The organism is Ralstonia pickettii (assembly GCF_016466415.2).
GTDB lineage: Bacteria > Pseudomonadota > Gammaproteobacteria > Burkholderiales > Burkholderiaceae > Ralstonia > Ralstonia pickettii.
The window spans coordinates 1,024,066-1,137,962 of sequence record NZ_CP066772.2 but is presented as its reverse complement, the minus strand read 5'-3'; the positions used below and the strand labels follow the sequence as shown (position 1 = coordinate 1,137,962).

Annotated in this window: 103 protein-coding genes, 3 pseudogenes and 1 riboswitch (2 of these 107 only partly in view); of the genes and pseudogenes, 62 read left to right on the top strand and 44 right to left on the bottom strand. The window is 63.4% G+C overall.

Translation table 11 applies throughout. From position 1 onward, the window contains the following. Positions 1–613, top strand: the final stretch of a protein-coding gene (locus tag RP6297_RS21375) for an erythromycin esterase family protein (protein ID WP_009241740.1). It extends 674 nt beyond the left edge of the window; 613 of the gene's 1,287 nt are visible here — the last part of the coding sequence; its start codon lies off the left edge, out of view; its stop codon occupies positions 611–613. On the opposite strand, the gene ftsH is transcribed toward RP6297_RS21375, so the two are convergent. From ftsH to RP6297_RS21360, 3 genes are all read right to left on the bottom strand, one after another. Continuing rightward, positions 605–2,548, bottom strand: coding sequence for an ATP-dependent zinc metalloprotease FtsH (ftsH, locus tag RP6297_RS21370; RefSeq protein WP_009241739.1), 1,944 nt, complete (start codon positions 2,546–2,548; stop codon positions 605–607). The genes RP6297_RS21375 and ftsH overlap by 9 nt on opposite strands. A 153-nt stretch (positions 2,549–2,701) precedes the next feature. Further along, positions 2,702–2,923 (bottom strand): hypothetical protein, encoded by a 222-nt coding sequence (locus tag RP6297_RS21365; protein ID WP_009241738.1) that lies wholly within the window; start codon positions 2,921–2,923, stop codon positions 2,702–2,704. 14 nt (positions 2,924–2,937) lie between these two features. After that, on the bottom strand, positions 2,938–3,438 hold the full coding sequence (locus RP6297_RS21360; RefSeq protein ID WP_009241737.1) for a lecithin retinol acyltransferase family protein: 501 nt from the start codon (positions 3,436–3,438) through the stop codon (positions 2,938–2,940). Positions 3,439–3,777: 339 nt separating this feature from the next. Between RP6297_RS21360 and RP6297_RS21355 the strand changes: the two genes are divergently transcribed. The 12 genes from RP6297_RS21355 (at position 3,778) to RP6297_RS21300 (ending at position 16,842) form a co-directional block, all read left to right on the top strand. After that, positions 3,778–4,200, top strand: coding sequence for an Hsp20/alpha crystallin family protein (locus tag RP6297_RS21355; protein ID WP_004634108.1), 423 nt, complete (start codon positions 3,778–3,780; stop codon positions 4,198–4,200). 18 nt (positions 4,201–4,218) lie between these two features. Beyond that, positions 4,219–5,583 (top strand): MBL fold metallo-hydrolase RNA specificity domain-containing protein, encoded by a 1,365-nt coding sequence (locus RP6297_RS21350; protein WP_009241736.1) that lies wholly within the window; start codon positions 4,219–4,221, stop codon positions 5,581–5,583. Then, positions 5,580–6,521, top strand: a complete 942-nt coding sequence (locus tag RP6297_RS21345) for a ribose-phosphate pyrophosphokinase (RefSeq protein WP_009241735.1) — start codon at positions 5,580–5,582, stop codon at positions 6,519–6,521. Before RP6297_RS21350 ends, RP6297_RS21345 begins: the two co-directional genes overlap by 4 nt. A 29-nt stretch (positions 6,522–6,550) precedes the next feature. Further along, the gene (locus RP6297_RS21340; RefSeq protein WP_009241734.1) at positions 6,551–6,829 is read left to right on the top strand and encodes a DUF1488 family protein; all 279 of its coding nucleotides are present in this window, start codon (positions 6,551–6,553) and stop codon (positions 6,827–6,829) included. Between the two features lie 10 nt (positions 6,830–6,839). Then, positions 6,840–8,387: a thymidine phosphorylase family protein gene (locus RP6297_RS21335; protein WP_009277618.1), complete on the top strand. Its 1,548-nt coding sequence runs from the start codon at positions 6,840–6,842 to the stop codon at positions 8,385–8,387. Between the two features lie 175 nt (positions 8,388–8,562). Beyond that, positions 8,563–9,087, top strand: coding sequence for a cytochrome b (locus RP6297_RS21330; RefSeq protein WP_009241732.1), 525 nt, complete (start codon positions 8,563–8,565; stop codon positions 9,085–9,087). A 35-nt stretch (positions 9,088–9,122) separates the two neighbouring features. Beyond that, the gene (locus RP6297_RS21325) at positions 9,123–11,414 is read left to right on the top strand and encodes a heavy metal translocating P-type ATPase (RefSeq protein ID WP_037028901.1); all 2,292 of its coding nucleotides are present in this window, start codon (positions 9,123–9,125) and stop codon (positions 11,412–11,414) included. A 5-nt stretch (positions 11,415–11,419) separates the two neighbouring features. Continuing rightward, complete coding sequence (locus RP6297_RS21320) at positions 11,420–12,064, top strand: hypothetical protein (RefSeq protein ID WP_009241730.1); 645 nt, start codon at positions 11,420–11,422, stop codon at positions 12,062–12,064. Between the two features lie 233 nt (positions 12,065–12,297). Then, complete coding sequence (locus tag RP6297_RS21315) at positions 12,298–12,588, top strand: hypothetical protein (protein ID WP_009241729.1); 291 nt, start codon at positions 12,298–12,300, stop codon at positions 12,586–12,588. Positions 12,589–12,602: 14 nt separating this feature from the next. Further along, entirely contained in the window at positions 12,603–13,307 is a 705-nt protein-coding gene (locus RP6297_RS21310; protein ID WP_009277617.1) for an ABC transporter ATP-binding protein, read from the top strand. Beyond that, a complete protein-coding gene (locus RP6297_RS21305; RefSeq protein ID WP_009241727.1) occupies positions 13,301–15,670 on the top strand; it encodes an ABC transporter permease in 2,370 nt (789 codons plus the stop codon). Before RP6297_RS21310 ends, RP6297_RS21305 begins: the two co-directional genes overlap by 7 nt. Then, a complete protein-coding gene (locus RP6297_RS21300) occupies positions 15,667–16,842 on the top strand; it encodes an efflux RND transporter periplasmic adaptor subunit (protein ID WP_009241726.1) in 1,176 nt (391 codons plus the stop codon). The genes RP6297_RS21305 and RP6297_RS21300 overlap by 4 nt, the downstream gene beginning before the upstream one ends. Positions 16,843–17,244: 402 nt before the next feature. Here the strand turns inward: RP6297_RS21300 and RP6297_RS21295 are convergent, their stop codons facing one another. Beyond that, complete coding sequence (locus RP6297_RS21295) at positions 17,245–17,913, bottom strand: hypothetical protein (protein ID WP_009277616.1); 669 nt, start codon at positions 17,911–17,913, stop codon at positions 17,245–17,247. Positions 17,914–17,927: 14 nt separating this feature from the next. After that, a complete protein-coding gene (locus RP6297_RS21290; RefSeq protein ID WP_009241724.1) occupies positions 17,928–18,509 on the bottom strand; it encodes a globin family protein in 582 nt (193 codons plus the stop codon). Positions 18,510–19,015: 506 nt separating this feature from the next. Between RP6297_RS21290 and RP6297_RS21285 the strand changes: the two genes are divergently transcribed. From RP6297_RS21285 to RP6297_RS21275, 3 genes are all read left to right on the top strand, one after another. Further along, positions 19,016–19,600, top strand: coding sequence for a fasciclin domain-containing protein (locus RP6297_RS21285; RefSeq protein ID WP_009241723.1), 585 nt, complete (start codon positions 19,016–19,018; stop codon positions 19,598–19,600). A gap of 64 nt (positions 19,601–19,664) precedes the next feature. Continuing rightward, positions 19,665–20,375, top strand: a complete 711-nt coding sequence (locus RP6297_RS21280; RefSeq protein ID WP_009241722.1) for a sigma-70 family RNA polymerase sigma factor — start codon at positions 19,665–19,667, stop codon at positions 20,373–20,375. Beyond that, positions 20,372–21,103, top strand: coding sequence for an anti-sigma factor (locus RP6297_RS21275; RefSeq protein ID WP_009241721.1), 732 nt, complete (start codon positions 20,372–20,374; stop codon positions 21,101–21,103). Before RP6297_RS21280 ends, RP6297_RS21275 begins: the two co-directional genes overlap by 4 nt. Positions 21,104–21,253: 150 nt before the next feature. On the opposite strand, the gene RP6297_RS21270 is transcribed toward RP6297_RS21275, so the two are convergent. The 12 genes and pseudogenes from RP6297_RS21270 to merT form a co-directional block, all read right to left on the bottom strand. After that, positions 21,254–21,955 (bottom strand): succinate dehydrogenase iron-sulfur subunit, encoded by a 702-nt coding sequence (locus RP6297_RS21270; RefSeq protein ID WP_009241007.1) that lies wholly within the window; start codon positions 21,953–21,955, stop codon positions 21,254–21,256. 22 nt (positions 21,956–21,977) lie between these two features. After that, entirely contained in the window at positions 21,978–23,756 is a 1,779-nt protein-coding gene (gene sdhA / locus RP6297_RS21265; RefSeq protein ID WP_009241008.1) for a succinate dehydrogenase flavoprotein subunit, read from the bottom strand. 3 nt (positions 23,757–23,759) lie between these two features. Then, entirely contained in the window at positions 23,760–24,125 is a 366-nt protein-coding gene (gene sdhD, locus RP6297_RS21260; RefSeq protein ID WP_004637532.1) for a succinate dehydrogenase, hydrophobic membrane anchor protein, read from the bottom strand. A 10-nt stretch (positions 24,126–24,135) separates the two neighbouring features. Continuing rightward, a pseudogene (locus RP6297_RS21255) lies at positions 24,136–24,231 on the bottom strand (succinate dehydrogenase, cytochrome b556 subunit); the annotation flags it as partial. Positions 24,232–24,264: 33 nt separating this feature from the next. Then, positions 24,265–27,231 carry a Tn3 family transposase gene (locus RP6297_RS21250; protein WP_001138070.1) on the bottom strand — a complete coding sequence of 989 codons (2,967 nt, stop codon included), beginning with the start codon at positions 27,229–27,231 and terminating at the stop codon, positions 24,265–24,267. 2 nt (positions 27,232–27,233) lie between these two features. Continuing rightward, a complete protein-coding gene (locus RP6297_RS21245) occupies positions 27,234–27,803 on the bottom strand; it encodes a recombinase family protein (RefSeq protein ID WP_027982055.1) in 570 nt (189 codons plus the stop codon). Then, positions 27,709–28,710 carry a DUF3330 domain-containing protein gene (locus tag RP6297_RS21235; RefSeq protein ID WP_008652068.1) on the bottom strand — a complete coding sequence of 334 codons (1,002 nt, stop codon included), beginning with the start codon at positions 28,708–28,710 and terminating at the stop codon, positions 27,709–27,711. Before RP6297_RS21235 ends, RP6297_RS21245 begins: the two co-directional genes overlap by 95 nt. Beyond that, a complete protein-coding gene (gene merE / locus RP6297_RS21230; protein WP_003132004.1) occupies positions 28,707–28,943 on the bottom strand; it encodes a broad-spectrum mercury transporter MerE in 237 nt (78 codons plus the stop codon). Before merE ends, RP6297_RS21235 begins: the two co-directional genes overlap by 4 nt. Then, on the bottom strand, positions 28,940–29,305 hold the full coding sequence (gene merD / locus RP6297_RS21225; RefSeq protein WP_000995360.1) for a mercury resistance co-regulator MerD: 366 nt from the start codon (positions 29,303–29,305) through the stop codon (positions 28,940–28,942). The genes merE and merD overlap by 4 nt, the downstream gene beginning before the upstream one ends. A gap of 17 nt (positions 29,306–29,322) precedes the next feature. Next, entirely contained in the window at positions 29,323–31,008 is a 1,686-nt protein-coding gene (gene merA, locus RP6297_RS21220) for a mercury(II) reductase (protein WP_003156770.1), read from the bottom strand. A gap of 71 nt (positions 31,009–31,079) precedes the next feature. Further along, complete coding sequence (merP, locus tag RP6297_RS21215; protein ID WP_003131987.1) at positions 31,080–31,355, bottom strand: mercury resistance system periplasmic binding protein MerP; 276 nt, start codon at positions 31,353–31,355, stop codon at positions 31,080–31,082. Between the two features lie 12 nt (positions 31,356–31,367). Further along, complete coding sequence (merT, locus tag RP6297_RS21210; protein ID WP_006224622.1) at positions 31,368–31,718, bottom strand: mercuric ion transporter MerT; 351 nt, start codon at positions 31,716–31,718, stop codon at positions 31,368–31,370. Between the two features lie 71 nt (positions 31,719–31,789). On the opposite strand from merT, the gene RP6297_RS21205 reads away from it, so the two are divergent. From RP6297_RS21205 to RP6297_RS21185, 5 genes and pseudogenes are all read left to right on the top strand, one after another. Then, entirely contained in the window at positions 31,790–32,224 is a 435-nt protein-coding gene (locus tag RP6297_RS21205) for a mercury resistance transcriptional regulator MerR (RefSeq protein ID WP_003131969.1), read from the top strand. A gap of 33 nt (positions 32,225–32,257) precedes the next feature. Continuing rightward, positions 32,258–33,232: pseudogene (locus RP6297_RS21200) on the top strand (PHA/PHB synthase family protein); the annotation flags it as partial. Between the two features lie 163 nt (positions 33,233–33,395). Next, positions 33,396–33,902 carry a hypothetical protein gene (locus RP6297_RS21195; protein ID WP_009241701.1) on the top strand — a complete coding sequence of 169 codons (507 nt, stop codon included), beginning with the start codon at positions 33,396–33,398 and terminating at the stop codon, positions 33,900–33,902. A 9-nt stretch (positions 33,903–33,911) separates the two neighbouring features. Next, entirely contained in the window at positions 33,912–35,357 is a 1,446-nt protein-coding gene (locus tag RP6297_RS21190; protein ID WP_009241702.1) for a bifunctional enoyl-CoA hydratase/phosphate acetyltransferase, read from the top strand. Next, the gene (locus RP6297_RS21185; RefSeq protein ID WP_009241703.1) at positions 35,354–36,535 is read left to right on the top strand and encodes an acetate/propionate family kinase; all 1,182 of its coding nucleotides are present in this window, start codon (positions 35,354–35,356) and stop codon (positions 36,533–36,535) included. The genes RP6297_RS21190 and RP6297_RS21185 overlap by 4 nt, the downstream gene beginning before the upstream one ends. A gap of 297 nt (positions 36,536–36,832) precedes the next feature. Here RP6297_RS21185 and RP6297_RS21180 read toward each other — a convergent pair whose 3' ends face one another. Further along, a complete protein-coding gene (locus RP6297_RS21180; RefSeq protein WP_009241716.1) occupies positions 36,833–37,516 on the bottom strand; it encodes a hypothetical protein in 684 nt (227 codons plus the stop codon). Further along, positions 37,494–39,671, bottom strand: coding sequence for an alkaline phosphatase family protein (locus RP6297_RS21175; protein WP_009241717.1), 2,178 nt, complete (start codon positions 39,669–39,671; stop codon positions 37,494–37,496). Before RP6297_RS21175 ends, RP6297_RS21180 begins: the two co-directional genes overlap by 23 nt. Positions 39,672–40,132: 461 nt before the next feature. Between RP6297_RS21175 and RP6297_RS21170 the strand changes: the two genes are divergently transcribed. From RP6297_RS21170 to RP6297_RS21160, 3 genes are all read left to right on the top strand, one after another. Beyond that, complete coding sequence (locus tag RP6297_RS21170; RefSeq protein WP_009241718.1) at positions 40,133–41,098, top strand: MerR family transcriptional regulator; 966 nt, start codon at positions 40,133–40,135, stop codon at positions 41,096–41,098. Positions 41,099–41,207: 109 nt separating this feature from the next. After that, complete coding sequence (locus RP6297_RS21165; RefSeq protein ID WP_317624090.1) at positions 41,208–41,963, top strand: SDR family NAD(P)-dependent oxidoreductase; 756 nt, start codon at positions 41,208–41,210, stop codon at positions 41,961–41,963. Further along, positions 41,960–42,415, top strand: a complete 456-nt coding sequence (locus tag RP6297_RS21160; protein WP_009276918.1) for a DUF3429 domain-containing protein — start codon at positions 41,960–41,962, stop codon at positions 42,413–42,415. The genes RP6297_RS21165 and RP6297_RS21160 overlap by 4 nt, the downstream gene beginning before the upstream one ends. Before the next feature lie 185 nt (positions 42,416–42,600). Here RP6297_RS21160 and chrA read toward each other — a convergent pair. Then, positions 42,601–43,566: pseudogene (gene chrA / locus RP6297_RS21155) on the bottom strand (chromate efflux transporter); the annotation flags it as partial. Between the two features lie 124 nt (positions 43,567–43,690). Here chrA and RP6297_RS21150 point away from each other — a divergent pair. The 3 genes from RP6297_RS21150 to RP6297_RS21140 all read left to right on the top strand — a co-directional run bounded on the left by RP6297_RS21150 (position 43,691) and on the right by RP6297_RS21140 (position 47,454). After that, positions 43,691–45,073: an ethanolamine ammonia-lyase subunit EutB gene (locus tag RP6297_RS21150; RefSeq protein WP_009240704.1), complete on the top strand. Its 1,383-nt coding sequence runs from the start codon at positions 43,691–43,693 to the stop codon at positions 45,071–45,073. 20 nt (positions 45,074–45,093) lie between these two features. Then, positions 45,094–45,885 (top strand): ethanolamine ammonia-lyase subunit EutC, encoded by a 792-nt coding sequence (eutC, locus tag RP6297_RS21145; RefSeq protein WP_009240703.1) that lies wholly within the window; start codon positions 45,094–45,096, stop codon positions 45,883–45,885. 64 nt (positions 45,886–45,949) lie between these two features. Beyond that, a riboswitch (glycine riboswitch) is annotated at positions 45,950–46,055 on the top strand. A 145-nt stretch (positions 46,056–46,200) separates the two neighbouring features. Then, positions 46,201–47,454: a D-amino acid dehydrogenase gene (locus tag RP6297_RS21140; RefSeq protein WP_009240702.1), complete on the top strand. Its 1,254-nt coding sequence runs from the start codon at positions 46,201–46,203 to the stop codon at positions 47,452–47,454. Positions 47,455–47,522: 68 nt separating this feature from the next. Here the strand turns inward: RP6297_RS21140 and RP6297_RS21135 are convergent, their stop codons facing one another. Together RP6297_RS21135 and RP6297_RS21130 are read right to left on the bottom strand one after the other, a co-directional pair. Beyond that, entirely contained in the window at positions 47,523–48,587 is a 1,065-nt protein-coding gene (locus RP6297_RS21135) for a porin (RefSeq protein WP_009240701.1), read from the bottom strand. Positions 48,588–48,708: 121 nt separating this feature from the next. Next, on the bottom strand, positions 48,709–50,595 hold the full coding sequence (locus RP6297_RS21130) for a bifunctional sugar phosphate isomerase/epimerase/4-hydroxyphenylpyruvate dioxygenase family protein (protein WP_037028874.1): 1,887 nt from the start codon (positions 50,593–50,595) through the stop codon (positions 48,709–48,711). A gap of 130 nt (positions 50,596–50,725) precedes the next feature. On the opposite strand from RP6297_RS21130, the gene RP6297_RS21125 reads away from it, so the two are divergent. Continuing rightward, positions 50,726–51,493 (top strand): IclR family transcriptional regulator domain-containing protein, encoded by a 768-nt coding sequence (locus RP6297_RS21125; RefSeq protein ID WP_009240699.1) that lies wholly within the window; start codon positions 50,726–50,728, stop codon positions 51,491–51,493. Positions 51,494–51,539: 46 nt separating this feature from the next. Here RP6297_RS21125 and RP6297_RS21120 read toward each other — a convergent pair whose 3' ends face one another. The 3 genes from RP6297_RS21120 to RP6297_RS21110 form a co-directional block, all read right to left on the bottom strand. Next, positions 51,540–52,847 (bottom strand): MFS transporter, encoded by a 1,308-nt coding sequence (locus RP6297_RS21120; protein ID WP_009240698.1) that lies wholly within the window; start codon positions 52,845–52,847, stop codon positions 51,540–51,542. Positions 52,848–52,952: 105 nt separating this feature from the next. Next, entirely contained in the window at positions 52,953–53,804 is an 852-nt protein-coding gene (locus tag RP6297_RS21115) for a class II aldolase/adducin family protein (RefSeq protein ID WP_004627265.1), read from the bottom strand. 125 nt (positions 53,805–53,929) lie between these two features. Continuing rightward, the gene (locus RP6297_RS21110; protein ID WP_009240697.1) at positions 53,930–54,844 is read right to left on the bottom strand and encodes a LysR family transcriptional regulator; all 915 of its coding nucleotides are present in this window, start codon (positions 54,842–54,844) and stop codon (positions 53,930–53,932) included. A 316-nt stretch (positions 54,845–55,160) separates the two neighbouring features. Here RP6297_RS21110 and RP6297_RS21105 point away from each other — a divergent pair, with 316 nt between their 5' ends. From RP6297_RS21105 to RP6297_RS21090, 4 genes are all read left to right on the top strand, one after another. Then, entirely contained in the window at positions 55,161–56,546 is a 1,386-nt protein-coding gene (locus tag RP6297_RS21105; RefSeq protein ID WP_009240696.1) for an MFS transporter, read from the top strand. A gap of 18 nt (positions 56,547–56,564) precedes the next feature. Further along, positions 56,565–57,398: a shikimate dehydrogenase family protein gene (locus tag RP6297_RS21100; RefSeq protein WP_009240695.1), complete on the top strand. Its 834-nt coding sequence runs from the start codon at positions 56,565–56,567 to the stop codon at positions 57,396–57,398. A 4-nt stretch (positions 57,399–57,402) separates the two neighbouring features. Further along, positions 57,403–58,593, top strand: coding sequence for an MFS transporter (locus RP6297_RS21095; protein WP_009240694.1), 1,191 nt, complete (start codon positions 57,403–57,405; stop codon positions 58,591–58,593). An 81-nt stretch (positions 58,594–58,674) separates the two neighbouring features. Beyond that, positions 58,675–59,748 (top strand): 4-hydroxyphenylpyruvate dioxygenase family protein, encoded by a 1,074-nt coding sequence (locus RP6297_RS21090; protein ID WP_009240693.1) that lies wholly within the window; start codon positions 58,675–58,677, stop codon positions 59,746–59,748. A gap of 76 nt (positions 59,749–59,824) precedes the next feature. On the opposite strand, the gene ggt is transcribed toward RP6297_RS21090, so the two are convergent. Beyond that, entirely contained in the window at positions 59,825–61,555 is a 1,731-nt protein-coding gene (ggt, locus tag RP6297_RS21085; protein ID WP_009240692.1) for a gamma-glutamyltransferase, read from the bottom strand. 144 nt (positions 61,556–61,699) lie between these two features. Beyond that, complete coding sequence (locus tag RP6297_RS21080; protein ID WP_009240691.1) at positions 61,700–62,176, bottom strand: Lrp/AsnC family transcriptional regulator; 477 nt, start codon at positions 62,174–62,176, stop codon at positions 61,700–61,702. A 109-nt stretch (positions 62,177–62,285) separates the two neighbouring features. On the opposite strand from RP6297_RS21080, the gene RP6297_RS21075 reads away from it, so the two are divergent. After that, the gene (locus RP6297_RS21075) at positions 62,286–63,464 is read left to right on the top strand and encodes a cystathionine beta-lyase (RefSeq protein WP_009240690.1); all 1,179 of its coding nucleotides are present in this window, start codon (positions 62,286–62,288) and stop codon (positions 63,462–63,464) included. A gap of 11 nt (positions 63,465–63,475) precedes the next feature. Here RP6297_RS21075 and RP6297_RS21070 read toward each other — a convergent pair whose 3' ends face one another. Beyond that, complete coding sequence (locus RP6297_RS21070; protein ID WP_009240689.1) at positions 63,476–63,928, bottom strand: Lrp/AsnC family transcriptional regulator; 453 nt, start codon at positions 63,926–63,928, stop codon at positions 63,476–63,478. Between the two features lie 134 nt (positions 63,929–64,062). On the opposite strand from RP6297_RS21070, the gene RP6297_RS21065 reads away from it, so the two are divergent. The 8 genes from RP6297_RS21065 (at position 64,063) to RP6297_RS21030 (ending at position 69,111) form a co-directional block, all read left to right on the top strand. Continuing rightward, on the top strand, positions 64,063–64,965 hold the full coding sequence (locus tag RP6297_RS21065; RefSeq protein ID WP_009240688.1) for a DMT family transporter: 903 nt from the start codon (positions 64,063–64,065) through the stop codon (positions 64,963–64,965). Between the two features lie 157 nt (positions 64,966–65,122). Further along, positions 65,123–65,389, top strand: coding sequence for an H-NS family nucleoid-associated regulatory protein (locus RP6297_RS21060; RefSeq protein WP_009240687.1), 267 nt, complete (start codon positions 65,123–65,125; stop codon positions 65,387–65,389). 122 nt (positions 65,390–65,511) lie between these two features. After that, entirely contained in the window at positions 65,512–66,042 is a 531-nt protein-coding gene (locus tag RP6297_RS21055; RefSeq protein WP_009240686.1) for a hypothetical protein, read from the top strand. Between the two features lie 221 nt (positions 66,043–66,263). Beyond that, complete coding sequence (locus tag RP6297_RS21050; RefSeq protein ID WP_009240685.1) at positions 66,264–66,530, top strand: BufA1 family periplasmic bufferin-type metallophore; 267 nt, start codon at positions 66,264–66,266, stop codon at positions 66,528–66,530. Positions 66,531–66,552: 22 nt separating this feature from the next. Further along, positions 66,553–67,422 (top strand): MNIO family bufferin maturase, encoded by an 870-nt coding sequence (gene bufB, locus RP6297_RS21045; protein WP_009240684.1) that lies wholly within the window; start codon positions 66,553–66,555, stop codon positions 67,420–67,422. After that, positions 67,409–68,167, top strand: coding sequence for an HvfC/BufC N-terminal domain-containing protein (locus tag RP6297_RS21040; RefSeq protein ID WP_009240683.1), 759 nt, complete (start codon positions 67,409–67,411; stop codon positions 68,165–68,167). Before bufB ends, RP6297_RS21040 begins: the two co-directional genes overlap by 14 nt. Beyond that, on the top strand, positions 68,164–68,634 hold the full coding sequence (locus RP6297_RS21035; protein ID WP_009240682.1) for a DoxX family protein: 471 nt from the start codon (positions 68,164–68,166) through the stop codon (positions 68,632–68,634). Before RP6297_RS21040 ends, RP6297_RS21035 begins: the two co-directional genes overlap by 4 nt. A 60-nt stretch (positions 68,635–68,694) precedes the next feature. After that, entirely contained in the window at positions 68,695–69,111 is a 417-nt protein-coding gene (locus RP6297_RS21030) for a BON domain-containing protein (protein WP_009240681.1), read from the top strand. 12 nt (positions 69,112–69,123) lie between these two features. Here RP6297_RS21030 and RP6297_RS21025 read toward each other — a convergent pair whose 3' ends face one another. After that, on the bottom strand, positions 69,124–69,552 hold the full coding sequence (locus RP6297_RS21025; protein ID WP_009240680.1) for a hypothetical protein: 429 nt from the start codon (positions 69,550–69,552) through the stop codon (positions 69,124–69,126). Positions 69,553–69,649: 97 nt separating this feature from the next. Here RP6297_RS21025 and RP6297_RS21020 point away from each other — a divergent pair, with 97 nt between their 5' ends. From RP6297_RS21020 to fdhD, 9 genes are all read left to right on the top strand, one after another. Beyond that, the gene (locus RP6297_RS21020) at positions 69,650–70,051 is read left to right on the top strand and encodes a MerR family transcriptional regulator (RefSeq protein WP_009240679.1); all 402 of its coding nucleotides are present in this window, start codon (positions 69,650–69,652) and stop codon (positions 70,049–70,051) included. Between the two features lie 157 nt (positions 70,052–70,208). Further along, positions 70,209–71,579: a TolC family protein gene (locus RP6297_RS21015; protein ID WP_369812453.1), complete on the top strand. Its 1,371-nt coding sequence runs from the start codon at positions 70,209–70,211 to the stop codon at positions 71,577–71,579. A 4-nt stretch (positions 71,580–71,583) separates the two neighbouring features. After that, a complete protein-coding gene (locus tag RP6297_RS21010) occupies positions 71,584–72,732 on the top strand; it encodes an efflux RND transporter periplasmic adaptor subunit (RefSeq protein WP_009240677.1) in 1,149 nt (382 codons plus the stop codon). A 2-nt stretch (positions 72,733–72,734) separates the two neighbouring features. Beyond that, positions 72,735–75,830 carry an efflux RND transporter permease subunit gene (locus RP6297_RS21005; RefSeq protein WP_009240676.1) on the top strand — a complete coding sequence of 1,032 codons (3,096 nt, stop codon included), beginning with the start codon at positions 72,735–72,737 and terminating at the stop codon, positions 75,828–75,830. 92 nt (positions 75,831–75,922) lie between these two features. Continuing rightward, positions 75,923–76,399, top strand: coding sequence for an Hpt domain-containing protein (locus RP6297_RS21000; RefSeq protein WP_009240675.1), 477 nt, complete (start codon positions 75,923–75,925; stop codon positions 76,397–76,399). 277 nt (positions 76,400–76,676) lie between these two features. Continuing rightward, the gene (locus tag RP6297_RS20995) at positions 76,677–78,332 is read left to right on the top strand and encodes an OFA family MFS transporter (protein ID WP_009240674.1); all 1,656 of its coding nucleotides are present in this window, start codon (positions 76,677–76,679) and stop codon (positions 78,330–78,332) included. Between the two features lie 28 nt (positions 78,333–78,360). Further along, positions 78,361–80,700 carry an FdhF/YdeP family oxidoreductase gene (locus RP6297_RS20990; protein ID WP_009240673.1) on the top strand — a complete coding sequence of 780 codons (2,340 nt, stop codon included), beginning with the start codon at positions 78,361–78,363 and terminating at the stop codon, positions 80,698–80,700. Further along, the gene (locus RP6297_RS20985; RefSeq protein WP_009240672.1) at positions 80,700–80,945 is read left to right on the top strand and encodes a hypothetical protein; all 246 of its coding nucleotides are present in this window, start codon (positions 80,700–80,702) and stop codon (positions 80,943–80,945) included. The genes RP6297_RS20990 and RP6297_RS20985 overlap by 1 nt, the downstream gene beginning before the upstream one ends. Further along, positions 80,942–81,757 carry a formate dehydrogenase accessory sulfurtransferase FdhD gene (gene fdhD / locus RP6297_RS20980; protein WP_009240671.1) on the top strand — a complete coding sequence of 272 codons (816 nt, stop codon included), beginning with the start codon at positions 80,942–80,944 and terminating at the stop codon, positions 81,755–81,757. The genes RP6297_RS20985 and fdhD overlap by 4 nt, the downstream gene beginning before the upstream one ends. 18 nt (positions 81,758–81,775) lie before the next feature. Here the strand turns inward: fdhD and RP6297_RS20975 are convergent, their stop codons facing one another. Further along, entirely contained in the window at positions 81,776–83,671 is a 1,896-nt protein-coding gene (locus tag RP6297_RS20975; protein WP_009240670.1) for a potassium transporter Kup, read from the bottom strand. Between the two features lie 350 nt (positions 83,672–84,021). On the opposite strand from RP6297_RS20975, the gene RP6297_RS20970 reads away from it, so the two are divergent. Next, positions 84,022–84,225: a cold-shock protein gene (locus tag RP6297_RS20970; protein WP_004627322.1), complete on the top strand. Its 204-nt coding sequence runs from the start codon at positions 84,022–84,024 to the stop codon at positions 84,223–84,225. Between the two features lie 177 nt (positions 84,226–84,402). Further along, positions 84,403–84,609 carry a cold-shock protein gene (locus RP6297_RS20965; protein ID WP_004627325.1) on the top strand — a complete coding sequence of 69 codons (207 nt, stop codon included), beginning with the start codon at positions 84,403–84,405 and terminating at the stop codon, positions 84,607–84,609. 76 nt (positions 84,610–84,685) lie between these two features. On the opposite strand, the gene RP6297_RS20960 is transcribed toward RP6297_RS20965, so the two are convergent. Together RP6297_RS20960 and RP6297_RS20955 are read right to left on the bottom strand one after the other, a co-directional pair. After that, on the bottom strand, positions 84,686–86,209 hold the full coding sequence (locus tag RP6297_RS20960; protein WP_009240669.1) for a CoA-acylating methylmalonate-semialdehyde dehydrogenase: 1,524 nt from the start codon (positions 86,207–86,209) through the stop codon (positions 84,686–84,688). A gap of 1 nt (position 86,210) precedes the next feature. Further along, positions 86,211–87,548 (bottom strand): aspartate aminotransferase family protein, encoded by a 1,338-nt coding sequence (locus RP6297_RS20955; RefSeq protein ID WP_004627328.1) that lies wholly within the window; start codon positions 87,546–87,548, stop codon positions 86,211–86,213. 155 nt (positions 87,549–87,703) lie between these two features. On the opposite strand from RP6297_RS20955, the gene RP6297_RS20950 reads away from it, so the two are divergent. The 4 genes from RP6297_RS20950 to RP6297_RS20935 all read left to right on the top strand — a co-directional run bounded on the left by RP6297_RS20950 (position 87,704) and on the right by RP6297_RS20935 (position 92,180). Next, positions 87,704–89,107 carry an aminotransferase-like domain-containing protein gene (locus RP6297_RS20950; protein WP_009240668.1) on the top strand — a complete coding sequence of 468 codons (1,404 nt, stop codon included), beginning with the start codon at positions 87,704–87,706 and terminating at the stop codon, positions 89,105–89,107. A 194-nt stretch (positions 89,108–89,301) separates the two neighbouring features. After that, the gene (locus RP6297_RS20945; RefSeq protein ID WP_009240667.1) at positions 89,302–90,045 is read left to right on the top strand and encodes an acetoacetate decarboxylase; all 744 of its coding nucleotides are present in this window, start codon (positions 89,302–89,304) and stop codon (positions 90,043–90,045) included. Between the two features lie 54 nt (positions 90,046–90,099). Beyond that, positions 90,100–90,885, top strand: a complete 786-nt coding sequence (locus RP6297_RS20940; protein ID WP_009240666.1) for a 3-hydroxybutyrate dehydrogenase — start codon at positions 90,100–90,102, stop codon at positions 90,883–90,885. Between the two features lie 32 nt (positions 90,886–90,917). Further along, complete coding sequence (locus tag RP6297_RS20935) at positions 90,918–92,180, top strand: DUF3734 domain-containing protein (protein WP_009240665.1); 1,263 nt, start codon at positions 90,918–90,920, stop codon at positions 92,178–92,180. Positions 92,181–92,209: 29 nt separating this feature from the next. Here the strand turns inward: RP6297_RS20935 and RP6297_RS20930 are convergent, their stop codons facing one another. Together RP6297_RS20930 and RP6297_RS20925 are read right to left on the bottom strand one after the other, a co-directional pair. After that, on the bottom strand, positions 92,210–94,297 hold the full coding sequence (locus tag RP6297_RS20930) for a cation:proton antiporter (RefSeq protein ID WP_009240664.1): 2,088 nt from the start codon (positions 94,295–94,297) through the stop codon (positions 92,210–92,212). Beyond that, positions 94,294–95,370, bottom strand: coding sequence for an oxidoreductase (locus RP6297_RS20925; protein ID WP_009240663.1), 1,077 nt, complete (start codon positions 95,368–95,370; stop codon positions 94,294–94,296). Before RP6297_RS20925 ends, RP6297_RS20930 begins: the two co-directional genes overlap by 4 nt. Before the next feature lie 266 nt (positions 95,371–95,636). Between RP6297_RS20925 and RP6297_RS20920 the strand changes: the two genes are divergently transcribed. From RP6297_RS20920 to speG, 3 genes are read left to right on the top strand one after another with little or no spacing between them, the layout of a single operon-like run. Continuing rightward, positions 95,637–97,757 (top strand): TonB-dependent receptor, encoded by a 2,121-nt coding sequence (locus RP6297_RS20920; RefSeq protein ID WP_009240662.1) that lies wholly within the window; start codon positions 95,637–95,639, stop codon positions 97,755–97,757. Between the two features lie 22 nt (positions 97,758–97,779). Beyond that, positions 97,780–98,922 carry a PepSY-associated TM helix domain-containing protein gene (locus RP6297_RS20915; RefSeq protein ID WP_009240661.1) on the top strand — a complete coding sequence of 381 codons (1,143 nt, stop codon included), beginning with the start codon at positions 97,780–97,782 and terminating at the stop codon, positions 98,920–98,922. Positions 98,923–98,977: 55 nt separating this feature from the next. Further along, on the top strand, positions 98,978–99,520 hold the full coding sequence (gene speG / locus RP6297_RS20910) for a spermidine N1-acetyltransferase (RefSeq protein WP_009240660.1): 543 nt from the start codon (positions 98,978–98,980) through the stop codon (positions 99,518–99,520). A 17-nt stretch (positions 99,521–99,537) separates the two neighbouring features. Here the strand turns inward: speG and RP6297_RS20905 are convergent, their stop codons facing one another. Beyond that, the gene (locus RP6297_RS20905; protein ID WP_009240659.1) at positions 99,538–100,254 is read right to left on the bottom strand and encodes an ArsR/SmtB family transcription factor; all 717 of its coding nucleotides are present in this window, start codon (positions 100,252–100,254) and stop codon (positions 99,538–99,540) included. Positions 100,255–100,309: 55 nt separating this feature from the next. Between RP6297_RS20905 and RP6297_RS20900 the strand changes: the two genes are divergently transcribed. The 3 genes from RP6297_RS20900 to RP6297_RS20890 all read left to right on the top strand — a co-directional run bounded on the left by RP6297_RS20900 (position 100,310) and on the right by RP6297_RS20890 (position 103,188). Beyond that, complete coding sequence (locus RP6297_RS20900) at positions 100,310–101,488, top strand: cytochrome P450 (protein ID WP_009240658.1); 1,179 nt, start codon at positions 100,310–100,312, stop codon at positions 101,486–101,488. Positions 101,489–101,536: 48 nt separating this feature from the next. Further along, complete coding sequence (locus RP6297_RS20895) at positions 101,537–101,881, top strand: antibiotic biosynthesis monooxygenase family protein (RefSeq protein WP_009240657.1); 345 nt, start codon at positions 101,537–101,539, stop codon at positions 101,879–101,881. A 152-nt stretch (positions 101,882–102,033) separates the two neighbouring features. Then, a complete protein-coding gene (locus RP6297_RS20890) occupies positions 102,034–103,188 on the top strand; it encodes a Gfo/Idh/MocA family protein (RefSeq protein WP_009240656.1) in 1,155 nt (384 codons plus the stop codon). A gap of 55 nt (positions 103,189–103,243) precedes the next feature. Here RP6297_RS20890 and RP6297_RS20885 read toward each other — a convergent pair whose 3' ends face one another. The 9 genes from RP6297_RS20885 to RP6297_RS20845 all read right to left on the bottom strand — a co-directional run. Next, entirely contained in the window at positions 103,244–103,534 is a 291-nt protein-coding gene (locus RP6297_RS20885; RefSeq protein WP_009240655.1) for a hypothetical protein, read from the bottom strand. Between the two features lie 169 nt (positions 103,535–103,703). Further along, positions 103,704–106,943: a bifunctional cytochrome P450/NADPH--P450 reductase gene (locus RP6297_RS20880; protein ID WP_009240654.1), complete on the bottom strand. Its 3,240-nt coding sequence runs from the start codon at positions 106,941–106,943 to the stop codon at positions 103,704–103,706. A 148-nt stretch (positions 106,944–107,091) separates the two neighbouring features. Next, positions 107,092–107,883, bottom strand: a complete 792-nt coding sequence (locus RP6297_RS20875; protein ID WP_009240653.1) for a DUF2968 domain-containing protein — start codon at positions 107,881–107,883, stop codon at positions 107,092–107,094. A 106-nt stretch (positions 107,884–107,989) separates the two neighbouring features. Continuing rightward, positions 107,990–109,405: a sigma-54-dependent Fis family transcriptional regulator gene (locus RP6297_RS20870; protein WP_009240652.1), complete on the bottom strand. Its 1,416-nt coding sequence runs from the start codon at positions 109,403–109,405 to the stop codon at positions 107,990–107,992. Positions 109,406–109,420: 15 nt separating this feature from the next. Then, positions 109,421–111,124, bottom strand: a complete 1,704-nt coding sequence (locus tag RP6297_RS20865) for a TadG family pilus assembly protein (RefSeq protein WP_009276944.1) — start codon at positions 111,122–111,124, stop codon at positions 109,421–109,423. 19 nt (positions 111,125–111,143) lie between these two features. Beyond that, positions 111,144–111,473, bottom strand: a complete 330-nt coding sequence (locus RP6297_RS20860; protein ID WP_009240650.1) for a DUF3613 domain-containing protein — start codon at positions 111,471–111,473, stop codon at positions 111,144–111,146. Further along, entirely contained in the window at positions 111,470–112,393 is a 924-nt protein-coding gene (locus RP6297_RS20855; RefSeq protein ID WP_009240649.1) for a tetratricopeptide repeat protein, read from the bottom strand. Before RP6297_RS20855 ends, RP6297_RS20860 begins: the two co-directional genes overlap by 4 nt. 1 nt (position 112,394) lies before the next feature. Then, positions 112,395–113,384 carry a type II secretion system F family protein gene (locus RP6297_RS20850; protein WP_009240648.1) on the bottom strand — a complete coding sequence of 330 codons (990 nt, stop codon included), beginning with the start codon at positions 113,382–113,384 and terminating at the stop codon, positions 112,395–112,397. 9 nt (positions 113,385–113,393) lie between these two features. Beyond that, positions 113,394–113,897 carry the 3' portion of a type II secretion system F family protein gene (locus tag RP6297_RS20845; RefSeq protein WP_009240647.1) on the bottom strand. Its footprint extends 423 nt past the window's final position, so only the last 504 of its 927 coding nucleotides appear in the window; the start codon falls outside the window, past its right edge — the gene reads right to left on this strand; the stop codon is at positions 113,394–113,396.

The window sequence follows — 113,897 nt, the reverse complement described above, 5'->3', positions numbered from 1 at the left end:
CTTTGCCGAGCAGAACGCCATCGTCGTCGTCAACGCAGAAGCGTACTACCGCGAATCATTCGGGCACCGCGTCAATACGTGGAATCTGCGCGATGCGCACATGGCACAAACGCTGTTGGGTTTGGCTGCATACCGGCAGCGCCGAGGCGGCGACGGACGGGTCGTCGTGTGGGCGCACAACTCGCATGTGGGCGATGCGCGGGCAACGGAGTCCGCCAGCCGGCATGAGTGGAACCTTGGACAGCTCGTGCGTGAGCGGGTGGGCGGTGCCGCATTGCTTGTCGGCTTTACCACCTATACGGGCCATGTATGCGCCGCATCCGAGTGGGGCGGCGAGGCCGAGCGGAAATGGGTGCGCCCGGCGCGGCCGGACAGTTGGGAACATGTGTTCCATAGCACCGGGCTGGATCGCTTCCTCCTGCCGCTTGGCGATACGGCGGCAGATGTGTTCCACGAGCCGCTGCTGGAACGGGCAATCGGTGTGCTGTACCTGCCGAAAACCGAGTACGCCTCGCACTACTTCGATGCCGCCATCGGTGCCCAGTTTGACGCGCTGATCCATCTGGACGAAACCTCCGCCATCGAGCCATTGACCACGGCGCTGTTACCGTGAATGCGGCTGTTGCGCGGGCACCAGCGCTGGAACGCCGACGGGGGAGCCCGCTTCTGCCTTCGGGGGCGGCATTGGGGTCACGTTGCCAGCCAGAATCATGTCCAGGTCGTGGCGGTCAACCACCTCCTTGTCCAGCAACATATGCGACAAAGCGTCCAGTTTGGCGCGCTGGCCTTCCAGCGTTGCGGTCACGCGTGCGCTGGCATCGGACAACACCTTGCGCACTTCCGCATCGATCAACTGGGCTGTGTCTTCGCTATATTCCTTGCGCTCGCGCTGCATCAAGCCTGTGCCGGCGAGTAGCGGGTTGGGCGTCTGCTCATAAGTCGCCAGTCCGAGCTGTTCGCTCATGCCGAACTGGGTAATCATCTGGCGGGCCATGTCAGTGGCGCGTTGCAAGTCGTTCTGCGCACCGGTCGATACATCGTGGTACACGATCTGCTCGGCAACGTAGCCGCCCAGCAGCACATCGAGCCGGTCCAGCAATTCGCTGTGCTTGAGGAGGTAGCGGTCCTCCGTAGGCGTCTGCTGCGTGTAGCCCAGGGCGGCGATGCCTCTTGGGATGATGGAAACCTTCGAAACGCGATCGGCCAGGGGGCGGTGCTCGGCCACGATGGCATGGCCGGCTTCGTGGTACGCAATGGTCTCCTTTTCCGTGGCGTTCATCACGCGGTTCTTCTTCTCCAGGCCGCCAACGATGCGGTCAAGCGCCTGGTCAAAGTCGGTGGTCTCGACGGCGGATTTACCTTCGCGCGCCGCAAGAAGCGCCGCCTCGTTGACGAGGTTGGCCAGGTCGGCGCCGGCAAAGCCCGGTGTTCGGGCGGCAATCTTGCCCAGGTCGACATCGGCCCCCAGCGTGACGTTTTTGGCGTGGACCTTGAGGATCTGCTCCCGCCCCTTGAGGTCCGGACGGTCCAGGGCGACATGACGGTCAAACCGCCCAGGACGAAGCAGCGCAGGGTCAAGTATTTCGGGCCGGTTCGTTGCGGCCATGATGATGACGCCCTTGTTGCTGTCAAAGCCGTCCATTTCGACCAGAAGCTGGTTCAGCGTCTGCTCGCGCTCTTCATTGCCACCAACCAGGTTGAACGCACGCGTCTTGCCCAGGGCATCGAGTTCATCGATAAAGATGATGCATGGCGCCATGGATTCGGCCTGGCTGAACAGATCCCGCACGCGTGCGGCACCTACACCAACGAACATCTCGACAAACTCCGACCCGCTCATGCTGAAAAAAGGCACGCCGGCTTCACCGGCAACTGCCTTGGCAAGCAGCGTCTTGCCTGTGCCGGGAGCCCCCACAAGCAACACGCCCTTGGGAATCCTGCCGCCCAGGAGCTGATACCGCAGTGGCTCTTTCAGGAAGCTCACGATTTCCGACAGCTCGTCCTTGGCTTCATCGATGCCGGCAACGTCGGCGAAGGTCACGCCGGTTTCCTTTTGCATGTAGACCTTTGCCTTGCTCTTGCCGATTTCCATCAGCCCACCGGCGGCGGCCCCGCCCATGCGCCGGATCAGGAAGTTCCAAACCGCGAAGAACAGGAGCGCAGGCACCACCCACGACAAGAGGGTGCTCAACCATTTGTTGTCCGGCCGACCGACAAAGCGCACCTTTGCCGCCTCCAGCTCCTGAACAAGAGCGGGGTCATTCACGCGAAGGGTCTGGAAAGGATGGTCGCCCTTGCCCGTGCGGTGGATGGCATCGACCTGCTGCTGCGTCAGCAACGCCTCGACGCCTTCCGTGGAGAACGTGCCGGTGATGTCCTGGTCACCAATGGCGACGTCCTTGATCTTGCCCGCATGTAGTAGGGCCTTGAAGTCGCTGTAGGGGAGTGTGTCGACCTGCTCGGACATGAACAGCGTCTGGAACGCCAGCATGGTCAACGCGACGATGACGGCGTACCAGAGCGAGAACCTTTGCTGCCGTGGCTGCATACTCTCTTTCACGTGTTCACCTTCGCATGGTCGTGCGTCAACCGGCATCCGGATCGAAACTTGATGTTCGTGCTTGAGCCGGAATGACGGTTGATGCGGATCAACCCACCCGCAAGTTGGGGTCGGCTTACAGCAGGAAAACTTACGTTGCCACTATCGGCGGCGTGTGGGCGATGGCGGAAACAACCTCCAGCAGCCCGCCTGGTGACGAAAGAAGACGATGGCAAGCGGGCGGGCGGATGTCGTCAGCTCCGCCCGTACGCAGCCGCAATCGACGCCGGGGCAATGCAGGCGCGTGATTCGCAGATGCGGCATATCGCTCAGGCCAAACCACTTGGTGACCAGCTCGCGCAACGAGGTGTCGCATTGGGGCATGGAGTTCTCCGGTGTCACGCGGCCCGAGCCTGCGGGTGTGCGGTCCGACATTCGGTCGAAAGCGCCAGCAGCATCAGCTTGAATAGCGTGCGCGCAGCTCGCACGGGGCTTTTCAGGCACGCCTCCACCTGTGCGCTGCGGCATTCTCCGAACAGGCACCACGAACAGAAGTGCTCGCAGTTGTTGGTCAGCAGCCGATAATTGCGCTCCCCCAGGCGTGAACCGGCACGGCGGGCGACTTCTTCACCGTCGTAGCAGGGGCTGGCGTCGCGCTGGATGGTCACTGCAAAACCGCATGCAAAGCAGCCAATGGAGATGCGCTCCACCGGCCCGCGGCGCTGACGGCGCGAGAAGCCGGCGTAGTGAATGACCTGCCCATTGCCGACATAGATGCCGTGGTGTTCGTACCCATCGCGGTCCGCTACAAGGTGTGCGCCAACAGGAAGCGCAGTGTCAAAAGCGGCGAGGTCTTGCGGCGCATTCCACAGGGCGATGCATTCGATGTTCCGGCTCATGGCGCGCTCCGTTGTACTGGCTGGGCGTTGTCGAGTTCTGGGGGGCGATGCGACAAGACGCTGCGCTGTTTGGTGGTGTGCCACCAGTATTGGCAGTGCACGCGGCGGCGTCATGCAGGCTGCGCTGAGAATACTGTCGGAGCCGCGGGTTTCCATGTCAGGAAAGCCTGACACGGCAGCCGGCACCTCAGAAGCGATGTGCTTGATGCGAGTCCCAAGCCGCGCCTGCGACGGCTACCGTGCGCCACCGTTGATCTGCCGCAAGGCGCTCCGGCACTGCCGTGCCACGATGAATCTGGTGACCCCAGGAACCCGGGGATTACTCATCAGGAGGCAGTCATGAGTCAACTCAAGCGTTATGACCCGTTCGCCATTGAACCGGTTGGCGATATCTTCCAGGGGCTTCTGCGCTCGGTGCGCGGCAGCATGGATAGCGTGCTGCCATTCAAGGTCGACGTGACGGAGTCTGACAAGGCATACAGCGTTGTTGCAGAAATCCCGGGGGCGAAAAAGGAAGATATCGACGTGACGGTCGATCGCGGTACGGTCATGATCTCGGCCAAGGTGGAGCGCACTTCCGAAGAGAAGGAAGGCGAACGCATCATCCGCAGCGAGCGCTACAGCGGCACCATGCAGCGCATGTTCACGCTGGATGCGGCAGTCGATGAGAGCAAGGTCGACGCCACGTACGAAAACGGACTGCTGCGTGTGACGCTGCCCAAGAAGGACGCCTCTCCACAGCAGCGCATCACGATTCGCTAGGCGCCAGGGGACTGTGGCATGCGGCTGCAATTTCTCGGCGCGACCGACACGGTAACCGGCTCGAAGTACGTGCTTGAGACCGGCGGGCGCAGGGTCATGGTCGACTGCGGGCTGTTTCAGGGCTACAAGTCGCTGCGTCTGCGCAACTGGGACAAGCTCGCCGTCAACCCGCATCACATCGATGCGGTCGTGCTTACGCATGCCCATATCGACCACAGCGGCTACCTGCCGCTGCTCGTGCGCAATGGGTTTCATGGTCCGGTCTATTGCACGAAAGGCACGGCTGAGCTGTGCAACATCCTGCTGCCTGACAGCGCTCGGCTTGCGCAGGAGGATGCACAGTACGCGAACGCCGAGGGGTTCTCGCGCCATCATCCCGCCTTGCCGCTCTATGACGAAAAGGACGCCGCCAGGGCGTTGCGCCGCCTGCATCCCGTCGGCTATGGCGAGCGCTTCTCCGTTGCCGAGGGCGTGGAAGCGGAGTTCCACCGTGCAGGACACATCATCGGTGCGGCCACGGCAACATTGCTGACCGAGGGGCGCCGCATTGTCTTCTCAGGCGACCTGGGGCGGCAGGTCGATCCCGTCATGCGGCCACCCGAGCCCATTGCGGAGGCCGATACCCTGTTGGTCGAATCGACCTATGGCGATCGCGTGCATCCGGCGGGAGACCCGCTCGATGCACTCGAGCGGGTTGTGCAGCGGACCATCGGGCAGGGCGGCACGCTGCTGATCCCGGCTTTCGCTGTGGGGCGTACGCAGGAGCTTCTGTATTGCCTTTACATGCTGATCCGCGAGCATCGGATTCCACATGTGCCGATCTACCTCGACAGCCCGATGGCCGAACTGGCGACGGGGGTGTTTGCGCATCATATTGACGATCTGCATATCGAGGCTGCCGACTGCCAGGCCGCCTGTGCATTGGCCATTCCGGTGCAGAGCCCAGAACAGTCGAGGCATCTTGGGAACGATCGCGCGCCCAAGATCATTCTTGCGGCAAGCGGCATGGCAACCGGCGGGCGGGTGCTGCATCACCTCAAGAACTTTGGCGGCGGCAAGCGCAACGCCATCCTGATGTCGGGCTTCCAGGCCGCCGGCACGCGGGGCGCCGCGCTGCTGGCCGGTCAAAGGGCGTTGCGCGTGCACGGACGCGAGGTTGCCATCCGAGCCTCGGTTGAGCAGATCCAGAATCTGTCCGCCCACGCGGATGCCAATGAACTGATGACCTGGTTACGGGGCTTCACGCGGCCGCCACAGCAGACCTTCATCGTGCATGGCGAGCCAGCCGCCAGCGACGCCTTGCGCCAGCGCATCGAGCATGAATTGCAGTGGTCGGTCTGCATGCCGGAGTACCGCGAGTCCTACGAACTGGAGGGTGCATGACCGCCCCGACCGTTGCTCTGGACCCGCAGCGTGTGCTGATTGCCATGCCGGGCTGCGACACCGCCACCATGCGACTTGCCATCCCGCTGCGCGCAGAGTTGGGGCATACCGCAGTGACCCGCTTTCCGGACGGAGAGTCGTACGTGCGGCTTTACACACCCGTGCACGGCGCAGAAGCGGCCATTGTCTGCACACTCGATCGTCCCGACGAGAAGCTCTTGCCACTGCTCTGGCTCGCGATTGCCGCACGCCAGGGCGGGGCGCGCCGCGTTGGCCTGATTGCGCCGTACCTGCCGTATATGCGGCAGGACGTCATCTTCAATGCGGGCGAGATTCGCGCTGCGGAACACTTCGCCGCCTTGCTCAATCCCGTGTTCGACTGGCTTGTCACGGTGGATCCGCACTTGCATCGCATTTCGCATTTGTCGGAGGTCTATCGCGTGCCGACGGTCGCCGTGGAAGCCGCACCTGCCATTGCCGAATGGATTCAGACCCATGTACAGGCGCCGTTCCTGATCGGGCCTGACGAGGAAAGCAGGCAGTGGGTCGAGCAAGTAGCTGGCATGTGCGGGGCCCCATGGGCAGCATTGACCAAGACCCGACACAGTGCGTGGCACGTGGAAGTGACTGAGTTGCCGAACATTCCACCGCGGTGTGTGCCGGTACTCGTCGACGACATCATCTCGACCGGGCGCACGATGCTCGCCGCCGCAGGCTTGCTGCAGCGCGCGGGCAAACCGCAGCCGGTATGCGTAGGAGTGCATGCTGTGTTCGCCGCCGACGCGTACAGCCAGCTGTGTGCGGCCAGCGCCGAGGTGGTCACGTGCGACACGATCCCGCATCCTTCGAACCAGATTGCACTGACAGGGCCGCTGGTCGACGCCATTTCACGCATGTTTGATCGACCCCTGCCTTTGAGCAAGCAGATGCTTGTTTGACCGGGGCGCTTTCGTATCTGGAGGCCATCATGAAACAGATCAGGTTCCTGCCTGACGACCCGACATACTGCGCAGCGGGGCCGCACCTGCAATGCCGCGCGTCGGTCGATGGCTGCTCCGCAAGCTACGCAATCACGGCGGAAGCCCTCGAGGATCATTTTGGTGCGCTTTCCTGCCGGTCGGACGATCTGCTGAGCGCGTTCAAGGTGCACCGCGGAGATATCGAAGAAGTTGCACGCCTTCTGTTCGAGCAAACAGGTTCCAAGGAGATCACGCTGCACAGCGGGCACTTCCGGTTCGCTGGCTGACATGCCTGTCATGACCACCGTCTCCATGCCCCCAGTTGACGCGTCCATTGCACCGCTGGGATGCCTCAGGTTCAAGGCGCTTGGCATTGACACGTGGCAGGAGCACGTCATCTACATGCACCCGGACAGCGCGATCTGCCGGTCCGAGGGCTTTGCCGCGCAGGCCCGTGTGGAAGTCCAGATCGGGCAGCGATCGCTGATCGCCACGCTGAACCTCGTGGGCTCGGGGTTGCTGGAAAAGCATGAGGTGAGCCTGTCAGCCAGCGCAGTCGATTCGTTGATGGCGCGCCCGGGTGACGAAGTCTGCGTCAGGCACGCGCCGTCGCTCGAGTCGCTGCGCGCCCTGCGGGCCAAGATCTATGGCGGACATCTGGACGCCAAGCAATTGCAGGAGATCATTGCTGACATCTCGCATGAGCGTTATGCCGATGTCCATATCGCGGCATTCCTGAGTGCCTGCGCATCTGGTCGCATGACCATCAAGGAGACCATCGACCTCACACAAGCAATGGTCGACTCGGGTGAGCGCCTGCAGTGGGATCGCGCCGTCGTGGCAGACAAGCACTGCGTGGGCGGTCTGCCCGGCAATCGCACCAGCCCCATCGTGGTTGCCATCTGTGCGGCGGCGGGGCTGCTGCTGCCTAAAACGTCGTCACGCGCCATCACCTCGCCTGCGGGTACCGCCGACATGATGGAAACGCTCACCCGCGTCAACCTGAGCGCGGCAGAGTTGCGATGCGTTGTGGGGCAGGTTGGGGCATCGCTCGCGTGGGGCGGCGCATTGAGCCTCAGCCCCGCGGACGACGTCTTGATTCGGGTGGAAAGGGCACTGGACGTCGACAGCGATGCCCAGCTTGTGGCGTCCATTCTCTCCAAGAAGATCGCGGCCGGGTCGACCCATGTGTTGATCGACGTGCCTGTGGGGCCGACGGCCAAAGTCCGCAGTGTCGAAGACCTTGAACGCCTTGAAATGCTGCTCAAGCGTGTGGCGCAAGCTTTTGGGGTGCAGGTGCTGATGGTGCGCACGGATGGCGCGCAGCCCGTTGGCCGCGGGATCGGCCCTGCGCTGGAAGCAAGAGATGTTCTGGCTGTACTCCAACGGACCCCTACCGCGCCGTTCGACTTGCGGGAACGGTCTCTATTGCTGGCCGGCGCATTGCTGGAGTTTTGCGGTACGGCTGTTGCCGGAACGGGGCTTGTCATGGCAACCGACCTGCTGGACAGCGGTGCTGCATGGCGAAAGTTCGAAGCGATCTGCGAGGCGCAGGGTGGCTTGCGCATCCCCGGAGAAGCCGTGTTCCGCCGCGACGTCGTTGCCGAGCAAAATGGCATCGTCACCCACATCGACAACCGCCACCTTGCCCGCATTGCAAAGCTTGCGGGCGCGCCGATGCGTCAAGTCGCGGGCGTACAGATGCATGTGCGACTACGGGATCAGGTGAGCGTGGGGCAACCGCTGTTCACGATCCACGCGCAGGCCTCGGGCGAGCTGGAGTATTCGTCGGCATATGCATTGACGCATGCTGTGGTGGGGCTGTCTCCGATTGGCGTGGGCTGACATCGGGCTGTCTCCGCCTACCCGCTGGCGGTGCAGCGCGGCTGAACGGACGAGCGCGCAAGCACCGGTTGGGGCCCTGCACTTGCCAGCCTGCTGAACGCCGAAAGCCACCCGCCCGGCCCAAGCATGATCTGCAGTAACTTTCCTTACCACTCAACGTACTCTGGATAACGCTATGCAATCCGACCTGAAGTACTCCCGTCCCCTGCGCGCGCTCCATTGGCTCGTGGTTCTGGCGGTGTTGATCGCCGTCGCGGCGATCGAAGTTCTCGATTTCTTCCCGAAAGGCAGCGCCGGGCGTGCCGCTCTCTTCATGCTCCATCAGACAGCGGGGCTCTCCGTGCTCGCTTTGATGGTGTTGCGCCTGTTGGCCCGGGTGGCCACGCAGGCCCCGCCTCCCGTTCCGGGCACACCGCTGATTCAGCTTGCAGCACGACTCACGCATGGCGCGCTCTATGCACTGATGGTTGGGATGCCCCTTCTGGGCCTGTTGGCACTGGCCTGGGGTGGCAAGCCGATCCAACCGTTCGGGCTGGATCTGCCGCTGGCGGTTGCACAAGACAAGACGTTGGCGCACTTGGCCAAGGAGGTGCATGAGTCGGGCGCCACGCTGGTCTATATCGCGGTGGGGCTGCATGCCGCCGCGGCGCTCTGGCACGAATTCATCCTGAAGGATCGGCTGCTGCGCCGCATGATCTAGCGCACATGAAAACTGCGCCGACAGGAGGCTCAATGATGCACTCCACGCGCTTGCTCGCCAACGTAGCATTGCTTGCCGTGTCGGCGCTGACTCTGGCGGCCGGGTTGTGGGCACGGTACCTCGGTGCCGATGTCCTGGCGTGGCAACTCTGGCTGATTGGTGTCGTTCCAAACTGGCTGACCCTGGTCGTCACGATTGTTCGGTCACTGATGCGACGGCAGGCCGGCGTGGATGTTCTGGCAGTGATATCGATCAGCTTTGCGCTCCTGTCCGGCGAGGTGCTGGTCGCAGCGGTCATTGCGTTGATGCTCGCGACGGGGCGCGCGTTGGAAGACTTCGCGCAAGCGCGTGCGCAGCGCGAGATGACCGCGTTGCTCGGCCATGCACCCAAGCGGGCCAATCGCTTCGCCGACGGGCAGTGGCACCAAGTCAGTCTGGAGAAGGTGCAAGCGGGTGACCGGTTGCTGGTGCGGCACGGTGAAGTCGTGCCGGTGGACGGCACCTTGTCCGGGCCTGCCGATCTCGATGAATCCACGTTGACCGGAGAATCGCTCACCCGCCATCGTTTGACGGCCGATGCCATTTGCAGCGGCGTGCTGAATGTGGGCGCCGCTTTCGAGATGATCGCGAGTGCATCCGCCGAAAAGAGCACATTTGCGGGCGTTGTCCGGCTAGTCAGTGCGGCGCAGTCCGAGCGCAGCCCTTCCGTAAGGCTTGCTGACCGGTACGCCTTTGCCTTTGGGGGCGTCGCCGTTCTCCTCGCTGGGGCAAGCTGGATTCTCACGGGTGATTCGGCGCGTTGTCTTGCCGTGCTTGTCGTGGCTACGCCGTGTCCGCTTATCCTGGCAGTGCCCGTCGCCATCGTTTCAGGGCTGTCGCGTTGTGCCAAGCGAGGCGTGCTGGTCAAAGGCGGCGGCGCGCTGGAGCGGCTGGCGTTGGCCGACACGCTGTTCTTCGATAAAACTGGCACGCTCACCAGCGGATTTGCACGACTGGTCGATGTTGAATGCGCACCGCACTACGCGTCCGATGTTGTGCTGGGCCTGGCCGGGTCAATCGCACAGGCATCGAATCACGTCACGGCAGAAGCCGTCGCCAAGGCTGCGCGCGAACAGGGTGCAAAGCTGCGACTGCCGAGTGGGGTTGTCGAGAGTCCGGGCGCTGGCGTTTGCGGCCGCGTTGACGGACATGTCGTCTCCATCGGCTCATTGCCTTATGTCCTGGGCTCGTCCGCCGAGCCGTCCTGGGTGGAAGCGTTCGCCAAGCGCGTGAGCTATGCCGGTGCGTCGGCTGTCTTTGTCGGCGTCAATGGTGAACTCGTGGGCGCATTGCAGTTGATTGACCGCGTTCGCCTTGAGGCACCTCGTGCGCTCCGGCTCCTGCGTCGAGAGGGCATCAAACGGCAAGCGATGTTGACCGGGGATCGGGCAGATGTTGCCGAATCTGTTGGATCCATGTTGGGGGTGACGGAGGTCCATGCGGCCCTGTCGCCAGCGGCCAAGCTCGCGGTGATTCGGGGCGCCCGCGCCGACGGCAAGGTGATCATGGTCGGTGATGGCGTCAACGATGCACCTGCGCTCGCCGCGGCGGACATTGGCGTGGCGATGGGTGCGCGCGGCGCTGCGGCCTCTTCGGAAGCTGCAGACATTGTCTTGTTGGTCGACCGCCTGGATCGGCTCGTTGACGCGGTCCGGATAGCGCACCGTACACGCAGCGTGGCACTGCAGAGCGTGATGATCGGCATGTCGTTGTCGCTGGCAGCCATGGTTGTCGCAGCGCTGGGCCATCTACCACCGTTGGCGGGCGCCATGCTGCAGGAGCTCATCGATGTATTGGCGATCGCCAGCGCGTTGAGAGCGCTGTTGCCCACGCCAGATGAAGCGACCCGTTCACTCGTCTGCGCAGACGTCGAGCGCCTCAAGGCTGAACACGCCGAGCTGGAGCCCATTCTGAGCCGGATCCGCTTGGTCGCAGACGCGCTGCCCCATATGGGAGGCAGTGCCGCAAAAGGCGCGCTGCTATCGCTCAACCAGTCCTTGGCTGACGTCCTGGTACCACATGAGCGCCGAGACGATACCCAGCTCTATCCGGACGTCGCCCGCCTGCTCGGTGGAGACGACCCGATGGCGGCAATGAGCGCCATGCATCGCGAGATATTCCGCGTGACGAACCTGTTGGGCCGAATCGTGGCGGATGTTTCCGCCGACGGCCCCGATGCCGCTGTGACGCAAGAGCTGCAACGCTTGCTGTATGGGCTCGATGCCATCCTGCGGCTGCATTGCGCGCAAGAAGACGAACTGTTCCATGTGCTCGGTGGGGAGGCTTGATCAACATGGCAAACCTGCTTGCGTTGTTCGGGACAGTCTTCTTGCTCAATGTGATGCCGGCCTTCGCACCGCCGACGTGGATGGTGATGTCATGGGTCGGCTTCTCGCGACCCGAGGCCGACCCCGTGATTCTTGCAGGCGTTGCCGCTTGTGCAGCGACGGTCGGCCGGCTGGTGCTGGCGCGGCTCTCTTGCTCACTCGTGCGCAACCGCTGGATGCGCGAGGCCGATCGCCAGAACATCGATGTGGTGCGCGCCTGGCTGGAAGACCGCAAAGGTATGACGGTCGGCCTGATGCTCGCATACGCCTTCAGCCCGTTCCCGTCCAACTACATCTTCATTGCTTACGGCTTGACTGGGATGCGGTTATGGCTGATCGGCCTGCCGTTCTTCGTTGGCCGCTGGGTGAGCTACCTGACCTGGACGCACATTGCCCAGATTGGCGCGCGCTATCTAGATGAGGAAACAGAGATCGACGGGGCGTATATGGGTGTGTACTTCGTCGTGTCGCAGGTCGTGTTTCTGGCGCTCGTCTATGGGTTTGCCAAACTGGATTGGCAGCACTTGTTGCAAACGAAGCACCTGCGATGGCGGCGACGGGAATCGATTGCATCTCCCGCCAAAGACACACGGACAAAGGTCGAGCGCTGAGCAGGGTGCATTGGCAACGAGCCTGAGACGTATTGCCGACACGCTGGGCCCGCAGGGATCGCGTCCACAGCGGTTGAGGTACGTCAACGCCTTGCGGGCGAATACAAGTAGCCTGAAAGAACCAGTGCGTTGCCCCTCTCTTCTTCGCCCGGCAAACCTTGCCAAGACATGGGCAGCAGAGCTTGATCAGTCAGGCATGCACTACGCCCCCGAGCGCCTTGCAGGAGATCGATATGTCGGCCTGGGCAATTGAACAGCACCGTGGCTGCTCCATTCATATTCTGGTGGTCGTTGGGCGTAGCGATGGATTCAAGTACGCCTACACCGGCTTTGTCTGCTCGCCAAAACAAGCCGCGTTGGAGTATCCGAAACTGGAGCGTTTCCACCACGTCTCTCCGGATTTTGATTCTGTGGATGTTGCCATTGCGGCAGGCATGCAGGTGGGGAGGGCGATTGCAGAACGCTGGACGTCGCATTCAGCGCAGCACCAAACATCTGAGCGGCCCACTCGCCCGCCCTCCTAGCAGACCGGTGTGTTGTGGAAACGGTGTTCAATATTCAGGCCGTCAGCAAGGTCTACCCAATGGGGAGCGTGAGCGTGCGCGCTCTGGAACACGTCGACCTCGAACTCGGGCCGGGTGAAATCGTTGTGCTGCTCGGGGCGTCGGGTAGCGGAAAATCCACGCTACTCAACCTGATGGGCGGGCTGGATACACCAACGAGCGGTTCCATCGTGTATCGGGACCACGATCTTTCCCACGCGGGAGACCGGGGCCTGACGCGCTTCCGACGGGAACATGTTGGATTCGTCTTTCAGTTCTACAACCTGATTCCAAGCCTGACTGCCCGCGAGAACGTCGCACTGGTGACGGACATCGCGGAGCATCCGCTGGATCCCACTGAGGCTCTGAACAGGGTCGGGATCGGGACGCTTGCGGACAACTTTCCCTCGCAGATGTCGGGTGGTGAGCAGCAACGCGTTGCCATCGCCCGCGCGGTCGCAAAACGGCCAGATGTCCTTCTGTGCGATGAGCCGACCGGCGCACTGGATTTCCGGACCGGGCAACTGGTGCTGGAGGTGCTCGAACAGGTGAACCGCGAGTTCGGCACCCTGATCGTGATCGTCACGCACAACGCCGTCATCGCCGACATGGCGGATCGTGTCGTTCGTATGAGCAGCGGCACCATTGTCGAGCACCGCCGAAACGGGCAGCGTGCCCGAGTCGGAGACCTGGCATGGTGAGCATGCTTGTCCGGCTACTCTGGCGAGACCTCTGGCAAATGCGGGCGCAGGTCTTGGCGGCAGTCCTCGTTGTCGGATGTGGTGTCGCCACGTTTGTTGCGATGCGCAGCACCTATCTGGCTTTGTTGAACGCCCAGCAGGACTACTACGCGTCATACCGTTTTGCCGATCTCTTCGTCCATCTGAAGCGCGCACCACTGGAGATTGCCTCGCGCGTTGCTGCATTGCCTGGAGTGTCACATGTGGACGCACGCGTAGTGTCAGATGTCACGGTCGACATACCCGGCCTTTCCGAGCCAGCCACGGCGCGCCTCGTTTCCATCCCGGAGCTCGGTTGGCCCGCGCTCAACCTGCTGCACCTTCAAAGCGGCCGATACATTGCGCCGGGCAGAGAGGATGAGGTGTTGGTCAGCGCGGCCTTCGCAGAGGCCAACAGCCTGCGAGCGGGCGAGTACTTCAGCGCCATCCTGAACGGCCGCTGGAAGCGCCTGCACATTGTTGGTCTTGCAATCTCGCCGGAGTATGTCTACGAGGCAGGCGCGGGCTCCATCTTCCCGGACAACCGCCATTACGGCGTAGTCTGGATGGGAGGGAATGCGGTTTCGGCAGCGTTCCGCATGGATGGCGCCTTCAATGATCTCGTGCTGTCTCTCGATGGCAGCGTGCCCGCGCCGCACGTCATCGCGCAAATCGATCGAACGTTGTTGCCGTACGGCGGACTTGGAACAATCAGCCGCGATCACCAACTATCGAATCGGTTCATTACCGACGAGATCGCACAGAACCGCGTGACTGCCACCTATGTGCCAGCCATCTTTTTTCTGGTCGCAATATTTCTGCTGCAGAACGTCCTGACCCGACTCATCGATACACAGCGCTCACAGATCGGCTTGATGAAGGCGTTTGGATACGGTGACCTTTCAGTCGGTTTGCATTACCTGCAGCTCGGATGCGTCGTTGCTGCGGCAGGCACCGTTGTCGGTATTGGAGGGGGATTGGCGTTAGGGACATATCTAACCGACCTCTACGCCCGGTACTACCGGCTGGCCCACCTCGAGTTTCGCGCCGATTTTTCGACGATGGCCTGGGCGTTCTTCATTAGCTTTGGAACGGCGGTTGGCGGTGCCATCGCGAGCACTGCGAAAGCCATGAGATTGATGCCCGTCGAGGCGCTTCGCGCGGTCGTTCCGCCAGCGTTTTCAGTGGGCTGGGTAGAGCGGGCGGGCATCTACCGGCAAATGAGCGTGGTGTGGCGAATGATTGCGCGCAATATCGCGCGTCAGCCCGTCAAGTCGCTTCTTGGTTCTTTGGCCATTGCGTGCGCAAGCGCAATTCTTGTCGTCGGCGGGTTTTTCTTCGATTCAATCGATTTCCTTTTCGATACCCAATTCCAGCAAATCGAGCGGCAGGATGTGACGGTGGCCTTTTCTCAACCCTTATCCCACCGCGCCATCTACGCAATAGAGCGTCTGCCCGGCGTGCTGAAGGTCGAGGGGTTCCGCGATGTACCGGTCAAGCTATCCGCGGGGTATCGGTCTCGGCGCGTCTCGCTGAGTGGAATCGCTCAGAAGGCGGATCTGCACAGGCTAATTGATGACGAGGGCAGACCGTTGCATATGCCCCCGGACGGCTTGGTGGTTTCGGCCCGACTCGCCGCCGTTCTTGGCATAAGACCTGGTGATCCGATCACGATCGAAGTGCTTGAAGGAGAGCGTCAAACCAGGCAAGTCACGTTGATGCGGCTGTCCGGAGATCTGGTGGGCGTCGCGGCCTACATGGACCAGCATGCACTGGCAAAGCTGCTTGGGGAGGGTGGAAACTGGTCAGGTGCTAGGCTGCCCGTCGATCAGCATGCGGCTGCCCATCTGTATGCGACGCTCAAGCGTCTGCCAGCGGTGAATGCAGTGGCGGTTCGCCAGTCCGTCATCGCCAGCTTCCGCAAGATCATGGACGAGAGCGTTCGTCTGTCCACGTCCATCAACTTCGCCTTTGCCTGTGTGATCGCGTTTGGTGTGGCGTTCAACGGCATGCGCATCGCTTACTCGGAACGTGTTCAACAGTTGGCTTCCCTGCGCGTGCTCGGGTTCACGCAGGCCGAAGTCGCGTGGATTCTGCTCGGGGAGCAGTTTGTGCTCACCGCCATTGCGCTGCCAGCCGGACTTTTGCTTGGCTACGGCGTGTGCGGGCTCCTCTCTACACGGCTGGCAACCGACTTGTACCGGCTTCCGCTCGTGGTTCACGCCGCGACCTTCGCTTACGCATTCGTTGTAGCCGGTGGCGCGGTCGTGTGTTCGGGGCTGCTGGTGGCGGCCAAGATCAGACGGTTGGATATCGTCGCAGTGCTCAAGGCAAGAGAATCATGAAGCGTGGTGGCCTGCGAAAGACGCTCGCACTTGCAAGTGCTGCGCTGGCGCTGGCATTGGCGCTCACGTACGCACTCTGGCCGGTACCTGCGGCCGTGGACAGAGGGCGTGTCACCCGTGGACCGCTTCAAGTCACGATCGATGAAGACGGCGAAATCCGTGCGCATGATCGTTACGTCATCACTGCGCCCATCACAGGCCGACTGCTTCGCGTTGAACTGCATGAAGGCGATCAGATTAAGGCAGGGCAGGTGATCGCCGTTCTGGTGCCGGCGCCGATGACTCCGGGAGAACGAGCGACCCAACGCGCACGTGTTGATGCGGCAGAGGCAATTTTCAGTGAGGCCCAGGCGCGGGCCGCGCATGCGCGGGCAGACTACGACCAAGCCCGCCGAAACTTGGACCGGGGCGAAACGCTTTTGAGCAGCGGTGCCATGTCCAGGCAGGAAGTGGAGCAGATGCGGACCATGGCTGCATCAAGTGCCAGCGATCTGACAGCAGCACGCGCAAGAGAAACGTCCGCCGCCGCCGACGTTCGTGTCGCCATGGCAAATTTGAAGGCGCTGGAAGCCGGGCAACCCGTTGAAGTCCGTGCCCCGACCAACACCGTTCTGTTGCGCATCGAACAACAAAGTGAGCGCGTGGTGCTTGCAGGCGCGGCCCTGATGCTTCTGGCCGACCCCTCGCGCTACGAACTCGTCGTCGACGTGCTATCGACCGATGCGGTCAAGATCAGTCCTGGCATGCGCGTATCGGTAGTGGAGTGGGGCGGTCCGTTGGCCGTCAACGCCACGGTCCGGACAGTAGGTCCAGGGGCGTTTACCAAGGTGTCGGCGCTCGGGGTTGAAGAACAGCGCGTCCATATCGTGGCGGATCTTGTCGACCCGCCAGGCAGGTTGAATGATGGGTACCGCGTACAAGGGCGCATCGTCATCTGGGAACAACCCGACGTACTGAAGCTGCCGATTGGCGCGTTATTCCGCTGCGGCGGTAACTGGTGCACGTTTATCGTTAAGAACGGAAAAGCTGTACAGCGAATCATTCAGATCGGACAGCGCAACGCGGAGGAAGCCCAGGTGCTCGATGGGCTTCAGGACCACGACACCGTGGTCGTCTATCCTCCGCCCACGCTCAGTGACAGCATGAGCGTGCGCCCCCTGAACGCCCGTTGATTGCACGGAGGCTAGGGGCCTACGCGGCGCAGACGCAGCGCATTGGATACCGCCGCAACCGAACTCACGCTCATCGCGAGCGCCGCGCTCATGCGACACAGCAGCAAGCTGGCCCGCCGGATCTACTTCTGCCTCATGCCGCCCATACCCGGACCCATTCCGCGGCCCATGCCCATGCCCTAACCATCCATCATCATTTGCATCACCTCCTGCATCACGGCGGTGTTCCGTTCCATCATGCCTCGGCATGTGGGTTGGGGCGGGTGGCGTGGATTCGGCGGGGACAATACAAAGGTCGCACGAGCCCGGCTGATGCGCTGCTCAGCCGTTCATGCGCACGCGGTTACTTAGGTGGAGGCCGGCGAATTTGCCGGCCCCCACATGTCGCAGGGTCAATTCAAATCAAAGGCGAGACGACATGTACTGCTCCCGGACCGCCAGCCCGGCGTAAGGCAGGTTGCTCGCGGTGACGACTGCCACGTAGTCGGAAAATCGCCACTGCAAACGCGCGGTCTGCAGTGGCGATGCGCCCAGTACCGCTGGCGATGCATCACCCATTGTCGACGTTGGCATACCGAGCACATCTCGCAGCGCATGTCTAGCGCCATCCCAGGCGGCGGTTGTGTCGTTGGCGCTCATACCCCGCCGGTAGACGTCTACACCGATGAGATGGCCATTCGGACCGAAGCTGAGCCATAACTCGCTGACGGGCGGGCCGGCAAGACCGAGCTTATTGGCTTCGACGCCGCGACAACGAAGATAGCTGTAGCCGTGCTTGACATCTTCACAGGCTATGCGATTTTCGTGTGCCCACTGGCGGGCCTCCTCGGGGGTCGTGGCATCCAGTACGAACCCGCCGGGGACCGGGCGAGCCGGCGCGAACTTCACAGCCCGAAGGTGCGCTAGTCCGCTGGCGCGCAGCGCGCTGACTTGCTCCGCAGTGGTGTTGTCGACGGGGCACGGAACGCCAAGCATCGCGAGCACAGGACGAGCCGCCTTCAAGTGCATCGCACCGACCAGACCGATCGCAACCGTCAAGGCTGCAATGCCGGGCAGTGCGTAGCGGCGCAACCCGCTTCGCGGGCTCACTTGCAGTTCTGGGCGGTGTTAGGGCCCAGATACTGAGGCATGGTCGACACGATGGTCGACTTGAGGCCGGTGAGCACGGGTGCTACGCGAGAGATGTAGCCATCCGGAACGCCATCGGTCTTCATGACAGCGGCGGCATCGGTAATGAACTGATCGAACACACAGCCAGGGATGCCAACGTCAGAGTGTGCAGTGGCCATGTCGTCACACATCACGGTAGTGCCGTCCGCCGCGACTTGCCCCGGATAGCTGAAGGGGCCGCCAAACAGCGCTTTGAACTGGAGGTTCAGGCAGGCTTTGAGACGTCCGACCGTATCGTGTCCCGGCTTACCGATGTTTGCGAAGTACGGTGCTTCTTTGGGGTCCGCAAGCAGTCCGGACACCGCATCGTCGACCACCTTTGAAATGGCGGCCGGTGCGCTGGCATCTCCACCAAGCCCGGCCCACATGTCGGCATTTTGGGGAAATTGTGCTGTCGACGCCGTTGATGCCATCGCCTTGGGCGTGTCATCGCCCCCTCCGCAGGCACTCAAGGTCGCGGTGGTCAAGGTCAAAACCAGTAGCAGTGCTCGCTTCATGGGTCAATCTCCTTTGGCAGGGTATGGATCGGGCACTGCGCGGTTTATCTCAAGGGCTGCGCAGCGCTGGTTTGATATACGTCTGCCAGGCGATTTCGGATGCAGAATGGATCGAGCCAGCACGCCATTCATGCGCTCCACGCGTTCCGGGCGTGCCCCTTGGCCACACGTCGATCCGGCTCTGGCGGCAGCGACCAACACAGCCCCCGCTGTTCTGCCAGCGTGCGGCCGATCCGCCATCAGCACGGTAGCCGGCGTTCATGTAGCGTCCCCCTGCAGTTCGGCGAGCACAGCCGCGATCAACAACCCCGATCTGCGACCGCACGACGCTCTGAGCGTCGGCAACCATCGGTTCGGAGGATGTCGACGATCTTTCTGATGCAAAGTCAACTCAATTCTGTGAACCACCAATGCGTTGTCGCATGTTCTGTTTGTGCATCCGATAGCCGGTTGGATTCGTATATCGATTGCTTCCACATTGCGAAGCGCCACGATAGAGGTCAACGATGAAACGGTTTCAACTGGCAGGGTTGTCTGGTGTTCTGGTTTCTTTCGCAATCATTTCTGGCGGCTATGCGTCCGTAGCGGCGGCCGCAATGGGCGATAGCGAAGCGACCACCATGGTGGGCGGCGCTCCGATGTATCCGTCCAAGAACATTATTCAAAATGCGGTCAATTCGAAGGATCACACCACGCTTGTTGCTGCCGTGAAGGCAGGTGGCTTGGTCGATACGCTGTCCGGGGCAGGCCCATTCACCGTATTTGCACCGACCAACGAAGCCTTTGCGGCGCTGCCCGCCGGTACGGTCGATAAGTTGCTCAAGCCTGAAAGCAAGCCGACCTTGGTCAAGGTGTTGACCTATCACGTGGTGCCCGGCCGGCTCACGGCACAAGACCTGATGAAGGCCGTCGCCGATGGCGGCGGCAAGGCGATGCTCAAGACCGTCGAAGGTGATCCGCTCACCGTCATGCAGAAGGGCGACCATCTGACCGTCACCGACGACAAGGGCGGGGTCGCCATGGTCACTATCGGCAATGTGTACCAGTCGAACGGCGTGATTCACGTCGTGGACAAGGTATTGATGCCGTAATCCTTCCCGTGAAGCGCGGGGGCGAGTGCCCTCGCGCGCTCGGACTATGACGAGAGGAAAGGCAATGTCATCCCAACTTCGCTACGCTCAAGACGTTCGTTGCGGGAACAACGCCGGTGGTATACCTTTGCCACATCCCGTCATGGGCAACCGAGGCACGCGAAATCATATGCACGTTGTCGGAGCATCTTTGCCCGAAGCCGAGGGCACGATATCAGCGCGCCAGGAAGCCGTTCGGGAACGGCTCGTTGAGTTGCTCAAGCAAACTGGCGAAGGAAGTAAATCAGCGTTCGAAGAGCTCTACACGCTAACTTCTCCCAAACTCTATTCGTTGGCGTACGGAATCCTTCGCAGCTCAGGTGAAGCCGAAGACGTGCTGCAGGATATCTATGTCGCCATCTGGCAACGCGCCGACCAATTCGATCCTCATCGGGGGACCGCCATGACATGGCTGATCTCGCTGGCGAGGAACAAGTCGATCGATCGTCTTCGGCAATCGCGCGAGACCACCGGTGATGAGACGGACTGGGGCCAGATCGTCGATGAACGGGCAACGCCATCAGAAGTGGCGGACATGAGCCAGGAGCATCGACGCCTGGAGAGTTGCATTCGCAAGCTGGAGGGTCGCCAGCGTGGTGTGATCGTGGAAGCGTTCTATACAGGGGTGACTTACGCTGAACTCGCAGCGCGTCTGAGCGTGCCGGTCGGTACGATGAAAAGTTGGGTGCGACGCAGCCTGCTGCAACTGAAGATGTGCCTGGAGCAGCAGTCATGACGCCAGATCGCGATCTGGAGTGCGCTGAATACGTTCTCGGTTTGTTGGACACCGAGGAACGCAGCGCCGTGGAGCGTGCACTGCATGAAGATGCAGCCCTACAGGCAGCAGTCGATGCTTGGGAATTTCGTCTTTCTCCCCTTGGTGAGGCCGTCACCCCCAGGCAACCACCTGTGCGCGTGTGGAGGCGAATCGAGGCCGATCTGGGGCTTGTAGAGCGAACTGGCGCGCCTACGACTCTGCCAGCAGGGGCACAGATGCAGCGCTTTTGGAACAGCATTCGGTTCTGGCGCACGTTGGCGCTTGCAACGACTTTCGCAATGGTTGCTGTCGTCGCGGTGAATCTTTTCCTCGCAGCACCCCCTGAGGCGCCGTCTGGTTTGAAGTCAGCTTATGCTGCGGCTGCGATTGCAGATGACGATGGCGTGCCGCATTGGACCGCGACCGTCGACAAAGCAAAGCGCGAGATCATCGTCGTGCCGGCTGTCGCATTTCAGGTCTCGGACAGCGCTTCGACTGAGCTCTGGCTGATTCCAGAAAATAGCAAACCGATCTCGTTGGGAGTCTTCCCCTCCAATCGCTCGACTTCAATTGTGTTGTCGAAGGAAAATGCCGCCAAACTTAATGCCCGTTCAGCTCTGGCTGTTTCGGTAGAGCCCAAAGGAGGTTCTCCGACGGGCCAAGCGACGGGTCCTGTGGTGGGCAAGGGCGCGATGCATGAGACGTAATGAGATTGTCTATCTCTGCATGAATAACTCCATTGCAGCAACCTTGCTCGACACTGTTTGAAGCGTCGAGCAACGTCGTGGCCATGTAATCCCCCTTCGCGCTACTGGCGCATTTGCGCCTATACAACGCCGCCGTGAGCTCCCGCCTCCTTACACCGCGCGGCGCACCATCAATTCCTTGATCTTGCCGATGGCCTTGGTGGGGTTCAGACCCTTCGGGCACACATCGACGCAATTCATGATGGTGTGGCAGCGGAACAGGCGGTACGGATCTTCCAGGTTGTCCAGCCGCTCGCTGGTGGCCTGATCACGGCTGTCAGCGATGAAACGATACGCCTGCAGCAGACCGGCCGGGCCGACGAACTTGTCCGGGTTCCACCAGAACGACGGGCACGACGTCGAGCAGCTCGCGCACAGAATGCACTCGTACAGGCCATCAAGCTCTTCGCGCTCTTCCGGCGACTGCAGGCGCTCCTTCTCGGGCGGCGGCTCGTCGTTGATCAGGTACGGCTTGATCGAGTGGTACTGGTTGAAGAACTGCGTCATGTCGACGATCAGGTCGCGCACCACCGGCAGCCCCGGCAGCGGGCGCAGCACGATCTTCTCGGGCAGCTCACGCATGTTGGTCAGGCACGCCAGACCATTCTTGCCGTTGATGTTCATGGCGTCGGAGCCGCACACGCCTTCGCGGCACGAACGACGGAACGCGATCGACTCGTCGAGCTTCTTCAGCTTGACCAGCGCGTCGAGCAGCATGCGCTCGTGACCGTCGAGTTCTACCTCGTAGGTCTGCATGCGGGGCGCTGCGTCCTTGTCCGGATCGTAGCGATAGACTTCAAAAATACGCTTCATTTTTGCGGGTCCTTCTTATCCGTTAGAACGTACGCGCCTTGGGCGGCACCGATTCCACCGACAGCGGCTTCAACTGCACGGGCTTGTAGTCCAGGCGGTTGCCTTCGGAATACCACAGCGAGTGCTTCATCCAGTTTTCATCGTCGCGGTTCGGGAAGTCGCTGTGGGCGTGTGCGCCGCGCGATTCCTTGCGGGCGGCAGCCGACACCATCGTCGCCTTCGCCACTTCCACCAGGTTGGCCACTTCCAGCGCTTCGACGCGCGCGGTGTTGAACACCTTGGACTTGTCCTTCAGGTGGATGTTGCCAGCGCGCTCGGCCACTTCCAGGATGCGCTCGACGCCTTCATCCATCAGTTTCTGCGTACGGAACACGCCAGCGTGCGACTGCATGTTGCGACGGATGTCGTTGGCAACATCCTGCGCGTATTCGCCAGAGCTGGACGAATCGAGCTTCGCCAGGCGCGACAGCGCACGGTCGGCAGCGTCGGCCGGCAACGGCTTGTGCTCGCGGTTCTTCAGGTTCTGCGCAATGATGTGGTTGCCCGCCGAACGGCCGAACACCACCAGGTCGAGCAGCGAGTTCGTGCCCAGGCGGTTCGCGCCGTGCACCGACACGCACGAGCATTCGCCGATCGCGTAGAAGCCGTTGATGACCTCGTTCGGGTTGCCGTTCTTCGGCACCACCACCTGACCGTGATAGTTCGTCGGAATGCCACCCATCTGGTAGTGGATGGTCGGCACCACGGGAATCGGCTCCTTGATGGCGTCGACGTTGGCGAACTTCAGGCCAATTTCGCGGATCGACGGCAGGCGCTTCATGATGGTCTCGGCGCCGACGTGCGTCAGGTCGAGCAGCACGTAGTCGCCGTTCGGGCCGCAGCCGCGGCCTTCCTTGATTTCCTGGTCCATCGAGCGCGACACGAAGTCACGCGGCGCCAGATCCTTCAGCGTCGGGGCATAGCGCTCCATGAAGCGCTCGCCGTCCTTGTTACGCAGGATGCCGCCTTCGCCGCGCACGCCTTCCGTGATCAGCACGCCCGCGCCGGCCACGCCAGTCGGGTGGAACTGCCAGAATTCCATGTCTTCCAGCGGAACGCCTGCGCGCGCTGCCATCCCCAGGCCGTCACCGGTGTTGATGAAGGCGTTGGTGGAAGCCGCGTAGATTCGACCTGCACCGCCCGTGGCGAACAGCGTCGTCTTGGCTTCGAGGATGTAGACCTCGCCGGTTTCCATTTCCAGCGCCGTCACGCCCAGCACGTCGCCGTCCTGGTCGCGGATCAGATCCAGCGCCATCCATTCGACGAAGAAGTGGGTCTTGGCCCGCACGTTACGCTGATACAGCGTGTGCAGCAGCGCGTGGCCGGTACGGTCGGCCGCGGCGCAGGCACGCTGCACGGGCTTCTCGCCGTAGTTCGACGTATGGCCGCCGAACGGACGCTGGTAGATGGTGCCGTCGGCGTTGCGGTCGAACGGCATGCCGAAGTGTTCCAGTTCGTAGACCACGTTCGGCGCCTGGCGGCACATGAATTCGATCGCGTCCTGGTCGCCGAGCCAGTCGGAGCCCTTGACGGTGTCGTAGAAGTGATAGTGCCAGTTGTCTTCGCTCATGTTGCCCAGCGAAGCACCGATGCCACCCTGCGCCGCAACGGTGTGCGAGCGGGTGGGGAACACCTTGGACAGCACGGCCACGGAGAGGCCGGCTTCTGCCAGCTGCAGCGATGCGCGCATGCCCGAACCGCCCGCACCGACGATCACGACGTCGAATTTGCGGCGCGGCAGCCCAGTCTTGACTGCGACCATGTCTTAAACCCTCCAGAGAATCTGAGCTGCGTAGCCCGCACAACCGACGAGCCACAGAATCGTCAACACTTGCAGCGTCAAACGCACTGCCACGGGCTTCACGTAGTCCATCCAGATGTCACGCACACCGATCCAGGCGTGATACGTGAGCGACACGAACGCCAGGAACGTCAGCATCTTCATCCACTGGTTGGAGAACAGCCCCGCCCAGCTTTGGTACGACGTGTCTTTCGAGAGCAGGAACGCCGCCAGCAGCACGACGGTGTAGACCGCCATGATCACCGCGGTGACGCGCTGCGCGAGGAAGTCCTTCAGGCCGTAGTGCGCGCCCACAACGAGGCGCTTGGGACCAATATTGTTATTTGCCATCAGGGACTCCTCAGAACAGGCCGAACAGCTTGGCGCCGAACACGACGGTCAGCAGCAGGCTGACGATCAGCACGCTCACAGCCGACTTGGAAGCCGAGGTCTTGTCGGGGTCGCCTCAGAAAACGGAAAATAAAGCACGCTAAGCCGGTTGCAGCGGTCGTAGCGGCCTGAACTTGCCCGCGCCGATCTTGGCGCTGCTGCGCCAGAGGTAATCGCCGGTGAGGTTGATGTGCTCCCAACCGAGCGGCGACAGGTACTGCAACAGCGCGTCATCAACGGCATGGCCGTTGCCACGCAGCGCGTGCGCAGCCCGTTCCAGATAGACCGTGTTCCACAACACGACGGCAGCCGTTACCAGATTGAGGCCGCTAGCCCGGTAGCGCTGCTGCTCGAAACTGCGGTCGCGGATTTCACCCAGGCGGTTGAAAAACACTGCCCTGGCCAGCGCATTGCGCGCCTCGCCCTTGTTCAGGCCGGCATGCACGCGGCGGCGCAGTTCCACGCTTTGCAGCCAGTCCAGGATGAACAGCGTGCGCTCGATGCGGCCCAGCTCGCGGAGCGCCACGGCCAGGCCGTTCTGGCGTGGGTAGCTGCCGAGCTTTCGGAGCATCAGGGAGGCCGTCACCGTGCCCTGCTTGATCGAGGTGGCCAGCCGCAGGATTTCGTCCCAATGGGCGCGGACGTGCTTGATGTTGAGCGTGCCGCCGATCATGGGTTTCAGCGCGTCATAGGCGGCGTCGCCCTTCGGGATGTAGAGCTTGGTGTCGCCCAGGTCGCGGATGCGCGGCGCGAAGCGGAAGCCCAGGAGGTGCATCAGGGCGAAGACGTGATCGGTGAAGCCCGCCGTGTCGGTGTAATGCTCCTCGATCCGCAAGTCGGACTCGTGGTACAGCAGGCCGTCGAGCACGTAGGTCGAATCGCGCACGCCGACGTTCACGACCTTGGTGTGAAATGGCGCGTACTGGTCAGAAATGTGGGTGTAGAACGTCCGCCCTGGGCTGCTCCCGTATTTCGGGTTGATGTGGCCGGTGCTCTCGGCCTTGCTGCCGGTGCGGAAGTTCTGGCCGTCCGACGATGAGGTGGTGCCGTCGCCCCAGTGCTCGGCGAAGGGATGGCGGAACTGTGCGTTGACCAGATCGGCCAGCGCCGCCCCGTAGGTTTCGTCGCGGATGTGCCAGGCTTGCAGCCAAGCCAGCTTGGCGTAGGTCGTGCCGGGGCAAGACTCCGCCATCTTGGTCAGGCCCAGGTTGATCGCGTCGGCGAGGATCGTGGTCAGCAACAGGTTCTTGTCTTTGGCCGGGTCGCCCGATTTCAGATGCGCGAAATGCCGAGTGAAGCCCGTCCATTCGTCCACCTCCAGCAGCAGTTCGGTGATCTTGACGTGCGGCAGGATCATTGCCGTCTGGTCGATCAGCGCTTGGGCGGTGTCGGGTACCGCCGCGTCGAGCGGCGTGATCTTCAAGCCTGACTCGGTGATGATGGCGTCCGGCAGCTCGTTGGCCGTCGCCATACGGTTGACGGTGGCAAGCTGTGTTTCCAGCAGCGTCAGCCGGTCGTTCAGGTACCGGTTGCAGTCGGTGGCCACGGCCAGCGGCAATTCGCTGGCCTGCTTGAGGCTGGCGAATTTCGCGGGCGGCACCAGGTAGTCCTCGAAGTCCTTGAACTGGCGCGACCCCTGCACCCAGATGTCGCCGGAACGCAACGCGTTCTTCATCTCCGACAGCGCGCACAGTTCGTAGTAGCGCCGGTCGATGCCGGTGTCGGTCATGACCAGCTTCTGCCAGCGCGGCTTGATGAACTCGGTCGGCGCGTCGGCGGGCACCTTGCGGGCGTTGTCGCTGTTCATGCCGCGCAGCACCTCGATGGCGTCGAGCACGTCCTTCGCGGCGGGAGCGGCCCGCAGCTTGAGCACGGCAAGGAATTCCGGCGCGTAGCGGCGCAGCGTGGCGTAGCTTTCGCCGATGCGGTGCAGGAAATCGAAGTCCTCGGGCTGCGCAAGCTTCTGCGCTTCGGTGACGCTCTCGGCGAAGGCATCCCAGGACATGACGGCCTCGATGGCGGCGAACGGATCGCGGCCCGCCTGCTTGGCCTCGATCAGCGCCTGGCCGATGCGGCCGAACAGCCGCACCTTGGCGTTGATCGCCTTGCCGGACGCCTGGAATTGCTGCTGATGCTTGTTCTTGGCGGCGTTGAACAGCTTGCCCAGGATGCGGTCGTGCAGGTCGATGATTTCGTCGGTGACGGTGGCCATGCCCTCGATGGCAAGCGCCACCAGGGTGGCATAGCGTCGCTGCGCCTCGAACTTGGCCAGGTCGGCGGGCGTCATCTGGCCACCCTCACGGGCGATCTTGAGCAGGCGGTTCTGGTGCACCGACCGCTCGATGCCAGAAGGCAGGTCGAGCGCCTGCCACGCTTTGAGGCGTTCGATGTGTTCCAGCATGTGCCGCGAATTCGGTTTGACGGGCGATTGGCGCAGCCAGGCCAGCCAGGTCGTTTTGCCGTTGTCCCGACGCTTGAGCAGATCGTCGAGGCGGCGGCGATGCGCGTCCGACAGCGGTTCGGCCAAGGCATCGTAGATGCGCCGGTTGGCGCGGGTGATTGCTTCGGCGCTCGCCCGCTCGACGGCGTTGAGGGCAGGCAGAATGACCGACTGCTGCCGCAGGTGCTCGATCAAGGTGCTGGCCAGCACGATGCCCTTGTCGGTCTGCAAGGCCATCTCGGTCAGCAACTGGACGGCCTGCCGGTAGTGGCCCATGGTAAAGGGCTGGAAGCCGAACACCGTTTGCAGTTCGACCAGGTGCTCGCGCCGGGTCTGCTCCCGCTGCCCGTATTCGTCCCAGCTTTCGACGCTGACCTTGAGCTGGTCGGCGACCAGTTTCAACAAGGGCGGAAACGGCGGCTCATCGACGCCCAGGATGACACCAGGAAAGCGCAGGTAACAGAGCTGCACGGCGAAGCCCAGCCGGTTGGCCGGGCCGCGCCGCTGCCGGATGATGGAGAGGTCGGTTTCGCTGAACGTGTAGTGACGGATCAACTCATCCTTGGTGTCCGGCAACGCCAGCAGGCTTTCGCGCTCGGCGGCGGACAGGATTGAACGACGTGGCATATTTACTGATCCGTTCTCAAGTATTGATACAGGGTTTCGCGACTGATTCCGAATTCACGAGCCAGCTTGGTCTTTTGCTCGCCAGCCTCGACACGTTGGCGCAGTTCGGCAATACGCTCAGACGACAGGGATTTCTTCCTGCCACGGTAGGCCCCGCGCTGCTTGGCGAGCGCGATGCCCTCGCGCTGCCGCTCGCGGATCAAGGCGCGTTCGAACTCGGCGAACGCGCCCATTACCGACAGCATCAGGTTCGCCATCGGCGAGTCCTCGCCGGTGAAGGTCAAATGCTCCTTAAGGAACTCGATGCGTACGCCGCGCTGGGTGAGGCCCTGCACCAGGCGGCGCAGGTCGTCGAGGTTGCGCGCCAGACGATCCATGCTGTGCACCACGACCGTGTCGCCTTCGCGCACGAAGGCGAGCAGCCGTTCCAGTTCGGGCCGCCGTGTGTCCTTGCCCGACGCCTTGTCGGTGAACACTTTATCCACCTGGATCTGTTCGAGCTGCCGTTCTGGGTTCTGGTCGAAGCTGCTGACGCGGACGTAACCGATGCGCTTGCGCTTCGAAGCGTTGATAACACTCCAACCCGCAGAAGTGCTCGACGTATTCCGCGCCTTCCGGGGTGAAGGCGGCATCGAGCGGGATTTCCTTGCAGCACACGCAGCAACTGGTGGTGGTCGAGTCACTTGCATTCATGGTGGCACCCCTCCATTGACTGACGAAGACGGCGAATGCCGCCGCCGGCATTGGCTTCGCGAACAGGAAGCCTTGTCCTGTGTCGCAGTCCGCTTGTCGCAATAGATCAAGACTCGCCGATGTTTCCACGCCTTCAGCCACCACATCCATGCCCAGCCCGTGCGCAAGCTGAATCACGGTGTGCACGATGGTTTGGTCGCGGCGGTCGTTGGCGAGCCCGGCGACAAACGATTGGTCGATCTTGAGCGTGCTGATTGGGCAGCACTTCAGATGTTGCAGACAGGAATACCCCGTCCCGAAGTCATCGGCGGCGAAGCGCACACCGATCTGCCGCAAGGCGTCCAGGGCGGGGAAGATCGCCGGATCACCAAACGCGACCGATTCGGTCAGCTCGATTTCGAGATACTCGGCGGGCAACTCGGCATCAGCCAGCACGCCCTTTACCCACCCGTCGAAGTCCGGTCCCACTTGGCTCGCCGAAACATTGACGGCCAGCCGGAACGGTCGCCATGCCAGCATTCGCCAGTCACGCATCTGGCGGCAGGCTTCGCCCAGCACCCAAGCGCCGATTTCAGGCATCAGGCCGGACGATTCGACCACGGGCAGGAACTGGCCCGGTGGCAATAGTCCAAGCGTCGGATGACGCCAGCGCAACAGGGCTTCCGCGCCGACAATCCCACCACTGCGCAGATCGACGACGGGCTGGTAGTGCAGTTCAAGCTGCCCGCGCTCGACCGCTTGGGCCAGTTCCGGCGTCGTCCATCCATCCGGCCGGAAAGCGCTCATTCTCTTTCCCTGAATGCCCGCAACGCCCGCGACAGGGACAGAAGGAACAGGCCGGTCAAACCGAGCGCCGCGATGACCCAATGCTCGCCGAGGAAAGCACCGGCGGTTGTGCCGGCCAGCACGACAGCGAGGATGGGCAGGTGGCAGGGGCAAGTCAGCACAGCCAGTCCGCCCCACAGGTAGCCGGTGATCGGTTTGTGCGTCTCGGACGGCAAGCGCTCGGGGTTGTTCATGGCAGACTCTCCGCGTGCTGTGCCGGCTCGGTCGGCAGGGTGGCCAACTGCACTTCCAGATCGGCCAACGCTTCGCGCCGACGCTCGACGAACTGACGCAGCAGGGCAAGCTGCGCGGCCGCTTCGTCGCCGTCCGCCGCATCCAGCGCCCGGCACAGCCGCGCCAGCGCGTCGAGGCCGATGCCCGCCTCGAAGGCCGCCCGCACGAAGCACAGCCGTTGCAAGGCGGCGTCATCGAACAAGCCGTAGCCGCCTGGTGTGCACGCCACCGGGCGCAGCAATCCGCGCAGCAGGTAGTCGCGCACGATATGCACGCTCACCCCGGCATCAAGAGCCAGCCGGGACACCGTGTAGGCGTTCATTGAACACCTCCTTTTTCTCACCCGGCGCAGCAGGAAAGCTGCTTCACATCCTTGTTGAAGGTCTGCGCCGCGAGCTTCAACCCCTCGACCATCGTCAGGTAGGGGAACAACTGGTCGGCCAGTTCCTGCACCGTCATGCGGTTGCGAATGGCCAGAGCCGCCGTCTGGATCAGTTCACCCGCTTCCGGCGCGACCGCCTGTACGCCGATCAGCCGATGGCTGCCTTCCTCGATAACCAACTTGATGAAGCCGCGTGTGTCGAAGTTGGCGAGCGCACGCGGCACGTTGTCCAAGGTCAAGGTGCGGCTGTCGGTCTCGATCCCGTCGTGGTGGGCTTCCGCCTCGCTGTAGCCCACGGTCGCCACTTGCGGATCGGTGAACACCACGGCCGGCATTGCGGTCAGGTCGAGCGCCGCATCGCCGCCGGTCATGTTGATCGCGGCACGGGTGCCGGCCGCTGCCGCCACATAGACGAACTGCGGCTGGTCGGTGCAGTCGCCGGCCGCGTAGATGTTCGGGTTGCTCGTGCGCATGCCTTGGTCGATGACGATGGCACCTTGCGCATTGACAGTGACCCCCGCTGCGTCCAGCGCGAGGCTGCGCGTGTTCGGTGTCCGACCGGTGGCAACCAGCAGTTTGTCGGCGCGCAATTCACCGTGCGTGGTGGTCAGCACGAATTCACCGTCCATATGGGCGACCTGGCTGGCTTGCGTGTGCTCCAGCACCTCGATGCCCTCGGCACGGAAAGCGGCTGTCACCGCCTCGCCGATGGCCGGGTCTTCACGGAAGAACAAGGTATTGCGCGCCAGGACCGTGACCTTGCTGCCCAGCCGGGCAAAGGCTTGCGCCAGCTCCAGCGCCACCACCGACGAGCCGATTACGGCAAGGCGTTCGGGAATGGTGTCGCTCGCCAGGGCCTCGGTGGAAGTCCAGTAGGGTGACTCTTTCAAGCCCGGAATCGGCGGGACCGCCGGGCTGGCACCCGTGGCGACCAGGCAGCGGTCGAACATCACGACGCGCTCGCCACCCTCGTTCAAACGGACGGTAAGGCTCTGGTCGTCCTTGAAGCGCGCCTCACCGTGCACAACGGTGATGGCCGGATTACCGCCCAGGATGCCTTCGTACTTGGCGTGCCGCAGTTCGTCGACGCGGGCCTGCTGCTGGGCCAGCAGCTTACTGCGGTCAATCGTAGGCACAGTTGCCGCAATACCGCCATCGAACGGGCTTTCCCGGCGCAGATGGGCGATGTGGGCGGCGCGGATCATGATCTTGGACGGCACACAGCCGACATTGACGCAGGTGCCGCCGATGGTGCCGCGCTCGATCAGCGTGACCTGCGCGCCTTGCTCGACGGCCTTCAGCGCCGCCGCCATCGCGGCTCCACCGCTGCCAATGACCGCTACCTGCACCGGGGGCTCGTTGCCACTGTGCTTTTCGGCGGCGGCCATCCATCCCCGCACCTTGTCGAGCAGTCCGACGCGGTTGTCCGCCAGTGGCGCATCGGCTAGCGTTGCCTTGTAGCCCAGTCCGGCCACGGCGGCAGTCAGCGCGTCCGGCGATGTGCCCGGCACGATGGCGAGTTGCGCTGTGCCCTTCGGATAGGACACCAGCGCCGACTGCACGCCTGGCACTTTTTCCAGCGCTTCCTTGACGTGCGCCGCGCACGAGTCGCAAGTCATGCCGGTGATTTTTAGATGGGTCATGCAACAGATCCTTTATCGTTTGTGGCGCCAGACAATGACGTCCGTTGTGCTGCGGTGCCGTTTTCAGTGACTCACTGCTTGACGCTGGACGGATAGCCCGCGTCTGCGGTTGCCTTGGTCAGCTTCTGCACGCTGGTCTTGGCATCGTCGAAGGTGACGACCGCTTGGCGTGTCTCGAAAGTCACGTCAACTTTGCTGACGCCTTCGACCTTGGAAATCGCCTTCTTGACAGTGATCGGGCAGGCGGAGCAGGTCATGCCCGGTACGGACAGCGTGACGGTCTGGGTGGCGGCCCAGACGGGGGCAACAACGGCGGCGAGGGCGAGGGAGGCAAACAGTTTCTTCATGGTGAACTCCGATCAGTAGAAAAATGGCATGACGTAGGGAAATCCGAGCGCGACCAGAACCAGCGCGGCCACGATCCAGAAAATGAGCTTGTAAGTAGCTCGCACTTGGGGAATCGCGCAGACCTCACCCGGTTTGCAGGCCGCTGCCTGCCGGTAGATGCGCCGCCAGGCGAAGAACAACGCCACCAGCGCCACGCCGATAAAGATGGGGCGATAGGGATCCAACACCGCCAAGTTGCCGATCCAAGCGCCGCTGAACCCCAAGGCGATCAGAACCAACGGCCCGAGGCAGCAAGCCGAGGCGAGGATGGCGGCAAGCCCTCCAGTGAAGAGCGCGCCGCGCCCGGTTTTTGGTTCAGACATGCGCTTGTCCTTTCGAATTGAAATTGGATAGCGTAACCTTACTTCCGTACTCATGTACGGAGTCAAGCGATATGGAAAACAATTTGGAGAACCTGACCATTGGCGTTTTCGCCAAGGCGGCCGGGGTCAATGTGGAGACCATCCGTTTCTATCAGCGCAAGGGCTTGTTGCTGGAGCCTGACAAGCCCTATGGCAGCATCCGCCGCTATGGCGAGGCGGATGTAACGCGGGTGCGCTTCGTGAAATCAGCCCAGCGGCTGGGCTTCAGCCTGGATGAGATCGCCGAGCTGCTGCGGCTGGAGGATGGCACCCATTGCGAGGAAGCCAGCAGTCTGGCCGAGCACAAGCTCAAGGACGTGCGCGAGAAAATGGCTGACCTGGCGCGCATGGAGGCCGTGCTGTCTGAGTTGGTGTGCGCCTGCCATGCGCGAAGGGGGAACGTTTCCTGCCCGCTGATCGCGTCACTACAGGGTGGAGCAAGCTTGGCAGGTTCGGCTATGCCTTAGCGTGCTTTATTTTCCGTTTTCTGAGACGACCCCTATCTGGTCGAGCAGGGCCATACGGTGTTCTGCATCTCCTGGAAGAACCCCGACGAGGCAGATCGCGCCCTCGACATGGACGACTACCTCAAGCTTGGTGTCTTTGCCGCGCTCGATGCTGTGAATGCCATCGTGCCGGGCCAGCGCGTTCACGCCGCCGGCTACTGCCTCGGGGGCACATTGTTGGCCATCGCTGCGGCTGCCATGGCACGCGATGGCGATGCACGGCTGGCGTCCATGACGCTCTTTGCCGCACAGACAGACTTTTGCGAGCCGGGCGAACTGGGCCTGTTCATCGATGAGGCACAGGTCAGTCTGCTCGAAGCACAGATGGAGCAGACCGGCTATCTGCGCGCCAGCCAGATGGCAGGGGCCTTCCAGATGCTGCGCTCATACGACTTGCTGTGGTCGCGCCTGGTGGGCGAATACTTGCTGGGCGACCGCGCACCCATGAACGATCTGATGGCCTGGAACGCCGACGCCACGCGCATGCCCGCGCGCATGCACAGCCAGTACCTGCGGCATCTGTTCCTGAACGACGACCTGAGCGAGGGCCACTATCCCGTCAACGGCAAGCCGGTGGCACTCAACGAGATCGATTTGCCCATCTTCGTGGTGGGCACGCTGACCGACCACGTGGCGCCTTGGCGCTCCGTCTACAAGCTGCATCACCTGACCGAGGCGGAGCTGACGTTCGTGTTGACCAGCGGCGGTCATAACGCCGGCATCGTCAGCCCGCCCGCCAACTCGCATCGAAGATTCCAGTTGCAGACACGCCACACAGGCGAGAAATCGGCGGCGCCGGATGACTGGCTGGCATCGGCGCCCGCCACCGACGGTTCGTGGTGGCCGGCGTGGCACGCATGGCTCGTTGCACATGCATCGGGTTCCACGGCGGTTAACCCGCCGAGCATGGGCACTCCAGGATTACCGCCACTGGCCGAAGCGCCCGGCACCTACGTGCTGGAGAAATAGATGCGTGTGGAGAAACAACGCGGGGATCTGGTCCAAGGTCTGGTCGATGGGACTGGTGGTGTGGCCTCAATGTCTGGCCATCTGCGTCATCGGCACCGTGCTGTTTCTCGCATCATTGGCGCGCTTTCGCCAAACCATCAGCCAGATGACTTAAGGAGCCAACATGGATACACCCGCCAACGTTCCTCTCGCGCTTCAAAAGGCGCAGATTGCATTCGGACTGCAGACGTTGGGTCTGCTCAAGGCAGCGCGACAGCGCTGGTGTGAGCTCGGCGCCGAGCTGCTGGCCGCAGACGTTGCCCGCACGGAGTCTGCATTGGCCGATCTGCAAAGCGTCGAGGACTGGAGCGCGTTTGCGAGATTGCTGCCCAACGCCTTCTGGCAGACCAGCCAGCGTGCCATGGGTGTGCTGCAGGGCGTGCTGCAGACGGCCATCTCGAACCAATCGCGCTTCGTGGCCGATTACCAGCGCGTCATGCTGGAATGGCAGCAGGCTTCCGTACGGGCCCTAAGCACGGCCGGCAATGTCATGCCGGTCCACACGGCGCTACAGGGGATGCTCTCGGCGTGGGGCGCGCCAGGCGATGCACTCCTCCGCTCCCCAGCCGTGCAGCCGCATCTTGCGCGTGCCCCCCGAAAGGGCAACGGTCAACTCCACAAATCGTCCTGACGAACACGCATGGGCCCCGATCATCCGCCCGCTCTACCCGCGTTGCTGCCGGCCAGCGATCTGAACGTGGTGCGCAATCGCACCTTTGACGAGATTGCGATTGGCGACACGGCAGCCATCCTGCGCACCCTGACACCGGAGGACGTCCAGCTCTTTGCCGTGTTGTCGGGAGACGTCAATCCGCAGCACCTGGACGCGGACTTTGCCGCATCGACGCGCTTTCATGGCGTGATTGCGCACGGCATGCTGGGCGGAGCGCTCATTTCCGCGTTGCTCGGGACTCGTTTGCCGGGGCCGGGAACGATCTACCTTGGGCAGACGCTGCAATTTCTCGGTCCGGTACGCGTTGGCGACACGTTAACCATCCGGGTGACGGTGGTCAGCAAGGAGGATGCGAGCAAGCGGGTCACGCTGGCATGCACGTGTACAAACGACAGCGGCACGGTGGCCATCACGGGCGAGGCCGAGGTCATCGCGCCCACCGAGCGGATCGAGCGTCCGCGCACCACACTGCCGGATGTGCGTATCACCACCGGCAGTGATGGTATGCACCGGCTGCTCGACCATGTACGACCTCTTGGTGCAGTCCGCATGGCCATCGTCCACCCGTGCGATGCGCTGAGCCTGACAGCCGTGATGGACGCGCACGCTGAAGGCCTGATCGTGCCTTGCCTCGTCGCGCCATACGCCAAGCTGATGCGGGTAGCCGCAGATGCCGGGCTTGACCTCAGTGGCATAGAGATTGAAGACGTGCCGCACAGCTGTGCTGCTGCCACCCGCGCCGTGGAGCTTGTGACGCAGGGCAGGGCAGAGGCGCTCATGAAGGGCAGCCTGCATACCGATGAATTGATGGCAGCGGTCGTCCGCGACGAAGCGGGGCTGCGTACCAAGCGCCGGATCAGCCATTGTTTCCTGATGCAGTCGCCCGCGTATCCGCGGCCGTTTATCGTGACGGACGCCGCCATCAACATCGTGCCGACCCTCGATCAGAAGGCGGACATCGTCCGCAACGCCATCGATCTGGCCCATGCGATTGGCGTGGAACGGCCTCGGGTGGCGATCCTTGCGGCGGTCGAGACCGTGAACCCGCGTATGCCGGCCACGCTCGATGCGGCCGCACTGTGCAAGATGGCGGACCGCGGCCAGATCGAGGGTGGTGTGCTGGACGGGCCACTGGCTTTCGATAACGCGGTATCCGCCGCTGCCGCGCGCATCAAGGGCCTCGTCTCGGAAGTGGCAGGGCAGGCCGATGTGCTGGTGGTGCCCGATCTGGAAAGCGGCAACATGCTCGCCAAACAGTTGGAATACCTGGGCGGGGCTGCAAGCGCAGGCATTGTGCTCGGCGCCCGCGTGCCCATTGTGTTGACCAGCCGTGCCGACTCGCGTGAATCGCGCATCGCGTCGTGCGCCCTTGCCACGTTGCTTGCCCACCGCTACCGCAACTTGCCGCCATGAGCGATTGCATCGTCGTACTGAACTGCGGCTCGTCGAGCATCAAGTTTGCGTTGTTCGATGCCAACTTTGACCCGTTGCCGCGTGCGCCAATGTGGAACGGCACAGTAGAGGGGATCGGCACTGAACACCCCACGGCGACAGAGGCTGGCGCGCCGACACAGGTGCTGGAGCTTGATGCTGCGCAGCCGTATCACGCCGCGCTCATGCACATTCGCCAGCGGGTCGAGCAAAGGCTGGAAGGCCGCCGGCTGAAGGCCGTGGCCCATCGGGTGGTGCATGGCGGCGCCAAGTACTTCGCGCCGGTACGCGTGAACGCGGAGGTGCTTTCCGATCTGCGCAGCTACATTCCACTGGCACCGTTGCATCAACCGTTTGCACTGGAAGCCATCGAGGCGCTTCTGTTGGGCTTGTCCGATGTGCCACAAGTCGCATGCTTCGATACCGCGTTCCACCGCACGCTGCCACAGGTCGAGACGATGCTGCCGCTGCCTTACATGGCATGGGAGCGTGGCCTGCGGCGTTATGGCTTTCATGGGTTGTCGTACGAGTACATGTCGATCGCCTTGCCCGAACGTCATGGCGATATCGCCCGCGGGCGAACCATCGTCGCGCATCTCGGCAGCGGCGCGAGCCTGTGTGCAATGATCGAACTGAAGAGCGTGGCCACAACGATGGGGTTTTCCGCGCTCGAAGGCCTGATGATGGGGACGCGATGTGGCTCGCTCGATCCGGGGGCGGTGCTCTACATGATGGAGACGGAGCATCTGTCCCCGGCACAGGTCGGGCACGTGCTGTATCACGAATCGGGTCTGCTCGGCGTGTCTGGGCTGTCTTCCGACCCGCGCGACCTGATTTCGCGCGAGGCCGACAACCCACGTGTGCAGGCAGCGCTTGCGCTCTACGTGCGCCGGATCGTCCGCGAGATCGGCGCTCTGGTAGCGGTGCTTGGTGGCCTGGATCTCTTGGTATTCACGGCCGGTATTGGCGAACACAACGCCGTACTGCGCGAACGCGTTGTGGGGGGACTTGGTTATTTGGGCGCCAACCTGGATGGCGAGGCCAACCAAGCGCATGCAGCGATCATTTCCAGTTCAGCGAGCCGGATTCGCGTGGCGGTGGAGCCTACTAATGAGGAGTGGGTGGCAGCTCGGCATGCGGTTCAATGCAATTTGCAGTGACGAGTCTTCTTGTCGAAAGAACTGGATGGCACGGGCTGCTGTCACGTCGCCCATAGGCGCAGATTTTATTTTACATAACACAAATTACACGATGAATTGATGTTGGTGCCAATTAGAAATGTCGCATTTGAGCCAAATAGAAATGTCGCACCCAGTCGAGTCGACGAACCTAAAAATGCGTCGGGTCCAGGCGTAAAACTGTGTCGAAATGCTTTGTGAGGCACAGACTGATTTGTCGGCTCATTGTTACGTTCATCTGTGACGGGTTGATCGCCACCTTGCCTGGTGGTGAAGCGCTCAATCGCCTTCAATATCGGCGTTGGCATCGTTGCGCACGAAGCCCGTGTCATGAAGGACAAAGACATCATCCCCAATCGGACGATGCTCGACCTGCGTCACACGCCAGATAGCGGACGCCTTGGCGTCAGACCAGATCACCATCGGTAAATGTTCACGTGCGCTCCAACAGATCCGATTCAGGGTATTACCCTGCGACAGCACATACCAACGGCATGCCGACGCGGGTATCGGCGCTCCCGCAGGCGCGCTGGTTGGGGCAAGACGATACTCGCCGACCGGATGTCGCAGGCCGTGGGCCAAGTCGAACCAGTCGCTGAAGTGGCCAAGGCGAATCAAGTTATTGCGATCAATTCGCGTGGTGATTCGCTTCCGATAGTCCACCACCGTCATCTGATACTCGAGCGGGTCGGCAGAATTCCGAACGACATACGTGTCAAGAACCTCATCCGTCTTGCGCCGTAGGCGCACTTGCCTGTCGCGCCAGACCTGCAGCACATGCACGCCATCGCTGCCTGTGAACTCGGCCCGATAGAACAGCGCTGCAGGCTCGTCACCGGACTGGAAGACCGATTCGAACGTCCCCGCCGGGCGACCGGCCGCAGCTGCCGGTGCCAATACCGAGCACAGCAGCGCCGCGCCTGCCGCCCAACCGCTTGCTTTACTGACGGACAGCCTTGGCATAGTCAAAGTATCGATAGGTTTTACCGTCAACGCTCAGATCCTTCACGGCCAGGTTGATGGTGTAGCTGCCCTGTGTCAGCGCAGCATCCTTTGTCGCCCCCGTCGGGTCGGTCGGCACCTCGAAGCTGAGCCCCGTTGCGGGTGACACCGGATTCACCGTCGACGCCTTGACGCTCGGTGCAGTCGGGCTCGCCGGATTGAGCAGCGCTTCGTTCAGGATGCGGCCATCAGCCTGCGGCATCGACAGGCCCAACAGATAAGCAACCGTCGGCGCTACGTCAACGTTGCCTGTGGGATTGGTCACAACGGTGCTGGAGCGGAAAGATGGGCCGCTCGCAATCAACGTGTTATGCACGTCTGTCGTACCGAAGCTACCGTGCATGCCACGCTGGCCGCCCGCGCTTTCGAACTCGATGCCGGGCATGCCCTTGATCGCGACCTGATCATCCCAGTTGAAGCTGACCACCACATCAGGCTGACCATTGTTCTGCCGCTGCGCGTTTTCCAGATTGACCATGGACATGGGCAGCGTGCCAGGCAGCGCGCCATACCGGCTATCGACGAAGATCGCGCCATACTCTTCGCGTTGCTGCAGCACCTTCACAAGATTCTGTACTGTGGTCGGGTCATGGCTTGGCACATAGAAGTAATCGGACCCGCCGTTCGCGGCCACCACGATGCCATTGGCCGGGAGGTTGCCCGGGGCAGGCACCTTGAAACTGGCAACAGGCGTCGCCAGGCTCGCGCTGATCGCTTGGTACTTCGTATTGGCCGCGCCGCACAGCGAGCCGGTCGTATCAACCTTGACCGGCACGGTGGGCGTACCGTTTGCCTGCAGACCGTACATGGCGGAGGTTGTACAACCCGAGCCGTCGTACGCCTTGAAGCCCCGATAGGTCAGCAAATCGGCCGAGCGAACGTCGCCAGAGAAGGAGTAGCCCGTGGCAGATACCGCACCGATGGCAGCTGCATCCGTGCCGCTGGTTGCGCCATTGACTGGCGTGCCGCCGGGTGCCGTTCCCGAAGGCGTGATGGCGCGCAGTGGGTAAAGCGAAAGCGGGCCAGAAACACTGGAGTGGCCATGGTCCGAGACAACGATCAGGTTGGTACTTGCGTACAGGTTGTTCGCCTTCAGTGCACTGACCAGCTCGCCAAGACGTTGATCCTGTGAGCGCAAGCCGGCAATCGCATTCGCCGACCCCGGGCCATAGCCGTGCTCGACGTTATCGGGTGTGCGGAACCAGATGAGCGAAAGCATCGGCTGCTTCTTCGGCAGGATGTAGTTGGTGAACACCGACAACATGTATTTGTTGGCCGCATCTTCAGGGGCCCCCTGCGTGGTATCACTGCTGTCGCGGGCTGCGACGGCGGTCACGCCACTCGCACTGTCATAGGCCGTTGTGTTGAAGGTGATGTAGCCGGCGCGCGCGGTTGGATCTCCGTTCGTCGCCGCCAGCGTGACAGCGTTGGACCCTGAGTATCCAAACTGCGTATTGAACGGCAATGCATAGCCGGCGCTCTGCAGTTCGGTGACAAGGCTACGCGGCTGTACCGTGTTCTCATCAAGGAAGTACCCGCCCTGCCCCAGATCCTGGATAAACGCAGCTCCCGACTTGCCGACGGTCGCAGTCGTCAGGCCTGTAGCCTGGGCCGCAGCAAAGAGGCTCTTCACGAGAAGCAGCTGCCCCCCGTAGTAATTGTTCAGAGTGGTCAGGACTTGGTAGTCCTCGGTGAAGATCGGGTCGACATAGTCTGCCGATGCAGCCGCAGTTTTGGCGCCATTCGGCGTCCCGAGGTTGCCCGCGGGAATGCTGTTCGTCGCTCCCTGCGGCGGCGTCCAGAAGGTGTTGCCATAGAACCCGCTGGTCTTCGGGAACGCGCCCGTCGCAAAGGACGAGCCGTTCATCATCGTGAAGGTCGGGTACGTCGAATGGTTGTCGCTGAAGTTGACACCCGCCTGGCGTAATGCATACAGATTTGGTGTATCGGTTGCATTGACTGAGTCGGGGCGCAGCCCGTCCCAGACCATGACGATTGTTCGCGTTGGCTGGCTCTGCGCAGCAGAGGTGCCATTGCTCAATACTGAGTCGCCACCGCATGCGGCGACGAGAACGCTTCCAGCCAAGGCGGCTGCCAAGCCGTACATGTGTTTCATGTTCAATCCCCTGGAACCAACATTTAGTACTGGCACGGGAGACTAGATTTGATACATGACGGAACTGTGACGTCGCACAGAAGCTGGCGCGAAAGCAGTTGGCGTTGTCGAGTATGAGTTGGTTTCTGCGTGAAGGCGGCGCAAAGTCCAACATGGCCTTATGCGGATCCTGCTCGGAAATTGGAGCTACCCAGAAATGACGATCTCGAGCGCAGCGGCACATCCTCAAGGCATCGTCTGCGACCCAGTCGCTCGGAACAGCCCATCGCGACTCATGAAATACGACGCATAACGGCGTCCACGACATTCAGAGCCCGAGCAATCCCGCTAGGCATGCAACGTTCCGAGCAAGATACCGACGCATTCTCGACTCATCGACCAGCATTACCGCTCCCTGCTGGACAGTCCTCTGTTCGCAGTCGCCCCAGCGTATTAACCTAGAGACGCAATGAGGAGGACTTGTGAAAAGGCTCTATAAATCATTAGCCCCCAGACATTATCGAAGCGGCGAAGCGGCAAAACTGGCTCGCATGTCGGCATCCACCTTGCGCATTTGGGAACGCAAATACGCTGTCGTCTCGCCGCCGAAAAGTGCATCGGGCCAGCGTCTCTACACAGAGGAAGACATAGAGCGCTTGCGCCTGATCAGAGGACTTGTCGATTGCGGCCACGCTATCGGTGCGGTTGCGGGTCTCAATGTGGAGTCTCTAAGGGCCCTGGTGCGATCGTCCGGAACCGTTCATGCGGCAAAGGTCGAGCCTATTTCGCTTTTGATGGTAGGGCCAGTGTCGATTGCTATCTCGAATTCGGCCTCAGACAGCATGCATGTTTGCGGACATCCCGGATCGCCGGAAGAAGCGTTTCGGGACGCGCGAGCAGGACTGAGGGCGGATGCGTTGCTTGCCGCCGTTCCTTCACTCACGGAGGACGCCATCCTACGGATTGTGGCGCTGGCCGAAGCGGCGCACGCGAAAGCGATCAGCGTGATCTTTACATCGGGCACACCCCGCGCAATTGAACGGGCGAGCCTCGGTGGCTTGCGTGTAGTGCCACAATCCGATGCTGAAGTCAGGCCGGAGTCGCTGATCGCAGAGCTGGTCGATTGGGCTACGGCCCTCCGCCAGGCAGACATTTTGAACGCTGACACGCGCTCGCGAGCGGCGCGTCGCTTCGACGACAAGGCGCTCGCTGCTTTCGCGGGGCTGACTTCAACGATCCAGTGCGAGTGCCCACGGCACTTGGCCGAACTCGTAATCCAACTCAGTGCGTTCCAACGTTACAGCGATGCGTGCTTGTCCCGCTCGCCTCGCGATGCGTTGCTGCATCGCCGTCTCGGTAACGTCGCGAATCGTGCGGTTCAGCTGCTTGAGACCGCCCTGGCTGAGGTCGTGCGTCACGAAGACCTGCTCAACAGTGCCAAGCGCTAACTCGCTCCGGCGTGCGACGCGATGGTGACCGTGATGCGGTTTGAGCGGAATTTAGTCAGGCCACGACCGTTGTGCCTTCTCTGTCCGGTTGGGAACATATCAGGAAGTGATGATGGGATTTGTATGGATTACTGGAGCTAGCGGCGCTGTGGGCTCCGCCCTGGCGCGTCGCTTGAACAGCTCAGGCATTCCGCTGGTACTCACAGCGCGAGACCAGAAGAAGCTAGAACAGCTCGCTGACGCGCTCCAGCCGCCCTCGGTTCTTGTTTGCCCGGCCGACGTCACAGACCGCAGTAGCGCTCAGCTTGCTATTGAAGCCGGTGTCACCCGATTCGGCGCACCGGCAGGCCTCGCACACTGCGTCGGATCGATCATCATCAAGCCGCTCCATTTGACTTCGGAGGACGATCTCAAGCAGGCGCTCGATGCGAATTTCTTTTCGGCGTGGAATGCGTTGCGCTTGTTTGTGCAACAAGCCGTTCACCACAAAGTGCACGCAAGCGCGGTCTTAATCGGCTCGGTTGCCGCCACTGCCGGCTTCCCGAATCACGAGGCAATTGCCAGCGCGAAGGCAGCCGTCGCGGCGCTTGCGCAGTCAGCAGCTGCAACGTATGCAGATCGCAATATCCGCGTGAACTGCATTCACCCGGGGCTGACCTCGTCAGCAATGTCATCTCGACTGACAAGTGCTCCAACAGTTGCTGAGCGGCTTGCAAAGGCAAATCCGCTGGGCAGGCTCGGACAAGGAGACGACACCGCGGCGCTTGCGGAATTCCTGCTCAGCCCTGCAGCATCCTGGATCACCGGCCAACAGATCGGCGTGGACGGTGGCCACGGGCGATTGGTCATACCACCGAAGCCATGAGTACGCATACGACAAGCGTACGCGGCTTGGCAGCCGTGCTCGGGATCAGCGGGCTCATACCGTTTATCGCGCTGGCCGGACTATGTCTGGGGGACACATCGAGCCGCGGTGAATACCAAAGCTGGCTGCTGGTGTACGCGACGACCATTACGTCGTTCGTAGGTGCAGTGCACTGGGGTCTCGCCCTTCGCGCGGCAACCGCAACGCGCATGCACACCTTGCAGCTCGCCTGGAGCGTTGTTCCATCGCTCGCGGCATGGGCCGTGGCAGTCAGCAGCGAGCCGCCCGCCGCTCTTGTCAGGATGGCAATCGTGTTGGCCATCTGTTGGTTGACGGATGCAGGGTTTGAGCGTGGCGGAGCAATACCGGCCTGGTATTTTCGGTTACGCAGCGTACTGACCCTTGTAGCAACGGCGTCGCTAGCGCTTTCGGGTTTTGCAAGCGCGCGCTAAGCCCTGAGGGCCGTGCACTACGGGGATAGGATGTTGCGTCGAACTCAACAATCTCATCTGCTCAGGAATCTGTTCGAAGTCTGTTTGGAGGACCACGTGGCAATCGATTCAAAAAACGGAGCGGTCATCTACAGGAACATCGGTTTGGGCGACATCGCCCAGATTTTGCACGAAAAGGACGCTTACCCCGGCAGGAAAATGCCCACCGTAGCAAGGGCAGCCCCGGCCCAGTGATTGAGCCCCGGCCCGATCGTCCAACCGAGGAAAGCGGCAAAGGTGAAGAGCGGCCCCGGCACGGCCTGTGCGGCACCGTAGCCAGCCAAAAAATCGTTCGATGCCACCCAACCGGTCGCGACCGTCTGCTGCTCCAGCAACGGAAGCACGACGTGCCCGCCCCCAAAAACCAATGCACCCGAACGATAGAACGCGTCGAATACCTTCGCGGGCATCCACGGATGAAGATCCGTCAGAACCGGAAGTCCGAACAGCAGCGCGCAGAACAACGCCAGGCTGACGATGCTGGCCACATGAGACACGCTGAATGCGGCCTCCTGCCCTGCCCTCTGGCTACCGCTGGCCGGAAGGGATGTCCGGCACAACACCAGGCCCAGCGCGGCGCCAAGCGCAATCACGACAAGTTGCGCGTAGACGGTCGTCAACGCGCCAAGCACGGCGATGCTGAGTACCGCGATGCCTGCGCGCTGCCAGTCTGGACAGAGCTTGCGCGCCATGTCCCACACGGCCTGCGCCACCACAGCAACGGCAACCAGCTTCAAACCGTGGATCAGGCCCGCGCCAAACGGGCCGCCGAGGCTCGGCGCGAGCATCGCAAATGCCAGCAGCAACAAGACGGAAGGCAGCGTAAAGCCGCACCACGCCGCCAACCCGCCGCGCCAGCCGGCCCGGAGCAGGCCGACGGAAAACCCGACCTGGCTGCTGGCAGGCCCCGGCAGAAACTGGCACAGCCCGACCAGATCGGTGAATGTGGCGTCGTCCAGCCAGCGCCGACGCTCCACGAACTCGCGGCGGAAGTAGCCGATATGCGCGACAGGGCCGCCGAAGCTCGTGAGGCCCAGCTTGAGAAAGACCGCCAGCACTTCCATGGCAGAGCCCGCTTGATGTGTACGGGACGGTGTGGCGGAAGCGGTCATTGGCGCGGGATATCGACGTTTGAGAAACCCGTATTAGAACATTGCCGCCATGGCTTGGAAGGCAACTAAAGTGGCAGGATAGGCATCGCCGTCACCGCCATTGGACTCTGCCGGGTATCCCATCATGCACTTTGCCCACACCATTGGCGCACAGCGCCATGTGTTCAACGATCTCAAGACACTCCTGGCCAAAGCGAGCCCAGCGCGCTCCGGCGACTACCTGGCGGGCCTGGCCGCGGCCAGTGAGGGCGAACGCATGGCCGCACGGATGGCACTGGCGGATGTGCCGCTGTCGGTGTTTCTCAACGAAGCGCTGGTGCCCTATGAAGACGACGAGGTCACGCGCCTGATTCTTGATCGGCACGACGCGCAGGCCTTCGGCCCGATCGCCTCGCTCACGGTGGGGGAATTCCGCAACTGGCTGCTCCTGCATGAGACCGACAGCCAGACACTGGCAAGCGTCGCGCCCGGCATCACGCCGGAAATGGCCGCCGCGGTCGGCAAGCTGATGCGCAACCAGGATCTGGTCGCCGTGGCGCGCAAGTGCCGCGTGGTCACGCGCTTTCGCAACACCATCGGTTTGCCCGGCCGGTTGTCGGTCCGGCTGCAGCCCAACCACCCGACGGATGATCCCAAAGGCATTGCTGCATCGATCATCGATGGCCTGCTCTATGGCTGCGGCGACGCGACCATCGGCATCAACCCTGCCGGCGACAATCTCGGCGCCATCGTTTCGCTGCTGCAACTGGTGGATGAGCTGCGCAACCGCTACGCCATTCCCACGCAGTCGTGCGTGCTGACCCACGTGACGAACACCATACGCGCCATTGACCAAGGCGCCCCGGTCGACTTGGTGTTCCAGTCGGTGGCCGGCAGCGAGCAAGCCAATGCGGGGTTTGGCATCAGCCTCGCATTGCTGGGCGAAGCGCATGACGCAGCGCAAAGCCTCTCGCGCGGCTCGGTTGGCAACAACGTGATGTATTTCGAGACTGGCCAGGGCAGCGCGTTGTCGGCCAATGCGCACCACGGCGTCGATCAGCAAACGATGGAAGCGCGTGCCTATGCCGTAGCGCGGGCGTTTTCGCCCTTGCTGGTGAATACGGTCGTCGGCTTTATCGGGCCGGAGTACTTGTACGACGGCAAGCAGATCATCCGCGCAGGATTGGAAGACCACTTCTGCGGCAAGCTGATGGGCCTGCCGATGGGCTGCGACGTCTGCTACACCAACCACGCAGAAGCGGACCAGGACGACATGGATACGCTGCTGACGCTCTTTGGCGTGGCGGGCATCCATTTCATCATGGGCGTGCCGGGCGCTGACGACATCATGCTGAACTACCAGAGCACATCGTTCCATGACGCGCTCTATCTGCGCGACTCGCTCGGGCTGCGGCCCGCACCGGAGTTCGAGGCGTGGCTGCAAAGCATGGGCATCGTCGATGCGGCCGGCCGCCTGCAAGACGCCACGGCGCGGCAACCACTGCTGCAGTTGGCTCACGCACTGTGAACTCGGTGGAGAAGCCAAACATGCCGAAACACACCCTCGTTCAGCCCAATCCGTGGGCGCACCTGCGCGCCTTTACCGACGCCCGTATCGCGCTGGGCCGCGCCGGCAACAGCCAGACGACCAACGCCGTGCTGGCGTTTGGCGTGGCGCATGCCCAGGCGCGCGATGCCGTACACCTGCCGCTCGATAGCGCCGCGGTGGCGGCGGCACTTGAGGAAGCGGGCTTCTCAGCTGTGGCGACGCACAGCGCGGCTGCAGATCGCGCGGAATATCTGCGCCGTCCCGACCTTGGCCGGCGCCTTGACGAGGCCAGCCGCGCAAGACTCGGCGCGTTGCGGCCAGCGCAGCCGTTCGACGTTGTCTTCGTGATTGCCGATGGGCTCTCCGCATTGGCGGTGCACAGCCATGCCGTGCCGCTGCTATGCAGCGTGCGTGAGCTTCTGCCGGCCGGCTGGTCGATCGGGCCAGTTGCCATCGCCGAGCAGTCCCGCGTTGCGCTGGGGGATGAGATCGGTGCGCTGCTGGGCGCGCGGCAGGTGGTGATGCTGATCGGTGAGCGGCCAGGGTTGAGTTCGCCTGACAGCCTAGGCATTTACCTGACCTACGCCCCGCGTGTTGGCCGTTCCGATGCGGAGCGGAACTGCATCTCGAATGTGCGGCCGGCTGGCCAGGCCTATGACCAGGCAGCGACCCGACTGGTGTATCTGCTCAACGGCGCGCTGGCGCTGGGCCGCAGTGGCGTCGACCTGAAGGATGACACGCCGTCCGTCTCACCGGGTGCAGCCCGACTTGCCGAACCTCACAACCCGTGACACACTCCCCCCCGCTGCCCACACCGGCAGCACGCAGGCGCGGCTGAAGCACCAACGACAGCTGCAACACGCCGCAGGAGAGACCGGGCTCAACGCACACGCGCGCAACGCCCGGCGCCGATGGAGCAACCACCCCGGAAACTCTCAGGCAAAAGGACTGTGGCGTCGACTGCGAATCTGGAGAGAGGCGTACACGCGTGCGCCCACCGAAGGGGAAGGCGCCAGCGCTGCTGACGCCCAAGCTCTCAGGTCCCGAGACAGATGGGGTGAGCCGACCGGATCGTCCGGTCATGACATCACTCCATAGGGACCGCCATGACGCACATCGTCATCGTCGGCGCCGGCATATCCGGCGTCACCACTGCCTACACGCTCTCGCAACTCGGCTATCAGGTCACGGTGCTCGACCGCCACCTGTACCCGGCCATGGAAACCTCGTTCGCCAACGGCGGGCAGCTTTCCGCCAGCAACGCAGAAGTCTGGAACAGCACCGGCACGCTGCTCAAAGGCATCAAATGGATGCTGCGCAACGACGCCCCGCTGCTGCTCAATCCCAAGCCCTCGTGGCACAAATACTCGTGGATCGGCGAGTTCGTCGCCAGCATCGCGCACTACCGCCGCAACACCATCGAGACCACACGCATGGCCATCGAGGCACGCAAGCATCTGTTTGCGATGGCCGAACGGGAGCAGATCGATTTCGACCTGCAGAAGCGCGGCATTCTGCACGTCTATCACGACAAGGCCAGCTTTGCGGCAGCAGGCAAGGCCAACGCCCTGCTCGTCGCCGGCGGGCTTGAGCGGCACGCCGTGAGCCCCGAGGAGATTGCCGCCATTGAGCCGACGCTGCGCGGCAACTACTACGGCGGCTATTTCACCGCATCCGACGCCACCGGTGACATCCACAAGTTCACGCGCGGCCTGGCGCAGGCGTGTGAGAAGCGCGGCGTGCGGTTCATGCACGGCGTGGATGTGCGCGATGTGGAAACCACCGAAAGCGGCGTGCGCCTGCTGCTGCAAACCACGCTCGATGACCGCCTTTCCACCACCGCGGCGAATGTCGTACAGGACCTTGCCGCCGATGCGATGGTCGTGTGCGCGGGCGTGGGCAGCCGGCATATCGCACAACTGGTGGGCGATCGCATCAACGTGTATCCGGTCAAGGGCTATTCGATCACGGTCCACCTGGACGACGATGCCAGCGTGCAAGGCGCGCCGTGGGTCAGCCTGCTGGATGAGAGCGCGAAGATCGTGACGAGCCGCCTGGGCACTGGCCGCTTCCGCGTGGCGGGCACGGCGGAATTCAACGGCTACAACCGCGATATCCGCGCGGACCGCATCGAACCGCTGGTGGCATGGACACGCCGCAACTTTGCGATTGGTACCTCGCGTGTGGTGCCCTGGGCCGGCTTGCGCCCGATGATGCCGGACATGATGCCGCGCGTCGGCCGTGGGCGGCACGCGCGCGTGTTCTACAACACGGGCCATGGGCATCTGGGCTGGACGCTGTCTGGCGCAACCGCTGCCATGGTAGGCGACGTGATCGCGCGAGATTGCCCGCTGCATTGATCGCAGCATGAAAAAAGCCCGCCGGAACATTGGCGGGCTTTTTTTCATTGCGAGAACGAACCAAGCAATCAGAACTTATGCCGCACGCCCAGCATCACGCCCAACCGCGAGTTGTTGCCGTACGTGTTGCCCGAATTGTTGAATGCGGCGGCGCTGTTCAGAGCAACCCAGGCGCCCTGCAGGCGGGTGTAGTCCACTTCGGCGTAGACGTCGGTGCGCTTGCTGAAGGCGTAGTCGAGCATGCCAGCGGTGGTCAGGCGCTTGCCGCTGGCATCGAGGTGTTTCATCCAGTCGTACTGCACGGTGCCGATGAAACTCAGTGCGCCGGAGATCGGCACCTTTGCACCAACATAGCCGGCCTGGTTCTTGTAGTCGGCCACGTCGAGGCGGCTGTTCGTATAACCGAGGTACCACGTGGCAATCGACGTATCGAGCTTGCCGCCAAAGCCCCAGACCGTCTGCTTGCTGGCAAGCGCCGCCGGCACCGCGCCGAAGAACGCCGACGACACATCGCGCGTGACCTGATACACCGCGCCCACTTCAGCCGAGCCCATGCTGTAGACGATCGAGCCGGCGCCGGCCGAACTCTTGCTGAAGCTGCCGGCTGCTTCGCCAAACGTCCATGCGCCGGCAAGCTGCAGACCGCCGAACGACTTGATGTACTTGACCGTGTTGTCGTAGCGCAGGCCGGTGTAGTTGCCGCCCTGATAGCCGACGATGGAGTTGTTGGCAAACGCCATCGCCTCGTACGAAGACAAAACCTCGTGTGCCAGCGTGTATTGCCGGCCGAGGTAGAGCTTGCCGTAGTCGCCTTCCAGGCCCACCACCGCGGTGCGTCCGAACAGTCGCCCGCCCTGCTGGCTGCCGCCGGTATCGGGGAAGAAGCCCGATTCCAGGATGAACATGGCCTTGGTGCCGCCACCCAGGTCTTCGGTGCCACGCAGGCCCCAGCGGCTACCGGTCAGCACGCCGTCCATCATCTGCAGATTGCTGTTGCCTGCCGCGTTTTCGTGCGTGCTGTAGCGGATGGTGGTGTCGATCAGCCCGTAGAGCGTGACACCGCCGGTGGTTTGCGCTGCCGCTGGCAGGCTCGTGGCTCCGAGCACCAATGCGGCAATCATTGTCTTGTTCATGGCTCCCTTGTCTCCTCTTTGATGTGATGGGGATGGATGTGCAACGGCTGCCCGCGCAGCCGTGGTGTTGCGTGGATAACGCCCACGGCCGCACGACCGCGAGCGCCAAAGTCTTCGTGACTCAGTGGTCAGCCGTATTGGTGGTGGTGCGGCTCAGTTGCGCCTGTACGGCCATGCGCACAGCGGCGTTTGCCGCGCCGTAGCCCAGGTAGCCGTTGCGCTGGACAAGCTCGAAGAAGAAGCGCTCGCGAAAGGGCTCGGTGTAGGTGTGCAGGAAGTCGCCGTGCGGGTCGCGGTCGTAGAGCAGACCATCGTCGTGCAGGCGGGTGAGCAGCGCATCGTCCAGCCCCAGGCGGGCGGCGACGTCGTCGTAGTAGTTCTCGGGCACATGCTGCAGGTGGGCCGCGCCGCGGTCGATGGCCTCAATGGTTTCGAACAGCCGCTCGGTGCGCAAGGCAATGTGATGCACGCCCGAGCCCGCGTAGGCGGCAATGAACCGGCCGGTGGCGGTGCGCCCGCTCTCCGATACGTTGAGCGGAATCCGCACGTTGCGGTCGGGGCTCACCATCGCACGGCTTTTCACGAGGCCGTACGGGTCGGCAATCTCCTGTTCGGGTTCGGCTTCCATGCCGAAGATGGCCCGGTAGAACAGCACGAAGCTGTCGAGCCGATGTGCGGGCAGCGCCTGCGCGACGTGGTCGATCGATGCCAATCCCGCTGCATCGTCCTGCATGCCAGGATGGAGAACGAAATCGCTTTCGTAGATGCTGCGATCGGCTTGGCGGTCGTCGATCAGATAGAGCAGCGTGCCATCGGGGGCCCGCAGCGCGGGAATGCTGCGTTCGGCAGGCCCCACCGGCCCGCGCCACTCCTGGGCGCACAGCACACGTGCGCGTGCCATGGCGCGCTCGGCGTCGTCCACCTTCAGGCCGATCGCGCAGACAGACGGCCCATGCAGCTCGAAATGCTCCGACGCCGCGCTGTCCTGCTCCATGTTCAGGATCACGTTGACGCGGCCTTGCCGATACAGGTCAACGGCCTTGGAGCGATGGTGCCCGGCAAAGGCAAAACCCAGTGCACGCAGGCGCATTTCAAGCTCCCGCCCTGCTGCGGCATCGACGGCAAACTCCAGGAAGTCCACGCCTTCAAATTGAGCTGCGGCCGGCAGTTCTGCGCCGCCCGCTTCGGACTCCAGCCAGAGTAGTGAACGCATGCCATCCAGCGCCGTGAGCCGCGCGGGCGCGGAGCGGAAATCGTCATTGAAGACTTCGAGCGACAAGGGCCCGGTATAGCCCGCAGCAAGCAAGTCGCGCGCAAAGTCCGTCACCGGCAGGTCGCCCTGCCCCGGGAAGTTACGGTGATGCCGGCTCCAGGACAGTACGTCCATCGACAGCCTTGGCGCATCCGCAAACTGCACGAAGAAGAGCTTGTCCGCCGGCACGTTGCTAAGGCCATCCAACGTGTCGCCCAGCGACAGCGTATGGAAGCTGTCGAGAATCAGCCCGAGCGCCGGGTGGTCAGCCTGCTGCACGATTTGCCACGCTTGCCGCCAGGTTCGCGTGTGCCGCCCCCATGCCAGCGCTTCATAACCCACGCGCAGCCCACGCCCGGCCGCAGCTTCCGCCATCTGGCGCAGATCGTCTGCCGCGCGCGCCGGGTCGTCGATGGCGATGTCCTGCACGTTGCTGCATACCAGCACCGTCTCGACACCCAGTTCGGCCATCACGTCGAACTTGCGCTCGGCGCGCGCCAGGTTTCGGGCGAACAACGCACGCGGCATGGCTTCGAAATCGCGGAACGGCTGGTACAGCATGATCGCAAGCCCGAGGTCTGCCGCCATCTGACGCGCGCGGGCCGGGGAACCGTCGAAGTTCAGCAGATCGTTTTCGAAGATCTCGATGCCATCAAAACCGGCAGCGGCCGCCGCCTCCAGCTTTTCAGGCAGCGTGCCGGACAGGCACACGGTGGCGATGCATTTGGGATAGCGCGCTGCGCGGAGCGAATTCATGGCGATGCGTTGTCTGACGATGCCCGCAGCGTAGGTGGCCACACCCCGCATTCACAAGCGGCATTCGCGCAACAGCGTGCGATCACCGTACAATCATGCGCACATATCGCTCGTTTTTAGGGTTATCGCCATGACGAAGGAACCGCTGAACCGGCGCGACTGGATCGCCGGGCTGGAAAAAGGGCTCGCGATCCTGGAGGCATTCGACCACGAGCACCCGCGGTTGACGCCCACCCAGGCCGCCGAGCTGACCGGTCTTACCCGCACAGCCGCGCGCCGTTACCTGCTGACGCTTGAACACCTGGGCTACCTCACCAGCGAAGGCACGCTGTTCAGTCTGACGCCGCGCGTGCTGAAGGTGGGCTGGTCGTACTTCGATTCGGCGCGACTGCCGCGCACGGTGCAGCCGTTCCTGCAGCAGGTGACCGCCGCCGTGGGCGAGGTGGCGTACCTCAGCGTGCTGGATGATTGGGAGCTCGTTTTCATTTCGCGCACCAGCACCAGCCGGGTCATGAGCACGGGATTCGTCCTGGGTGCACGCGTGCCCGCCCCACTCGCGTCGGCCGGTGTGATGATGCTGGCCGCGCAACCCGAGCAGAAGGTCAAGGCATGGCTGGAAACCTGTGTGCTGACGCCGTACACGCCTTACACGATCCTGCAGCGGGACCGCCTGTTCGATGAAATCCGCAAGGCCGGCCGGCAGGACTACGCCGTGGTCGAACAGCAGTTGCAGATTGGCGTGCGGGGCGTGGCCGTGCCGTTGCGTGACCGGCACGGCAACGTGATCGCCGCGCTGAGCGTGAATATGCAGGTCGGTGAAGAAACCACCGAGCACGCCTTGCAGCGGGTACTGCAGGTTCTACAGGACACTGCGCTGTCGATCATGCGGGTGCTGTAGGCACCCGCCCCCTCTTTGCGGCAGGGCCGGCCGCCCCGCCGCCTGTTCAGCGATTCACCACCTTTTTCGGTACCGTCAGGACAATCGCGGCGGCCGCGATCAGCGATGCGGCCACACAGTACAAGCCCAAGTCCGTGCTATTCGTGGCGTCTTTAATCCAGCCCACCAGATATGGGCTGACAAATCCCGCCAGATTGCCCACCGAATTGATCAAGGCAATACCAGCCGCTGCAGCCGCGCCACCCAGAAATGCCGGTGGGATCGACCAGAACTGGCACAACGCGCCCAGAATTCCGATCGTCGCGAAGGTGAGCGCCAGAACAGCCATGGCGGGCTGATGCGACACGAACGTGCTGGCCGTCAGACCTACCGCGCCAACTATGGCCGGCAACGCAACGTGCCAACGGCGCTCCTTGGTGCGGTCTGAACTGCGACCAATCATCACCATCGCAACGGCAGCGGCGCCATACGGAATCATGGTGAGCAGGCCGACATCGAATGCGCTGGTCACACCGGAAGCCTTGATAAGCGTCGGCAGCCAGAAGCTGATGCCGTACAGGCCCATGATGATCCCGAAATAGCAGGCACACAGGACCCAGACTCGCGCATTTGTAAATGCACCGCTGGCGTTGTGCACTTCAATCTTGCCGGAGTCGCTCGCGAGCTCTCGCTCAAGAACGGCCTTCTCATCGGCATCAAGCCACTTCGCGTCACGAATCCTATCGTCCAGATAGAAGAACGTGACCACACCCGCCACTAGCGATGGAATCGCTTCCAACAGGAAAAGCCACTGCCATTCGTGCATGCCATTCACGTTGTGGAAGCGATCCAGAATCCAGCCGGACAGCGGCCCACCCACCACACCCGCAATTGGAATGCCCGTCATGAACAGCGCCGTGACCTTGGAGCGCCGCGAGGCCGGATACCAATACGTGAGGTAAAGAATGATTCCTGGGAAGAAACCGGCCTCCGCTACCCCCAGCAGGAAGCGCAGTACATAGAAGGCTGTGGGCGTCTTCACGAAGATCATGGCAGCGGACAAGATGCCCCAACTGATCATGATCCGGGCGATCCACTTGCGTGCGCCAAACCGATGCAGCGCCAGATTGCTGGGCACTTCCATCAGAAAGTAGCCAATGAAGAAAATGCCGGCGCCCAAGCCGTAAATCGTTTCGCTGAACTTGAGGTCCGACAGCATCTGCAGCTTGGCGAAGCCCACGTTGACGCGATCGAGGTAGGCAAACACGTAGCACAGGAACAGGAAGGGGATCAGCCGCAAGGTCACCTTGGTGTAGGCGGCTTCCTCCAAGTCGGCATGGATGGCGGCTTCACCACCATGTGCAGTCTTCAACATCGTTGTCTCCAGTCATCCTCTAGCGGGCCGTTCCGGGGGGGCCGGATCGTGTACCAAGGCCGGCCCGCTGGTCCTTGATCGCCGTTGATAAATTGCGTTGCGGTATCAGTCGAACATGTCGGGGTTGGTCTGCACCAGTTGCTCGTAGATCGGCTGGAAATGGAGCCAGCCGATGTATTCGCTGCCGACGTGTTCACGGCTGTAGCGCGAGCTGTATTCCGACACCATCACCGGCTTGGCTCCGGTGGCTTCAATCAGCAACTGTTGCTGGCAGCAGCGTTCCAGCGCGATAAACCAGAAGGCGGCCGCTTCAATGCTGTGGCGGCTGACGGTCAGCAGACCGTGGTTCTGGTGGATGGCAGCCTTCACGTTCTTGAAGTGGTCGCAGATCGACGTGCCGGCCCTCTCTTCAACAGCAACGGCACCGGCCTCGTCCTTGATGACGACGTGGTCCTCGAAAAATGCCGCGGCGTCCTGCGTGATCGGATCGAGCGGCCGGCCCAACGCCGCGAATGCGGTGCCGTAGACGGTATGCGCGTGGCACATCGCCACGATGTCTGAGTTGGCTTCATGCACCGCTGCGTGCAATACGAAGCCGGCACGGTTCAGCGCATACGAGCCTTCGATGACCTTGCCATTGTGGTCGGCAAGGATCAGGTTGGAAAGCTTGACCTGCGAGAAATGCACGGCCATCGGGTTGGTCCAGTACAACTCCGGAAACTCCGGATCGCGCACGGTCAGATGGCCGGCAAAGCCGTAATCGAGGTTGTGCAGCGCGAATGCGCGGCAGGCTGCCACCAGTCGCTCTTTGCGATGCTGGCGCTCTTCGGCAAACATGGTGAATTCGGGCAGCTTGGGGAATTTCAGGCCTTGCTGCCTGGGCTGATAGATCGACTGATTCGATGGATGTGCGGCCGTGCGGCCCAGTTCATTCAGTTTTTGAGCGAGGTTGCTCATGCTTGCTCCTATCTACGGGGGGCGTGGGAATCGGAAACTTGGTGAAGCGAAGTTTCATCCAGCAGCCGCGACCGATCTAGGCGCGCGCCGCAATAAGATTTATTGCGTCCGCATATAAATGCGCATCAAGGCACCTGCCTTTGCCAGGGTGGTTGCCGGAACACCTCGACAAAGTAGTCGACAAAGGCGCGGATACGCGGCACTAACTGGCGTTCAGGCAAATACACGGCGTAAATGGCAGTGTCGTCCTGCGCTTGGTAATCGGATAGCAGCGGCACGAGCTTGCCGCTGCGAATGGCCGGCAGTGCCAAATGTTCGGCCAGCCGCATGATGCCAATGCCAGCCACGCACAACTCGAACAGCGTGCTGCCATCGGTGCTGCGGAATCCGCCCCGCACCAGAAATTTTTCCGGCTTGCCATTCATCATGAAAGGCCACTGGTTCAAATGCTCCCGCGGGGCATCCCAGAGCAGGCACTGATGGCGATCCAGCCCTTGCGGCGTCACTGGCATGCCATGCCGGGCAAGGTAGCTAGGTGCCGCAACGACAATACGCTGCAACTCACAAAGCTTTCGGCTGCGTAGCGACGAGTCCTGCAGGCGCCCCATCCGCACCGCCACATCGAAGTTGTCCTCGATCAGATTGACGAGCGAATCAGACAACGAAAACCGAACCGTCAACTTCGGATAGGTCGAAAGGAAACCAGGTAACGCCGGAACAATCTGATCGATGCCGAATGCCTGGGGGACGCTGACACGCAAGTCTCCCGTGGGCTCGGTTGCGCGAATCTGAGCTTCGGCCTGCTCAACGGCTTCAAGCAGGTCATGGCAGGAAGCGAGAAACCGTTCGCCCTCACTGGTCAAGCGCTGCTTGCGCGTGGAGCGATGCAAGAGCTGCACACCCAAGCGGCGCTCCAGATGGGTGATGGTCTGGCTGACAAAGGGCTGGCTGGCATTGAGTGCATGTGCCGCCGCGGTGAATCCACCGGCTTCAACCACAGCCTTGAAGATCCGCATTTCCAGCAATCGATCGTCTTTCATGAGAAGCCGCTCCTCGTGCCCCCGCAGCGTATCCGACGGGTTCTCCCTGTGTGGCCGGTGCATTGCCATTGCACAGGACGCGGTCACCTGCGAAGTGGGGATACCTCACGTTGTAACAGCGACTACCCAGACATTTCCTTCGGAAAAACCCTCGAGCCGTGCGTTTTTCGCACAAACTCGTGCGATGATCGACCGCCCTCAGGCGTTCTTCGCTTGTGCCACACCGCTGCAGCGGACTACGCTGCGTTGCGTGCACAGACGGCCCTTCATCGAACGAATCGCTCGACAGGCCGCACAGATAAAACCGGAGACAACCATGACCGCAGCCCCTGCCCACGAGCCCTTGGGCAAGCACCAGTCGAAGAAAGCCGCCGCCAGCGGCTGGATCGGCTCGGCGCTCGAGTACTACGACTTCTTTATCTACGCCACCGCAGCGGCGCTGATCTTTCCGCAGATCTTCTTCCCCAAGGGCGACCCCAAGACGGCCATCATCGCCTCGCTGGCCACGTACGGCGTGGGTTACATCGCGCGGCCGATCGGGGCGTTCGTGCTGGGCCACCTGGGCGACACGCACGGGCGCAAGAACGTGCTGCTCTGGTGCATGTTCCTGATGGGCTTTTCGACCATTGCCGTGGGACTGCTGCCCACGTATGACCAGGTTGGCCTGCTGGCTCCCACGTTGCTGGTCATCATGCGGCTGATTCAGGGTTTTGCCGTGGCCGGTGAAATTTCCGGCGCCAGCTCGATGATCCTCGAGCACGCGCCGTTTGGCCGGCGCGGATTCTATGCGAGCTTTACGCTGCAAGGCGTGCAAGCCGGGCAGATCCTGGCGGCCGCCGTGTTCCTGCCCCTGGCGCACTACATGCCCGCAGAACAGTTCAACACCTGGGGCTGGCGCATTCCGTTCGTGCTGAGTTTCGTGGTCATCATCGCGGGCTACGTGATCCGCCGTGAAGTGCATGAGACGCCCGCCTTCACGGCAGAAAAAGAACAGCAGGCGCGGCCTCGCTCACCCGTCATCGACGCTTTCAAGTACAGCACGCCCAACATGTTGCGCGTGGTGTGCATGGCGCTCATGAACGTGATTCCTGTGGTGGCCACCATCTTTGGCGCGGCCTATGCGGTGCAGCCGGCTTACGGCATCGGCTTCGCCAAAGATATTTACCTGTGGATTCCGGTGGTGGGCAACATCGTTGCCGTGCTGGTGATTCCGTATGTTGGCGACCTGTCCGACCGCATCGGCCGCAAGCCGCCCATCGTGATCGGTTCGCTGCTCGCCGGCCTGCTGGCGTTTGCCTATCTGTACGCCATCAGCATCAAGAACGTGCCGCTCGCGTTTGCCATGTCGATTCTGATGTGGGGCGTGGTCTACCAGGGCTATAACGCCGTATTCCCGAGCTTCTATCCCGAGCTGTTCCCCACGCGCACCCGTGTGTCGGCGATGGCGATTTCGCAGAACATCGGCACCGCCATCACCGCCATGCTGCCGGCCATCTTCACCGCCGTCGCGCCGCCGGGAGCCACCAACATCTGGCTGACCGTGGGCGCCATTGCCTTTGGCGTGACCGTGGTTGCCGCGGCCGCCGCCATGAGCGCACGCGAGACCTACCGCATCCACATGGACGAGCTGGGCCAGCCAGCCGCCCAACCCGTCGACAAGGCCGAATATGCCCGCCAGCGGGCCGGAGCCTTGGCCGCCTGAAACACGCACACCTGAACCATGATTTCTGGAAAAACCACCCTCATCGCCCACATCGGCTACCCGACCGAGACGTTCAAGTCACCGATGATCTACAACCCCTGGTTCGAGCAAAAAGACATCGATGCCGTTGTGGTGCCGATGGGGGTCAAGGCGGAGGATTACGCGCAGAGCTTCGAATCGATTTGCCGTTTCACCAACCTGCGCGGCGCGCTGATCACCATGCCGCACAAGGTCACCACGGTGGAACTGGTCGATGAAGTCACGCCCGCCGTGCGCATCGCGGGCGCCTGCAATGCCGTGCTCAAGCGCGATGACGGAACGTTGCTCGGCGACCAGTTCGACGGTGCAGGCTTCGTGCGCGGCGTGCTGCGCAAAGGGCGTCAGCTCAAAGGCGCGCGCGTATTGCTTTCGGGGGCCGGCGGTGTCGGTTCGGCAATTGCGGCGTCGCTGGCGGCGGCGGGGGTGAGCGAGCTGGCCCTGTACGACACGCGCGCTGAATCCGCCGAAGCGCTCGGCCGACGTCTACTTGAGCACTACCCCGCGCTGGTGGTGCGCACGGGATCGAATGATCCGGATGGCTTCGATGTGGTCGTCAACGCCACGCCGGTTGGCATGAAGGAAGACGATCCGCTGCCCTTCGACGTGGCACGCATTGCGCCGAGCTGCTTTGTCGGCGAGGTCGTCATGAAATCCGAATACACGCCGCTGTTGCGTGCGGCGCTCGACAAGGGCTGCGACGTCCAGGTCGGCACCGACATGCTCTTCGAGATGATTCCCGCGTATCTGGAGTTCTTCGGCTTCGGCACCGCCACAGCAGAGGAACTGCGGCGCAGTGCAGCCATCGCCTACTGACCCGATGACGCGTCGCCCTTTGAGCTTTGCCCTGTTGCTGCCGCTGTTGCTATCGGCACAGCCGGTTGCGACCGACAGCTACCTCCCCGCCCTGCCAGCGATTGCCCAGACACTGGGATCGGCCAGCACGAGCCTCACGGTCTTCGCGCTGGCCTTTGGCATCGGGCAACTCCCGATGGGCAGCCTGGCCGATCGTTTTGGCCGGCGCCAAGTGCTGCTGATCGGGCTCGCGTGCTATGCCCTGGCTGCCCTGGCCGGCGCGCTGGCGACAACCGCTTCGATGCTGACCGCGGCACGCGCCCTCCAGGGTTTCTCGATGGCCGCGATCCTGGTGTGCGCACGTGCTGCCGTACGCGATCTGCACCCGGCACGCGATGGTCCGCACGTTATGGCGCGCGGCCTCACTGGGCTCGGTTTCGTGGCGTTGATGGCACCGATTCTGGGGGCCTTCGTCGCACAACACGCCGGTTGGCGTTGGGTGCTGGTGGGCATGAGCTTTTATGCAATCGTGCTGTGGGCGATGTGCTGGTACGGCTTTGCCGAAACCCGGCACGAGACACCGGCGCAGGCGGGCAGCGTGCGGGCAATTTTTTCGAGCGCGGATTTTCGCGCCTGGGGTTTGCTCGCAGCCGCCACCTATGCCGGCATCTTCTGCTTCCTCCTGCTTTCGCCGATGGTCTACATCGCATACCTCGGCCTATCACCGGAGCTTTATGGCTGGATACCGGCCGGCGGCTCGCTCGTCTATATCCTCAGCACGACAGGATGCCGACGCCTGCTGCGTCGCCAAAGCCTTGTGCGGACGGTACAGCAAGGCGCAACGCTCAGCGTCGCCGGCGCGTGCATCCAGGCGCTGGGCTGCTGGCTGCTTCCGGGACACGCGTGGCCGCTGCTGATCGGGCACGCAATCTATTGCATGGGCCATGGCATTCACCAGCCTTGCGGCCAGGCAGGCGCAGTAGGCGAGCTGCCGCATCTCGCGGGGCGTGCCGTGTCTTGGTCGGGCTTCATCATGATGCTGGCGGCCTTCTGCCTGGGGCAGACCGCAGCCGCGTTTGACGACGCCTCGCACAGCCTCGGCGCCTGGCCCATGGTGGCGCCCATGATGCCTGCCGGCGCCGTGCTGGCGACCATCGCATTTCTCTGGCTGCCAAAGCTGCAGCATCAGCCGAATGCACAAAGGGCTGCCGCATAGCAACTGTGGGGTGCGCATCGCCACCTGCGTGGTACACAATGCGGGGTCCTCATTCTTTGCCTCAGCCACAGGAGTTCGACCATGAGCCGCAACGCCGACCTGCCGTTCAAGACCGCCGGCTTGGAGTTCATTGAGTTCGCCACGCAAACGCCCGCCGCGCTCGGCCAGGTGTTCGCATCGCTGGGTTTCAAGGCCATCGCGCGGCATGTGAGCAAGGACGTCACGCTGTATCGGCAAGGCGACATGAACTTCCTCGTCAACGCGGAAGCCGATTCGTTCGCGCACCGTTGGGCCGAAGAATACGGCGTGGGCATCTGCGCCATCGGCATCCGCGTCGACGATGCCCAGCGCGCCTACGACCGCGCCGTCGAACTGGGGGCATGGCCGGCCGAGGCCGAGCCCATCGGCCCGAGCGAACTGGTGATCCCGGCCATCCAGGGCGTGGGCGATACGCACCTTTATTTTGTCGACCGCTGGCGCGGCAAGCACGGTGCCAAAGGTGGCCTGGGCGACATCTCCATCTACGACATCGACTTCCGGCCGCTGGACACTGCGACCGCGCATGAGGACTGGCACCACGCAGGCGTCGGACTGGCGCGTGTCGACCACCTCACGCAAACCGTCGGCCCAGGGCGCTTGCAGGACTGGATCGACTTCTACCGCAACCAGCTCGGCTTCAGCGAAATCCACGAACTGCACGCCAACTGGCACGTCGCGGCCGATTCTCGCGTGATGGTGTCGTCGTGCCGCATGATCCGGATTCCGCTCTATGAAGAAGGGACGCACCGCGCGCACCTCATGCACGCCTACCTGCCCGACCATCCCGGCGAAGGCGTGCAGCACATTGCGCTGGCCACCGACGACATCCTGCGCACAGCCACATCGCTCGCCGCCAACGGCCTCACTTTCGTCGAGCCGCCCGCGCACTATTACGACACCGTCGACGCGCGCCTGCCTGGTCACGGATTGGATCTGCAAGCCCTGCGCCGATACGGCATCCTGGTCGACGGCGAAATCGTCGACGGCGCACCCAAACTGTTCCTGCAAACCTTCGTCAAGCGCCATCCGGGCGAGATCTTCTTCGAGATCGTGCAGCGGCGCGGGCACCACGGCTTTGGCGAAGGCAACCTGCCGGTGCTGACCGCGGCAGCCTGATCCGGTAAACGCCGCAAAGAAAAAGCCCGCCAAGTTTCGGCGGGCTGTTTTCGTGCTGCGGGTGCTGCAATGCCGATCAATAACCGGCTGCCAGCCCCGTGTTGCGACGCGGATCATTCGCGCCATAGAACCGGTTGTTGCCAATCGGCTTGCCACCCAGCGACGGCGCCCCGACGATGATCGCCGCCAAGTGGTTGGCCGGCTGCGGCGCGCCAAGGTTGTGGCCCATCGACGTCAGGATCTTGCGCGTATCTTCGGACAGCGCATACGCCTCGACGTTGGTCACGTCCGGCAGCCATTGCTGATGGAAGCGCGGCATGTCGACGGCTTCCTGCACGTTCATGCCGTAGTCGATCGCGTTGATCATGGTCAGCATGACGGCCGTGATGATGCGGCTGCCGCCCGGCGTGCCCACCACCATGACGGGCTTGCCGTCCTTGGTGACGATGGTCGGGCTCATCGACGACAGCGGACGCTTGCCCGGGGCGATCGAGTTGGCTTCACCCTGCACCAGGCCGTACAGATTCGGCACGCCGACCTTGGCCGTGAAGTCGTCCATCTCGTCGTTCAGGATCACGCCCGTCTTGGCGGCCGTCACCTTCGCGCCAAACCAGTCGTTGAGCGTGTACGTGACCGACACCGCGTTGCCGTACTTGTCGGCAATCGAGTAGTGCGTCGTGTTGCTGCCTTCATGCGGCTCGACGCCCGGCTTGATGTCCTTCGACACGCCCGCCTTCTTCGGGTCGATCACGGCGCGGATCTTGGCCGCGTAGTCCTTGCTCAGCAGACGGTCCAGCGGGTTCTTCACGAAATCCGGATCGCCCAGGTAGCTGTTGCGGTCCACATAGGCGTGGCGCATGGCTTCGATCTGGTAGTGCGTGGCCTGCGCTGAATGCCAGCCCAAATCCTTGAGCGGATAGCCTTCCAGAATGTTCAGCATTTTGCAGATGATCACGCCGCCCGAACTAGGAGGCGGTGCCGACACCACGTGATAACCACGGTAGTCGCACTCGACCGGCGCCAGCTCGCGCGTCTTGTAGCTGACGAGATCATCTTGCGTGATCAGGCCACCGCCGGCCTTGCTCGATGCAGCAATGGCCTGCCCGACCCAGCCCTTGTAGAAGCCGTCGGTGCCATGTTTGCTGATCTCACGCAGCGTCTTGGCCAGATCGTGCTGAACCAGCTTCTCGCCCACCTGGAAGGGCTGCCCCTTGTTCAGGAAGATCGCGCCCGATGCGGCGTCTTCCTGAAAGTCCTTGGTGGAGGTGTGCAGCATGTCGACGTCGCCCTGATCGAGGACGAAGCCCTTGTCGGCCAGCGTGATGGCCGGCGCGATCAGTGCAGCGCGTTGCATGGTGCCGTATTTTTCGCGGGCGTATTCCATGCCCGACACGGTGCCGGGCACACCGACAGCCAGGTGTCCCTTGGTGGACGCGCCCTTGATGACGTTACCGTCCTTGTCGAGATACATGTTGGCGGTGGCGGCCTTCGGGGCGACTTCACGGAAGTCGAGGAAGGTCTTGCGGCCATCGGCCAGCTGGATGGTCATGAAACCACCGCCGCCCAGGTTGCCGGCTGCCGGATAGACCACGGCCAGCGCGTAGCCCACAGCCACTGCCGCGTCGACAGCATTGCCGCCGCGCTTGAGCACTTCCACGCCGACCTTGCTGGCCAGGTGCTGTGCCGCGACGACCATGCCGTTCTCTGAGGCCACGGGGGCGACGGATGCCGCGTGTGCGACGGTCGTGATGCTGATCGATGCGATTGCGGCGGCGATCCACCGCATGCCTGTTCTTGGATTCTGCATAGGAGCTCCTTTGGTACCTTCAAGGACGCCGGTCGTGCCAGCGTACGAGTTATGGCGCGCGAACCTTATCAGGCACAGCGCTGCGGCACTATAGCCTCATCCCCGTATTGACGCATTGTGCAGGCGGTGGAACGGCACGCGTCGCTAGCCCAGCGGCACTTCGAGCCCCACCTTCACGCGGTTGAGCACCACGGCCGTGTGATACCACTTGATATTGTCGTTGTCGTCGAACAGGCGTCGAGCGAGGGCTTCGTATTCGGTCATCGTGGCCACGTTCAGAATGAGGACGAAGTCCGCCTCGCCCGTCACGTAGTAGCACTGCTGCACCTCGGGGCCGGAGAGTGCTTTTTTGAGCGCCGCCACGGCCGCGGTATTGGTGCGCTCGGCGTGCACCTCGACAATCACGGTGATGGGTTTGCCGACCCGCTCAGGGTCCACCACGGCCACGTTGCCGACGATGACACCGGCCTCCTCCATTCGCTTGATGCGCCGCTGCACCGCGGCGGTCGATAGATTGACTTCCTCGCCGATCACGCGCAGCGGCGTGGTGTAGCACCGCTGCACGGCGTTGAGGATGGCGATGTCGAAGGCGTCGAGTTCGAGCGATTTCTGAGAGGCCATGGCCGGACTTTGGGCGAGAAATTTTTGCGTCTGGCTGGGCAGAATAGCGGAAATTGCTTCTCGCGCGTGACATAGGATTTCGTCATCATCGCTCACGGAGGCGCATCCTATGCATTGGCAATCCCAGCTCGTCAGCGCGGAAACACTTGCCCCGGGCGGCTTCCGATCGCTGGTGACACCCGTCTACCGTGGTTCGACCGTGCTCTTCGACAACGCGGCGCAGGTCGTGGACGACTGGCGCCACGCGCAGCACGGCTATACCTACGGCCTCTACGGCACACCGACCGCCGTAGAACTCGGCGCACGGATTGCGCAAATGGAACGCGCCCGCCACAGCTTTATCGTGCCAGGCGGGCAGGCTGCTATCGCGCTCATCTACCTGGCGTGCTGCGGCGCCGGCAGCCACGCACTGGTGCCGTTGAGCGCGTACGGGCCCAGCCGAAGCATGGCTGCCGGCCTGCTCAAACGCATGGGCATCGAAGTGGAAACGTATGACCCGCTCATCGGCGCGGGCATTGAGGGGCTCCTCCGTCCGAACACCACACTTGTTTGGACTGAAAGCCCCGGCTCGGTCACGATGGAGGTGCAGGACGTGCCGGCAATCGTGGCCGCGGCGCATGCGCGCGGCGTGCCGGTAGCGCTCGACAACACGTACACGGCCGGCGTGTACTTCGACGCCTTCGCGCACGGCGTAGACATCAGCATGCAAGCCCTGACCAAATATGTCGGCGGTCACAGCGACCTCCTGCTCGGCTCGGTCTCAGTCAATTCGGAGGCAATGTTCGAGCGGGTGGGCAGCGTGTTTGCCGACCTGGGCATGGGCGCCTCGCCCGACGATTGCAGCCTGGCGCTGCGTGGTCTGCAAACGCTCGCGCTGCGCCTTGAGCGTCTGCAAGCCTCCACGCTGGCGGTGGCGCGCTGGCTTCATCTGCAGGATTGCGTTGCCACTGTGCTGCATCCGGCGCTGCCGTCATGCCCCGGTCACGAACTCTGGAAGCGCGACTTTACCGGCGCAACGAGCGTGTTTTCAGTGGTGTTTCAGGAAAGCGTTTCGGCCGAGCAGGTCAGCGCGTTCATCGATGCGCTGCGCATGTTCCGGATCGGCATGAGCTGGGGCGGCACGAGCAGCCTGGTGATGCCCTATCCGGATCTGGCGCGGCCGAATCATCACTATCGAGGTCGCCTGGTGCGGCTCAACGTCGGGCTGGAGGCGCCAGAAGACCTGATCGCCGATCTGCGGCAGGCCATGGCGCGTGCAGCCATCCAGGAGCCCGCTGTCACCGCATAGCGGCAGGCACGTCAGTCAGCGGGGGCAAACGGCGGCGCGCGCCGCTTCACTGGCTGCGCCTTGACGATGGCAGTGTTGGTTTCGGCGTGATAGGCCACGCGGTCGAGAATCTCATCGAGCTGATCGATCGAGCGCACATAGAGGCGGGCGATGAAGCAATCCTCGCCCGTCACCTTGTCGCATTCGCCAATCTCCGGAATCTCTTCGATCAGCTGCTGCACGATATGCAGCTTGCCCGGCATGGGCCGCACCCGGACGATGGCCTGCAGCGTGTAACCCAGCGATGCCGGGTCAATGTCGACGGTGTAATGCCGGATCACGCCGCGCTCTTCCAGCCGGCGCAGGCGCTCCGACACGCTGGGGGACGACAGCCCCACCTGCTCGGCGAGTTGCTTGAGCGAGATGCGGGAATCGGTCAGCAGGACGTCAAGAATGCGTTGGTCCAGGGCGTCGATCGCGTTCATTTTTCCTTCCGTGGTCCGTTCCGGCGTTTCGCCTTATTTCATGAGATGCAACGTGGATTTTGCCTTATAAAAGCAATGGAAGTCAGGCCATCCGCATGCGATCCTTCTTGCATCCAGCGCTCAAGGTGGTTTGCATGAACGATAAGACGCGCGGCACGGTCGAGATGACCGCCGCCATGATCATCTCGGGGACAATCGGCTGGTTTGTCGTCCGCTCCGGCCAGCCGGTGGCCGACGTTGTGTTCTGGCGCTGCGTGTTCGGCGCGCTGACGCTGCTGGCGGTATGCGCAGGGCTGGGGCTGCTGCGTGGCGCGATCACGTGGCGGCGCGCCGGCATTGCCGCGCTGGGTGGCGTGGCCATCGTCGTCAATTGGCTGCTGCTGTTTGCAGCGTATCCGCGCGCATCCATCTCGATTGCCACGGCGGTCTACAACACGCAGCCTTTCATGCTGGTGGGGCTTGGCGCGCTGTTTCTGTCGGAAAAACTGACGGCGGCCAAGCTCACATGGCTGGCCCTCGCCTTTATCGGCGTCGTGTCGATCGTGCAAGTGGGCCCAACCGACAGCGCGGGGACCGATTACCTGACAGGCATTGCGATGGCGTTGGGCGCGGCGTTTGCCTATGCGGTGGCCGCGCTCCTGATCAAGAAGCTGGCCGGTACGCCGCCGCATCTGATCGCGCTCATCCAGGTGTGTGTGGGCGTGCTGATGCTGGCGCCACTGGCCAACCTGTCGCATCCGCCGGCCGAGCCACATGCGTGGGTGATGCTGGTCACGGTGGGCGTGGTACACACGGGGTTGATGTACATCCTGCTCTATGGCGCCATCCAGCGGCTGCCGACGCATCTGACCGGGTCGCTGTCGTTCATCTATCCGATCGTTGCAATCGGGGTGGACATGGTCGCGTTCGGACACCGGTTGCAGCTCGCGCAGTTTTTGGGTGCGGGCGCGATCCTGCTGGCGGCGGCGGGCATGAATCTGGGGTGGTCGCCGTATCGCTGGTTGCGGGCGCAGGCCGAATCCCCGGTTTCCAAATAACGCAATACGCGCAATAGGCCGCCCCACCGGCAACACGAATGGGCGGCCCAACTGCTGTTATTCTTGTGCGTTTTCCGCTGGCGCCCGGCGCGCCCTGCGCCTGCCTCTCTCTCCCTTTGGCACCCAGCGGACAGAAACCCCAAAACATACGTACAAGATGAAGGAAGGTCACCCGCCGGAGCCGGGTCGCGAAAATGCGATCGCCTGGATCCTGGAACAGATGCAGATGTACGGCCTGTCTATCGAAGACCTGCAGGCGCAGGGTTGCTTTGACGCTCCGTCTCCGCCCCCACCAGCGGCGCCTATCGGCCCGGTCTACATGAGCGCTGACGGCCAGCACTGGGACGGCTCCGGCGACATGCCGGACTGGCTCCAACGCGCTGTCAACGCTGGACAGAGCATCGAGCATTTCCGCGTGGGCTGACGCGCAGGCAGCGCAGGTACGCCGGTTGCGTGGTCGTAGACGCAAGCGCTGCCGGTTCGTTGATCCATGAGTTGATTCACAGCATTCCCGGCCGGCGCTCCAACTCAACGGAGGACGTCACCATGCCGGAACGCAAAACCGTAGAACGTGCGCGCGCCGACAAGCGCCACGGCAAAGCCGCCTCGACCCAGGCGGGCAACTTCGTGAAAGAAGAGATGGATCACATCCGCGAAGGCAAGCACGGTGCGAAAAACACCAAGCAGGCCATTGCGATTGGTCTATCGAAGGCACGCCGCTCTGGCGTTGCCGTCAAGCCGCCGGGGGAAGGCAAGGCATCGGCCTCCACCCGCAAGAAGGCGGAACATGATGTCAAGGCCGGCAGCAAGACGGGCAACAAAACCGGCAGCCACGCCAGTGCGAGCAAGGAATCCACGGCCAAGCGCAGTAAAACCACAACGCGCACGCTGAAGAAGGAAGGCCATTCGGCGGCGTCCAAATCATCGTTGTCCAAGCAGGCACACAGCGCGGCGTCGAAGCGTTCGAGCAGCGAGCGCTCGTCAGCAGCCAAGAAAGGCGCCGCCACCAAGGGCGCGGCAGGCCGTTCGGCTGCCGCGAAGAAGGCAGCCCGCACGCGCGCCTCCCACGCCAAGTAAATTTTTCCTGTCCGATCTGAAGGCGGCCCATCGAGGCCGCCTTTTTTTCGGACCGTCTCGAAAAAAAATCAAAAAAAAATTTGTTCTCCGTGTCAGGAACGTAGCCATGCGCCGACGAAGGTGCACGGAACACATCTGCGCGATGCCGCAGTGCACCGTACGGCGAGGGATTTCGCCCTGCCAGCCGTTCAACGACACCTGTTCAATCAAGGAGAACACCCATGAAACAACACGCCATGATCGCCGCCGCCCTGGGTAGCCTGCTCGCACTGGGCGCAGTGTCGACGCCGGTGCAGGCGGCCGACGCTGCCGGCAAGGAAAAGTGCTACGGCGTCGCCAAGGCCGGCCAGAACGATTGCGCCAGCCCCGGCAGCGCCCACGCCTGCGCGGGTCAGTCGAAGATCGACAAAGACCCGATGTCGTGGAAGTACGTGCCGGCCGGCACCTGCGCGCAGATGGGCGGCACGATGCAGCCTGCGTCCAAGTAACGCGCGACGCCGGGTGACTGCCATGCAGACCGCTCTGCCAACCTGCGCCGGTGCAGGCCTGCGCGCCCCGCACTTCCCCGCCCTGCTGCACGGGCAAGCCCGTTTCCCGTGGGCGGAAGTGCACAGCGAGAACTATCTGTATGGCGGCCCGGCACGTGCAGCACTGCTGGCCGCGCGCGAGCACCAGCCGGTAAGCCTGCACGGCGTGGGCATGGGGCTCGGCAATGCCGATGGGCTTGACGTCGAGCACGTCCGCGCCATCGCTGCCCTGGCCGACGCCGTCGCGCCCGCCGCCATTTCCGAGCACCTGTGCTTCAACCGCAGCGGCGCACAAGTCGTCAACGACCTCCTGCCGCTGCCTTACTCCCGCGAATCGCTGGATGTTGTCTGCGCCAACGTCATGCGCGCCCAGGACATCCTCAAGCGGCCGCTGCTGATCGAAAACATTGCCGCGTACATCGACTGCCGCACGCTGGTCGACGCCGACGACGCCGTCTCCGAAGGTGCATTCCTGACCGCCCTCGCCCGGCGTACGGGCTGCGGCATCTTGCTGGACCTGAACAATCTGTACGTCAACAGCGTCAACCATGGCGTGACCGTCGAATCGGTACTGGCCGATATCGACCCGGCGCTGGTCGGCGAGATTCACCTGGCGGGCTTCAGCGTGGAAGACGGCATGCTGATCGACACGCACAGCGCGCCCGTCCATGCGCCCGTCTGGGCGCTGTATGACGCGTGGATTGCCAAGCACGGCGCACGCCCCACGTTGATCGAATGGGATGCTGACCTGCCTCCAGTGCAGGTGTTGCTGGAAGAAGCGGCTCGCGCCCAGGCAACGCTCGATCGCCACGCCAACGCCGCCATGCAGGAGCCTCGCCATGCGACTGCCTGACTGGGAAGCGCACCTCATCGGCGCACTGACGGACGCCGCAACCAACGAAGAAACCCCCGGCATCGCCATTTACCGTAATGCGCGTTTGGCCATTCTGCGCAACGCGCTGGCGGGGGCCTACCCCGTCTGCCGCACGCTGGTCGGCGATGACTGCTTCGATGCGCTCGTGCGCGACACGCTGGCGGTGCAGGCATCCACATCTCCGAACCTGCATCACTACGGGAATGCGCTGCCAGACGTCATTGCGCAATCGCCGTTGGCACACAGCGTGCCCTATCTGGCCGATGTCGCGCGCCTGGAATGGTGCGTGCATTGGGCGCATTACGCCCCGGACGCCCACGTTGAAGCGGCGGACGCCACCCTGCTCGCGCAGCCTGCCGACACCATCCGCGCGGGGCTGGTCGAGGGGACCCAGTGGATCGTTTCTCCATGGCCCGTGGTGTCGATCTGGCGCGCGCACCAGCCGGGCGAAACCATCGCGCTCAATGCAATCGACCTGGGCGTGAGCGAAGCCGCCGCGATTGCCGTGCGCGGGCATCGCGTTGCTGTGGTCGATCTCGATCCCCCAACCGCCACGTTCCTCGCCGCTTGCGAAGCTGGGACCTCGCTTCAGGCCGCGCTCGAAACCACGTTGGTCGAGCGGCCGGATTTTGATCTGACTGCATGCCTGTCCGGCCTCTATCGCTCGGGGCTGCTCGCACTGTCTGCCTGCCCAACAACCTTGTCTACTGGAGACACGCCATGAACACCCTCACCACGACGTTTGCCCCGCTTACGCGCATGCGCGCGTCATTCGATCGGCTTGCCGGTCCGCAAAGCACGCTGTGTTCGGTCATCCTGTTGATCGCGCGGGCGTATCTCTTTTACGTGTTCTTCCGCTCGGGCCTGACCAAGCTGAACGACTGGGACACGACCGTGCTGCTGTTCACCGAGGAATACAAAGTGCCGCTGTTGCCGCCCGCACTGGCAGCAGCGCTCGGCACGTTCGGCGAACTGGTTTTCCCCTCGCTGATGCTGGCCGGCATCGTGCCGCGGCTAGCAGCTGCCGGGCTGTTCTTCGTCAACGTGGTGGCGGCGGTGTCGTACTGGGCCAATCTGTCGGCATCGGCCATCGAATTTCATTTCGTGTGGGGCGTGCTGATTGCCCTCGTGGCAACGGTGGGACCGGGTTGGCTGGCGGCGCAGACCCTTTGGCAGCGCCGCAGGCGTTAAGCAGATTGGGGGGCGGCGGGCTTATGATGTCGGCTTGTCGCACTCTCTTCAGGAGTATCGATGCGCTTCCCTCAGTTGTCCTTCGCAGCCTCGGCCGGTGTGTTGGCTGCAATCGGTGCCACAACACTTCTGACCGCTTGCGCCTGGGGTGATAGCTCCACCGCTTCCGGCGCGCGCATGCTCGACGACTCGCTGCTCTCGTACCAAGTCAAGGCGGCGCTGGACCAGGACACGGCACTCAGCACGCGCCAGATCCGCATCCGATCCAATCCCGACGGCAAGGTCACGCTGACGGGCTGGGTCGATACCCCGGAAATGGCTCGCCGCGCCGGCGAAGACGTCAAACGCTTCGTTGACCCGGCCAAGCTCGATAATCAGCTGCGTGTGCTCTCGCGCATGCAGGTGCTGGGGGGTGGCCCGTACATCCCGGCCGGCTTGCCGCCCGAGGCACCGGCCAGCGCCCCGGCCGCGCGCTGAACTGCCAAGCGCTTACGCCGCCCGCGCACCTGCTCGCACAAGCAGGCGGCCCACGGGCAGCGATTGCAGCAGCCCAAAGCCAATCTCTGCGATCAGGAAGGGCACCAGCAGCAGCGTCGCGCCCGATGCCAGGGCGTACGCCTGCCACGCCGCAAACAGCCCGCGCGCCACGGCGTCATACCGGCCCAGCGCCACACTTGGCCGTCGGATGCGCAATACGGACCACACGCACACCACCGATCCCATCAGATTGGCCATCAGCAGATGCGTCGGCTCGAAAGCCGGCAAGCCGCCCATGCCCAGCGCATGCGCCAATGCGCTGAGCGCCTGATGCAACAGCGCGAACGTCCACGGCGTCGCAAACGGCGCGGTCACGATCAGGTCATACCAGGCGCTGGTCCGCACGATACGCAGGAAGGTCGATTCGGAAACCGAAACCATGACAAAACTCCAGAAGTGAAGTGAAGGAGTCGCCACGGTAAAGCTTGGTGTACGCTCGAAGGTCAAGCCCCCGACCGCATTGCATTTCCCAACCACCATGCCTGCTGCCCTCCCCGTACCTATCTCCGATGCGCATGTCGGCGACCTGTCCATCGGCGACTTGGCGGCTGCAACCGGCGTCTCGCGGGATGGCTTGCGCTTTTACGAGGCGCGCGGCCTGATCCGAGCGCGGCGCCGGAGCAACGGCTACCGCGCCTATCCGCCCGAAATCGTGGAACTGGTGCAATACGTGCGCACGGCCCAGCAGCTGGGTTTCACACTGGCGGAAATCAAAGAAGGCATGTCGCACGTGTGGCAGCAACCCGACACCGATGCCGCCGTCACCGCGTTGCTGCGCGACAAACTGGCCATGATCGATGCCCGCATCGCAAGCCTGCAGGCCATGCGAAACGCACTTGCCACGCGCGTCGGCATGGCATGTCCCCTTGCACCGGCCTGAGACGGTCATCATGTCTTGTCATATAACTGTCGCAGACTGGCGCTGCAGGGCGGGGTTTTTGCGTTTTCCCCGAACCTGACAGCTTGCTGAGCCGTGAAAGGCGCTTGAAAGTTCGCGTCGGTAAAAACGCTCCCGTCTCAAGGGGGAGTCTGCTGCAGTGAAACATCGGGGTGCATTCCATTTACGGGCGAGGGCCGTGCTGTGCGCGGTGACCTGCCTGCCATTTGCCGCTGCCTGGGCAGCCACGCCGGCATCGGCGCCGGCTGCGGCCAGCATGCCGGTCGCCACCATGCCGCCCATCAAGCCTTCCGTGCCGGGCGTGACGGGCGCCGGCTTCAACCTGGTCGAACTGCTGCAGGAGCTGAAAGGCAACAACCCGCAATTGATCCAGGGACGCCATAACTATCTGTCGGCCAAGTCGATACCGCCGCAGCTTGCGTCGCCCAACAATCCGCAGCTCGGCTATATCTGGAACAGCATCCCCAAGGGATTCCCTCTGGCGGTGAACCGCGCGGGCGGCAGCCAGTACAACCTGACGCAGCAGATCCCGTTTCCGGGTAAAAAAGCGCTGGCGGCCGAGATTGCCGATCGCCAGGCTGAGTCCCTGAACGCGCAGAATGACGCGCTGTACCTGCAGCTCTATGCGCAGCTTTCCACCACGTACTACCAGGCGATTGCGCTGCAAAAGCAGATCGACGTGCAGAAGCTGACCATCACGCGCCTGGAGCAGGTCAAGCAGATCACGCGTGTGCGCTACGCCAACAACGCCGCCGCCTACGCAGATTTCCTCAACGCGCAGGTCATGCAGAGCAGCGCACAGAACGACCTGTTTGCCGCGCAACGCCAGTACGACAGCACGCTGCAGACGCTCAACACGCTCATCGGGAAAGATCCGAGCTTCCCCCTCGTGCTGCGGGCAGACGACGAGGCTGTACGCCTGCCGGATGAACCGCTGCCCGAACTTGAAAACCAGGCGCTGCGCGAGCACCCGTCGATCAAGGCATCGGCCGAACTGATGGACGCGGCGCGCAAGAGCGTGACGCTGGCGCGCAAAGCCTACCTGCCCGACTTCCAGGTCATTGCCACCGTCACGACGGACAACCCGCCGTATGGCGTGCGCCCGAACAGCTACCAGATCGAACTGGACGTGATCATCCCGTTCTGGTTCCTGACCAAGGAGAAGTACGGCGTGAACCAGGCGGTGGAAAGCCAGATTGCCACCGAGGCGAACGATGTGTCGGTGCGCCAGCAGACCTTACTGGCCGTCGATACCGCCTACAACACGCTGCGCCAGACGCTTGCGCAGCTCGATTTCAACAAGCAGCGGCAACTGCCGCAGGCGCTGGCGGCCTATCGCGTCACGATGACCAACTACGCCAGCAACAACGCCGATTTCAACGACCTGCTCACCGCCCAGGGCGCGCTCAAGAACGCCGAACTGTCGGTCGCCCAGGCACAGGCCACGGCCTTGCAGGCCTATCACGCGCTGCTCGCGGCCACCGGCCGCTCGCCGGTTCAAGCTCAATAACATCATGAAGAAGTTCTCTCCTGTCGTTGCTGTGATCGCCTTGGCAGCAGCCCTCGCTGTAGGCGTGGTGGTCGGACGCAAGTGGCCTACCGCCGAGCCGGCCGAGACTGCAAAACCCGCCGCCGGCCCGGCCTCTGCGCCGGCTGCCGCCTCTCGGCCGAAACCCGACTCCATTGAAATTCCCTCCGGCGGCTTCGACCCCCAACAGGTGAAGGTCGCGCAGGTGAGTCAGCTTTCGGTGCCGGTGGAGCTGTCCACGCCTGGCAAGCTCGCGTACAACGCCGAGCTGACCAAACTGGCCTCGGCGCGCGTGGCCGGCCGGCTTGATCACATCCTGCAGTTTGAAGGGGCGCTGGTGCGCGAGGGTCAGCCCATTGCCGAGCTCTACGCACCCGACTTCATCTCCGCGCAGAAGGAATACCTGCTGGCACTGAATACTGCTCGCCAGCTCAAGGGCTCCAACATGAAGGATCTGCTGGAAGATGCAGACGCCACCGTACAGTCCGCCGCGGGCCGCCTGCACGTGCTGGGCATGTCCGATGCGGATGTGGCACAGATCGCCAAGCGCGGCACACCGGCTGAACACCTGACGCTGCGCGCACCCATCTCGGGCACGATCGTCAAGCGCAACATGGACCCGGGCGCCTTCCTGAATGTGGGCGACTCGTTCATGAGCATCGTCGATACTCGTGTGCTGTGGTTTACCGGCAACGTGTATGAGAACGACATTGCCAGCGTGCGCATCGGCCAGCCGATCTCCCTGCGCACGGCGGCGTATCCGAATCGCGAGTTCACGGGCCGCGTAAGCTTCATCGCCCCGAATATCGACCCCGCCACGCACACGCTGACGGTACGCTGCGACGTGCCCAACACCGACGGGCTGCTGCGCCCGGAGATGTACGCCACGGCGCGCATCCAGACGGGCAGCGGCCAGGCCACGGTGGTGCCGAAGACTGCCCTGGTGAAAGACCACGGCGGCTACTACGTGATCGTGCAAAGCGATGCCACGCATTTCAAGCGCGTGGAGGTGCGCGGCAAGGACACCGGCACGGATGGCAATTTTGCCGTCACGGCAGGGTTGGATGCCTCGTCGCGGGTCGTGGTGCGCGGCGCCGCACTGCTCAACGAGATGATCGTGAAGGCAGGAGCTTGAGCATGCAGTTCAACCCGATCGCGGGCATTCTCAAGCGCCGGCTGCTGATCGTCTTTCTGGCGATCGCTCTGCTGGTGGTCGGCGTGCTCTCATTCAAAGAGTTGCCGTTGCAGGCGTATCCGGGCGTGGCGCCGCTCTCGGTGCAGGCCATCACGCAATGGCCGGGCCGCAGCACGACCGAGGTCGAACAGCAGATCACCATCCCCATCGAAAACGCGCTGGCTGGTGTGCCGGATGTGCAGTCGTTCCGCTCGGTATCGCTGTTCGGGCTGTCGGTGGTGACGCTCAAGTTCAAGGAAGGCACGGATAGCTTCAAGGCGCGTCAGAATTTTTCGCAGTACTTGGCGAGCGCCAACCTGCCGACGGGCGTGCAGTCGTCTCTGAGCCCGGACTCGGATGCGACGGGCGAAATCATGCGTTTTCGCCTTGAGGGCGACGGCGTCGATCTCACCACGCTCAAGAGCTACCAGGACTACGACATCTCCAAGGGGCTCAAGCACGTGCAGGGGGTAGCCGATGTCAGCTCCTTCGGCGGCAAGGTGAAGGAGTACCACATCGTTCCCTCGCCCGCGAAGCTGCTGTCATACGGGATCACGCTGTCACAGCTCATCACGGCCATCGGCAACGCCAACAACAACACGGGCGGCAATCTGCTGCGCGACGGCGAGCAGCAGTTCGTCGTGCGCGGCGTCGGCCTGCTGCAAACGGTCGACGACATCCGCAACGTGGTGGTGACCGCCAACAATGGCGTGCCTGTCCGCGTGCGCGATATAGCCGAAGTGGAAGTCGGGAATGTGCAGCGTCTGGGCCAGGTGCAATACAACGACCAGCCCGACGTGGTGGAAGGCATCGTGCTACTCAAGCGCGACGCCAACGCCACCGAAGTGCTGGCCAAGGTGCGCGAAAAAGTGGCGGAGCTGAACAACGGCATCCTGCCCAAGAGCGTCCAGATCAAGCCGTTCTACGATCGCCAGGTGCTGCTCGACATCACGATGGGCACGGTCGAACACACGCTGGTGGTGGGCATCGCGCTGGTGCTCGCGGTGCTGTTCGTCTTCCTGGGCAACTTCCGGGCGGCGGCTGTGGTGGCGGCGGTGATTCCGCTGGCGCTGTGCGTCTCGTTCATCAGCATGGAGCACTTCCATGTGCCGGCCAACCTGATCTCGCTCGGTGCGATCGACTTTGGGGTGATTGTCGACGCGGCCGTGATCGTGATGGAAAACATCATGCGGCACCTCGAAGAAGGCGCCGAGAAGCTCGAAGACGCGATCGTCAAGGCGACCAACGAAGTGCAGCGCGCGATGATCTTCTCTACGGGCATCATCATCGTGGCGTATTCGCCGCTGTTCTTCATCGGCGGCGTGGAAGGCATCATCTTCAAGCCGATGGCGTTTACGATGGGCTTTGCGTTGATGGCATCGATCGTGCTCAGCCTGACGTTCGTGCCGGCGGCCACGTCGTTCGTCTTCGGCAAGACGCTGCATCCGCATTCGCCGGCGTTCATAGCGGCGATTCTGCGCTGGTACAAGCCATTGCTGCGCAAGCTCATTGCCCGCCCGATGACCGTCTTTGCCACGGCCATTACGGCGCTCTTGCTGACGCTGTACAGCGCCACCTTCCTCGGTACGGAGTTCCTCCCCACGCTGGAAGAGAACAACCTGTGGCTGCGCATTACGCTGCCCAACACGGTGGACCTGGAATACTCCGCGTCGGTGGCCAACGACTTGCGCACGTACTTCACCAAGCAGCCCGAAATCCAGAAGGTTTCCGTGCAGATCGGACGTCCGGATGACGGCACCGACTCCACCGGCGTGTTCAACCAGGAGTACGGCCTCTACTTCGCCCCGCCCGACCAATGGGCCAAGGGCATGACCAAGGGACAACTGGTCGAACGCCTGTCCAAGCACCTCGAGAAGATTCCCGGTATCGAATACAACTTCTCGCAGTACATCCAAGACAACGTTGACGAGGCGCTGTCCGGCGTCAAGGGCGAGAACTCGGTGAAGCTGTTCGGGAACGATCTCAACGTTCTCGAAGCGAAGGCCAACGAAATCCAGGCACAGCTTAAGAAGGTGCAGGGTCTGGTGGACGTGGGCATCTTCCGCGAGCTGGGTCAGCCGACACTGAACGTTTCGATCGACCGCCAGGCGGCTGCGCGCTTCAACATCAACGTGAGCGACGTGCAGAACCTCGTGCAATACGCCATTGGCGGCGCCCCGGTCACGCAAATCCTGGAGGGCGAAAAATCATTCGGGCTGGCGGTGCGGCTGAACCAGCAGGCACGTGCGTCGTACGACGCTATCCGGGAGCTGCTGATCGATACGCCCGATGGGCAGCACATTCCGCTGTCGATGATCGCCAAGGTGGAAATGACCGACGGCCCGTTCTTCATCTACCGCGAGGAAGGCAAGCGCTACATCGCCATCAAGTTCGGTGTGCGCGGCCGTGACCTGGGCGGTGCCGTGGACGAGGCACAGCGTGTGGTGGGCAACAGCGTAAAACTGCCCGAGGGCTATACCGTCAAGTGGGATGGCCAGTTCAACGAGATGAAGGTCGCCCAAGGCAAGCTGATGGTGATTGTGCCGTTGACCATCCTGGTGATCTTCCTGCTGCTGTACAGCACGTTCGGCAATTTCAAGGACGCGCTGATGGTGGTGCTGAATGTGCCGTTTGCCGCCATCGGCGGATTGCTGGCGCTGCATATCGCAAATGAGACGCTGTCGATTTCAGCGGGGATCGGCTTCCTGTCACTGTTTGGCATCGCCATCCAGGACGGGGTGATTCTGATCTCGTACGTCAACCGTCTGTCGCAATCCGAAAACGTGCGGGAAGCCACCGTCGACGGTGCCGCGCTGCGTCTGCGCCCGGTGATCATGACCGCCATGCTGGCCGGCCTGGGCCTCTTGCCGGCGGCGCTCTCGCACAGCATCGGCTCGGAAGCGCAGCGTCCGCTGGCGCTGGTGATCGTCGGCGGCATGGTCACAACGACGATCCTGACCCTGCTGGTGTTGCCGGTGGTCTTCACGTGGGCGCACCGCCATCGTCGTCCGCCCCCGCGCGATTCGGACGTCAATCCAACTGCTGCCATGCTGCCTTAACCTGCGCATGTGCTGAAAGCGCAACGGGCGCATCGCTTCACCGGCGGTGCGCCCGTTTTCCTTTGGGCTCGCACCAGAATCGGACCAATCTCATGGCGACGCGTGGACGAGGCGAGCAGAGTGCATCTCTGATTCCCACCGCACGCACCGCCACCATGCACCTCACGTCCAACGTCTCCGCCAGCGTCGTCGCACAATTCCCGCCACAGGTCATCACTACGCTCACCGAGCTGTTTGGTACCGATCTGCAGCAATGGCGTTTTATCGTCGATCTATTTTGTGAGACGGTGGAACAGGATCTCGCCAACCTGGCGAACGCCATCCGCGGCGGCGAAGACACACAGATCGTTGAAGCGGCGCACCGCATCGTCGGTTCTGCTCGCATGCTTGGGCATCAGGCGATTGGCGATGCCGCCCGCCGCATCGAGCGCGCAGCGCAGAGCATCGGACCGTATCAGCAGCGTGTGGAAGACATGCAATCCGCCCTCACCTGCCTGCGCGCGCTGGCGAGTGAATTCCGCCAGCAGGCAAGCGGCTGCCCGTGGTCAGACGCTGCGGTTGCGAGCTGACCGTCCGCCACCCTGCGCCGCACATCGCTTGAATAACCCCCCGGCTATTTATGTTCTCAGTCACATAAATTAAGCGATTAGGTTGTACGTTGCGTAACTCGCAATACAACGGGTGACTACAACTATTGATCTAGAACAGACTACCCCACTATCTTTCGCGGGCAACGTCGGCGCATTCCAACTGCAGCTGGCTGGCACGCACCGGCCATGACCGGCGCGGCCGCACCGTTTCACCACGTACGTCACAACGCGGGCTCAACCTATCCGGGGGGATTCGATGTCCGAAGCAGTCCTGCATCCATTTTTTTCGCGCGAGCGCACCGTCGCCGCGGTTGGCTTCAACCGCTGGCTGGTTCCTCCTGCCGCACTGGCCATCCATCTGTGCATTGGCATGGCCTACGGTTTTTCCGTCTTCTGGCTGCCGCTCGGCCGCGCGCTGGGCATCACCAAGCCGCTCACATGCGGCGCCGATGTCTCGCTGGTCGCCGAGCTGTTCACCACCACCTGCGACTGGCGCGTCTCCAGCCTGGGCTGGATGTTCACGCTGTTCTTCGTGTTCCTGGGCGCATCCGCTGCCATGTGGGGCGGTTGGCTCGAACGCGTTGGCCCGCGCAAGGCTGGCGTCGTGTCGGCTGTGTGCTGGTGCGGCGGGCTCCTGATTTCCGCACTGGGCATCCAGATACACCAACTGTGGCTGCTGTGGGTGGGCTCGGGCGTGATCGGCGGCGTCGGCCTGGGGCTGGGCTACATATCGCCCGTGTCGACGCTCATCAAGTGGTTTCCGGACAAGCGTGGCATGGCCACGGGCATGGCCATCATGGGTTTTGGCGGCGGCGCGATGATCGGCGCCCCGTTGGCTGACCGCCTGATGAAGCTGTTTGCGACGCCCGAATCTGTGGGCGTGTCGCAAACCTTCATTGTGCTGGCCGGCATCTACTTCGTGTTCATGATGGCAGGTGCGCTGGGTTACCGCGTGCCGCCCACGGGCTGGAAACCGGCAGGCTGGACACCCTCCCCGGCCAAGGCGAAGGACGCGATGGTCACGCAACGCCATGTCCACGCAAACGAAGCGCTGAAGACGCCGCAGTTCTGGCTGATCTGGGGCGTGCTGTGCCTGAACGTATCAGCCGGCATTGGCGTGCTGGGCATGGCCTCGCCACTGCTGCAGGAAGTGTTTGGCGGCAAGCTGCTGGGCGTGACGACGTCGTTCATGGACCTGACCGCCGCGCAAAAGGGCCAGATCGCAGCCATCGCTGCGGGCTTCACGGGTCTGCTGAGCCTGTTCAACATCGGCGGCCGTTTCTTCTGGGCGTCGCTCTCGGATCGCCTGGGCCGCAAGATGACCTACGCGGTCTTCTTCGTGCTCGGCTTCGTGCTGTATGCGTCGATTCCGTGGACGTCGCACACGGGCAATATCGCGCTGTTCGCACTGGCCTTCTGCGTGATCCTGTCGATGTACGGCGGCGGTTTTGCGACCGTGCCGGCGTATCTGGCTGACATGTTCGGCACGCAAATGGTGGGCGCCATCCACGGCCGGCTGCTCACGGCGTGGTCGACGGCCGGCATCCTGGGCCCCGTGCTGGTGAACTACCTGCGCGAATACCAGATCGCCCATGGCGTGGAACGCGCAGCCGTGTACGACATCACGATGATGATCCTGGCCGGCCTGCTGATCCTCGGCTTCATCTGCAACCTGCTGGTGCGCCCTGTCAACGCGAAGCACTTCATGACCGAAGCGCAGCTCGACGAGCAACGACATGCTGCGGCAACCAAGAGCCCAACGCCGTCGGTTGCTGCGCCGGAAACATCGCTGGAATGGCAGGCGCATCCGGGTTCGGCTGTAGCTGTGGTGCTGGCCTGGGCCGCCGTGGGCCTGCCGTTGGGCTGGGGGATTTGGATTACACTCCAAAAAGCTGCCGTTCTCTTCTCCTGACCCGTGATTTAAAGCTGCCCCGCCACCCATGAAGCATCAGAAGATCGAGTTCTACCGTCACCCGGCCGGTGGCTGGGGTGCGCTCAAAAGTGTTGCGCATCAATTGCTGTCGCAGGGCATCGCGGCCAAGGGCGCCAAGACCATGCTGTCGGCCAACCAGCCCGATGGCTTCGATTGCCCCGGCTGCGCCTGGCCTGATCGCGACCACGCCTCCACCTTTGAGTTCTGCGAAAACGGCGTCAAAGCCGTGGCTGCCGAAGCGACGTCGCGCCGCACCACGCCGGAGTTCTTCGCGCAGCACACCGTGCGCGAACTGGCCGAGTGGTCGGACTACGCGCTGGAAGATCAAGGCCGCCTGACGCACCCGATGGTCTACGACGCAGGCAGCGACAAATACGTCCCGATCGACTGGGACGCCGCCTTCGCGCTGATCGCGCAGCACCTGCGTGCGCTGCCCGATCCGAACCAGGCGATCTTCTACACCTCGGGCCGCACCAGCAATGAGGCGGCCTTCCTCTACCAGTTGTTCGTGCGCGCCTATGGCACGAACAATTTCCCCGACTGCTCCAACATGTGCCACGAGCCTTCCGGCACGGGCATGCGGGCCAGCATCGGCGTCGGCAAAGGCACCGTCACGCTCGACGATTTCACCAAGACCGACGCCATCTTCATCTTCGGGCAAAACCCGGGGACGAACCACCCGCGCATGCTCGGCGAGTTGCGCGAGGCATCGAAGCGCGGCGCAAGCATCGTGTCGTTTAACCCGCTGCGTGAGCGCGGGCTGGAGCGCTTTGCTGATCCGCAGAGCAAGATCGAAATGCTGACGCTGGGCTCTACGCGCATTAGCACCGAATACCACCAGGTGCGCATCGGCGGCGACCTGGCGACGGTCAAGGGCATCATCAAACACGTGATCGAGCGTGACGACGCGGCACGCAGCCGCGGCGAGCCCGCCATCATCGACCACGCCTTCATCGCCCAGCACACTGGCGGCTACGACGCCTTCGCCGCTGACGTGCGCGCGGAGTCGTGGGCGACCATCGAGGCCGAATCGGGCCTGCCAGAGCACGAAATCCGCCAGGCGGGCGACACGTACATCAAAGCCGGCAGCGTCATCGCGTGCTGGGGCATGGGAATCACGCAGCACAAGCATTCAGTCGCGACGATCCAGATGATCGTCAACCTGCTGCTCCTGCGCGGCAACATCGGGCGCCCGGGTGCCGGTGCGTGCCCCGTGCGCGGCCACAGCAATGTGCAGGGCGATCGCACGATGGGCATTTATGAGAAGCCCGCGCCGGCATTCCTGGATCGGCTGGAAAAGGTGTTCAGCATTCAAGTGCCGCGCGAACATGGCTACGACACCGTCGGCGCCATCGAAGCGATGCAGCAAGGCGCCGCGCGCGTGTTCTTTGCCATGGGCGGCAACTTCGCGGCAGCCACGCCCGACACCGCCGCCACATGGGCGGGCCTGCGCCAGTGCGACCTGACCGTGCACGTGACCACCAAGCTCAACCGCAGCCACATCGTGCACGGCAAGGCTGCGCTGATCCTGCCGTGCCTTGGCCGCACCGAGGTCGACCAACAGGCCGGCGGCGCGCAAGGGGTGACGGTGGAAGACTCGATGAGCATGGTGCACATGTCGGCAGGCATCAATCCGCCGGCCTCTCCGCATCTGCTCTCGGAGCCGGCCATCGTGGCACGCCTGGCCGAGGCGACGCTGCCCGAGAGCACCATCCCGTGGCGCTGGCTGGTCGAAGATTACGACCGCATCCGCGAACGCATCGAAGCTGTGTTCGACGACTTTGCCGGCTTCAACGAGAAGATTCGCGTACCGGGCGGCTTTCGCCTGCGCAACACCGCGTCGGAACGTGTCTGGAACACGCCGTCGGGCAAGGCGGAGTTCCACGCGCATGCCGTGCCGACTGACACGCCGGTCCACCGCGCTCGCGAGCGCCATGCCGACGCCACCGTCTTTACGCTCGCCACGGTGCGTTCGCACGATCAGTACAACACCACGATCTACGGCATGGACGACCGCTACCGCGGTGTGTTCGGCCAGCGCCGCGTGGTCTTCATCAACAAGGAAGACCTGCACACGGTCCGCATGAAAGACGGCGAGTGGGTCGACATGGTGACGCTTTCCGAAGACGGCACCACGCGCCGCGCCGATGGCTTCCGTCTGGTGGCGTATGACATTCCGCGCGGGTGCCTGGCGGCGTATTACCCCGAGACCAACCCGCTGGTGCCGCTGTCTTCCGTGGCTGACCAGGCACGCACGCCGACATCCAAGTCGATTCCGGTGATGCTGGTGCCGAGCCAGGTCGCGCGCACCGCTGACACCCAAGCGGCCACCACGGCCGAAGCCTGATGCCCACAGAGCCGGCGTGGTCTGCGCTGCAGCTGGCGCTGCTGGCCGCATTGCGCGAGACCGACGCCGGCAAGCCGGTGTCGATGCCGTGGCTGACCAAGCGCGTGGGCGAGCGCGCCAGCACGGTCCTGCGCGCGCTGCATCCGCTGGCCGATGCAGGCCTGCTGCGCGTTGCCATGGACGACACACGCTGGCTCATCGTGCTGCTCGATGCCGGCCGCGCTTTGCCTCATTTCACTGCATGACTTTGCTACCCCGCCACCCCGCCGGCTTGCCCGTCGTGTCCACTAACGCGACGAAACGCACACGCACCGGCGCGCAAGAAGACACCTCCACGGCCGTCGCCGATGAGGCACCGGTCGCGCTTGTCTTCAACGGCATCACGCATGCCGTAATGATGGCGTCGCCGACCGACCTGGAAGACTTTGCGCTGGGCTTTGCGCTGTCAGAAGGCATCATCGACAGTCGCGCCGATTGGCGGGGCGCAGATGTGGAAACGCATCCGCATGGGCTCGAAGTACACGCTGAAATTGCTTCGCATTGCTTCGTGCGGTTGAAGGAACGCCGTCGCGCACTGGCCGGCCCGACCGGCTGCGGGCTGTGCGGCATTGAAAGCCTGCAGACTTTTGAAGATGCGCCGCAACCGCTTGTGCCACCCGCGTGGTTGGCATCACTTGCCGACACGCAGGTATTGGATGCCATGCAGGCGATGACGGCGCATCAGCCGGCCAATGCGCTCACGGGTGGCTTGCATGCCGCAGGGTGGGTGCCCTCAGACGGCAACGCACCGCTGCATGCGCTGGAAGACGTGGGTCGCCACAACGCTCTCGACAAGCTGATCGGCCGGCTGGCTCGGCTCGGCATCCGCCCCTCGGACGGGTTTATCGTCATGACGAGTCGTGCGAGCTTCGAGCTGGCGCGCAAGTGCGTTCAACTGCAGGTGCCGCTGCTGGCAACGATCTCCGCGCCATCCTCACTCGCAATCCGCCACGCCAAGGTCGGCCAGCTGACGCTGCTGGCGTTCTGCCGAGGCGATAGCGTGACGCGGTTTGCGTAACGCACAGAACGCGCGAGGTTAGATCTCCACCTTGCTCCCCAGCTCAACCAACCGGTTGGCAGGAATCCGGAAGAAGTCCGACGGTTTGGCGCTGTTGTGCTGCATCCAGGCAAACAACGACTCCCGCCACATCGCCATGCCGGGCAGCGGCGACGGCACCACCGTGGCGCGTGTAATGAAGAACGACGTTTCCATGTCTTCAAAGACGATGCCCAGCCGCTCGCCCACGCTGCGAACGATCTCGTCCACAGCGGGCGTTTCCTTGAAGCCGAAATCCACCACTGCGGTGTGGATGTCGTCGCCAATGGTTTTGATGACCAGGCGCTTGGCAGGGTCCACATAGGGCACGGCCAGCGTACGGAAGTGGATGAACAGCACGCGCTTGTGCAGCACGTGGTTGTGCTTGAGGTTGTGCAGCAACGCCAAGGGCACGAAATCGATGCTGGGCGTCAGGTACACGGCCGTGCCGTCCACACGATACGGTGGATGGCGCAGCAGCCCGTCCATGAACGGCTCAAGCGGAATGCCGCCTTCTACATTGCGCGCCTTCAGCAGCTGCGTGCCCGAGTGCCACGTCACCATCAGGAAGAAGATCAAGCCGCCCAGCAGGAGCGGGAACCAGCCACCGGCTGCAATCTTGAGCAGGTTTGCGGCGAAGAACGACAGGTCAACCGCCAGGAATACTGCCCCGATGCACGCCACCAGCCAGAGGCGCCATTTCCAGGCGTTGTGCATGACGACTGTGACCAGACCCGTCGTCAATACCATGGTGGTCGTCACCGCAATACCGTACGCCGCGGCCAGGTTGTCGGACTTGCCGAACGCCAGCACCACGGCCACCACCAGCACGAGGAGCATGTAGTTGACCACTGGCACGTAGATCTGGCCGATTTCCACATCCGACGTGTAGAGAATCTTCATGCGCGGCGCATAGCCCAGGTGCACGGCCTGCGCCGTCATCGAAAACGCGCCAGAGATGACAGCCTGCGACGCAATGACGGTGGCCGCCGTAGCGAGCAGCACCATCGGGCCAACCGCCCAGCTCGGCATCAACAGGAAGAACGGGTTTTGCACGGCGCTCGGCTCGCGCAGCAGCAAGGCGCCCTGGCCAAAGTAATTCAGCAGCAGGCACGGCATGGCAATGTAGAACCACGCGTACCGGATGGGGCGGGCGCCGAAGTGGCCCATGTCGGCATACAGCGCCTCGGCACCGGTCAGCGCCAGGAACACCGAGCCGAACACGATGAACGCCAGCACCGTATGCCGGAATCCGAATTCGATGGCGTACACCGGACTCAGCGCCACCAAAATCTGCGGCGACTTCACCACCGAAACCAATCCCATCAGCCCCAGCAGCACGAACCAGATCACCATGATCGGCCCGAACAGGCGCCCAACCACGTGCGTGCCATGCCTTTGAATCAAAAACAGCGCGATCAGCACGATCAGCGCCAGGGGCAATACCCACTTCTGCAGCGCAGGCGCCATGATTTCCATGCCTTCGATGGCGGAGAGCACCGAGATGGCGGGGGTAATGACGGCATCGCCATAGAACATGGCTGCGCCCAGCAGGCCGAGGAGCATCAATGTGCGTGTGAACCGGGCGCTGCCGCTGCTCGCACGCATGGCCAGCGCCGTCAGCGCGAGGATGCCGCCTTCGCCGTTGTTGTCGGCGCGCATGACGAAGAGCACATATTTGACGGATACCACCAGCGTCATCGCCCAGAACAGCATCGACAGGATGCCGAAGACGGTCTGATCGGAAAACGGGACCCCATGCTCGGGGTTGAAGCATTCCTTCAGGGCATACAGGGGGCTGGTGCCGATGTCCCCGAAGACCACGCCGATCGCGCCCACCATGGTGGCCATCAACGCGGGATTTTTCTTAGTGTGACTGGCTGCGGCTGTCGTCATGGGTAGGCTGCGACTGGAACGACGGGGGCGCACGCAATTTTCGTGCACCGACTGCGACACCGGCTTTACGGGCGGGCCGAGTGCGGCAGAAGCCACTAAAGCTTAGGTGAAAACGCCCGGTTTTGCGCGGGTGTTTGCACCGATGGCAAGCGCGCGCCAACCCTGGTGCGGGCCCGAAAACAGCAGCCGCGGCCGCTCCAAACGGAAACCTTAAAAAAACAGACTTTGACGAGGCGACGCGCCAAGCATATATTCACCAAACGATCGTTTGGCCGGTTCGGCCGGGTCTGCCTGCTACGTTTGGATTTGGCCGGCGGCCGATCGATTTCTCAACTTCACGACTCAAAATCATGGCTACTGGTACCGTCAAGTGGTTCAACGACGCAAAAGGTTTCGGCTTCATTACCCCGGATGATGGCGGCGAAGACCTTTTCGCACATTTCTCCGCGATCAACTCCGCAGGCTTCAAAAGCCTGAAGGAAGGTCAGAAGGTGTCGTTCGAAGTCACGCAAGGCCCCAAGGGCAAGCAAGCTTCGAACATCGTGCCCCAGTAACAAGGAGCACGCGGGCGCGGTAGACCGGTTTTGGCTTGCCGCGCGGGGTTTCCTCGCGCGTGTATTGGCCGGGATATTCCGCCAGGCAGGTTGTTTCAGTACGTGTTTGCCATCAAGCAGTCGGATGGCCACCGGAAGCGGTGGCCTGGTTTGACGAACCCCTATTGGGAGCATGCAATGGCCAGCCGAATTGAAGAGAACGCCGTTGAATATGATCCGCCCGCCGGGGCAGCTGCAGAAATGCATGCTGCCCCGAGTTTCATTCGGGATTCGGAAATCCAGTTTTCGCGCTCGCAGACATTCCATGAAGGGCAGCGTGTCAGCTTTGATGTAGAGATCGGGCCCGATGGCGAACTCATCGCCGTCAACATCAAACCAATATGACACGCCGGTTTCAACTCGGCATGCGCAAAGGAAAAAGGGAGGCACCGCCTCCCTTTTTCATGGGTGATGCGCCGGCTTACTTGGCTGTCGGCATGACAAACTCGGCGCCCTTGGCGATCGAATCCGGCCAGCGTTGCATCACGCTCTTGTAACGCGTGTAAAAACGCACGCCTTCTTCGCCATAGGCGTGGTGGTCGCCGAACAGCGAGCGCTTCCAGCCGCCAAAGCTATGCCACGCCATCGGCACCGGAATCGGCACATTGATGCCGACCATGCCCACCTGGATCTGCCGCGCAAATGCGCGCGCCACGCCGCCATCGCTCGTGTAGCACGACACGCCGTTGCCGAACTCGTGCGCATTGATGAGGTCCACCGCCTCGGCAAGGTCATGCACGCGCACCACCGAAAGCACGGGGCCGAAGATCTCTTCCTTGTAGATCGTCATCCCGGGCTTGACGTGGTCGAACAGCGTGCCGCCCGTGAAGAAGCCTTCGGCATGGCCATCGACCGTGTGGCCGCGGCCGTCCACCACCAGCTCGGCGCCCTCTTCGACGCCCTTGGCGATATAGCCTTCCACCTTGGCCTTGTGGGCGGCGGTCACAAGTGGACCCATTTCGCTGTCGGCCTGCATGCCGTTGCCGATCTTGAGCGCGCGGGCGCGCTCGGCAAGGCGCGGGACGAGCTTGTCTGCCACGTCGCCCACTGCCACAGCCACGGAGATCGCCATGCAGCGCTCACCGGCCGAACCGTAGCCTGCACCGATCAAGGCATCCACCGCTTGGTCGAGGTCTGCATCCGGCATGACGACGAGGTGATTCTTTGCGCCGCCCAGGGCTTGCACGCGCTTGCCGCGCTTGGTGCCTTCGGCGTAGATGTATTCGGCGATGGGCGTGCTGCCGACGAACGAAATGGCCTGCACATTCGGATGCTCGAGCAGCGCATCAACGGCATCCTTGCCACCCTGTACCACGTTGAACACGCCGTCGGGAAGGCCCGCCTGCTTGAGCAGGTCGGCAATCATCAGGCTGGGGGTCGGGTCACGTTCGCTGGGCTTGAGGATGAACGTATTGCCGCACGCCAATGCCACCGGCGCCATCCACATCGGCACCATGAACGGGAAGTTGAACGGCGTAATGCCGGCCACCACGCCCAGCGGCTGGCGCAGGTTCCAGTTGTCGATGCCGCCGCCGATGTTGTCCGTGAACTCCGTCTTGAGCAGGTTCGGAATGCCGCAGGCAAATTCCACCACTTCAATGCCGCGCGTCACTTCGCCTTTGGCATCGGAGAACACCTTGCCGTGCTCACGCGTAATGGCGGCGGCCAGGGCATCGTGGTTCTGGTCGAGCAGCTCCTTGAACTTGAACAAAACGCGCGAGCGCTTGAGCGGCGAAGTCTCGGCCCAGTCCGGGGCAGCCGCATGGGCGGCGGCTACGGCGGCGTCCACTTCGGATTTGCCGCCCAGCAGCACCTGCGCGCTCACCGCGCCCGTAGCGGGGTTGAAGACATCGGCGCTGCGTGTGCCGCTGCCGGCATGGCGCTGCCCGCCGATGTAATGGCTGACAACGGATTCGGTCACGGCGGGATCAATCGGTCGGTTCATTTCAGGCTACCTCTTGCAGAACGGTACGAACGGTGTCGAAGATGCGCGCGATCTGCGCCTCTTCGATGATGAGCGGCGGGGAGAACGCCAGGATGTCGCCGGTGTAGCGCACCAGCACACCACGCTCCAGGCATTTCAGGAAAACTTCGTAAGCGCGCGCGCCCACGGCGCCGGGGCGCGATTCCAGTTCGATGCCGGCCACGAGGCCGAGGTTGCGGATGTCCTTCACATGCGGCGCGCCCTTGACCGAATGCGCTGCCGCTTCGAACGCCGGCGACAACGAACGCGCGCGCTCGAACAGCCCTTCGCTGCGATACAGATCCAGCGCGGCCACCGCCGCGGCCGCCGCCAGCGGGTGTGCCGAATAGGTATAGCCGTGGAACAGCTCGATGGCGCCTGGCGCGCCGGCGTCGACGACGGTGTCGTGCACCGACTGGCGCACGGCCACGGCGCCCATCGGCACGGCGGCGTTGTTGATGCCCTTGGCCATCGTGAGCAGGTCCGGCGTCACGCCAAAGAACTCCGCCGCCGTTGCCGCGCCCAGGCGGCCAAAACCGGTGATGACTTCATCGAAGATCAGCAGGATGCCGTGCTTGTCGCACAGCGCGCGCAGACGCTGCAGGTAGCCCTTGGGCGGCACCAGCACGCCGGTGGAACCCGCCAGCGGCTCGACAATGACGGCAGCGATGGTCGACGCGTCATGCAGCGTGACTAGGCGCTCCAGTTCGTCGGCAAGGTGCTCGCCCCAGGCCGGCTGGCCCTTGGAGAATGCGTTGTGCTCAGGCGCATGCGTATGCGGCAGGTGGTCCACACCCGGCAGCAGGTTCGCCGAGAACGCCTTGCGGTTCGGCGAGATGCCGCCCACCGAGATGCCGCCGAAACCCACCCCGTGATAGCCGCGCTCGCGGCCAATCAAGCGTGTGCGCTGCCCTTCGCCCCGCGCGCGGTGGTAGGCCAGCGCAATCTTCAGCGCCGTATCCACCGCTTCGGAACCGGAGTTGGCGAAGAAGATGCGGTTCAGGCCTTCCGGCATGATCTCGGCGACTTTTTCTGCCGCGCGGAACGCCAGGGGGTGCCCCATCTGGAAGGTGGGCGCGAAATCCAGCGTGGCGGCCTGCGTCGTGATGGCGTCGACGATTTCCTTGCGGCAGTGGCCGGCGTTGACGCACCAGAGGCCGGCAGTGCCGTCCAGCACCTCGCGGCCATCGCCGTCACGGTAGTACATGCCCTGGGCGGAAGTCAGCAGGCGCGGTGCGGCCTTGTACTGGCGGTTGGCCGTGAACGGCATCCAGAAGTAGGACAGATCGGTGGTTTCCAGCGGGTGGGGTGCGGGTTTCATCGGCGGCTCCGAAAAAACAGCGGAAAGGGAACGGGCTGGGCAAGCCAGCGGTTGAAGCAAACTGTACAGAGTCCAATGCGACACGGACATGCACAGATGGCGGTTCTATAAGAAACTGTATAGGCCCTCATCACGGCTTCGTGCCGCATCGCAACATGCAACTCGAACTCGATCCTTCTCATCCCCAGCGTACGTTGGTCGACCAGATCGTCCAAGGCATTCGTGCGGCGGTCGACAACCATTCTCTGCTGCCGGGCACGCGGCTGCCCTCGGTGCGCAAGTTGGCCCAGGCGCACGATGTAAGCACTTTTACGGTGGCGGAGGCCTATACACGGCTGGCGGCTCTGGGCGCCATCGTGGCCCGGCCACGTTCGGGCTACCTCGTAGCGGCGCGTACACCCACCCAGCCGGCCCCCGTGGCCCCACGCTGGGAGCCGCCCACGCTCAACGCGGCGTGGCTGCTGTCGGATGTGTTTGCCGACCGCTCCATCTCCATCAAGCCCGGCTGTGGCTGGCTGCCGAACGACTGGCTGGACGAGCGCGGCGTACAGGAAGCCATGCGCGCGGTGAGCCGTGTTTCCGCGTTGCGGGTGGCGGGCTACGGACATCCGTGGGGCTATGCGCCGTTGGGCGAATACGTCGCGCAGTCGCTTGCGCTACGGGGCCTGCCGGTGGAACGGTCGCAAGTGCTGCTGACCAGCGGCGCCACGCAGGCGCTCGACCTGATCGTCCGCACGCTGTTCAAAGCCGGCGACATCGTCGCGGTGGATGACCCGGGCTACTGCAACGTACTCCAGGTGCTCAAGCTGGCCGGCCTGCGCGTGGTCGGGGTGCCTCGCACACCGGACGGGCTCGACACCGCGGCACTGGAAGCCATCCTGCGCGCGGACGATGCCGACCGGCCGCGCGCCCTCTTCACCAGCGCCGTGCTGCAGAACCCCACTGGCTCCTCAATGACGGCGCAGAACGCCTATCGCGTGCTGCAACTGGCCGAACAGCACGGCCTCTGTATCGTTGAAGACGACCTGCACCGCGAGCTGGCCGACCCCGCCGCCCCGATGCTCGCCGCACTCGACGGCCTGCGCCGCACGCTGTACGTGAGCGGGTTCTCCAAGACGATCTCGCCCTCGTTGCGCGCAGGCTACGTGGTGGCCGATGCCGCCATCACACGCGAGCTGGCACGCACCAAGATGGCAGTGGCGCTCACCTCGTCGGAAATTACCGAGCGAATCGTGCACGCATTCGTCACCCGCCCCGTCTATGCCGAACACGTGGCGCGGCTGATTGCGCGGCTCGGAGAAGCGCACACGCGCGTCGAAGCGCTCATGCGTCAACATGGTGCCGAGCCGTTCGATACGCCGGGCCGCGGCCTCTTCCTGTGGGCACGGCTTCCGGGCCAGGCCGACGCCTCCGCGCTGGCCAATCGGGCCATCGAACACAACATCTGGCTCGCGCCCGGCCAGTATTTCCGCCCGCATGACGAGCCTAGCCCGTGGCTGCGCTTCAACGTCGCGTACTCCGCAGAACCGGCGCTCTGGGAATTCCTCTCGCACGCGTGACGGCGCTGGCCTGCATGCGGCGCAATGGCGCATTGCATGCAATCAATCGCGTATCGGGCACTCAAACGTGAAATTCGCGTGAACGGAAGCAGACAGCGTCACAAAAGCGCGACACCATGCGGTGTCGCCTACCGTTCTCTTGCGCCGTACCGATTCCCAACGCCACTTGCAGCCCGACCTGCACAAGGAGTGCCATGGACATCAAGACCGTCCGCGAAACCGCCTTCGCGATGCCGCTTACGAGCCCCGCCTACCCGCCCGGCCCATACCGCTTCATCCACCGCGAATTCTTCATCATCACGTACCGCACCGACCCGGCCAAGCTGCGCGCCATGGTGCCGGAACCGCTCGAGGTGCCCGAACCGCTGGTCGCCTACGAGTTCATCCGCATGGCCGACTCCACCGGCTTTGGCGATTACACCGAAAGCGGCCAGGTCATCCCGGTCACCTACGAAGGCAAGCCCGGCACGTACACGCTCGCGATGTACCTGGACGACCATCCGCCGCTGGCCGGCGGCCGTGAAATGTGGGGCTTCCCAAAGAAACTCGCCTCGCCCAGGCTCTTGACCGACAAGGACACGCTGATCGGCACGCTCGACTACGGCCCCGTGCGCGTGGCAACCGGCACCATGGGCTACAAGCACCGCGAGCTGGATCTGGCCGAGCAGAAACGCCGCCTGGAGCGCCCGAACTTTCTGCTCAAGATCATTCCGCACGTGGACGGCAAGACCGCGCGCATCTGCGAGCTGTCGCGCAACGTCATGATCGACATCGACATGAAAGGCGCCTGGACGGGGCCGGCATCGCTGGAATTGGCGCACCATGCGCTGGCGCCCGTGGCCGAACTGCCCGTGCTGGAGATTGTCGAAGCCCGACACATCATTGCAGACCTGACCCTTGGCATGGGCGAGGTCGTGTTCGATTACCTGGCGCAGTAGCACCTGCCCAAGGCCATTCTTATCCCCGTCACCGCCAACCCTCGGAGTACACACATGTCTGATTTGAAAGGCAAAGTCGCTGTCGTCACGGGAGCCGCCAGCGGCATCGGCAAGCAGATCGCCCTCACGCTCGCCAATTCGGGTGCGGCCATCGCCATCGTTGACCTGAACGAAGACGGCGCCAAGGCCGTCGCCAAGGAGATCACCGATGCCGGCGGCAAGGCCATCGGGCTGCGCATGGACGTGACCGATGAACAAGCCGTGGACAGCGGCATCGACCGCGTGGCCGAAGAACTCGGCTCGGTCGACATCCTCGTCTCGAACGCCGGCATCCAGATCGTCAACCCGTTCGTGAGCTACTCGTTTGCCGACTGGAAGAAGATGCAGGCCATCCACGTCGACGGCGCGTTCCTGACCACGCGCGCCGCACTGCGCCACATGTACAAGGACGACCGTGGCGGCGTGGTCATCTACATGGGCTCGGTGCACTCGCACGAGGGTTCGCCGCTCAAATCGGCCTACGTGGCCGCCAAGCACGCACTGCTGGGCCTGAACAAGGTGCTGGCCAAGGAAGGCGCCGCGCATAACGTGCGCTCGCATGTGGTGTGCCCCGGTTTTGTGCGCACGCCGCTGGTCGAAAAGCAGATTCCCGAGCAAGCAAAGGAACTCGGCATCAGCGAAGAAGATGTCGTGAAAAAGGTCATGCTGGGTGACACCGTGGACGGCGTGTTCACCACGGTGGAAGACGTGGCCGAGACGGTGCGCTTCCTGGCCACGTTCCCGAGTGCCGCCCTGACCGGCCAATCGTTCGTGGTGAGCCACGGCTGGTTCATGCAATAAGTCTCTGCACACGCAAGGAGGTTGGAGGAGATATGCCCGCACCGAAACTACGCGTGGCCGCAACCAAGCGGCCCACGCCGGCAGAGTCGTCACGCCCCGCCGATGCGCCGCTCACCACGGCACAGCGCATCGTGCTGCCGGCGTACGAAAACATCGCGCTGGTGTTGCAAGGCGGCGGCGCGCTTGGCTCGTACCAGGCCGGCGTGTTCGAAGGGCTGGACGAAGCCGGCATCGTGCCGAACTGGATCGCGGGCATCTCCATCGGGGCGCTGAATACGGCCATCATTGCCGGCAATGCCCCCGAGCATCGGCAAGCGAAGCTGCGTGAGTTTTGGCAGATCATCACGCAGCCGACGTTCTCGCCGCCGCTGCCTGACATCCTGGAAAACGCCTGGTTTGACGGCAATGCGCATCTGCGTAAATGGCTGACCGCCATGCAGGCCGCCGATACGCTGCTCGAGGGCCAGCGCGGCTTTTTTACGCCACGCTTTCCTGCCCCGCTGCCCGCCAACGAAGTCGACCCGCTCGAAGCCAGCTATTACGACACCACGCCGCTCAAAGCGACGCTGGAACGGCTGTGCGATTTCGATCGCATCAATGACGGCGGCATCCGCGTGTCGGTCGGCGCCGTAAACGTGCGCACAGGCAATCTGGAAGCGTTTGATAACACCGAGCGCCGTCTACGCGCCGAGCACTTCATGGCATCGGGCGCGCTGCCGCCAGGCTTTCCACCCGTGCTGATCGACGGCGAGTATTACTGGGACGGCGGTGTCCTCTCCAACACGCCCCTGTCGTATGTGCTGGGCTCAAAGCCACGCCGCGACACGCTGGTGTTTCAGGTGGACCTGTGGAGCGCGCTGGGCCCGGTTCCCAATACGATGATCGGCGTGGCTAGCCGGCAGAAGGACTTGCAGTACTCCAGCCGGACGCGGCTCATTACCGACTGGATGGAGCGCTCGCAATCGACGCGCCGGCTGATGCGCAAGCTGCTCGACCACCTGCCACCCAAGGAGTTCGAGCGCACGCAGTGGTACAAGCACGCGCAGGAAATGGCCTGCACTAAGCGCTACAACGTCTTCCACCTCATCTACGCGGCCAAGGAGCACGAGGGGCCGGGCAAGGACATCCAGTTCGGGCCGTCGACCATGCGCGACCACTGGGCCTCGGGCCTGGCGGACATTCGCGAATCGCTCTCGCACCCGGAGTGGCTGGAGATGCCCGATAACGACACGGGCTTCGTCACGCACGACATCCACCGCCATCCGAGCGTGGAGCGGGAAGACAAGCGGCTCTGAACAGGCTATTGCGTCAGGGCCGGCGCACGTCATGCAGTCGACAGCGGCGGCCGCGGCAGCGCGGCCGTCCAGGCACGGCGGATCACCGCGCTGATCTGCTTGTAGACCTCTTTCGAGATCACCGTTTCGGCCAGCATTGTGTCGATCTTGCTCTGGCCGATGTACAGCGCGAACAGCACCAGCAGGCGCTTCTCCAACGCGGCGCTGTAGTCGCCAAACTTTTCTCGCAGTTCTGCCAGGCCCTCTTCTGCAGCCTCGATCCGGGCAATCAACACACCATCGAGCACGTCTGCCATGCGTTCGCCCAGCACGGGCTGCAGCGACGCACGGTTATACGCGCGCAAGCGTTCGAGCACCGTCTGGCGGCAAATGAGCAATTCAAAGCGATCGGCCAGCGCATTGGCCAGCGGGCGGTCGATATGCATCACGCGGTGCAGCCACACCGCAAATCGGTAGCCGGCGTGCTTGGCCAGGATGCGCCGCGATGCACGCTTGTAACCTAGGCGCCCTTCCGTGCGGGCCGCGTCGATCATGTCGGCGGTGTTACGCATCATCGCGTCGAGGTTGCGGATCGAAATCAAACCGTTGCCGTACTCGGGAATCAACTCGCGCTCGCGCGTGGCCAGCGACACAAGGCCAATGGTCAGGCGCTCGCGTTCGGACAGCGCTTCCTCGAGGTTCAGCTCGACCGCGCCGGCCGCGACCTCTCGCCGATACACCTCCGCGGCCTGATCCGTCGCACCTGACGCGAAATGAAAATGCCCGCCGATGCGGCGCATGGTCGATTCCACTTCCTCCGTCGACATGTTCAGCGCCTGACCTTGCAGGGCCTGCTCCTGGGGCGACAACTGATCCAGCCCAAGTTGGCGCATCACCCAGCGCAGCGTGGCGCCGTTGAAGAGCACGCTCACCAGCACAAAGCCGGTGGCGAGGATGGTGACGAAATGGCGATCCGCCTCGTGCACGGCCTGGTTTTCGGCCACACCCAGCGCCAGCACCAGCGTGACGGCACCACGCAGGCCGCCCCACGCAATCGCGAGCTTGTACGCATGACTGACCGGCGCGGAGAGCTTGAGCCACGCCAGCGCGGGCAGCAGGCCGAACAGCACGGCAAGGCGCGCCGCCAGTGCCGCCAGCACGATCACAGCGAGCCACAGCGCGTCTTTCCACACCACGCCGTGCAGCAGTTCCGGCACGCGCACCGCAGCCAGCAAGAAGACCACCGCGCCGGCCAGCGCTGCAATCTGTTCCCAGATGAGTTGCAGGTGCGACCAGTTGCGCGGCGTCAGGCGCGTGCGGCCCAACGCGCCAATCACAAGTCCCGCACACACCACGGACACCACGCCCGACACCCCCAGCACATCTTCGGCCACGAGATACAGCGGATACGGCAGCGCCAGCGTCCACGCGGCCTCGGCCTGGGCAATGCCGCGCAGCGCCGGCAGCAAGAATGCGGCGATCCGCCCCGCAGTCAATCCGAACACCACGCCGCCACTAAACCCCTTGGCCAGCTCACGCAGGCCCGTGCCGATGGAGGCATCGCCGCCGTGCCCGGTCAGCATGGCAAGCAGCACGCCCATGATGGCAATGGCTGCGGCGTCGTTGAGCAGCGCTTCGCCCTCCACCAGCCGGATCAGCCGTGCCGGCGCGCCCACGTCGCGAAACACCGCGATTACAGCGGACGGATCGGTCGTGGCAATCATCGCGCCGAGCAGCAGGCACGTGACGATGCCGAACGGCGTGACGGCCGCCGCAGCCAGCCCGATCACGCCCGTGGCAACCACCACGGCCACGATGGCGAGCATCAGGATCGGCGCGGCATCCGGCGCCATGCTTCGTACATCCACCGACAGTGCTGCCTGAAACAGCAGCGGCGGCAGGAACAGCCACAGATACGCCTCTGCCGGCCAGCTCGGATCGACCAGTGGGGCGAAGAAGGTGGTCGCAAAGGCTGGTGCGCCGTTCCGCAACATCACATAGGCGCCGCCGATGCCGATGCCCGCCAGCGCCAGCAAGGTCGATTCCGGCAGCGTCAGACGCGAGGCCAGCATCTGCACCAGCGCCACCACCGCGAGCAAACCGCCCGCCACCAGCAACAGGATGACGACGCCGTTCACGAGGCGGTCTCCCGCGCAGCCAGCCAGTCTGCGCGTTCGGCATCGGTCAGGTCCGGCACAACCGCCGTGCCGGTTTCGGCAGCGGCCACGGCGGCTTCGAGCACGGCCATGACGGACACGGCCTGCACGGGCGGAACCGGGTTTGCGCGCTGGCCGAAGATGGCATCGCGCACAGCGGCGTAGTAGGCGCGTTGATCGCCCGCCGGCGTCGCCACGCGGGTTTCGGTCGAGGTGGCGCCGTCGATCAGCACGCCCGCGTCATCATCTACACCCCAGCCTTGCGCGCCGGGTTTCATGCCGGCCAACAGTTGCGCTTCCTGCTGATCCATCCGGCGTTTGACAAACGAACCGCGCGTGCCGTGGACGATCCAGCGCGGGGATCCACCCGCCACCAGCATGCTCGCGTGAAGGACGGCTCGACGCTCCCCCACATCCAACACGACATGCGCCCAGTCCGGCGTTTCTGCGCCCGGCCGCTGGCGTGCGAACGAAGCGCTTACCGCATCGGGCAGGCCGAGCAGTTGCAGGGCCTGGTCGATCAGATGCGGGCCCAGATCAAACCAGATGCCTGTGCCCTGCCCCGCTTGCTCGCGCCAGCGCGCACGCACCTGCGGTCGATAGCGGTCGAAATGCGCCTCGACGTGCATGGCTTCGCCAAGGGCACCGCCCCCGATCGCGGCTTGCACGGCGAGGAAATCGCTGTCCCAGCGCCGGTTCTGAAACACCGACAGCACGCGCCCCGCGTCGCGCGCCACCCGCGCCAGATGCCGCGCTTCTGCCAGCGTGACGGTGAACGGCTTGTCCACGACGACATGCTTGCCCGCACGCAACGCCGCTTCTGCCAACGGCGCGTGACGGTCGTTGGGTGCGGCAATGACGACGAGGTCGACGTCCGCATGCGTTGCCGCTGCTTCGGGCGTGCAGACCGTCGTATCCGGCCGTTCCGCATGTACCGCGTCAGGCCGGTTGGAACCGATGACCTGCAAATGCAGCCCGGGCGTGGCATCGATCAAGGCGGCGTGGAAAAGCTTGCCGGCATAACCGTAGCCCACCAACGCGGCCTTCAATGGCATTTGATGTGATGAATGCGACATGTTAGAAAATTGGCAAAAACAGGCGAATCAGACGATGGCAGAGCAATTTAGTGCCCTACACATCGGAGATGGACTGAACAAATTGCCTGATCGGAGATCGGCAAACGTTACCCATCGTCAAAAGCGGGTCTTAACTCTCTTGTAAATAGGAATTGTTCTCATTATTATCTGCGCCTCCACATTCTGAAGGCGCCGCACCTCGGGGGAGGGAGTCGCGTCGTACTTTTCACTTTACGGGAACTGCAATGCCGCCGAAACGTTTGTGCCTGTCTCTGGCCGTCCTTGGAACGCTGCCGTTTGCCCACGTGGCAACTGCAGCCGACACCGTTGCCGCAGCCGATGCGGGCACATTGCCGACTTCCACAGTCAAGGGCACGCGCAGCAGCACGAGCTACGACACGCCCATCGCCAACACCGCCACGAAGATTCCCGTGCCGCTGCGCGAGATTCCGCAGTCAGTGAACGTCGTGCCGCGTGCGGTGATCCAGGACCAAGGCGCGCTGTCGATCAACGACACGCTGCGCAACGTGCCGGGCGTGTCGGCCTCGCTGGGCGATGCGCAGCGCGATCAGGTGACCATTCGCGGTTTCTCGTCGATCAATGACCAGTACGTCGACGGCCTGCGCGACGATTCGCTCTACTTCCGCGACCTGTCCAACATCGACCGCGTTGAAGTGCTGAAGGGCCCGGCGGCCGTGCTGTATGGGCGTGGTTCATCGGGCGGCATCATCAATCGCGTGACGAAGAAACCGCTGGCGACGCCGCTGGCCGAAGTCGGTGTGGTGGTGGGCACGGAGCGCCAGAAGCGCGCGGAGTTCGACCTGAACACGTCCATCAACGACGACGCCATCCGCGCGCGCATTACCGGCGCCGTTGAAGATTCGGGTGGTTTCCGCAACGACTACTTCCTGCGCCGTCAGGCGATCTCGCCGTCGTTCCTGTTCAACCTGGCGCCCGATACCAAGCTGACGGTGCAGTTCGATTACCTGCACGACAAGCGCATCGCAGACCAGGGCGTGCCGTCCTACCACGGCCGCCCCGTCGATGTACCCATCGGCACGCGCTATGGCTCGGCCGATGCGGGTGCCGGCAATGTGGAGTCCACCGTCAAGAGCGTGACAGGCACGCTGGACCATCGCTTCAACGATAAATGGTCGTTCCACAGCGTGGTGCGCAACTACGAATACTCGCTGGGCCGCAACAATTACACGACCGTCAGCCGCGTCACCGATGGGCCGATCCCGACCGTCACGCTATCCGTCAACCAGCGCAACCGGAACGACCGCGGCACGCTATGGCAGAACGAGCTGACGCAGAAGGCCGAGACCTGGGGCATCCAGCACACGCTGCTGTACGGCATCGAGCTGGGCTATCAGGACAAGAGCGACCGCGTGGCCGGCGCGCCGGGCACTACGACTTACAACCTCTTCAACCCGACGCTGCAGGTGTTGCCGACCGTCCCGGGCAACGCAGTGCCGACCAACTACGGCCTCTCGCACAACGAGACGTATGCGGCGTACGTGCAGGACTTGATCAAGTTCTCGCCGCAATGGACGGTGCTGGCCGGCCTGCGCTACGAAATCCTCAAGCAGAGCCGCGACGACCTGACCCCGCGCAATGTCGATCTGTCACGCACCGACAAGCCGGTCAGCCCGCGTTTTGGCGTTGTGTATCACCCGATCGAGCCGCTCTCGCTGTATGCGTCGTACAGCCGCTCGTTCCAGCCGCTGGCGGATAGCTTCACCTTCTTCCCGAACAGCGGCGCGCTGGCTCCGCAATCGACCACGAACTACGAGATCGGCGCCAAGTACGACCTGTCTGCCGGCGCGAGTGTCACGGCCGCGCTGTTCGACATGAAGCAGACCAACCTGACGGCGGCGGATCCGGTCACGCTGCTGGGCGTGCCCATCGGCACCCAGCGCACGCGCGGCCTGGAGTTGTCGTTCACTGGCGAGATCGTGAAGACCTGGTCGCTGATGGCGAGCTATGCCTATCTGAACGGCCGCCTGGAAAACCCGAACGACCGCAGCGGTGGCGTGGCCGTCAACGGCAACCAGCCGTCCCTCACGCCACGGCACAGCGGCTCGGTATGGCTGAAGCACGACCTGCCGAACGGCTTCTACGTGGCCGGCGGCGTGCGTGCGGAAGCTGCGCGTTACGCATCGCAGTACAACCTGACGACGCTGCCCGGGTACATGACCGTCGACCTGGGCGCCGGTTATCGCAGCAAGCACCTTGATGTCACGCTGAACCTGCAGAACCTGTTCAACCGCGCGTACTACGTGTCGGCTCACGGCGCCGCCGAGAACTACAACATGCCCGGTGCCCCGCGCATGGCGCTGCTGGGCGTGCGCTACAAGATGTAAGCGTCGAACAGGCGAACGGGCAATGCTGCGACGGGTGCTCTTCCGCCTGCACTGGCTGATCGGGTTGTCAGCCAGTGTGGTGCTGGCCGTCGTCGGTGCTACCGGCGCGCTGATGGCCTACGAAGACGAACTGCTGCGCGCGCTCAACCCCGGCGTGCTCACCCTGCCCGCACGCAGCGGACCTGCGCCGACGCTGCCGCAAGTGGCGGCGCAGGCGCGCGCTGCCATGCCGGACCGCCCCGTCACGTTCGTCACCGCTGCGTCCGACCCCACCCAGCCGTGGCGCGTCTGGTATGCGTGGCCGCCCGGCAAACACGGTGGTAGCAGCCGCGGTGAGCTGCGCTACATCGATGCCGCCACCGGCACCTTGCTGCCCGAAGCGCGCGCACAGCGCTTCTTTGCCACCGTCAAACTGCTGCACCGGACGTTGCTTGCCGATGAGATCGGCAAGCAGATCGTAGGTGCGAGCACGATAGGGCTCGTCGTGATGGCGCTGTCGGGCTTGTACCTGCGCTGGCCGCGTCGCGTCTCGAACTGGCGAAGCTGGCTTGTCATCCGATGGAGCCGTGCGGGCCGCATCCGATGGTGGGACGTGCACACCGTCATCGGCACGCTGGTGTTGCCGCTCTATTTGCTCGCCGCCTTCAGCGGGCTGTATTGGGCATATGACTGGTACCGCGATGGCCTGCAGCGCTTGGCAGGCATGCCGGTTGTCTCCAAGGCAAAACCGGTGGAAGTCCCGCGAAAACCGCTCGAAGATGCGGCAATTGAGCGCACGTGGAACGCTTTCCTCGACAACGCGTCGAACTATGGAACGGCCACCCTCCGTATCGACGATGCCCGCACGGGCCAGGTCGATATCAACTGGCTGCCGGCCGATGCTCCGCACGACCGCGCCTTCAACCGATTGACGCTGGACGCTGCTACCGGCGCCGTCCTGCGCAACGAGTCCTTCGCTGCAAAGCCGCCAATGCAACGCCTGCTGGCAGGCATGTTGCCGCTTCACAATGGACGCTATTTCGGCCCGATCGGCGTCGTGCTAGTGTTGATCGGAGCGTTGATGCTGCCGGTATTTGCAGCAACAGGGTGGTGGCTGTATCTGGATCGGCGCCGACGCGTGCAACCTCAGCGTAAGCACGCATCCGCAGCGACACGTCCTTGCTGAACGCGTTGGGACGTCGACGCGATGTCGGGCGCCTCAACACAACAAGGACAACACCATGGTGATCGAAAAATCCCGCGACCTTTGCCTGCGCCCGCTGGAGCGCAATGACTTGCGCTTCGTACACGAACTGAACAACGACGCGAAGATCATGCGTTACTGGTTCGAAGAGCCGTACGAAACGTTTACCGAACTTTCACAGCTCTACGACCGCCACGTGCACGACCAGCGCGAGCGCCGCTTCATCTGCGAGAACGATGCCGGCGAAGCCGTCGGCCTGGTCGAGTTGATGGAGTTGAACTACATCCACCGGCGCGGCGAATTCCAGATCATTATCGCGCCCGGCTGGCAGGGTCACGGCTATGCGTCAACCGCAACGCGACTTGCCATCGACTATGCATTCATGGTGCTGAATCTGCACAAGCTGTATCTCGTGGTCGACGTAGTGAACGAACGCGCGATCCACGTGTACGAAAAATGCGGCTTCCAGCGCGAAGGTGAACTCATCGAGGAGTTCTTCAGCAATGGCGCGTATCACAACGCGCTACGCATGTGCGTGTTCCAGCGCGACTACGTCAAGTCGATCCGCGGAACCAACTGACGCACGGCCGCAGGGCCCTACGCCGTGCGCAGCCATGCATGCAATTCGCGTTGCCCGACCTCGGTCATGTTCAGTGCACGCGAATGCTTCTGCCGCGCCAGCCAGCCCAGTGCGATGCAGCGCTCCGCCACGGCGGCCCCGAGCGCGCCTGCCAGATGCGGGCGACGCTCGCTCCAATCCATGCAGCCATAAGCAAAGCGGCGTCGGCCGTTGCGCAACGCACTCACATCGACGCCGATGGCGGCCAGCGCCTGCTCACCCTCGGGCGTGACGTCGTAGGCGCCGTGCGTTTCATCGAGCTGCGTCAGCCAGCCGCGCGACAGCAGTTTCTCCGACACCTCGGTGCCGAGCTGCCCGGCCAGGTGGTCATAGCACAGGCGTGCAGCACGCAGGTTTTCAGGCACGACTGATCGCCGCGGGTCAGCAGGTTTTTCAGGCGCAACCACCAGCAGCGATTCGATCATCTCCGCCACCGCCGGAGAGCGCAACCCGAAGTATTTGTAGCGTCCGCTCGACAACGAGGTGATAAGCGCATCGGCCTCAAGCCGGCGCAAGTGCGCGCTGGCCGTGGCGGGCTCCACACCGGCCCCGTAAGCGAGTTCCTTGGCAGTCAGGGAGCGGCCTTCCATCAACAGCAGCAGCATGCGGATGCGGGTGGGGTCGCCAATCGTGGCAGCCACGCGGCCGATGTCCGGCTGGGTGGTCGATTCAGTGGCTGAGGAAGATGCGGTCATGGTTCGATGGAGACCAAACTGTTGGCGCGTGACTGGCGGGCGGCCAGTGCAGACAATGAGAGCCATCTTACTCCCGCGCCCCACGCTGATGATTGCCCTCAACACCGCCCCGCCCGCTGACGTGCTGCAAGCCATCGTGCATGCCGATCCCGCTCCCTATTACGCCGAACTTGCAGCACAACGCCCGTTTTTCTTCGACGCCGCCCTGGGCTGGTGGGTCGCCGCCAGCGCTGAAGCCGTAGACGCGGTGCTGGGCAACGCCGCCTGCTGCGTACGACCTGCCGATGAGCCCGTGCCCAAAGCCGTGGCCGCGACGCCCACGGGCGAATTCTTCGGCCGCCTCGTGCGCCAGATCGACGGCCCAGACCACAGTGCGCGCAAAGCCAAGGTGATGACTGCGCTGGGCCGCTTGGATGTGTCTACGCTGGCGGGCCACGCGCAACGGCATGCGCGCACTGCGCTGCCCGAGGCAGCAAGCCTGGATGCCGCGCTGGATACCGATGCCCACTTTCGCGTGCCGCTCGCCACGATGGCGCACACGCTGCTGGGCAATGGTGCCGATGCGCCTGCCTGCCAGGCCGACATTGCCGCGTACTTGGCAGCGCTGAGCCCCGGCGCCAGTGCAATCGCCGTCGCGCAGGCTGATGCCGCCGTCGGCCGCTTGCAGCAGCGCTTTGCCGACTCGCCGTTCGCCGGCGCTGACGCTGACGATGACAGCGACACCGACATCGCCAATCTCGCCGCCCTGCTTGCGCAAACCTACGACGCCTGCGCGGGGCTGCTCGGCAACTGCATCGTCGCGCTGTCGCGGCACGCCGGGCTGACTGCCCGGCTGCGCGCCCAGCCCGACGCCATCGAGCCCTTCGTGCGCGAAGTCCTGCGCCGCGACGCGCCGGTGCAGAACACACGCCGCTTCGTCGCGCACGATGTTGATCTGCTCGGCCACCCGCTGCGCGCGGGCGACAAGATCCTGGTGCTGCTGGCGGGTGCCAATCTGGATGGCATAACCAACCCCGACCCACTACGCTTCGACATCGACCGCACGGCGCCGCGCCTTTGGACCTTCGGCGGCGGCGCGCACCGCTGCCCCGCCGATGCATTGGCCACCACCATCGCGCGCGAAACGGTGCGGCATCTGCTGAGCCTGCAGGAAGTCGACCGATGGCTTGCCGGGCTCGGCGAGGTGGCATACCGCCCCTCGCCCAATGCGCGCATTCCCCGCTTTCAAGCTTGAAGTAGCACCCACGAACGCATCACGAAAACACCCCACAGGAGACTTGCCATGATCGCCGTCATCTTTGAAGTCGAGCCCGCACCGGGCCAGCGCGACACCTACCTCAACCTGGCCGCACGGCTGAAGCCGCTGCTTGAGCAGGTGGACGGCTTCATCTCGGTAGAGCGGTTCCAGAGCATCACGAACCCCGACAAGATGCTCTCGCTATCGTTCTTTCGCGATGAAGAGGCCGTCAAGGCGTGGCGCAACCTGGAGCAGCATCGCGGCGCACAGCACGTCGGCCGCGACCGCGCGTTTGCGGACTACCGCCTGCGCATTGCCCACGTGGTACGCGACTACGGCATGACCAACCGCGACGAAGCCCCAACTGACAGCCGCGCGGAGCACGTCTGAGCGCAGGGCAAGGTGCCTCTGCAGGCCCGATGTGACGCCTTTTGCCCCCACCGGGCACCACCTTTGCTTAATCAGTCAGCACCCGCACGGCGGAGCACGCTACACCGCGGCCTCGGCATGCTGCCGTGCGCAACGATTGCAAAGGAATTGTCATGAATACTGCTTCTCATGAGGCTGCGGGTGAGCTGCAAGTCGCTCCAGCCCGCGCCGTTCAAAACCCGGTGCGTTATGCCGTGGTCGGGGCTGGATGGATTTCCCAGGCTGCATTTCTGCCCGGCGTCGCGCAGAGCGGCAACTCCGTCGTTACGGCACTGGTCACGGGCGATGAGGCCAAGGCCACCGCACTGGCCGATCGCTACGGCATCCAGCATGTCCACGGCTATGCCGACTACGACCAGTTGCTTGCCTCCGGCGACATCGACGCAATCTACCTCGCGCTGCCCAACGACATGCACCGGCAGTACGCCCTGCCCGCCCTGCAGCGCGGCGTCCACGTTTTGCTTGAAAAGCCCATGGCCACGAGCGAGGCCGATTGCGAAGCGATGATCGAGGCAGCCCGGGCCGGCAACGCGAAACTGATGATCGCCTATCGGCTGCATTTCGAGCCCGCCACGCTGGCCGCCATTGAGCTTGTACGTACGGGCAAACTGGGCCGCATTCGCGCGTTCTCGGCCATGTTCAGCCAATCGGTGGCGCCGTCCAACCACCGCGCCAGCCACGGCTATTGGGCCGGGCCGGTGTCCGACATGGGCGTCTATCCCATCAACGCGGTGCGCAATCTCTTTGGCGAAGAGCCGATCGAGGTGTCGGCCTGTGGCGTGCGCGACCCCGACCTCCCGTTCAACTTCGACGACACCGTCAGCGTCACGCTGCGCTTTGCCGACCACCGCGTCGCCCAGTTCGTCGTCAGCTACAGCGGCGCGAGCATCGACCAGTACCGCATTCTCGGTACCAAGGGCGATCTGGAAGTCTCGCCGGGCTTCATGTTTGGTGTGGGGCTTAAATACCGGGCCACCATCGACGGCAAGACGCATGAACAGGCGTTTGACGCGACCGACCAGTTTGGCGGCGAACTGCAGTACTTCTCGGACTGCATCCTCAACAACCGGGAGCCTGAGCCCAACGGCGAGGAAGGCCTGGCTGACGTGCGCGTACTGGCCGCCATCGAACGCGCGCTGGAATCCGGGCAGCCGCAAAACCTGGGGCCGTTCCAGCGCCAGGGCCGCATGGAGACTGGGCAGGTACGCAAGCTGCCGCCCGTACCGTCGCCGGAACTCGTGGACGCGGCAGAACCCGGCAAAGGATAAGAAAGACCAAGAAAGAAAAACGCCCGCGACGAACGGCGGGCGTGGGATTCAGGATTTACAGATTGATGCGCTGGACGGCGTCGCGCATGCGCTTGCGTATCGAGACATCCGAGTTGGTGTTGCTGCTCGAGCCGTCGGTCTCCATGGCGTTATCGCACCGCCACTCGGTGGCCTCGCCGTTGTCGGTCAGCGCACAGACGCGGTGCGTCCAGCGGTCCCACACGAACACATCGCTGCCGGCCTCGCCAGAGAGCAACGGCTCAAAACGGTACATCCACAAGTACCCGACACCCAGCAGGGTGACCAGAAAGATCGCCATCCAGGACGCTTTGATTCGGCGCCACATTCTCATTTCTCCTCGCGGAGCCGCTGCGCCGGACGCGTTTGACAGTGCGTCGCTGGGCCAAAAGCGCGGTGCTCCGAGGGGCAAATCGTAACATGGGGCGCATCCCTGCCCCGTCTCGGGCGGGCAGCCTATGCAGCCGTACCACGACAGCAGCAACCGTATGGGAGCGTCAGTTGAAGACGTCCTGCCGGTAGCGTCCGGATTGCATCTGCGCGGTCAGCCAGTCCGACGCAGTCGGCAGATCGCTGCCGTGGCGCGCCTGGTGCATGCGGATCAATGTGTCGCGCACGGCTGGCGCCATCGCACGGCCATCGCCACACACATACAACGTGGCGCCGGCATCGAACGCTTTCCACACGGCTTCGCGCGCATCCCATAGCGCGTGCTGCACAAAGCGATGCGGATGCTCCGCCACGCAGGAATACGCGGGAAAAACCCGTACCACACCCGCGTCTTCCCATGCTCGCAAGGTGTCGCGGTACAGAAAGTCGTGGTCGGGGTGGCGACAGCCGAAGCAGAGCAACGACGTCGCCACCGCCTCGCCTGCCGCCTGCTGCGCGGCGCGTTCTTCCAGGAATCCACGAAACGGCGCGATGCCTGTGCCGGCGCCGATCAGCACCATCGGCTTACTAGCGTCTGCGTCCGGTGCGAACGGCGGGTTGGGCGTGCGCACGGCGGCAGCGATCTCCGCGCCTGCACGCAGCATCATCAGGTAGGTCGATGCCGTCCCACGATACGTACCCACCCCGGACCAAGCCGGCCCCGACACCGTGCCCACGGTCAACGCGGCCACACCCGGTGACACCCGCGCCGACGACGCAATGGAATAGAAACGCGGACGCATCGGCCCGAGCCGCGCGAGGAATGCCTCCAGCGTCAGCTCGATCGCGGGGAAGCGGATCAACAGATCAAGCACGCTCACGTGCGGAGCCTGAATGTCACGGTCGAAGCGCTCGGCTGCCTCATCGCCTTCCAGCCAGACGGCGAGTTGGCCTCGCGTGAACGGGCATCGCGTGGCCGCGTGCAGCGCGGTGATATCGCGCACGGTGGCCGTGTCCTGCAGCTCGACGAAATCGCGCAGCAACTGACGCACGGACACCGGCTGGTTGAGCGGCAAGTGCCGCACGTGCGCATGGCGCGCGGTCAGGGTGACGAGCGCATCGCCCTCCAACGCCAGCCGCGTGATGGCGGCGTCGACACGATCATCGGCATTGCGCGGGTAGACGGCGAGGTGGTCTCCGGTGGCGTAGGTCATGCCATCGGGCAACCGCACAGTGAGGTGGCGCGTCGGGCCGCGCGGGGCTTCCTGCGCGAAATCCCACAGGCCGCTGGCATCACCGACGAGTTCTGCGTTGGCGAGCACCGTCATCGCTCGGGCCGCGGACGGCAGCGTGGCGGCACGCACGGCGTCGGGAGCGACGTAGTCAACGTGGACCGATGGGCCATCGGCTTGTGCCTGACGGGCGCCCAGGGCGCTCCACAGGCTGCGCGTCCAGGCCTCGACGGCGGCGTCGAAACCGGCGTTGCCGTCAGCTTCGCCGCGCGGCACGATAGCTTGCGCGCCGGCTGCCGCGAGCATCGCTTCCACCCGCTTTGGAAACGCCTGGAACGCAGGCCATTGCGAGTTGCCGCAACCAAGGACGGCATAGCGCAAGCCGGTTGCCTGCCTGGTGAGTGCAGCGGCGGCATCGAGCCGCGCCTCCAAGGTGCGGGCGCTGTCCGGCGCACGGCCGTTGTAGGTGGCGGCCACCACGATCAGCACGCCCTGCTGCGGCAGCGCGTCGGCAATGGCATCCAGCGGCGCCACCTTGGCGTCAAAGCCGGCCCGCGAGGCGGTGGCGGCAAGCTGTTCGGCGATGTCTTGGCAAGTGCCCAGGCTGCCGCCATACAGCACGTGCATCGGTTCGCCGCCGCCGGCAAGCGCGGATTCGGCGTCGACTTGCGTCGTGGCTTCGGCGCGCGAAGGCGCGGCAATCGACAGCCGCTCGCGCGCATTGCGCAGCCGCGCTCGCAGGCGGAAACCGTCCGGTTTGAGCGTCAGCGTTTCCTTGATGTGGAAGTCATAGTCGTACGGGTCGGACAGCGCAAATCGCTGCAGGATCACGGCCAGCGCCAGCTTGGCTTCGGTCAACGCAAACTGGCGGCCGATGCAGGCGCGTTCGCCGTTACCAAAGGGCTTGTAGGCGTGCGGGTGGAGCTTCGCTTCGTTCTCGGGCAGGAAACGGTCGATATCGAAGACTTCGGGGCGATCCCACACCGCCGGGTCGCGATGCAGCGCCAGCAGCACGGTCACCACGCGCTGGTCCTTGCGGATGGCGTAGCGGCCGCCAATGCGCGTGTCTTCGTAGGGCGCCACGCCAAAGCTCGGGGCGGTTGGCCACAGGCGCAGCGTTTCCTTCAGCACGCGCTCGATCACGTCGAGCTGCGCGAGGTGCGCATACTGCGGCACGGTATCGCCCGGCAGCACGCGGTCAACCTCGGCGTACGCCTGCGCCAGCACTGCCGGATGGCGCAGCAGCATGTAGAGCGCAAAAGTCAGCAGGCCGCTGGTGGTTTCATGCCCGGCGATCAGGAAGGTGATGACCTGGAAGCGGATGTTGGTGTCGTCCAACGGCTCGTCCGACACCGGATCGCGCGCGTTGAGCATCAACCCCAGCAGGTCGCTCGCGCCCGCGCCGCCATCTTTTGCCTGACGGCGCGCGCGGATCACCTCGTCCACCAGTTGGTGCATGGCGGCCACGTCGTGCTCGAACCGCCGATGGTGTTCGCGCATGAAGCGGTCTTTGAGCGGCAGGCGCGTGAGCTTGCCCATGGCTTCGGACAGCACACCCACCATGGCCGCCAGGAACGGATGCAGCTCCGGCGTATTGAACGAATCAAAGCGGTATCCGAAGCCCGCCAGTGAGATGGTGTCGAGCGTGAGCCGCGTCATGTCGTCGGCCACGGGGATATCGGCGTCGGGCCCCTGGCGCGCCCATTTTTCGGCCAGCGCATTGGCCACTTCGAGCATCACGTCGAAGTAGCCCTTCATCGCACGCTGGCTGAAGGCCGGCAGCAGAATGCGATGCGCCTTGCCCCAATTGGGCTCGTCCTGATGCGCCGTGAAGAGCCCATCGCCCGCGCCCGCCCGCAGGAACGACAGCGGCGGGCCGATCAGCTTGCGAAAGCGCGTTTCGTCGCAGAGTTCTGCCACCAGATCGGCGGAATAGACGAACGGCACGCGCCGCCCGGCAAAGTCGAGCTGGTAGAGGCCTTGGGGAAACTGCCGGCTGGTTTCCAGAAGCGTCTGGGCCAGGCGGTCTTTCGGGAGTTGCAGCAGGTTGCCCAGCCACGGCAAGCCCTTGGGCTGGGGGATAGGCTCCGCCGCAGCGGGCGAGGCATTGGCAGGTAACTCGGAGGCGGAACGCATGCGCGGTCGACTGCGAAAATGGGTTGTCCGCCAATGTACGCGCCGCCCCGCTACGCATCAAACAAAGTCGCCATGTTTGAATGCGGTCCCCTAAAAGTGAATCGGGCGACCCGCAGGCCGCCCAATCCGGGACGATGCAAGCGCTGGATCAGCGACGGCGCGGCTGCGAATTGAACGGCGCGTTGACCTGGGCTTCGAGTTCGCGAATCTGACGCTGCAATTCGTCGACGCGGGCGCGGGCGGCACGGCGTTCGGCATCCAATGCCTCGGCTTCCGTGCGGGCGACCTTCTGCCGTTCCTGCGCCTGGGCCTGCTGCTGACGCTGAATGTCCAGGTCGGTCTTCAGGCCACGGAGCTTTTCCTGCTGCGCGGCAATCTGGCGCTCGGAACGCTCTTTCTGGGCTTCCAGACGGATGCGCTGCAGCTCCAGATCCGCCATCGTTCGGGTCTGCTTGGCGAAGTCGCTGTACAGGCGTTCGGCAGAGGCTTCATTGGTGGTCTTGATAACGCGCCACAGGTCTTTCTGCTGGAACAGCGTGACGTAGTACGTCAGGTCACTCTGGGCAAACAGCAGGCTGGCGCCGTAGGCCCCGTTATAGGTGGTGCGCAGCTCTGACAGTTCATGCGCCTGCATGCGCTGTTGCAGCTCGAATACGGCGCTGGCGGGAGCCGGACCGTCGGTGCGGGCTGCGCCGGCGGGCGTGGCAGCCGCCCTGGCGGCAGGCGCCGTGGCAGCCGGCTGACCAACCGTGGCAGTCAATGCCGGCACAGGCGCGGCGGCGGCAATCGGTGCAATGGCGGTGGGCGGTGCGGCGGGGCTTTGCGCCACGGCCGATGTGCAGGCGGCCGTACCAGCCACGACTGCGATTGCGGCCACGATGGCCAATCCCCTCTGAAACGCCCGGTGCGACGCTTTCCCTGATTGTTGTTTTGTTCTCATCTCGACCCTGTGGATTCTGCGCAGGTGTTGCAGCCAAAAACTATACGCGATCCGCCACCCGAGTGGCGCATCGGGCGCCCGCCGCGCAGTAGGGTGTTGTATGGCATCACTCCAGCTCGCGCAGCTCGGTTTCGCCGTCGGCGATCTGGTATTTGCGCATCTTTTCCCACAAAACCTTACGGCTGATGCCGAGTGTGGCGGCGGTGTCCTGGCGGCGCCAGTTGTTGGCGTCCAGCGCCGCGAGGATACGGCGGCGCTCTTCTTCGCCGCCATTGCCACCACTTCCACCCCCACCGCGATCGCCATACCCGCCATTGCCACCATTTCCCGCCTCGCGCTCGAACGCATCGCGCTGCAGGCCGGCAAACAGCGGCAGGATGCGGGCCTCGTCCCAGCGGCCGAACTGGCGCAGGGTAATGCCGATGCGCTCGGCAAGGTTGCGCAACTCGCGCACATTGCCGGCAAAGTAGGCGCGAGCGACCGACGTCCGCACCCATTCAGGCACAGGCGGCATGGCGTCAAAGGTTTTGTCGCCCAGCAGGTGCCGCAGGAACGAGAGCAGCAGCGCGATCTTGTCGTCCGCGCCGCGCTGCTCCAGGCTGGGGATGCGCAGCTCGATTACGGCAAGGCGGAAGTACAGGTCTGCGCGGAATTTGCCCGTAGCCACCATCTCGCGCAGGTTCTTGTTGGTGGCGGCCACGAGGCGGAAATCCAGCTTGACGGGCACCGTCGAGCCGAGCCGCGTGCATTCGCTGTCTTCCAGCACGCGCAACAGCTTCACCTGCTGATACAGCGGCAAATCGCCCAGCTCATCGAGGAACAGCGTGCCACCGTTGGCCTGTTCGAAGTAGCCGCGGTGCGCGTACATGGCGCCCGTGAACGCGCCCTTGGCATGGCCGAAGAACTGCGATTCGAACAGCCCGTCGGGAATCGCGCCGCAGTTGACCGCCACAAACGGCCCCTTGCCGTAGACGCTGTTCTTGTCGTGCAGCAGGCGCGCGATGCGTTCCTTGCCGGCGCCGGTTTCACCGTAAAGCATGACGTTGCTGTCGCAATCTGCAAAGGTATCGACCTGCTCCAGCAACCCGTGCATGGCCGGCGATGCAGCCACGAGGTCGCTCTGGTCCTGCGCCTGAGCCTGCGCGGACGACATCGACGGCAAGACCTTGCTGATCTGCGCGCGGAGTTCGGTCGCGCCAAAATCCGGCCCGAGCACGTACGTGTACTCGGGTGGAAAGCGGCTCGAATCATGCTGCGTATCCGCCGCCACCCAGATCACCGGCATGCCTTGCGCAGCCTGCCAGTCGAGCACCGTAAAGCCCCCGCTTTCGACCACCGATGCGCTGATCACCGCCACGGCGGGCTTCAGCCGAGGCTCGGCCGGCTGGAAATCGATCCCGCCCGCGCGGATCACCTCCGCCCCAAACGGTGCCATGAACCGCGCCACACGATCAGCAATGTCGTGACGGCCTTCCCAGACAAAAATCTCAAGCGTTTCGTACGCCCAGCGATCGGTTTTCATGTCGTCGCTTCCATGTCAGTAAACCAGCTCGACGGCGTCGCAGTCGAGCGAGAGGAGTTTGATGTCGGCGTAGCCGAGTTGGATGCCGAGGACTTCGAGTAGAGGGGTGAGGACGGCGTCGAGGGTCTGGCCGACAAGTCCAAGCGTCGCTCGTACAATCACATCCGAAAGTCCCAAGATGTTCAGAACGCCCGAGCCGAGAACCTGAAGCTTTACTTGGTTCGTATCGTTCAGAATCGAGGCAAAAAAGGTTCCTGTGCCTGACACCCGCGTAGTCTGCCCAACGCTCAATGTGGTGGGATCAGGTGTCCAGCCAGCGCTGGCTGCGGGCGCGATACTGGCTTGCAGTGATATCGCGTCCGCGCCTAAAGCTTGCAACACAACCGCTGGTGTAGCAGGACATGAGTAGCCATTGATACTACTCGCCGCCGTGGCGGCTCCGTTGGCAATGCAAAGCGATACGGGGGCTATCTGCCCGCCGAAATCGGCGGAGATACCACTGCGAGGGACAGGGCAGTGCGCCGCTTCGAAGTGGGCATTAGCGCCGGCGGCAATCAGACCGATAGGAACGTTCAAGTTGGCAAGCCCGAGGACCGAAGCGGAAACATTCAAACCAAGGCTGACCTGGCCGGTGCGCGCCACAGTGCGCCAGTTCCCCGATGCGTCGGTACCCGGGGGGCCTATCGCAATCACTGGAGGCTGAATGATCTTGAGCGACAGCGCCACATTGACCAGGCCGGGCAGCCCCCCCACGCCAGGCAACCCCAGATTGGTCGAAATGGCTACCCCGTTTTGAGCATTGGCAATCTGGGCCGCCGTCATCAACAGGTCCAGCACGTTTAACGTGGCATCCGCCGCCGATTGGTCATTCCCTACGGCTGCAAGCAATTGCAAAACACCCGGCGTTCCAGCGCTATTACCCATATTGATGGTCGTGCCGCTCAGCAGGGGACCAAGGACCAATGTATTCGGAGCGGCTACGGTCCCAGCCGATATTCCGGCTAAACCGTTCTGTGCGCCAGCTGAAATGACTGCATTAAAAAACTGCGTCAAAGTCAGTTGCGTCGACAGCAATTGCTGGACGGTGCCGACGCCCACCGCGGTCATCAAGTCAGCCACGCGGATGTTGGTGTTCGCCAGACCTTGATAGGAAACAAGGCTCAGACTCAAGGGGTTGGCATTGCCAAGTAGGCTCCCCAAAAGCTGATTGAGCAGGCCACCGTTCACAGACGCCAACCCAGACCCCAACGAGAACGACGCGACCGGCGTGTTCTTCGCAATCGCCGTCGCTGTCAGTTGCCGCCGGCCCACCATGAAGAAATACGGCACGTTCTGCGTGATCGTCACCTGCGCGGCGTTGGTGTTGCCGTCCACTGCAGCCTGCGCCGTGAAATACGTGGGCGGCGTGCCCGCACTCGCATCCCATACGCCCGGCACGACGGCCAGCGTGACGTTGGTGCCATCCACCGTCAGCCCGTTCTGCACCACCGCCTGTTGTGCAGCGGCAGGCAAATCCAGCCGCTGTGCGGCCGCCATGGCCGCGAGGTCGGCGGAACGCTGCAACGCGCGCTGCGTATTGAACAGGTTGCCGATGTCGATCGACACCAGCACCGCCAGACCAACCGTGGCGATAAAGGTGGCCGTCATCACGCTCACCGCGCCGCGCAGACGGCTGCGGAGCTTAGCGGCTCGACGAAGGCGGAGGGTGGCTCGTGTCACAGCGGCGTTCTGTGAAGGGTCAACGTGCGGTAGTGGCTTGACTCGAGCTTGTCGACTTCGCACTCGGAGCCGTCTGCGACAGGCCAGGCATCGGTCGACTGAACGAATCAAGGTAGCGCTGGTACGCCAGCGCGGCCTGCTCCCCACGTAACGGGACGAACTCGCCCGCATACGTCCCATCGCGTTGCGCCTTGAGCAAGGCGCGAGTGGCATCGCCCATGTTGCTACCCACGTTGGGCGCAGCTTGCGTAGCGTTCTGGGGATTGCCGCCCGAAAAGCCTTGCGCGCCAGCCGGGTTGCTCATCAGCCATACCGCCATACCGGCAGCCATCAGAAAGCGTGGGATCATTGCGCGGTCTCCAAGGTGTCAAGCAAGCGGCCGCGCTGCAATGCCAGCGGACGGGATTGGGTCGTGATAGCGGGCGTGGCCGTCCTGGCTACGCCTGCGGCAGACGGGCTGAGCGCCACCGCACGGGTGGCATCCGCCGCCGCGTCGCGAGCGATACGCCGGTCGCGCCAGGCGCCTCGCACGCGTGCCACGTCTTCGTCAATCGCCTTGCGCGCGGATGCCGTCAGTTGGGCGTGCGACGCGAGCGATGCGGCATCGTCCTTGCGGTCATTCACGGTCAGCCAGATCACCAGGTTGCCGGCGATCTTCGGGCTGGCGGCGGCCATCTGCTGCGCCTGCATCAGCGGCACGCGGGCTTGCTCGACCTCGCCAGATCGCATCAGCGCGTAGCCAAGATCGCTGGCTGTGCTGGCGTCGGTCGGATTGGCCTGAGCCGCCACCTGGAGGCGGCGAGCCGCTTCGGCAAAGTTGCCTTGACGCCCCGCCACGATGCCCAGGCCGCGCCACGCCGCGGCATTGAGCAGTCCGCCTTGCGTGCCTGCGCCCATGGCGGACGTTGCTGCCACCACCGCGCGGTATTCGGCATCGGCAGCGGCAAGCTGATCGGTTTCGCGCAGTGCGTCAGCACGCAGCAGCATGATCTCGGGGGCGCGGCCATAGCGTTGCTGGTAGGCATCGATATGCGCGAGCGACGCGTAGTACAGGCCCTGCTCCTGCATCCTGTGAATCAGCGAAAGATACGTCGCCGGGCTGGTGATCTCTGCCTTCTCCTGGCTCTGGCGCTGACGTGCCATCTCGATGTCGGCATCGGCACGCAGGCTCATGTCGGATGTGGCCATCGAGCCGCAGCCGGCCAGGAGGATGGTCAACATGGTCACACCGGCCCAGCTGGCACGCGTGGTGTTTGGGAAGCGTGTCATCTCAATGTCCCCCGGTTTGTTGAAGGCTGCGCATGACGCCCATGAACCCCGGCCCTGCAGTGATGATCAGCAGCGCGGGCAATAGCGTCATGACCATGATCATCGTCATCTGTACGGTCAGCTTGCCCACACGCTCCTTCAGCCGCGCGCGGCGGTTCTCCTGCAGACGCCCGCCGAACTGCCGCAGCGGCTCCTGCACTGCGCCGCCGAAGCGATCCACCTGGGTAAGCAGCGTGATCAGGCCCTTCAGGTCTTCGTTGTCGAACAGGCGCGCGATGCGCAACAGCGTCTGCTCGCGGGGGCGGCCCGAGGCGAACTGCTGGTTGGCGCGGCCAAATTCACCGGCCAGCACAGGCAGCATGCCGTGGAATTCGTTGGCAATCACCTGCAGGCTCTGGTCAATCGACAAGCCGACGCCCTGCAGCAGCCGCAGCATGTCGACCATGACCGGCAGCTCATCATCCATACGGCGCCGGCGGCTTTCCTTCCGACGTCCGAGCAGCCACTTCGGCGCAAGGTAGCCCAGCGCAAAGCCGACAAAGCCAAACACGAACACAAACAGGACCGATGACGCGTGCAATGCGCCGAATACGGCAAGCAGCGGGGGCAGCAAGATACGGGTGCCGCCAAAGACCGTTCTGGCGTGTTCACCGTAGTAACCGCATTCTTCGAGCAGCTTGCGGTCTTCCTCAGTCACGATGCGGCGGCCCAGGCCTGTGTCGATCCAGCGCTGCCCCACCTTGGCGATCTGCTGCTGGAGCTGCTGGGCTTCACGCGAGCCATGCGGGCGCGGTCTAGCGGCGGGCGGCACAACCGGCGACGCTGCGGGCGCGGCCGGATTGGCCGCCGTCGCGCGCATGTCGGACAGCGCCGTATCGAGCTTGCGTGCGCTGCGATGTCGCGTGAGCGTTGCACGCAGGGCGAGCCCACCGAATACCAGCACGGCCGCGGCCGCTGCGGTCAGGCTGAGGGTGATCAAGGTTTCGTCCATGCGCTCTCCTCAGACCGATTTCGCCAGCCTGGCCAGCATGACCGCACCCAGGACTTCCATGCCGAAAGCCGTAAGAATCAAGGTCTTGCCGAACGGATCGCGCCACATCGACATGATGTACGCCGCGTTGAACATGATGATGACACCGCCCACCACGACGGGCAGCAGCCCGATGATCCACGCGGATAACCGCGTCTCCGCCGACAGCGCAAACAGCTCGCGCTGGGCTTGCTGCCGGTCGCGCATGAATGCAGCCGTTCGCTCCATCACAATGTCTGCCCGGCCGCCGTAGCGCAGCGCGAGCCGCAGCACTGACGACAGCAGGACCAATTCGTTCACGCGGTACTGCTGGCCGACGGTCAGCACCGCGGCGTCGAGGTCCTTGCCGGCGCGCTGCATCTGCGTGATGGCAGTCAGGCAGTTGCGCAGCGGCTGTTCGGTGTTGGCGCTGGCCGCCTGAAACGCCGCGGGCACCGCGCTGCCGATGCTCATCAGCCGCACCACGCCATCGAG

What these genes read in the sequence shown, in the direction of transcription:
- ftsH (WP_009241739.1), bottom strand. Translation starts at nt 2,548, where the DNA reads ATGCAGCCACGGCAGCAAAGGTTCTCGCTCTGGTACGCCGTCATCGTC.
- RP6297_RS21365 (WP_009241738.1), bottom strand. Translation starts at nt 2,923, where the DNA reads ATGCCCCAATGCGACACCTCGTTGCGCGAGCTGGTCACCAAGTGGTTT.
- RP6297_RS21360 (WP_009241737.1), bottom strand. Translation starts at nt 3,438, where the DNA reads ATGAGCCGGAACATCGAATGCATCGCCCTGTGGAATGCGCCGCAAGAC.
- RP6297_RS21355 (WP_004634108.1), top strand. Translation starts at nt 3,778, where the DNA reads ATGAGTCAACTCAAGCGTTATGACCCGTTCGCCATTGAACCGGTTGGC.
- RP6297_RS21350 (WP_009241736.1), top strand. Translation starts at nt 4,219, where the DNA reads ATGCGGCTGCAATTTCTCGGCGCGACCGACACGGTAACCGGCTCGAAG.
- RP6297_RS21345 (WP_009241735.1), top strand. Translation starts at nt 5,580, where the DNA reads ATGACCGCCCCGACCGTTGCTCTGGACCCGCAGCGTGTGCTGATTGCC.
- RP6297_RS21340 (WP_009241734.1), top strand. Translation starts at nt 6,551, where the DNA reads ATGAAACAGATCAGGTTCCTGCCTGACGACCCGACATACTGCGCAGCG.
- RP6297_RS21335 (WP_009277618.1), top strand. Translation starts at nt 6,840, where the DNA reads ATGACCACCGTCTCCATGCCCCCAGTTGACGCGTCCATTGCACCGCTG.
- RP6297_RS21330 (WP_009241732.1), top strand. Translation starts at nt 8,563, where the DNA reads ATGCAATCCGACCTGAAGTACTCCCGTCCCCTGCGCGCGCTCCATTGG.
- RP6297_RS21325 (WP_037028901.1), top strand. Translation starts at nt 9,123, where the DNA reads ATGCACTCCACGCGCTTGCTCGCCAACGTAGCATTGCTTGCCGTGTCG.
- RP6297_RS21320 (WP_009241730.1), top strand. Translation starts at nt 11,420, where the DNA reads ATGGCAAACCTGCTTGCGTTGTTCGGGACAGTCTTCTTGCTCAATGTG.
- RP6297_RS21315 (WP_009241729.1), top strand. Translation starts at nt 12,298, where the DNA reads ATGTCGGCCTGGGCAATTGAACAGCACCGTGGCTGCTCCATTCATATT.
- RP6297_RS21305 (WP_009241727.1), top strand. Translation starts at nt 13,301, where the DNA reads ATGGTGAGCATGCTTGTCCGGCTACTCTGGCGAGACCTCTGGCAAATG.
- RP6297_RS21300 (WP_009241726.1), top strand. Translation starts at nt 15,667, where the DNA reads ATGAAGCGTGGTGGCCTGCGAAAGACGCTCGCACTTGCAAGTGCTGCG.
- RP6297_RS21290 (WP_009241724.1), bottom strand. Translation starts at nt 18,509, where the DNA reads ATGAAGCGAGCACTGCTACTGGTTTTGACCTTGACCACCGCGACCTTG.
- RP6297_RS21285 (WP_009241723.1), top strand. Translation starts at nt 19,016, where the DNA reads ATGAAACGGTTTCAACTGGCAGGGTTGTCTGGTGTTCTGGTTTCTTTC.
- RP6297_RS21280 (WP_009241722.1), top strand. Translation starts at nt 19,665, where the DNA reads ATGTCATCCCAACTTCGCTACGCTCAAGACGTTCGTTGCGGGAACAAC.
- RP6297_RS21275 (WP_009241721.1), top strand. Translation starts at nt 20,372, where the DNA reads ATGACGCCAGATCGCGATCTGGAGTGCGCTGAATACGTTCTCGGTTTG.
- RP6297_RS21270 (WP_009241007.1), bottom strand. Translation starts at nt 21,955, where the DNA reads ATGAAGCGTATTTTTGAAGTCTATCGCTACGATCCGGACAAGGACGCA.
- sdhA (WP_009241008.1), bottom strand. Translation starts at nt 23,756, where the DNA reads ATGGTCGCAGTCAAGACTGGGCTGCCGCGCCGCAAATTCGACGTCGTG.
- sdhD (WP_004637532.1), bottom strand. Translation starts at nt 24,125, where the DNA reads ATGGCAAATAACAATATTGGTCCCAAGCGCCTCGTTGTGGGCGCGCAC.
- RP6297_RS21250 (WP_001138070.1), bottom strand. Translation starts at nt 27,231, where the DNA reads ATGCCACGTCGTTCAATCCTGTCCGCCGCCGAGCGCGAAAGCCTGCTG.
- RP6297_RS21235 (WP_008652068.1), bottom strand. Translation starts at nt 28,710, where the DNA reads ATGAGCGCTTTCCGGCCGGATGGATGGACGACGCCGGAACTGGCCCAA.
- merE (WP_003132004.1), bottom strand. Translation starts at nt 28,943, where the DNA reads ATGAACAACCCCGAGCGCTTGCCGTCCGAGACGCACAAACCGATCACC.
- merD (WP_000995360.1), bottom strand. Translation starts at nt 29,305, where the DNA reads ATGAACGCCTACACGGTGTCCCGGCTGGCTCTTGATGCCGGGGTGAGC.
- merA (WP_003156770.1), bottom strand. Translation starts at nt 31,008, where the DNA reads ATGACCCATCTAAAAATCACCGGCATGACTTGCGACTCGTGCGCGGCG.
- merP (WP_003131987.1), bottom strand. Translation starts at nt 31,355, where the DNA reads ATGAAGAAACTGTTTGCCTCCCTCGCCCTCGCCGCCGTTGTTGCCCCC.
- merT (WP_006224622.1), bottom strand. Translation starts at nt 31,718, where the DNA reads ATGTCTGAACCAAAAACCGGGCGCGGCGCGCTCTTCACTGGAGGGCTT.
- RP6297_RS21205 (WP_003131969.1), top strand. Translation starts at nt 31,790, where the DNA reads ATGGAAAACAATTTGGAGAACCTGACCATTGGCGTTTTCGCCAAGGCG.
- RP6297_RS21195 (WP_009241701.1), top strand. Translation starts at nt 33,396, where the DNA reads ATGGATACACCCGCCAACGTTCCTCTCGCGCTTCAAAAGGCGCAGATT.
- RP6297_RS21190 (WP_009241702.1), top strand. Translation starts at nt 33,912, where the DNA reads ATGGGCCCCGATCATCCGCCCGCTCTACCCGCGTTGCTGCCGGCCAGC.
- RP6297_RS21185 (WP_009241703.1), top strand. Translation starts at nt 35,354, where the DNA reads ATGAGCGATTGCATCGTCGTACTGAACTGCGGCTCGTCGAGCATCAAG.
- RP6297_RS21180 (WP_009241716.1), bottom strand. Translation starts at nt 37,516, where the DNA reads ATGCCAAGGCTGTCCGTCAGTAAAGCAAGCGGTTGGGCGGCAGGCGCG.
- RP6297_RS21175 (WP_009241717.1), bottom strand. Translation starts at nt 39,671, where the DNA reads ATGAAACACATGTACGGCTTGGCAGCCGCCTTGGCTGGAAGCGTTCTC.
- RP6297_RS21165 (WP_317624090.1), top strand. Translation starts at nt 41,208, where the DNA reads ATGATGGGATTTGTATGGATTACTGGAGCTAGCGGCGCTGTGGGCTCC.
- RP6297_RS21160 (WP_009276918.1), top strand. Translation starts at nt 41,960, where the DNA reads ATGAGTACGCATACGACAAGCGTACGCGGCTTGGCAGCCGTGCTCGGG.
- RP6297_RS21150 (WP_009240704.1), top strand. Translation starts at nt 43,691, where the DNA reads ATGCACTTTGCCCACACCATTGGCGCACAGCGCCATGTGTTCAACGAT.
- eutC (WP_009240703.1), top strand. Translation starts at nt 45,094, where the DNA reads ATGCCGAAACACACCCTCGTTCAGCCCAATCCGTGGGCGCACCTGCGC.
- RP6297_RS21140 (WP_009240702.1), top strand. Translation starts at nt 46,201, where the DNA reads ATGACGCACATCGTCATCGTCGGCGCCGGCATATCCGGCGTCACCACT.
- RP6297_RS21135 (WP_009240701.1), bottom strand. Translation starts at nt 48,587, where the DNA reads ATGAACAAGACAATGATTGCCGCATTGGTGCTCGGAGCCACGAGCCTG.
- RP6297_RS21130 (WP_037028874.1), bottom strand. Translation starts at nt 50,595, where the DNA reads ATGAATTCGCTCCGCGCAGCGCGCTATCCCAAATGCATCGCCACCGTG.
- RP6297_RS21125 (WP_009240699.1), top strand. Translation starts at nt 50,726, where the DNA reads ATGACGAAGGAACCGCTGAACCGGCGCGACTGGATCGCCGGGCTGGAA.
- RP6297_RS21120 (WP_009240698.1), bottom strand. Translation starts at nt 52,847, where the DNA reads ATGTTGAAGACTGCACATGGTGGTGAAGCCGCCATCCATGCCGACTTG.
- RP6297_RS21115 (WP_004627265.1), bottom strand. Translation starts at nt 53,804, where the DNA reads ATGAGCAACCTCGCTCAAAAACTGAATGAACTGGGCCGCACGGCCGCA.
- RP6297_RS21110 (WP_009240697.1), bottom strand. Translation starts at nt 54,844, where the DNA reads ATGAAAGACGATCGATTGCTGGAAATGCGGATCTTCAAGGCTGTGGTT.
- RP6297_RS21105 (WP_009240696.1), top strand. Translation starts at nt 55,161, where the DNA reads ATGACCGCAGCCCCTGCCCACGAGCCCTTGGGCAAGCACCAGTCGAAG.
- RP6297_RS21100 (WP_009240695.1), top strand. Translation starts at nt 56,565, where the DNA reads ATGATTTCTGGAAAAACCACCCTCATCGCCCACATCGGCTACCCGACC.
- RP6297_RS21095 (WP_009240694.1), top strand. Translation starts at nt 57,403, where the DNA reads ATGACGCGTCGCCCTTTGAGCTTTGCCCTGTTGCTGCCGCTGTTGCTA.
- RP6297_RS21090 (WP_009240693.1), top strand. Translation starts at nt 58,675, where the DNA reads ATGAGCCGCAACGCCGACCTGCCGTTCAAGACCGCCGGCTTGGAGTTC.
- ggt (WP_009240692.1), bottom strand. Translation starts at nt 61,555, where the DNA reads ATGCAGAATCCAAGAACAGGCATGCGGTGGATCGCCGCCGCAATCGCA.
- RP6297_RS21080 (WP_009240691.1), bottom strand. Translation starts at nt 62,176, where the DNA reads ATGGCCTCTCAGAAATCGCTCGAACTCGACGCCTTCGACATCGCCATC.
- RP6297_RS21075 (WP_009240690.1), top strand. Translation starts at nt 62,286, where the DNA reads ATGCATTGGCAATCCCAGCTCGTCAGCGCGGAAACACTTGCCCCGGGC.
- RP6297_RS21070 (WP_009240689.1), bottom strand. Translation starts at nt 63,928, where the DNA reads ATGAACGCGATCGACGCCCTGGACCAACGCATTCTTGACGTCCTGCTG.
- RP6297_RS21065 (WP_009240688.1), top strand. Translation starts at nt 64,063, where the DNA reads ATGAACGATAAGACGCGCGGCACGGTCGAGATGACCGCCGCCATGATC.
- RP6297_RS21060 (WP_009240687.1), top strand. Translation starts at nt 65,123, where the DNA reads ATGAAGGAAGGTCACCCGCCGGAGCCGGGTCGCGAAAATGCGATCGCC.
- RP6297_RS21055 (WP_009240686.1), top strand. Translation starts at nt 65,512, where the DNA reads ATGCCGGAACGCAAAACCGTAGAACGTGCGCGCGCCGACAAGCGCCAC.
- RP6297_RS21050 (WP_009240685.1), top strand. Translation starts at nt 66,264, where the DNA reads ATGAAACAACACGCCATGATCGCCGCCGCCCTGGGTAGCCTGCTCGCA.
- bufB (WP_009240684.1), top strand. Translation starts at nt 66,553, where the DNA reads ATGCAGACCGCTCTGCCAACCTGCGCCGGTGCAGGCCTGCGCGCCCCG.
- RP6297_RS21040 (WP_009240683.1), top strand. Translation starts at nt 67,409, where the DNA reads ATGCGACTGCCTGACTGGGAAGCGCACCTCATCGGCGCACTGACGGAC.
- RP6297_RS21035 (WP_009240682.1), top strand. Translation starts at nt 68,164, where the DNA reads ATGAACACCCTCACCACGACGTTTGCCCCGCTTACGCGCATGCGCGCG.
- RP6297_RS21030 (WP_009240681.1), top strand. Translation starts at nt 68,695, where the DNA reads ATGCGCTTCCCTCAGTTGTCCTTCGCAGCCTCGGCCGGTGTGTTGGCT.
- RP6297_RS21025 (WP_009240680.1), bottom strand. Translation starts at nt 69,552, where the DNA reads ATGGTTTCGGTTTCCGAATCGACCTTCCTGCGTATCGTGCGGACCAGC.
- RP6297_RS21020 (WP_009240679.1), top strand. Translation starts at nt 69,650, where the DNA reads ATGCCTGCTGCCCTCCCCGTACCTATCTCCGATGCGCATGTCGGCGAC.
- RP6297_RS21010 (WP_009240677.1), top strand. Translation starts at nt 71,584, where the DNA reads ATGAAGAAGTTCTCTCCTGTCGTTGCTGTGATCGCCTTGGCAGCAGCC.
- RP6297_RS21005 (WP_009240676.1), top strand. Translation starts at nt 72,735, where the DNA reads ATGCAGTTCAACCCGATCGCGGGCATTCTCAAGCGCCGGCTGCTGATC.
- RP6297_RS21000 (WP_009240675.1), top strand. Translation starts at nt 75,923, where the DNA reads ATGGCGACGCGTGGACGAGGCGAGCAGAGTGCATCTCTGATTCCCACC.
- RP6297_RS20995 (WP_009240674.1), top strand. Translation starts at nt 76,677, where the DNA reads ATGTCCGAAGCAGTCCTGCATCCATTTTTTTCGCGCGAGCGCACCGTC.
- RP6297_RS20990 (WP_009240673.1), top strand. Translation starts at nt 78,361, where the DNA reads ATGAAGCATCAGAAGATCGAGTTCTACCGTCACCCGGCCGGTGGCTGG.
- RP6297_RS20985 (WP_009240672.1), top strand. Translation starts at nt 80,700, where the DNA reads ATGCCCACAGAGCCGGCGTGGTCTGCGCTGCAGCTGGCGCTGCTGGCC.
- fdhD (WP_009240671.1), top strand. Translation starts at nt 80,942, where the DNA reads ATGACTTTGCTACCCCGCCACCCCGCCGGCTTGCCCGTCGTGTCCACT.
- RP6297_RS20975 (WP_009240670.1), bottom strand. Translation starts at nt 83,671, where the DNA reads ATGACGACAGCCGCAGCCAGTCACACTAAGAAAAATCCCGCGTTGATG.
- RP6297_RS20970 (WP_004627322.1), top strand. Translation starts at nt 84,022, where the DNA reads ATGGCTACTGGTACCGTCAAGTGGTTCAACGACGCAAAAGGTTTCGGC.
- RP6297_RS20965 (WP_004627325.1), top strand. Translation starts at nt 84,403, where the DNA reads ATGGCCAGCCGAATTGAAGAGAACGCCGTTGAATATGATCCGCCCGCC.
- RP6297_RS20960 (WP_009240669.1), bottom strand. Translation starts at nt 86,209, where the DNA reads ATGAACCGACCGATTGATCCCGCCGTGACCGAATCCGTTGTCAGCCAT.
- RP6297_RS20955 (WP_004627328.1), bottom strand. Translation starts at nt 87,548, where the DNA reads ATGAAACCCGCACCCCACCCGCTGGAAACCACCGATCTGTCCTACTTC.
- RP6297_RS20950 (WP_009240668.1), top strand. Translation starts at nt 87,704, where the DNA reads ATGCAACTCGAACTCGATCCTTCTCATCCCCAGCGTACGTTGGTCGAC.
- RP6297_RS20945 (WP_009240667.1), top strand. Translation starts at nt 89,302, where the DNA reads ATGGACATCAAGACCGTCCGCGAAACCGCCTTCGCGATGCCGCTTACG.
- RP6297_RS20940 (WP_009240666.1), top strand. Translation starts at nt 90,100, where the DNA reads ATGTCTGATTTGAAAGGCAAAGTCGCTGTCGTCACGGGAGCCGCCAGC.
- RP6297_RS20935 (WP_009240665.1), top strand. Translation starts at nt 90,918, where the DNA reads ATGCCCGCACCGAAACTACGCGTGGCCGCAACCAAGCGGCCCACGCCG.
- RP6297_RS20925 (WP_009240663.1), bottom strand. Translation starts at nt 95,370, where the DNA reads ATGCCATTGAAGGCCGCGTTGGTGGGCTACGGTTATGCCGGCAAGCTT.
- RP6297_RS20920 (WP_009240662.1), top strand. Translation starts at nt 95,637, where the DNA reads ATGCCGCCGAAACGTTTGTGCCTGTCTCTGGCCGTCCTTGGAACGCTG.
- RP6297_RS20915 (WP_009240661.1), top strand. Translation starts at nt 97,780, where the DNA reads ATGCTGCGACGGGTGCTCTTCCGCCTGCACTGGCTGATCGGGTTGTCA.
- speG (WP_009240660.1), top strand. Translation starts at nt 98,978, where the DNA reads ATGGTGATCGAAAAATCCCGCGACCTTTGCCTGCGCCCGCTGGAGCGC.
- RP6297_RS20905 (WP_009240659.1), bottom strand. Translation starts at nt 100,254, where the DNA reads ATGACCGCATCTTCCTCAGCCACTGAATCGACCACCCAGCCGGACATC.
- RP6297_RS20900 (WP_009240658.1), top strand. Translation starts at nt 100,310, where the DNA reads ATGAGAGCCATCTTACTCCCGCGCCCCACGCTGATGATTGCCCTCAAC.
- RP6297_RS20895 (WP_009240657.1), top strand. Translation starts at nt 101,537, where the DNA reads ATGATCGCCGTCATCTTTGAAGTCGAGCCCGCACCGGGCCAGCGCGAC.
- RP6297_RS20890 (WP_009240656.1), top strand. Translation starts at nt 102,034, where the DNA reads ATGAATACTGCTTCTCATGAGGCTGCGGGTGAGCTGCAAGTCGCTCCA.
- RP6297_RS20885 (WP_009240655.1), bottom strand. Translation starts at nt 103,534, where the DNA reads ATGTGGCGCCGAATCAAAGCGTCCTGGATGGCGATCTTTCTGGTCACC.
- RP6297_RS20880 (WP_009240654.1), bottom strand. Translation starts at nt 106,943, where the DNA reads ATGCGTTCCGCCTCCGAGTTACCTGCCAATGCCTCGCCCGCTGCGGCG.
- RP6297_RS20875 (WP_009240653.1), bottom strand. Translation starts at nt 107,883, where the DNA reads ATGAGAACAAAACAACAATCAGGGAAAGCGTCGCACCGGGCGTTTCAG.
- RP6297_RS20870 (WP_009240652.1), bottom strand. Translation starts at nt 109,405, where the DNA reads ATGAAAACCGATCGCTGGGCGTACGAAACGCTTGAGATTTTTGTCTGG.
- RP6297_RS20860 (WP_009240650.1), bottom strand. Translation starts at nt 111,473, where the DNA reads ATGATCCCACGCTTTCTGATGGCTGCCGGTATGGCGGTATGGCTGATG.
- RP6297_RS20855 (WP_009240649.1), bottom strand. Translation starts at nt 112,393, where the DNA reads ATGACACGCTTCCCAAACACCACGCGTGCCAGCTGGGCCGGTGTGACC.
- RP6297_RS20850 (WP_009240648.1), bottom strand. Translation starts at nt 113,384, where the DNA reads ATGGACGAAACCTTGATCACCCTCAGCCTGACCGCAGCGGCCGCGGCC.